Consider the following 115,343-nt stretch of genomic DNA (forward strand, 5'->3'; position numbering starts at 1 on the left):
ATCGACTTTCTCGCCGATCGTTGATCTACAGGAGTCCCGTTGTCTCGTACAGCCTCTCTTGCCTCGCAGGTCACAGCGCTAACGCAACGGTGTTGACCTCTCCCTCTCCACGAAATCTTCGAATCTCGAAATCCTCGACAGGGTAGGGCAGTTGGATCTGTCACGTAGGGTGTTTCGCCGGTGATCCACTGTGGCGGTGGCTCGCTGTCGCGGTGATCCGCGGTGATCCGCGGTGATCCGCGGTGATCCGCTGTGATCCGTTGTGCCGCACGTGGGTCCGGAGCCGTCACACCGCGAGGACCCGGATCCCCGCCTCCTCGAACCGCCGTACCGTCCGCGCGTCGGCCGCCGCGTCCGTGACCAGCGTGTCCACCGCGTCGGCCGCGCAGATCCGGGCGAACGCGCGCCGGCCCAACTTGCCGGAATCGGCCGCGACGACGACGCGTGCGGCCCGCTCGCACAGCATCCGGTCGACCGCCGCCTCCGCCTCGTCGTGCGCGGCGGCGCCGTGCGTCACGTCGAAGGCGACCACCCCGAGCACCGCCACGTCCAGCGTGATCTGCCCCAGCACCCCGTCCGCGAGCGGCCCCACCAGCTCGTACGACTGCGCCCGCGCCACCCCGCCCGTCACCACGATCTTGAACTGGGGCCGCACCGCCAACTCGCCCGCGATGTTCAGCGCGTTCGTGACCACGGTGAGGGCCGGCGAACCGGCGGCCAGATCGCCGCGCACGGCCAGGGCGCGGGCCACCTCCGTGGTCGTCGTGCCCCCGGTCAGCCCCACCGCTTCGCCGGGGGCGACCAGTTCCGCCACCGCCCGCGCGATGCGCTGCTTCTCCGGAGCCCGCCGCGCCGTCCTGTACCGCAACGGCAGTTCGTACGACACCCCGTGCACGACCGCGCCACCGCGCGTGCGCACCAGCATCTGCTGCTCGGCGAGCTGGTCGAGATCCCGGCGGACCGTGGCCGCCGACACCCCCAGCTCGGTCGCCGTCTCCTCGACGTCCAGCCGGCCGCGCTCCACGAGGAGGTCCAGCAGCCTCTTCCACCGGGCGTCGCGGGACATGGGGACTCCGTTCGCATGCTTGAAGTTGCTCGAAAGGTGGCTCTATCTTGCATGAACCATCACCGACGCGAGGGGTGGGACATGACCCACGTCGAGGACGAGCTGGCCGACCAGCCCGCCTGCTGGACCCGCGCCGCCACCGAAGTCACCCGATTCCGAAGGGAGTTGCCGGTCCGGGGCGAGCGCGTCGCGTTCGTCGGATGCGGCACCTCCTTCTTCATGGCCCGGTCCGCCGCCGCCCTGCGCGAGGGCGCGGGGCACGGCGAGACCGACGCCCACGCCGCCTCCGAGTTCCCCCGCCACCGGACCTACGACCGGGTCGTCGCCCTCACCCGCTCCGGCACCACCACCGAGGTCGTCGACCTGCTCGCCCGGCTGCGCGGACGCACGCCCACCACCGCCGTCACCGCCGACCCCGGGACGCCCGCCGGCACCGCGGCCGACCACACCATCGCCCTCGACTGGGCCGACGAACGCTCCGTCGTGCAGACCCGGTTCGCCACCACCGCCCTCACCCTGCTCCGCGCCCACCTCGGCCTGCACACCGACGCCGTCGTCGCCGACGCCCGCACCGCGCTGGCCGAGCCGCTGCCCGAAGGCCTCCCGGAGTACGGCCGGTTCACCTTCCTGGGCCGCGGATGGACCGTCGGGCTGGCCGACGAGGCCGCCCTGAAGATGCGCGAGGCGGCCCTCGCCTGGAGCGAGGCGTACCCCGCGATGGAGTACCGCCACGGCCCCATCAGCGTCAGCGCCGGATCCACCGCGACCTGGATGTTCGGCGAGGCACCCGACGGCCTGGCCGAACAGGTCCGCGGCACCGGCGCGTCGTGGGTCCAGGGCACGCTGGACCCCCTCGCCGAACTCGTGCGCGCCCAACGCCTCGCCGTGGCCGTCGCCGCGGCCCGCGGCCTCGACCCGGACCGGCCGCGCCACCTCACCCGGTCGGTGATCCTCGCCCCCTGAGGCCCCCTGAGGCCCCTGAAGCTCCCCGGAGCCCGCCGACGAGGAGACCCGTGCCCCTCACCACCACCGCCGACCTGGTCACCCGGGCCCGTGCGGCCCGCACCGCCGTCGCCGCCTTCAACATCGTCACCCTCGAACACGTCGAGGCCGTCATCGCCGGAGCCGAGCGGGCCGGCACCCCGGTCGTCCTCCAGGTCAGCGAGAACACCGTGAGGTTCCGCCACGGACGCCTCCTCCCGCTCGCCCGCGCGGCCGTCGCCGCCGCCGAACGGGCGGCCGTGCCCGTCGCGCTGCACCTCGACCACATCAGGACCGAAGCCCTGCTCCGGGAGGCGGCGGACGCCGGATTCAGCTCCGTGATGTACGACGCCTCGCAGCTCCCGTACGACGACAACCTCGCCGCCACCCGCGCCGCGGCCGACCTGGCGCACGCCCGAGGTCTGTGGATCGAGGCGGAGTTGGGGGAGATCGGCGGCAAGGACGGCAAGGCCGCGCGCGACGCCCACGCGCCCGGCGCCCGCACCGACCCCGCCGAGGCCCGCGCCTTCGTGGCCGACGCGCGGGTGGACGCCCTGGCCGTCGCCGTCGGCAGCGTCCACGCGATGACCACCCGCACCGCCACCCTCGACCACCGGCTGCTCGCACGACTCAGAGCCCGCGTGGACGTGCCGCTCGTCCTGCACGGCTCCTCCGGGGTGCCCGACGACGAGCTCAGAGCGGCCGTCGCGGGCGGCATCACCAAGGTCAACATCGGCACGGCCCTCAACCAGGCGATGACCGGCGCCGTCCGCGACCACCTGGCCGCGCATCCGGAGGCGGTCGACCCGCGCGGCTACCTGGCCGTCGGACGGGAGGCGATGGCGTACGCGGTCGAGCGGATCAGTGGTGTCCTCACCCCTGCTTGACGGCCTTCAGCACCACGAACTTCGGGTCGCCGGCCACCAGTCGGCTGTTGCCGAACAGCCGCCGCAGCTTCACGTGGTACCCGAGGTGCCGGTTGCCCACCACCCACAGTTCGCCGCCCGGTCGCAGCACGCGCCGCGCCCCGGTGAACATCCGCCAGGCCGTGGCGTCCGTCGTGGCCTGGTGGGAGTGGAAGGGCGGGTTGTTCAGCACGAGGTCCACGCTGTCGTCCGGCACCCCCGTGAGTCCGTCCCCGACCCGGAACTCCCCCTGGCCCGGCACCCCGTTGGCCCGGTACGTCGCCTCCGCCGAGGCCACCGCCTGGAACGACTCGTCCGTGAAGAGCACCTCGGCCCGCGGGTCGGCCAGTGCCACCGCCGTCCCCACGACACCGTTGCCGCACCCCAGGTCGACCACCCGGCGGGCCCCCCGCGTCGGCGGCAGGTGCCGCAGGAGGAACCGGGTGCCGATGTCGAGCCGGTCGGCGCAGAACACGCCCGCGTGGTTGACGACCGGACGCCCGGACAGCGGCCCGAGGTCGGCGGGGAGGTCGTAGCGGTACGGCCACGGGTTGGCCGGACGTGCCGGCATCGGGTCCGGGGTGCACAGGATCAGCCGGGCCTTCTGCTCGGCGAGGGAGGTGCGGGTGGGACCGAGGATCCGCTCGAACAGCCGCAGGGTGGAGGTGTGGATCTCCTTGACCATGCCGGTGCCGACCACGACGGTCCCCGCGTGCACCGAGGGAGCCAGCCGCAGCAACTGGTCCTCCAGGAGCGCCAGGCTCTTCGGCACCCGCACCAGCAGCACGTCGACGCGCTCGGGCGGCGGGTCCTGGGTGGTCAGCAGTCGGACGGAGCCGGGCTCGACGCCGTTGCGGGCCAGGTTCCGCCGGGTCGCCTCCTGGCCCAGCCAGGAGTCGGTGATCTGCGTCGGCCGGTGCGCGGCCAGTGCCGTCACCAGCGCGCCCCAGCGGTCACCGAGCACCACCACCGTGCCGGACAGCGGGACCCCCTGCTCGGCGAGGTGGCGGAGCAGATACGCGTCGGAGGCGTCCCAGGCGCGCAGCCTGTCACGCGGATCCTCGGGGTGGCGGGCCAGCGCGACCTCGCCCCACGGCGTCGTCATACGGTCGTTCATCGTGGGTCAAGGCTAGCCCAGCCGCAGCTCACGCCCGGTGGGGCAGGATGGTGCCATGGACACCGAGCTGTTTCCCCGGGAACGCGCGGAGGTCGCGCCGGGCGCCGTGCACCTGCCGGGCTGGCTGGACACGGCCGGTCAGCACGAGCTGCTGGCGGCCTGCCGGGACTGGGCCCGCCCGCCCGCGGGGCTGCGCACCGTCCGCACGCCGGGCGGCGGCACCATGACCGCCCGCCAGGTCTGCCTCGGCCGGCACTGGTATCCGTACGGCTACGCCCGCACGGTCGTCGACGGCGACGGCACCCCGGTCAAGCCCTTCCCGGCCTGGCTGGGCGAGCTGGGCCGCCGTGCGGTGACCGACGCACTCGGTCCCGAGGCGGCCCGGCAGGCGGCGTACGACATCGCGCTGATCAACCATTACGACGGCGACGCCCGCATGGGCATGCACCGCGACGCCGACGAGAGGTCGGACGCTCCCGTGGTGTCCCTCAGCCTCGGCGACACCTGCGTGTTCCGCTTCGGCAACACCGAGACCCGTACCCGCCCCTACACCGACGTCGAGCTGGTCAGCGGCGACCTGTTCGTGTTCGGCGGGCCCTCCCGGCTCGCCTACCACGGCGTGCCCCGGGTGCGTCCCGGAACGGCTCCGGCCTGGCTGGGGCTGACCGGCCGGCTGAACCTGACCCTGCGGGTCGGCGGCTTCCCGGACGGGACCTGACGCCCCCGGCTCCGGGCCGGGCCGGGCCGAGGGAAACACCCTCGCGGATCATGGGAGACTCGCCCTCATGAGCGGCAAGGCGGACCCCCGGCCGGCGGGGGAAGGGACCACCTCGAGAGCGCGGTTGGACCGGGGGCGCGCTGCGCTCGGGCCCGCGCTGGAGCTCGTGCACACCGGGCGGGCGCCCACCCGTGCGGTGCTCACCGCCGAACTCGGCGTCACCCGCGCCACGGCCGGCGCGGTCGCCGCGGAACTGGAGGCACTGGGGCTGATCCGGGTCGACGCGCGGCCCGGCGCCGCCGCCGGCTCCCAGGGCCGGCCCTCCCACCGGCTCGAAGTCGACGAGGACGGCCCCGTCGTCCTGGCCGCCCAGGTGCACGCCGACGGCTTCCGGGCCGCCCTGGTCGGCCTCGGCGGGCGGATCGTCGCCACCACCCCCAGCTGCGAGGCCGTCGACGCCGACCCGGCCAAGGTGCTCGGTGCCGCCGTGGACGCCGGAGCCGACCTGCTGGGCCGTACCGGCCGGCGCTGTGTGGGCGCCGGCCTCGCCGTGCCGTCCGCGGTGACCGCACCCGAAGGGCTGGCGCTCAACCCGCTCCACCTCGCCTGGCCGGTGGGGGCGCCGGTGCGGGAGGTCTTCGCCGAGCGGGTCCGCGCGGCCGGCGTCGACGGTCCGGCGTTCGCCGTCAACGACGTCAACGCCGCCGCCCTCGCCGAACACCGGCACGGCGCCGGACGCGGTGCCCGCGATCTGCTGTGCGTGGCCACCGGGCACCGCGGCGTCGGCGGCGCGCTGGTCCTCGACGGGCGCCTGCACACGGGCAGTTCGGGCCTCGCCCTCGAGGTCGGGCACCTCACCGTCAACCCCGAGGGCCGTCCCTGCCACTGCGGCAGCCGCGGCTGCCTCGACGTCGAGGCCGACCCACTGGCCCTGCTCACCACCGCCGGCCGCGCGCCCGGCCCCGAGGGTTCCCTGCTCCAGCAGGCCAACGAACTGATCCGCGAGGAGTACGCCGACCCGGTCGTCCGTACGGCCACCGAGTCCCTGATCGACCGCCTCGGCCTGGGCCTGGCCGGCCTGGTGAACATCCTCAACCCCGATCGCATCATCCTCGGAGGCCTGCACCGCACCCTCCTGGACACCGACCCCGACCGGCTCCGCGCGGTCGTCGCCGACCGCAGCCTGTGGGGCCGCAGCGGTGGCGTCCCCATCCTCGCCTGCTCCCTCGACCACAACAGCCTGGTCGGAGCGGCGGAACTGGCCTGGCAGCCCGTACTGGACGACCCGCTGGGGGCGTTGGGCGTCAGGTGACCGGGTCAGGAGGCCGCCGCCACGGGCGGGTGCCACCAGGAGAGCCGTGCGCCGACGGGGCGCGGCCCAGGCCGACCGTGCCGGCTGCCGCGCGACGACCTCGGAGGGGCCCCGACGACGTCGGAGGGGCCCTCGAACGCGTCGCCACGACGGCCTCGCGCGGGACGGACGGCCCCGATCACCAGGACCCCGCCGCCGCCCGCAGCCGGTCGCGCACCCTGGCCACGTCCGGGTTGGCGTCGGCCCCCGGCCGCTGGACGAGGAAGAGGGTGTTGAGCGGCGGCTCCTCGGGCGTGTGCAGCCGCGTCAGACGGCCCGCGTCCAGGGACTCCTGGCACAGGGAGTGCGGCAGGACGCTGTACCCGGCGCCCGCGTTGACCGCCGCCAGCACCGCGTACAGATTCGGCACCGTCACCGCGGCCCGCGCGGTGAGCTGCTTGCCGAAGACCGTCCGCCAGTAGCGGCGGGCGATGGGCAGGTCCTCCGCGTAGGTGACGAGCGGGACGTCCCGCAGCGCGGCGCACAGGCCGCCGCCCTCCGGACGCGCGGTGACCCGGCGGGCCCAGGCCGGGGAGGCGACCAGCACGTACTCCTCGTCGGCGAGCGGCACCGACTCCAGGGCCCGCCCACGGGGCCGGCGGGTGGCGACGACCAGGTCGTGCCGCCCGGACCGTATCTCCTCCAGCAGCGGCTCGGGCAGCCCTTGGGCGACCCGCAGCCGGAGCCCGCCGGCGACGAGCGGCGCCAGCGCGGGCAGCACTCGTACGCACAACAGCTCCGACGGTCCGGCCAGGTGCACGGGCGAGGCCTGCCCGTTCTGCGGCCCGCCTCCCTCGAGGGCGGCGAGCGCGTCCAGCGCGGGTGCGACCTGACCCGCCAGCTCGTGCGCGGAGGGCGTCGGCTCCACTCCGCGCGGCAGCCGGGTGAACAGCTCACGGCCGGTCTGCTGCTCCAGCGTCCGGATCTGGGCCGTCACGGTGGGCTGCGAGAGCCCCAGCCGCGGGGCGGCCGCCGTGAACGAACCCGAGCGGTACACGGCGAGGAAGGTGCGCAGCAGGTTGAGATCGGCGTGCGCCGGCAGTTGCCGGGCGCCGTCGGTCCCGGTCCCGACGACGGCGGGCGTCCGGTTCTCCATGCTCTCCAGCCTAACCCGCACACCTATCGGCCGACCGATGGTGACCATCGGTCTTCCTATTGGTTTCCCGATGGGGCAGGTGCCTATCGTCGAGGAAGGCCGCCCACTCGGCGACCTCCCTCTCAGCGAAGGAACCCCCATGACCACGCAGAACGCGATCGAATGGCCCGAGAAGTACCTGCCCGGCACCGGCGACAACTTCGTCTCCAACGAGGTCGTCGTCCAGGGCACGACGGCGGCCCGCGTCTGGCGCTTCCTCGTCGACACCTCCGAGTGGGAGGGCTACTACGACAACGTCGCCGACATCTCCTTCCCGCAGGGCGGCGGCCCGCGGTTGAGCGACGGCCTGGCCTTCCGCTTCGCGACCTTCGGTTTCCCGCCCCTGGACGCCCTCGTCGTCCGCTTCCAGGAGCCCGTCGAGGGCGTCCCCGGTCGTCTGTCCTGGACGGCGAAGCAGGACGGCGGACCCGAGGAGCGACTGGACGTGCTGCACGCCTGGCTGGTGGAGGACCTGCCCGGTGGCCGCGTGCGCGTCCTGACCCAGGAGACCCAGACCGGCGCGCCCGCCGCCGCCCTGGCGCGGCAGCGGCCCGATCCGATGCTGAACGGTCACCAGGCCTGGCTGGACGGACTGGTGCGCGCCGCGTCGAAGTGACCGCGTCCGGTCCCGTACCGTCCGCAGTGACCCCGCTCGAGGATCAGGAAGTTGACGCCATGACCGACAAGCTGACCGTGGGTGTGCTGGGCACCGGCATCATGGGTGCCGCGATGGCCCGCAACCTCGCCCGCGCCGGACACACCGTCCGCGCCTGGAACCGCACCCGCGCCAAGGCCGAGCCGCTGGCCGCCGACGGCGTCGCCCTCGCCGACACCCCCGCCGACGCCGTCCGCGGCGCCGACGTCGTCCTGACCATGCTCCACGACGGCCCCGCCGCCCTGGAGACCATGCGCGCGGCGGCCCCCGGACTGCGCGCCGGCGCCGCCTGGGTGCAGTCGACCACCGTCGGTGTCGACGCCGTCGAGGACCTGGCGGCCTTCGCCCGCGAGCACGGTCTCGTGTTCTTCGACGCGCCCGTGCTGGGCACCCGCCAGCCCGCCGAGGCCGGTCAGCTGACCGTGCTGGCGGCCGGACCGGACGCCCACCGTGCCGCCGTCCGTCCCGTTCTGGACGCCGTGGGCGTCCGCACGGTGTGGACCGGCGAGGACGGTGCGGCCGGCAGCGCCACCCGTCTGAAGCTGGTCGCCAACAGCTGGGTGATCGCGGCCACCGCCGCGGCCGGTGAGGTCCTGGCCCTGTCCAAGGCCCTCGACGTCGACCCGGACGACTTCTTCGAGCTGATCGCCGGCGGCCCGCTGGACATGGGCTACCTCCGCGCCAAGTCCGCGCTGGTCGTCGAGGACCGGCTCACGCCGCCGCAGTTCGGCGTGGCGACCGCCGCCAAGGACGCCCGTCTGATCGTCGAGGCCGGAGCCAAGCGCGGCGTCCGTCTGGACGTGGCCTCCGCGAGCGCCGACCGCCTGGAACGTGCCGTTACCCAGGGCCACGGCGACGAGGACATGGCCGCCGCCTACTTCGCCAGCTTCGAGGACCAGCCGCCCGCCTGACCGGCACACCGGCCCCGGACACAGGCACGGACACGGACACGGTGCCGGGCCACGCGTCCGACCCGGGGCACGCCGCCGTACGCACCCGCGCGCGTGACGACGCCCGCCTCCGGGGTACGCCGCACGACGTGACCACGCCTGCCCCCGCGTACGCCGCAGGCACCTGTGGCCACACCGATGCCCCGAGCGCGCCGGGGGCACCAGGTACACGCGCGCCACCACCCGCCCGACTCACCGAGGAGAAGCCGATGTCCAAGCCGCCGCTGCCGCCCGAGGCCGTCGCACTGCTGAGCCGCCCCAACCCCTGCGTGATGGCGACCCTGCGCTCCGACGGCACCCCCGTGTCCACCCCCACCTGGTACGTGTGGGACGACAGCCGGGTCCTCATCAGCCTCGACGAGAGCCGGGTGCGACTCAAGCACCTGCGCCGCGACCCCCGCGTCACCCTGACCGTCCTGGACGGCGAGAACTGGTACACCCACGTCACCCTCATCGGCCGGGTCACCGAGTTCCACGACGACGAGGACCTGGCCGACATCGACCGCATCTCCTCGCACTACACGGGCAGCCCCTACCCGGACCGGGTCCGGCCCCGCGTCAGCGCCTGGATCGAGGTCGAGCGCTGGCACGGCTGGGGCGCGATGAAGGACAGCGACCAGCCGTCCACGTGACGCGGGCAGGGCCGCACCCGCACGCAAGTACGGCGCGGCGCGGCCGGGGAACCACCCGTCCCCGGCACGCCCGCCGTGCGCGGCAGCCGGTCCGCGGGTCGCGGACCGGCACGATCGGGCCGTGCCCGAACGCCGGCACGATCGGGCCGTGCCCGAACGCCGGAACGCGCGGGGAGCAGCCCGCACGCGCGCGTGTACTCCCGGGGAGGTAGGCGCGGTGCCGCTGCCCGTACGACGACTCCGCCCCCTCCCGGCGGGAGTCTCGAAGCATCACCGCAAGACCTACCTGGGAGATGACCCGCGATGCAGACCCTGGCGAACTGGGACGGCGGCCCCGGCCCGTGGATCCTGTTCCTCCCGCTCATCTGGGCCGTCGTCGTGATCGGCGTCGTGACCCTGCTGCGCCGCACCGTGCGGACCGGCCATCGCGGTCCCTGGGCCGTCGGCCCCCGTCCCGCCGGCGACTCGCCGCTCGCGGTCCTCGGCCGCCGCTTCGCCTCCGGCGAGATCGACGAGGACGAGTACTGGCGCCGGCTGTCCGTCCTGGACGAGCAGTTCGGCGGCGACGCCGGCCGGTGAGGACCACGGCCACCACCCCGCGCACCGCCGCGCCCGGGCCACCGACGCCGTGCGGGCGCGGTCCGGGGACCTCGACGGCGGTGCGCCCGACGCCGAACCCGCCGTACGCGGACCGCCGTCACGCGACACCGCCGTATGCGGACCCGCTCCACGGCGGACCCGCTCCACGGCGGACCCGCCCCACGGCGGACCCGCCCCACGCGACCGTGCCGTGCGCCGCGGATCGCCGGCGCACGACCCCGCCGTACGCGCGGATCCACCACCGGGTGGAGGCGAGTCCGCCGTACGGCGAAGGGGTCACCGCCCGGTCAGCCGACGACGGCCGGCCGGGCGGGAGCGTGTGCGGGGCTGAGGTCGTCGACCGTCACGACCTCGGGGAAGAGCCGGTCCGCGACCAGTCGGCGCGGCGGCCGCGCGGACCGTTCCGGTGCCGCGACCGGCGCCGGAAGGGTGAACCAGACGACCTTCCCGGACTCGCCGTCCGGCCGGGCGCCCCAGTCCTCGCTGACCGCTGCCACCATGGCGAGCCCGCGTCCGCACGTGGCGAACGAGTCGACCACCTCGAGGTCGTCGACCACCGGAAGCCGGGGGTCGCGGTCGCGCACGGAGACCGTGAGCCGGTCGAGCAGCAGTTCCATCTCCACGGTGCACGTCTTGTCGGGCTGGGCGTGCAGGTGGACGTTGGTCAACAGCTCGGTCACACCGAGCGCCGCCCGGTCTATGAGGGGATCGAGACGCCAGTAGCGCAGTTGCGCCGATACGATTCTGCGGACCTGGCCTATCCGCGACGGCAGGGCTTGGAGCTCTACCGTGCAGTGCCTGCTTGGGTTGCTGATCACGGCTGCGACTCCCCGACGTGAGGTCCGGAAGAACACGGAGTTCGGATCGATCGGAGCAGTGCGTCTGCGCTAGGGCGGCCGCCTGCTTTCGTGGCCGGCGGGCTGGTTCGCAGCGTTATCGCCGGTAAACCCAGAGTGACGTGAGACCAGCGTGGCGCAAGGGGCGGAAGAGCGCAACCCGCTGTGCCCGTCCGCCCACTGCGGGTCGGCCGCGCCGCTCCGCACCCGGCCCTTCAGCGCCCGCCTCCCGCGGCCCTGCGCACGGCCTCGATGAACCGGCGTGCCGCGGGCGGCCCCGGCTCACCGGGTGCCGGGTCGTGGTCGCCCAGGGTCAGCAGGTACCGGTTGCCGTTCAGGTCGGCCAGCGCCCGGTCCTCCGGGGCGAACCAGGGCCGGGAGGCGCGGACCGCCTGCACCGGCGCGCTGTCGATCTCGCTGCCGTAGCTGGTGAGCAACTCCAGCCTGCCGTCGTTGATCCGGACCTGTCCGGCCCGGGTGAGCGAGCGCAGTCGCTTCCCGATCCGCACGCCCGTCGCCGTGAACTCCGGCTCAGCCATCCCCGCCCCCTTGCGCGTGGGTGTGCCGGCCCGTACTCCTGGGCGGGCCGGAAACCAGCTCGTGTCGTGATCCCGTGTGCGTCCCCCGTGCGGAACCTCGGCCCCGCCGGGTGCAGTCTGCCCGCGAGGGCCGTCGAGCACCAGTGCGCGCGGCCCGCGGTCCGCGGCCACCCGGAGCACTCGCGGAATGCGCCCCCGTCGGTGAACCCGCCGTCCCCAGGGCCTCCTTTGGGGCGCTCAAAGATGCGTTTATGCAGGTGAGGGGCGTGTGGAAGGTGTCTATGATCGAGGTGTCGGCCGCGTGCGGCGCTGCCGGCGCCCCGCACGAAGGAGCCCGCCGTGACCACCCCCGAGCACCTGCGGACCGGCGCGACCCTCGACGTCGACCGCAGCGACACCGCCTTCCGCGGCTGGCTGAAGGAAGCCGTCCGCAAGGTCCAGGCCGACGCCAACCGCTCCGCCGACACCCACCTGCTGCGCTTCCCGCTGCCGGAGCGGTGGGGCATCGACCTCTATCTGAAGGACGAGTCGACCCACCCCACCGGCAGCCTCAAGCACCGGCTCGCCCGCTCCCTCTTCCTCTACGCCCTGTGCAACGGCTGGATCAGGCCGGACCGCCCGGTGATCGAGGCGTCCAGCGGCTCGACAGCCGTCTCCGAGGCCTACTTCGCCAAGCTGATCGGTGTGCCCTTCATCGCCGTCATGCCCCGCACGACGAGCGCCGAGAAGATCCGCCTGATCCAGTTCCACGGCGGACAGTGCCACTTCGTGGACGACTCGCGGAAGATGTACGAGGAGTCCGCCCGCCTCGCGGCCGACACCGGCGGCCACTACATGGACCAGTTCACCTACGCCGAGCGGGCCACGGACTGGCGCGGCAACAACAACATCGCCGAATCCATCTTCCGCCAGCTGGAGTTGGAGCGGTTCCCGGAGCCCGCCTGGATCGTCGCCACGGCCGGCACCGGCGGCACCTCCGCGACCCTCGCCCGCTACGTCCACTACACCCAGCACGACACCCGCATCTGCGTCGCCGACCCCGAGAACTCCTGCTTCTTCGAGGGCTGGACCACCGGTGATCCGGACGTCACCTGCGACTGCGGCTCACGCATCGAGGGCATCGGGCGGCCCCGCATGGAGCCGAGCTTCGTGCCCGGCGCCGTCGACCGGATGATGAAGGTCCCGGACGCCGCCAGCGTCGCCGCCGTCCGCGCCCTGGAACGCGTCATCGGCCGCAAGGCGGGCGGCTCGACGGGCACGGGCCTGTGGAGCGCGCTGAAGATCGTCGCCGAGATGGTGGCCGAGGGCCGGCAGGGCAGCGTGGTCACCCTGCTGTGCGACCCGGGCGACCGCTATCTCGACAAGTACTACTCCGACGCCTGGCTCGCCGAACAGGGCCTGGACATCGGCCCGTACAGCGCGGCGATCGACTCCCTGCTGGCGACGGGGGTGTGGCCGGACTGAGGCGCACGGGGCCCGTCCGCCGCCGAGATCTCCCCGCCGACGTCTCCCCGGCGACGTCTCTTCCCGGCGAGGACGAGCCGTACCGGCGCGGTCGTGGCGAAGCCCGGTCCTTCGGGAGGCGGGCGACGAGCCGTCCGGGCACCTCCTCGGCACCGGGGAAACGGGCCCGCCGCCCTCACCGGCGTTCTCTCAGACGTCCGCGTCCGCGGCGGCCTCACCGGCCACCACCAGCTGCCGCAGATGCTCGGAGATCTCCGCGCGGACCGCGCCCGGCAGCCCGGCGTCCGTCACCAGCGTGTCGACCTGCTCCAGCGCCGCGAAGGAGCTCAGGCCCACCACACCCCACTTGGTGTGGTCGGCGACCACCACGACCCGGCGCGCCGACTGCACCAGACGCCGGTTCGTCTCGGCCTCCGCCAGGTTCGGCGTGGACAGACCGGCCTCGGCCGATATCCCGTGCACACCGAGGAACAGCACGTCGAAGTGGAGCGCCGCGATGGCCTGATCGGCGACCGGTCCCACCAGCGAGTCGGACGGCGTGCGCACGCCGCCGGTCAGCACGACCGTCGCCGCGCCCTGCCGGGGACCCGAGGTGCGCTGCGCCATGTGGAAGACGTCCGCCACGCGCACCGAGTTGGTCACCACCGTCAGATCCGGCACGTCCACCAGCTGGTGGGCCAGCGCGTACGTCGTCGTCCCGCCCGACAGCGCGATCGCGCTGCCCGGAGCGACCAGCTCGGCGGCGGCCCGCGCGATGTCCTCCTTGGCGCTCAGTTCCAGGCCCGACTTGGCCTCGAAACCGGGCTCGTGGGTGCTCGCCTCCACGATCGGCACCGCACCGCCGTGCACCTTCTCCAGGACACCCTGACGGGACAGCGCGTCGAGGTCGCGGCGCACCGTCATGTCCGACACGCCGAGCTTGCGGGTCAGCTCGTTGACCCGGACACCACCCCGGCGCCGGACCTCGTCGAGGATCAGGGCGCGCCGCTGCTCCGCGAGGAGGTTCTGATTCTCACTCACGTACGCTCCGGTCCTCTCGACTCAAGCCGACCCACTCCGTCCGGCACGCCCGCGCACCTGCCCCGACAAGGACATTCTGCCGGTCGGCGGCCGTGCGGGCGTCCCATCCTCGCACGGGCCACCACCGGCCGTACCACCCCCCACCCGTCGCGGGCATGTCACAACCAAGACACCCGGCGGTCCCGATCCCCACACGGAACGGGGATATTCGGTGACAACGCGTGCGCACGCGCCGCGCAGCGGCGATCCTTGTGCCGCACGCACACGGAACGACAGCGCGTCACGGGGGAAGTGCGAGAACAGTGGAACGTGCGCAGGAACGAGCCTCGACCGGCCCGGCGGCCTCGGCCGCACTGGAACTCCTGGTCCACGGCGTGGGCGGAGCCACGCCCGAGAAGATGCTGAACGATCCGCGTACCGTGCGGATCACCGGCGACGACACGGCCGCCGTGTACCGGCGCGAGGGCGACGTGGACGCCGAGAACACCGAGAACGCCGCGGCCGGCGCACCGCGGGACCGGCCGGTCCCCGAGGCCTACGTCTGGTCCAACCTCACCTCCGGCAACGGCACCCGCGCCCTGTGGCTCCTGCTGCTGCCGTTCATGGTCGTCAACCTCGCCCACTGGATGCGCCCCGCCGCCCGGCAACGCACCCGCGCGGTCCGCCTGTACGGACTGCTGGTGCGGCTCACCGGCCTGACCCTGACGGTCCTGCTCGTCGCCGCCGCCTGCGAGGTCGCCCTGGATCTGACGGCCTGGCAGTGCGCGGGCACCCGCGCGTGCGCCGAACGGCACACCTGGCTGGGCTTCCTGTCCCCGACCGTGTCCGACGGCGGCTGGTGGAGCCTGCCCGGCCGCCGCCTCGCCCTCGCGGCCCTCGTCCCGACCGCCCTCACCGTCCTGCTCTGGTACCTGTCCCACCGCACCTGGCGGGCGTACGAGTCCCAGGAGCCGCCGAACGCCCGGACCGAACCCGAGGACGCGCTCGGCGACACCGCCCTCGGCCGCCCCGGCTTCTGGTACGGGCGCCGTCTGGTCGCCCGGCTGCGCGCGGCCCACACCGCGGCCGGCCTGCTCACGGTGGCCGCCGCCGTCGGCACCGCCGCCGCACGCCAGGACCACGCGCCCGGCGGTCCCGCCCTGCTCGACGCCCTCGGCCGGCTCCTGGAGGCCGCCCTGGCCGCCGGCGCGCTCGCCACGGTCTGGGTGGTGTGCCGCAGGGGCCGCAGCGAGCACCGCCTGGACCGCCGCCTCGACGCCCACCTCGTACGGCGCCTGCCGCTGACCGCCCTCGTCCTGCTCGTCCTCACCTTCGTGTACGCCGGGTGGGAACGCCCCGCGTGGCGGTCCGCCGGCCGGCTGCCGGGGGACGTGACCTTCGGCGGCATCGCCCTCGTCCAGGGCGCGCTGGTGATCGCCCTCGCGGTCGTCGCCTCGGTCCTGTACCGCCGGGCCGGGAGCGACCCGCAAGGCCGGGCCGCCCTGAAAGGCCTGGGCGGCCCCGCCGTCGCGATGCTCGCCTGCGCCCTCGGCAGCGTGATGTCCGGCGGAGTGTCCCAGCGCGTCTCGGACTGGCTGGACGGCACCGGCACCTTCCTCGCCGGACCACCGGTGCTGCTGACCTGGCAGGCGTCCATGATCCCGGCACTGCTGATCGTGCTGCTCGCCCTGTGCGGCCTGCTCGCCCGGGGAGCCGCGCGGCTGTCCCGCGCCGAGCGGGTCGCGGTGGCCCGCGAGTACGGCGTCCACCCCGGCGACCCGGCCCGCACCCAGCGCATCGCCCGCGCCCGCGCCATGGCCACGCTCACCGACCGGGCCCCGCTCCTCGTCGCCGTCACCTCCACCGCGACCCTGCTCCTCGGCGCCGGCGCCCTCGTCGGCGCCCTCGCCACCGGCCGGACCCCCGACCGGGCCGCCGAGCACGCCCACCCCCTCGTCCACGGCGCCGCCCAGACCGGCCAGGCACTCGGTTCCTGGCTGATAGGGCTCGGCTTCATACTCTTCGTCACCTGGGGCCGGCGTGCCTACAAGGACGCCTCCGCGCGCCGCACCATCGGCATCCTCTGGGACGTCGGCACCTTCTGGCCGCGGGCCGCGCACCCCTTCTCCCCGCCCTGTTACGCCGAGCGGGCGGTTCCCGACCTGACCTGGCGCATGGCCACCTGGACCCGCGCCACCGGCGGACGCCTGGTGATCTCCGGCCACTCCCAGGGCAGCGTCCTCGCCGCCGCCGCGGCCTGGCAACTGAGCCCCGCCGACCGCGGCCGCGTCGCCCTCCTGACCTACGGCTCCCCGATCGAGCGCCTCTACGGCCGCTGGTTCCCGGCCCACTTCGGCCCCGCCGCGCTGAACGCCCTGCACGAGGACATCGACTGCTGGCGCAACCTCCACCGCCCCACCGACCCGATCGGCGGCCCGGTCCGGCTGTCCGGCGACGACTGCGGCCCCGAGGTCGACCGCGCCGCCCTCGCCGACCCCCTGGCCTACGGCCGCACCGACGCCCACCCCCTGCCCTCACCGATCCTGGGCCACTCCGACTACCAGGCGGACCCGGCCTTCGCCGAGGAACGCGAACGCCTGCTGTCCCGCCTGCGGCCGGACCTCCCGACCCAGCGCGCACAGGCGTCGGCGGACGGCTAGGGCGTGTTTCGAAAGTCCCTCCCCCAGAGGGGGTGCCCCCAGCCCGGCGACGCCTGGCACGCACTCCCCCGGAGGGGGCACCCCCAGCCGCGTTGTCGGGATCGCCCCGATACCACCGGTATCGGGACGGCCCTCCGCCTTGCGATCGCACGCACCAGACGCCGCCGGGCCTGCCCTTCGGGCAGACGACGCCACTTTCGAGACACGCCCTAGTGCCGCGGCAGGCGACGTCTGCCCGTCGAGGAGCGGCGTCCGGTGCGTGGCGGGCGTCGCGACGGGGCGAACGTTGACTGCCGCGGCACGAGGACCTGTCCGGCGTGATCCGCCGGACAGGTCCTCGGCCTAGGCGAGCTCCGGCAGGTCCTCCGCGTACAGCAGGGTCAGGTCGTCCGTGCTCGGGTCCGGGACGTGGGCGACGCGGCTCGCGTGGCGTTCCACCATCGCCTCGAAGGTCTGGCGGGCCGTGCGGCCGTTGCCGAAGGCGGCGCCCTTGGGGATCTCCGTGAAGTACTTCAGGAGCGCCTCCGGGGCGCCCGGCGCCAGCCGGTACTCGTGCTCCTCGGCCTGCTGCTCGACGATCCGCAGCAGTTCGTCGGGGCCGTAGTCGCCGAAGGTGATGGTCCGCGAGAAACGCGACGCCACACCGGGGTTGACCGACAGGAACCGCTCCATCTCGGCCGTGTACCCGGCGACGATCACCACCACGGCGTCCCGGTGGTCCTCCATCAGCTTCACGAGCGTGTCGATGGCCTCCTTGCCGAAATCACGCCCGGCGTCCTCCGGGGAGAGCGCGTACGCCTCGTCGATGAACAGCACACCGCCGCGCGCCCGTTCGAAGGCCTCCTGGGTGCGGATCGCGGTCGAGCCGATGTGCTCGCCGACCAGGTCGACGCGCGACACCTCGACCAGATGGCCCTTCTCCAGGACGTGCAGCGCGGCGAGGATCTCGCCGTAGAGACGCGCGACCGTCGTCTTGCCGGTGCCGGGGGAGCCGGTGAAGACCAGATGCCGCTTGACCGAGGCCGCTTTCAGACCGGCCTGCTGGCGGCGCCGGCCCACCTCGATCATGTCGGTCAGCGCCCGCACCTCGCGCTTGACGCTCTCCAGACCCACCAGGGCGTCGAGTTCGCCCATCACGTCCGTGGAGGCCCGCACCGGCCGCTCCGGCTCGGCCGCGACCGGTCGCGCCTCGGGCACGGTGGCACGCTGCTCGGGGAGCGCGCCGAGCAGCCCCGGCGAGGAGGGCGCCGCTTCCACGGAGGTCTCCCGCGCGCCCGGCGTGGGGACGCCGGCGCTCTCGTCGCTCGTGCAGTCCTCGACCACGGGACCGGAGCCGGCCGCGCCGTCCGGGCCGGCGTCCGCGAACTCGTACCCCCGCCGCGCGCAGCGCTCGGTCCGGCACTTGCGCAGCGTCGTACGGCAGCCGTCTATCACGTGGAAGCCGTAGCCGCCGCTGTTGGTGACCCGGCAGTTCAGGAAGCTGCCGCGGCCGCCCGCCGACACGTAGAAGCCGGCCTCGGCGGGGGAGTCGACGGTGCAGCGCTCCACCGTGGGGTCGGCGCCCTTGGTGACGATCACGCCGGTCTGGGTGGCGTCCACGGTGCAGTTGTTGAGCGTGCCGCCGCTGCCGTGGTCGCGGAACCAGGCGCCGGTCGCCGCGTCCCGGATCCGGCAGTCGTCGAGCTGGGCGGTCGCCCCGTCGCTGACCGACACGGCCGTGTTGCGCACCTGGAAGAGGTCGCTGTCGACGACGTCCGCGCGCGAACCGCGGTCGAGGACGAACAGGGCGTCCGGTACATCGTGCACCCGGCAGGAGTCGAGGACCACGGTGGCGCCGTCGCTGACCCAGACGGCCGGGTAGTCGCCGGTGCTGTCGAAGATCTCGCACTGGTTGGCGTCGACCCGGGTGCCCGGGTCCCACACCGACAGGCCGTTGCGCCCGAACTGACGCACCGTCGTCCGCGTCAGCGTCAGCACGGAGCGCGACCGCAGATCGACCGCGTTCTCCGGGATCTCGTGGATCCGGCAGTCGGCCAGGGTCAGCACGGCGTCCGTGTCGAGCGTGACCCCGTCGCCGGTGGTGCGGTGCACCTCGCAGTCGGTGAGGTGCGCGGTGGCACGGGCGGTGATCTGCACCCCACTGCCCCGGACCTCGTAGACCTCGCAACCCACCGCCTCCAGGGCGGAGTTGTCACCGGTCGCGCTCAGACCGGCCCCCGAGGTGTGGTGCACCCGGCAGCGCTCCAGCCGGGGACGACCGCCCCCGCGCACGGCGACGCCGGCCTGTCCGGCCGCGACGACCTCGCACTCCTCGAAGACACCGCCGCCGCCGTCGACCACGGCGATGCCGATGCCGGCCGGGTTGTCGACGGTGCACCGCCGGACCGTCGGACGCGCGCCGCCGCGCACCTCGACGCCGGCCGCGGACCGCGTCACGATCCTCAGGTCCAGCAGTTCGGGAGTGCCCTCCTCGACGAGCACCGCGGGCGCCGCCGCGTCCTGGCCCTCCACGTGCAGGTCCTGCACCACGGCCGAGGCCCGCACGGTCAACGGCACGCCGTCCACGGGCGCGATGCGGACGGAGCCGGGGGAGCCCTCGGGGCCGCGCAGGGTCACCGCACGCTGCACGACGAGGTTCTCCCGGTAGGTGCCGGGAGCGATGGTGAGCACGTCGCCCTCGGCCGCGGCCTCCAGAGCGGCGGCGAGCGACGCGTACTCACCCGTGCGGCGCCGCCACCTCGATGTGCCGGTGTGCGTCACCTGGACCGTGCCCTGTGCCATGGCGTTGCTGTGCCCCCACCTCGGTCTTGCTGATCACTCGGTCGTTCGCGGGGTGCGCCGGCCGTGCCGCACCCCTGCGGCTCCCTCGCGCGCGGGTCGATGCCGAATGCTCGGCCGGTCCACCGTAGCGTGCGCGCGGGCGGTGGGTTGACCAGAGACGGAAGGCTGTCAGCTACCGGCTCCGGTACGGCCCCAGTCCGGACCCGCCCGGTCCCATGCCTGGTCCCAGCGGGCGTACCGGCGGCGGACCATGTGCCGGACGGCGTGTCTTCGGAGCCCCTCGACGACGCCCGCCGTGAGCAGGGCCGCGCCGAATCCGGCGAGGACGGCGTGGGTGGTCGCGGTGGCGGGGTCCAGAGGGCGGCCCACCGGACGGCCGTGCGTGTCGGTCCACAGCGGGAAGTGGTCGCCCCGATGAGGGGACGTGAGGCCGGCGAGGACCGTGCCGTGGTGCGGGGTGCCGTCGGGCGCGGTCCAGTCGGCGACCACGCGGGCGCGGCCGTCCCGCCCGGAGAGGCTTTCGGGATCCGCCTCCGGTGGCGAACCCCCGAGCCCGCGCACCACGGTCGCCGGGACCTGGTGGCGGGCGAGGCGCTGGTCGCGGACGGTGTGCTGCAAGCTGTCCTGTGCGACGGCGCCGACGAGGGAGCCGACGACGGGTGCCACGAACAGGATCAGGAGCAGGGCCGTCAGCGCCACCCAGGCCTCGACCAGATCCGTCGTACGGCGCAACGGATTGTGCCGCCAGCGCCAGATTCCACCGATCGCCCGCACCACCGGCACCCCCTTTCCCGCTCCGTGACGATCCCCCGTGGAGCCGTTCACACGCGGATCCGGGCGAAGGGAGAGCCACATCACCCGCAGCCGGGACCTCTCATGAACGTCTCACGAAAAGCACAACGGCCGAAGGGCGGGCCGGGGTTCCCAGGAGTGCCGCACCTCGGTCCCCGCCCGGAGGCGCCGACGCGCACCGCGCCCGTCAACCCACGACGGTGACCGGGTCGCCCACCCGCACGGTGCCGCGGGAGAGGGGCACCAGATTCTGTCCGAAGACCAGCTTTCCGCCCAGCCGCCGGTGCCGTCCCAGCGTGTGGAGGGGCTCCTTGCCGCGCTCCGCGGTGGTCTGGTCGGTCGTGGTCACCACGCACCGGCCGCACGGCTTGGCGACCCGGAAACCGACCTCGCCGACGGTCAGACGCGACCAGCCGTCCTCGGCCCACGGCCGCGTGCCCGTCACGACCAGGTTCGGCCGGAAGCGGTTCATCGGCAGCGGCCCCTCCGAGGCGTGCTCCCCCCGCGCGATCAGCGAGTTGAGGGCGTCGAGCGAGGCGACGGTGGTGACCAGCAGCGGATACCCGTCGGCGAACGCGACCGTCTCGCCGGGCAGCCCGTACTCGGGGTCGACGGCGCGGCGCTTCGCGGGGTCGTCCATGTGCACCAGACGTACGTCGGCGCCGAGATGGGCGCTGCACCAGGCGTGCGCGGCCTCGTCGGCGAGGACCCCCTCCACCTTGTCGCGGAAGATCTCCAACGGGACCGTTCCGATCGGCCGCGGCACGGAGACGGTCAGCGGCGCCAGACCCGGCGCGGACAGACGGACACCGCCGCCGGGCAGGAGCTCGGCGGCGGCTTGTGCGAGGCGCGGCTGCTGACGCTGGGTGACGACCTTTCCCCCGTGGTCGATCAGCGCCCAGCGTCGGTCTCCGGCCAGCCCCCAGGGCTCCACTTCGGCCTCCCGGGGCGCCTGGCCCCGGAACGCCTTGACCGGATGGACGTGGATCGACAGCAGCTCGGCATTCCCCATGGCCTCATCCTGCCAGGTGGCGGCGACTGTCCCCGGGGCGGCTCAGTAACCGCGGTACTGCTGGTTGTTGTACGGGTCCTGGTACTGGGGCGCGGCGGGCCGGGGAGCCGCGGGGCGCATCGCGTCGTACCCCGTGCCGGGTCCGGCGGGGCGCGGCGGCTGCTGCATCTGCGGGCCGGGGTAGCCGCGCGGCGCGGTGGCCTGCGGCGGGATGTAGGCGGCCGGCGCCTGCTGCAGCGGAGCGGGCTGCTGCGCCTGCGGGTAGCCGTAGCCGTACGGGGACGGGGCCGCCGGGAGGGCGGGCAGTGCCGACGGCAACGCGGGCAGGTTGCTGCCCGTGTCGTACGCGGCGGGGACCCGGATCGGGGCGATCTGCGGGGTGCCCCGCTCGGCCACGAGCGAGTCGTAGATCGGGGTGTCCGGGAAGGAGGCGGAGTAGTAGCCGCCGCCATAGGTGGAGCGGGGGGAGGTCATGGCACATAAGTTAAGCCCACGATGTGCTGGTTGGGGAGACCGATAAGAGGGTTGTTTTCCGTGTCGGCGATGACTCCGGATACCCAATGCGAGCGAACTTGGCAAAAAGGGGCGGCAATCGTGGTCCAGATCGTGTAAAGGCCGAGTTCCCGGTGGGTTACCGGCGGTTGGCCAGGGATCTTGTGGCCCTGCGGATGGGCGTTCCCGGTCCGGGCGAATAGGTTGACGAGCAGACGTCCCGAAGGGTGCCGGAGCGTGCGGTCCGGCCGGTGAAAGCGAGGGGGTAGGCATGTCCATGCCGAAAGGATCGAATGTTCCGGTGCCGACGACGGCGCTGCGGGTCGAGGTGGGCCGCCGGTCGGGACCGGGCGTCCCCGACGCGGACGCCTCGGCCCTGCTGCTGGTCGCGGGGAAGGTCCGTTCGGACGCCGACTTCGTCTTCTACAACCAGCCGGCCCACTCCTCCGGCGCGGTCCGGCACGAGGGCAAACGGGACCTGGGCGGCAGGGTGACCGACACGCTGCTCGTCGACCTCGCGCGCGTGGAGCCCGCGATCGAGACCGTCGTCCTGGCCGCCTCGGCGGACGGCGGCACCTTCGGCCAGGTGCCCGACCTCGCCGTCGAGGTACGGGACGCGGCACGGAACACGGTGGTGGCCCGGTACGACGCCACCGGCGCGACCGTCGAGACGGCGTTCGTGCTCGGCGAGTTCTACCGCCGCCAGGGAGCCTGGAAGTTCCGCGCCGTCGGCCAGGGCTACGACAGCGGCCTGGAAGGCCTGGCCACGGACTACGGGATCACCGTCGACGAACCGCAGCACGGCGCACCGCGGCCCACCGCACCGCGACCGGCCACCGCCCCGACGCCCCCGCCCCCACCGCCGACCGTGCCGGCCTTCCCGGTCACCGTACCCCCGCCCGTCCACGCCACCCCGCCCCCGCCGCCGGCTCCGCCCGCGGCCCCGGTCCGCCTCACCAAGGTGACGCTCACCAAGGCCGCCCCGTCGGTGTCGCTGACCAAGCAGGGCGGCACCTCGGGCGTCATGCGGGTGAACCTCAACTGGGAGGTGCGCAAGCAGTTCTCCCAGTGGGGCGGCAAACGCGGCCGGGCGGTCGCGCTCCACAACGACCTCGACCTCGACCTGTGCGCGCTGTTCGAGCTGGCCGACGGACGCAAGGGCGTCGTACAGGCCCTCGGCAACGCCTTCGGCGCCCTGCACCAGCCGCCCTACATCCTCCTCGACGGCGACGACCGCACGGGCGCCGTGACCACCGGGGAGAACCTCACGGTCAACCTCGACCACAAGGACGCCTTCCGGCGCCTCCTCGTCTTCGTGACCGTCTACGAGGGCGCCCGCTCCTTCGCCGACCTGCACGCCACGGTGACGTTGCAGCCGCAGTTCGGTGCCGCGATCGACTTCTCCCTGGACGAGTGCACCGTCCCCTCGACCGTGTGCGCGCTCGCGCTGATCACCCGCACCGGCGACGACCTCGTCGTCCAGCGCGAGGCCCGCTACCTGGTGCCCGAGCGCGGGGTGAGCCCGCAGCGGACCGTGGACCACGCCTACGGCTGGGGCATGAACTGGACGCCCGGCCGCAAATAGGCGGCGGGTGCGGGCTCAGCCCTCGTCGGCCACCGGGTCCGGACGGGCGTAGGTGCGGCCCTTCCAGGCCGCTCCCCGCCCCCGGTGGTGCTGAACCGCGGAATCCACCGTCATCAGGAGATAGAGGAGGGCGGTGAACGGCAGCAACGGGGCGAGCCACAGCGGCTGACGGTAGTAGCGGAGCATCGGGAGGTAGGTCCCCGTCATCACCAGCCACGCGAGGCCGCCCAGTGCCGCGGCGGCCGGGACGGCGAGGGCGAGCCCGCCGAGCAGCGCGAGCGGCGGCACCAGGTAGACCAGGGCGAGGCCCAGCACCGTGCCGAGCAGCAGCAGCGGGTTGTGCCGCAGCTGCGCGTAGGCGCTGCGCGAGACCATCCGCCACAGGTCGCGCAGCCCCGGGTACGGGCGCACGCTGTCGACCCGGTCGGCCAGCCCCAGCCAGATACGGCCCCCCGACCCCTTCACGGCACGCGCGAGGGCCACGTCGTCGATGACGGCGTGCCGGACGGCCTCCGGGATCCGGGCCCGCCCGGCCGCCTCCGCGCGCAGCAGGACGCAGCCGCCCGCCGCGGCCGCCGTCCGCGTCCCGGGCCGGCCGATCCTGCGGAACGGGTACAGCTGCGCGAAGAAGTAGACGAACGCCGGCACGACCAGCCGCTCCCACACGCTCTCCACCCGCAGCCGCGCCATCTGGGAGACGAGGTCGAAGCCGCCGGTGCGCGCCGCGGCGACCAGCTCCCGCAGGCTGTCGGGCGCGTGCGCGATGTCGGCGTCCGTCAGGAGCAGGTACTCGGGTCCACGCGCGCGTGCCAGCGCGATGCCGTGCCGCACCGCCCACAGCTTCCCCGTCCAGCCGGGCGGTGGCTCGCCCGGCGAGTCCACGGTCAGCGTCAGCCCGCCGTGCCGCCGGGCCAGCTCACGCGCCAGCTCCCCGGTGCCGTCGGAACTGCCGTCGTCGACGAGGAAGACCTCCGCCCGCCCCGGATAGTCCTGCGCGAGCAGCGACGGCAGACTGGCCGGGAGCACCGCCGCCTCGTCACGTGCGGGGACGACCACGCAGACCGGCGGCCATTCCGCGGGGCCAGCGGGGCCCGCGGGCTCCGCGCGCGGGGGCAGCCGGACGTCCGTGCGCCAGAAGAAGCCCTGGCAGAGCAGCAGCCACAGCCAGGCGGCGAGAGAAACGGCGGAGATCCACACGACGGCGCTCACGCGCGCAGTCTGCCCCACGGGAGCGGGCCCCGGGAGCACATCGTCTATCGTGGCCGGGTGAAGATCGCGCTCATGGACTCCGGAATCGGGCTGCTGGCGGCCACCGCCGCGGTACGGCGCCTGCGACCCGACGCGGATCTGGTGCTCTCCCTGGACCCCGACGGCATGCCCTGGGGCCCGCGCACGCCCGAGGACCTCACCGCGCGCGCGGTCGCGGTCGCGGAGGCCGCCGCCGCCCACCGGCCCGACGCCCTGATCATCGGCTGCAACACGGCGACCGTGCACGCGCTGCCCACCCTGCGGGCCCGCCTCGAACCGGGCATCCCGGTGATCGGGACCGTGCCCGCGATCAAGCCCGCCGCGGCCGGTGGCGGCCCCGTCGCCATCTGGGCCACCCCCGCCACCACCGGCAGTCCCTACCAGCGCGGCCTCATCGACGACTTCGCCGACGGCGTCACGGTGACCGAGGTGCCCTGCTGGGGACTGGCCGAGGCCGTGGAGCACGCCGACGAGACGGCGATCGACGCGGCGGTCGCCGCGGCCGCCGCGCTGACCCCCGACGAGGTGACCACCGTCGTCCTGGGCTGCACCCATTACGAACTGGTCGCCGAGCGCATCCGCGCCGCCGTCCAGGGCGCGGGCCGCCCGCCGCTGGTCCTGCACGGATCGGCCGGTGCCGTGGCCGCCCAGGCACTGCGCCGCATCGGCTCCCGCCCCGAGCCCGCGGCCCAGGCCCTCGGCGCGGTGACGGTTCTCCTCAGCGGCCGCGAGGGCGCGCTGCCGGTGCCCGCGCTCGCCTACGCGGAAGGCCGACTCCTCCAGGAGGCCAGCCCCGTCCGGTGACCGCGGCCCACGGGGCGGACGCGCGGTCCGCCCCGTGGCACGGCCGGCCCAGTCACCCTCCGCGACACGGTACCGGCGGAGCGAAACCTGAGTAACCTCGTCAACATGAGGGACCAGCCCCACGAGGAGACCGCCCGGCACCCCGATGTGTGGCACGGGCGGGCCACCAACCGGTTCCAGTGGCTGCTCGCGCTCGGCGGGGCGGCCTGCATGGCGCTCGGTATCGAACTGGCGGTCCAGTCCGCCTGGACGTCCTCCGTCGCGCCGCTCGCCATGGCCGTGGTCGGCTGCATCGCCGCGGGAATGCTGGTCCTCTTCGGCACCCTCGCCTTCGTCCACGTCGACCTGAAGCTCGACAAGGAGTCCCTCGAAGTGCGCTGCGGGCACATCGGCGTGCCGCGCCGCCGCATCCCGCTGTCCCACGTCGCCGGGGCCGACTTCGAGCCGCATGTCACGCCGCGTCACTGGGGCGGCTGGGGCTACCGCTGGCGCCCCGAGAAGGGCACCGCCGTCGTCGTACGGCGCGGGGAGGGCGTGGTCCTGCGGCTCTGGGACGGGCACACCTTCACGATCACCGTGGACGACGCGGAGTCCGCCGTACGGGTCATCCGGGCGCGCCTGCGGCAGGGCACGCCGGACGCGACGCACTGACTCAGACGGCCGGACGGCCGTCGCGGGAACGCAGGTCCCGTCCCGAACGGGCCGGGACCGTGCCCGACGCCGGTCCGACGACGAGGGGGCGGGCCGTGGCCAGACCCGCCAGCAGACCCGCGCCGACCGAGACCGTGGTGAAGCTCAGCGCGTTCCCGACCGAGGCCACGGCCGCCACGCCCGTCAGCGCGGCACCCGCGCTCAGCACGACCGGCGTCGGACGGGCCGCGTGCCACAGGGCGAACAGCACCCAGCCGAAGGCCGCGGCCAGCAGCAGCACCCCGACGACACCCTGCTCCGCCGCCATCTGGAACGGCGCCGAGTGCGGTTTGCCGTCCGACAGGGTGGTCCGCGCCGCCGTCGCGCTCAGTTCGCCGAAGCGTCCCGGCCCCACCCCGAGGCCGGCGTCGTGCCGCGCCAGGTCGAGGGCGTCGCGCCACAGGTCGACCCGGCGGGGCGTGAGCCGGTCCTCCAGCGACGCGGCGAGCCCACCGGGCAGCGCGGCGCCGGCGGCCGCCCACGTCAGACCCGTGACCGCGGCGGCGGCCAGTGCCAGCCCCGCCAGGCCGCGCCCTCGGTGGGGCATGCGCCCGGCGGCCAGGGAGCACAGCACGACGGCGGCGCAGCTCACCGTCGCGGTGGGCGAACCCAGCGCGGCTCCGACCGCCGCCGTGCCGCAGGCCAGCAGTCGCAGCACGAGCCGCGGTGCGGGCACGGGAGTCGCCCAGGCCGCGCAGCAGGCGGCTCCCGCCGACAGGATGAGCACCGCGACGGTGGCACCGGCGTGACCCAGCGGTGTGACGGTCTCGGGCCCCGGGCCGAGCCGTGGAAGCGCCGCCGTCAGGCCGAGCCCGGCCAGGGCCGCGGCGCAGGGCGCCGCGACGGGCAGCAGCACGCCGGAGATCCGCCCCGCCGCGTAACCGGCGGCCACGGCCAGCACCGCGAGCAGGACGCCCTCGGGACGGCCGCCCCGCGCGGCGGCGGTCACCAGGGACCAGGTGGCGCAGCTCCCGAGGACCACCACGCCCACGGCGTCGGAAACGACGCGTCTTTCCCCGTCCGCGTCCTCGGCGTCCGCGGACGCCATCCCCCTCGACCCCACGCCCCACCCCCGTACCCGGTCGCCCCAGGACCGTGAAAACCTCCCCGGCCGCCCCGCGCGACAGGAGCACTGCCTCACCGTAACGGCTGCCGGGCGGTTCGGTCACGAGTCGTGCGGGAGGCACCGGGGGACCGTGCCGCAGGCCAGAAGCCGACCCGCCGTACACTCCCGGAGTGACCGTCACCGCTACTTCCGTGGACCGGCCGGACCAGCTGGAGCCCCCGACCGCGCCGTCGCGCGGCGCACGGCTCCTGCGTCTGGTCCCGGCAGCCACCGCGGCGCTCTCCGGAGTGCTCCTGTACGTCAGCTTCCCGCCGCGCACCCTGTGGTGGCTGGCCCTGCCCGCCTTCGCCCTCCTCGGGGGGCTGCTGCGCGGCCGGGGCTGGAAGGCCGGATTCGGCCTCGGGTACCTCTTCGGTCTCGGCTTCCTGCTGCCGCTGCTGGTGTGGACGGGCGTCGAGGTGGGCCCCGGCCCCTGGATCGCGCTGGTGCTCATCGAGGCGATCTTCGTCGCGCTGGTCGGCGCGGGGATCGCCGCGGTGTCGAAGCTGCCGGCCTGGCCGGTGTGGGCGGCGGCGATCTGGATCGCCGGAGAGGCGGCACGCGCGCGCGTACCCTTCCGCGGCTTCCCCTGGGGCAAGATCGCGTTCGGCCAGGCGGACGGCGTCTTCCTGCCGGTGGCCGCGCTGGGCGGCACCCCGGCCCTCGGTTTCGCGGTCGTCCTGTGCGGTTTCGGCCTCTGCGAGGCCGTCCGGACGGCGCTCGAATGGCGCCGCACGCGCGAGGTGCGGCGCTCGGCCGCCGCGGTCGCGCTGATCAGCATGGCCGTCCCGGTCCTGGCCGCGGTGGCCGCCCGCCCCCTGGTCAGCGACGAGGCCGAGGTCGGCACCGCGACGGTCGCGGTCATCCAGGGCAACGTGCCCCGCCTCGGACTGGACTTCAACGCCCAGCGCCGGGCCGTCCTCGACTACCACGCGCGCGAGACGGAGCGGCTGGCCGCCGAGGTCAGGGCCGGCAAGGCGGACCGGCCCGACTTCGTGCTGTGGCCCGAGAACTCCTCCGACGTCGACCCCTTCGCCAACCCGGACGCCGCCGCCGTCATCGAGCGGGCGGCCGAGGCGATCGACGCGCCCATCTCCGTCGGCGGCGTCGTCGAACGCGACGGCAAGCTGTACAACGAGCAGATCCTGTGGGACCCCGACAAGGGCGCCACCCAGACCTACGACAAGCGGCAGGTCCAGCCCTTCGGCGAGTACCTCCCGCTGCGCTCCCTCATCGGCGCCGTCAACGACGAGTGGACCTCGATGGTCCACCAGGACTTCAGCCGGGGCACCGAGCCCGGCGTGTTCGACTTCGGCGACGCCCGGGTCGGCCTCGCCACCTGCTACGAGGCGGCCTTCGACTGGGCCGTGCGCGACACCGTCACCCACGGCGCGCAGCTCATCTCCGTACCCAGCAACAACGCCACCTTCGACCGCAGCGAGATGACCTACCAGCAGCTCGCCATGTCACGCGTGCGTGCCGTCGAGCACAGCCGGACCGTCACCGTGCCGGTGACCAGCGGGGTCAGCGCGATCATCATGCCCGACGGCAGGATCAGTCAGAAGACCGGCATGTTCGTCGCGGACTCCCTGGTCCAGAAGGTCCCGCTGCGCTCCTCGGAGACCCCCGCGACGAAGCTCGGCATCCTGCCCGAGATCGCCCTCCTGCTCGTCGCCGCCGGCGGGCTCGGGTGGGCGATCGGGGCCGGGGTGCGCGGGCGGCGCGCCGGTGGCGTGTAACCGTACGCCCGGCGAGCGCGTCCCTCACGCGCGCGGTGTCGCCGGAGCGCCTCGTTAGGGTCGGGTCCATGCCTACTCCTGACTTCATCCGCGAGATCCGGGCCGTCGCGGGCCACCAGTTGCTGTGGCTGCCCGGAGTCACCGCCCTCGTCTTCGACGACGCGGGCCGCGTGCTGCTCGGCCGTCGCTCGGACACGGGCAGGTGGGCGGTGATCGGCGGCATCCCCGACCCCGGGGAGCAGCCCGCCGTCTGCGCCGTGCGGGAGGTCTTCGAGGAGACCGCGGTGCGGTGCGTGGTCGAACGGGTCGTCCTCGTCCAGGCGCTGGAGCCGGTCGCGTACGACAACGGCGACGTCTGCCAGTACATGGACATCACCTTCCGCTGCCGTGCCGTGGGCGGCGAGGCCCGCGTCAACGACGACGAGTCGCTGGAGGTCGGGTGGTTCACGGTGGACGCCCTGCCCGACCTGAACGAGTTCGCGCTGTTCCGGATCAAGCAGGCGCTGTCGGACGAGCCCACATGGTTCGAATCCATGAGCTCCAGCTGAAGTGTGGGGGCGGACCACATGGGGTGAGGTGGCGGCGCTGCCTAAGGTCACAGGCATGACCACGCCCCCCGCCGCCCCTGGTCCCTCCGCCCCCTCCCTCGACCTCCACGGCCGCACCGCCCTCGTCACCGGCGCCGCCGGCGGTATCGGCCGCGCATGCGTGCTGCGGCTGGCGGCCGCGGGGGCCAAGGTCCGCGCGGTCGACCGGGACGCCACGGGCCTGGAGACACTCGCCGAGAGCGCCGCGGGCCTGCCGGGCGTCGTCGAGCCGCACGTCCTGGACCTCACGGACCTCGACGCCGCCGAACTCGCGGCCGCCGGCACCGACGTCCTGGTCAACAACGCCGGCCTGCAACTGGTACGCCCGCTGGAGGAGTTCCCGCCGGACGTCTTCCACACGGTCCTCACGGTGATGCTGGAAGCACCGTTCCGGCTCATCCGCGGCGCCCTGCCCCACATGTACGGGCAGGGCTGGGGCCGCATCGTCAACGTCTCCTCCGTGCACGGACTGCGCGCCTCGCCCTACAAGTCGGCGTACGTGGCCGCCAAGCACGGGCTCGAGGGACTGTCCAAGACGGCCGCCCTCGAAGGCGCGCCGCACGGTGTCACCTCCAACTGCGTGAACCCCGCCTATGTGCGCACCCCGCTGGTCGAGAAGCAGCTCGTCGACCAGGCGCGGGCGCACGACCTGCCGCAGGAGCGCGTCCTGGCCGAGGTGCTCCTGCGGGACAGCGCGCTCAAGCGGCTCATCGAACCGGAGGAGGTCGCCGACGCCGTCGCCTATCTGTGCGGCCCCGGGGCGTCCTTCGTGACCGGAACCTCCCTGGTCATGGACGGCGGCTGGACGGCGCACTGACCTGCCCGGCGAGCGGCGGGCCCGGAGTTTTCCACAGGCCTGACGGGCCGGCCCGGTCATGAGGAATCCTGTGAGCATGTCCCGCGATCACGTGGAGCCGGTCGAGCGCTCCGTCAGCGATGCCGAGGCCGCCGCGCACGGCGCCGAGGCGGGCCCCGGCGTGCCCGCTGCGGCGGGCGTGCCTGGTGTGCCCGGTGCGGCGGGTGCGCCCAGCGGTGCCGGCGGTGCCGAGGCGCCCTTCCTGGAGCTGCTCGCCCGCGGCGCGTCCGCCGAGGCCTATGACCGGCCGGTGCTGCTCGCGCGCACCGAAGGACTGCCGCCCGAGCGGATCACCGCGCTCGAACACGCCAAGCGGCTCGCCCTGCGGGTGCGCTCCGAACTGGAGGGCCGCCGTCGGCGGGAGGCCGAGCTGTCGGCACTCTTCGAGACGGCCCACGACCTGGCCGGCCTGCGCGACGTGGACGCCGTCCTCCAGGCGATCGTGCAGCGGGCCCGCTCCCTCCTCGGCACCGACGTGGCCTACCTCAGCCTGAACGACCCGGTCAGGGGCGACACCTACATGCGGGTCACCGAGGGCTCGGTCGCCGCCCGCTTCCAGCAGTTGCGCCTCGGCATGGGGGAGGGGCTCGGCGGCCTGGTCGCCCAGACGGCCCGCCCGTACGTCACCGACGACTACTTCCGCGACGACCGCTTCCGTCACACCACGACCATCGACGCGGGCGTGAACGACGAGGGCCTGGTCGCCATCCTCGGCGTCCCGCTGATGCTGGGGGCCAACGTCATCGGGGTGCTGTTCGCCGCCGACCGGCGTGCCCGGGTCTTCGAGCGCGAGCAGATCGCCCTGCTCGGCTCCTTCGCCGCCCTGGCCGCGGCCGCCATCGACACCGCCAACCTGCTCACCGAGACCCGCTCGGCACTGGCGGGCCTGGAGCGCGCCCACGAGATCATCCAGGACCGCAGCGCCGTCATCGAGCGTGCCTCCGACGTCCACGACCGGCTCGCCGAACTGGTCCTGCGCGGCGGCGGGGTCCACGACGTGGCGGCGGCCGTCTCCCAGGTCCTGGCGGGCACGGTCGACTTCGCCGAGGCCGGCGCGACCCCTGCCGCGGCGCTGGAGACATCCCGCGCTGAAGGCCACGCCGTGCGGCACGAGGACGACTGGATCGCCGCCGTGACCGCGGGCGGCGAACTGCTCGGCGCCCTCGTCCTGCGCGGCCACCCCGGCCTCGACCCCGTCGACCAGCGCACGCTGGAGCGGGCCGCGATGGTCACCTCCCTGCTGCTGCTCGCCAGGCGTTCCGCCGCCGAGGCCGAACAACGCGTCCGCGGCGAACTGCTGGACGACCTCCTCGACGCCCGCGACCGCGACCCGCGCGTGCTGCGCGAGCGTGCCTCCCGGCTGCGTGCCGACCTCGACGCCACCCATGTCGTCCTCGCCGCGCGGCTCGAGGCGGACGCGGCCGACGCCGACCAGGAGGCGGACGCGCGGCGGCGGCTGTGGTCCGCCGCCTCCCACCTCGCGGCGACCCGGCACGGCCTGGCCGCCGCCCGGGACGGCGGCACCGTCCTGCTGCTGCCGCTGGCACCGGGCGACACCGCCACGGAGCTGGCCCACCGCACCGCCCGCCACCTCGGCACCGCCGTCCACGAGGCGGTCACCGTGGGCGCCTCCGCGCCCGTCCAGGGCCCCGCCGCCCACCCCGACGCGGTGGTCGCCGCCTACGAGGAGGGCCGTCGGTGCGTCGAGGCACTGCGGCTGCTCGGCCGCTGCGGTGACGGAGCGGCCGCCGACGACTTCGGCTTCCTGGGACTGCTGCTCGCCGGCGCCCGGGACGTGGCGGGCTTCGTGGAGCGCACCATCGGCGAGGTCATCGCCTACGACGAGCGACGCGGCACCGATCTGGTGCGCACCCTCGACGCGTACTTCGCGTGCGGCATGAGCCCGGCCCGCACCAAGGACGACCTCCACGTCCACGTCAACACCGTGGCCCAGCGCCTGGAGCGCGTCGCACGCCTCCTGGGCGAGGACTGGCAGAGCCCCGCCCGCGCCCTGGAGATCCAACTCGCGCTGCGGCTGCACCGCTTGGCGGCCCGAATACCGAACTGACCCCCGTACTCCCTCAGGGGGGCACGGGGGCCGGGGGCCGGGTCGGGCACGGGCATGGGCCCGGGCCCGGGATCAGAGGACGCGGGCGTCCTGCGTCCGGACCGTCGTGTCCCGCACCTCGGGGGCGGCGTCCAGGGCACCCAGGTCGCGGTGGCGGGTCTCCTTGGCCACGCCCACGGCGACGACCGTCAGCAGGGACGCGGCGATCACGTACAGGGCGATCGGCGTGGAGCTGTCGTAGTCGGCCAGCAGCGCGGTGGCGATGAGCGGGGCCGGCGCACCGGCCGCGACCGAGGCGAACTGGGCGCCGATGGAAGCACCGGAGTAGCGCATCCGGGTCGCGAACATCTCGGAGAAGAAGGCGGCCTGGGGTGCGTACATCGCGCCGTGCAGGACCAGTCCGACGGTCACGGCGAGGATGAGGTTGCCGAAGCCGCCCGTGTCGACGAGCGAGAAGAAGGGGAACATCCACAGCCCGATGCCGACCGCGCCCAGCAGGTAGACGGGACGCCGGCCCACCCGGTCGGAGAGCGCGCCCCAGGCCGGGATCACCGCGAAGTGCACGGCGGAGGCGATGAGCACGGCGTTGAGGGCGGTCTGGCGGGAGACACCGGCCGAGGTCGTCGCGTACACGAGGATGAACGCGGTGATGACGTAGTAGGAGATGTTCTCCGCCATGCGCGCGCCCATCGCGACGAGCACGTCACGCCAGTGGTGCCGCAGCACGGCGACGAGCGGAAGCTTCTCGGCGGCGGCCGCCTCCGTCGCCTTCCGGGCCTCGGCGTGCGCCAACGCCTCCTTGAACACCGGCGATTCATCGACAGAGAGACGAATCCACAGACCGACGATCACCAGCAGGCCGGAGAGCAGGAACGGTATCCGCCAGCCCCAGCTGCCGAAGGCGGCGTCCGACAGCACGGCGGTGAGGAAGGAGAGCACGCCGGTCGCGAGCAGTTGCCCCGCCGGCGCCCCGGTCTGCGGCCACGAGGCCCAGAACCCGCGCCGCCGCGCGTCCCCGTGCTCGGACACCAGCAGGACGGCCCCGCCCCACTCGCCGCCGAGCGCGAAGCCCTGCACCAGACGCAGCGCGGTCAGCAGCACCGGAGCGGCGGTCCCGATGGTCGCGTGCGTGGGCAGCAGTCCGATCGCGAAGGTCGCCCCGCCCATCATCACCAGACTGAGCACCAGCAGCTTCTTGCGCCCGAGCCGGTCCCCGTAGTGCCCGAAGACCAGCGCCCCGAGCGGACGCGCCGCGAATCCCACCGCGTACGTCAGGAAGGACAGCAGCGTGCCGACGAGAGGATCGGAGCCCGGGAAGAACAGCTTGTTGAAGACGAGCGCGGCGGCGGAGCCGTACAGGAAGAAGTCGTACCACTCGATGGTGGTGCCGATGAGGGACGCGGCGACGATGCGCTTGAGGTTGTTCGGAGCTGGTGGAGCGGTTGCGGGCGACGACATCGGCACCACTTCCTGAGGTGTGACGGGGACGTTTGCGTATCGCCACACCGTAGGAATCCGCAGGTCAGGCGCACATGTGGCGGGGCAACATAGTTCGAGGGTCAGCTATGCGTGCGGCCACCATGCCGGCTCATGCAAAGGCGTCTCAGGGGACCGGTGGTGGTCAAAACGAGGGCCGTCCGGGACGCGTAGTTCAGCACGATTTGACGGTGCCGTGCTGACTCCCGTGCTGGTTTGGTGCTGACTAAAATCCCACGTCATCACCCGTCCTCACCTGTCCCGTGCTGACTTGGTGCTGACTACGCTCCGTGGAACTCGGGCATCTGGGATTGATCGCCTCGGAGTCGTTGCGCGGCAGGTGACCGGACTGAGAGACCGAGTCCGGCCTTGCCGCTCAGCCACCGTCGGCACGGGCAAGGCGCTGCGTCTGGGCACGGTGCATCCTGGTCCCAGGAGCTTCTTCGTCTGCTGGTTGTACACGCTCACCATCGCCTCTGACCTGAGGAGAAGGGTGAAGTCGTCTGCCGTTGAGCTGAGTTGGTCCCGCCTGGTCCGGATCTTGGCCGGTGATCTGGGGTACCGGCGTGAGAGTCCTGCGGTATCACATGGCACAAGTTGTAAAGACCGTCTTGGGGCGTCCACGTCAGTCCAGGGTGGTTGCGTAAGTCCGGGGGGAGTCGCCGTAGTTGGTGACAGACTTGTGAGAGCGCCGGTGATGCGGCGAAGCCCCGCCAGCAACCATCCTGACGTGTCGTCTACGTGGAGCCGTGCGACGGCGAAGCCGCACCGGAGTGCTCCGGTGCGGCTTCGCCGTGAGATCGGCGGCGCTGGCGCGCACGATGCGCTCGGCGCCACACGCGGCCGCGTTCCTGTGACGCTTTCGGAGGGCACCTGATTTGCGATCGCACCCGCCCAACCGTCCGGATGAGGGATCCGCGCCCCTCACGGCGCGCCTCGGTCGGCCGTGGCTGGAGCCGTGGATGGCCGGATCCCTTCAGCTACGCGGATCTGCACCTCCAGCAGCCGTTTCGGATCGTGTCCCGTGAAGTGGTGTAGCTGACCGGGGACCGTGACCGCATCGTCCGCGCCAGCGTAGGGGTGGTGTTGGGCGGGGGCCTCGCACTACCTAGTGCTGTGACCGGGAAGGTTCGCCGGGTTGGTGGCTCGGGCGGTTGGATGGGCGGTCACGTTCGTTTCGATCGCTGGAGGTGCGAGTGGCGGAGCCTTTCCGTGTACGCCGACTGACCGACCAGGAGGGGCAGAAGCTGCAGCAGATCGTGCGCCGGGGCAGCACCAGTTCGGTTCGCTACCGGCGCGCGATGATGCTGCTGGCCTCGGCGGGCGGGAACCGGGTCCCGGTGATCGCCCAGCTGGTCCAGGCCGACGAGGACACGGTGCGCGATGTGATTCACCGGTTCAACGAGATCGGCCTGGCCTGCCTGGACCCTCAGTGGGCGGGAGGCCGTCCCCGCCTGCTCAGTCCTGACGACGAGGACTTCGTCATCCGGACGGCCATCACTCGTCCCACCAGGCTCGGCCAGCCCTTCACCCGCTGGTCGATCCGCAAACTCGCCGCCTACCTGCGCCGCGTGCACGGACGCGTCATCCGCATCGGCCGTGAAGCCTTACGGTGCCTGTTCTTGCGCCGCGGCATCACCTTCCAGCGCACCAAGACCTGGAAGGAATCGCCCGACCCTGATCGCGAGGCCAAGCTCGACCGCATTGAGCAGGTGCTGGACCGCTTCCCCGACCGGGTCTTCGCCTTCGACGAGTTCGGGCCCCTGGGGATCCGGCCCACCGCAGGCTCCTGCTGGGCGAAGCAGACAAGGCCCAATCGACTGCCGGCGACCTACCGCCGCACCCACGGCGTCACCTACTTCCACGGCTGCTACTCCGTGGGCGACGACCGTCTGTGGGGCATCAACCGCCGCCGCAAAGGCACCGCCAACACCCTGGCCGCTCTGAAGTCGATCCGAGCCGCCCGACCCGACGGCGCCCCGATCTACATCATCCTGGACAACCTCTCCGCCCACACCGGCGCGGACATCCGCCGCTGGGCGAAGAAGAACAAGGTCGAGCTGTGCTTCACCCCGACCTACGCCTCCTGGGCCAACCCGATCGAAGCCCACTTCGGCCCGCTGCGGCAGTTCACCCTGGCCAACTCCCACCACCCCAGCCATCCCGCGCAGACCCGGGCCCTGCACGCCTATCTGCGCTGGCGCAACCCAACGCCCGCCACCCCGACATCCTGGCCGCCCAACGCAAGGAACGCGCCCGCATCCGCAGCGAGAAGGGCATCCGCTGGGGCGGACGCCCACTCACACCCGCAGCCTGAACACCGCCTGGCGGCCAGTGACTCAGAAGCCTCGGAAAACGCCGTCGTCGCCGACGGCGCCGGTGAACTCCTCGAAGTCCATGTTCGCCTCCGAGAGGTTGTTCTCGATGCTCCACAGCTCGGCTGCCGCAACGCGGACACACCGCCCACGCTCACCCCGCAGATCCACTACGAGGAGCGGCAGTTCAGTCGAGGCGACAGCTACAGAGTCCGCAAGGACAAGAAGGGGATGCTGGTATTCCGCGGGGATGAGGTCGAGGGCCTGCTCGGGCGTCAAGCCCTCGTATCTCCGGTCATCGACGAGTGCGACGTTGGCCAAGAAGCCGTCCCTGCTGGGCGAGTACAGCGCCGTCCGCAGAGCGTCCCAAGCACCGTCTGCCGAGAAGTCGGTGCGCACAACGAGGGCTTCCAAAGTGCAAGGGAGCTGATGCATGCGCGGACAGTACCGCCAACCCGGTGAACCAATCCGGTCACAGCACTAGTAGGACTCCGTTAGGTCTTCGGGTTCGGCCTGTTCTCGGGCATGTTGGATGGATGGACGCACATGAAGTGAACCGTGTCCGGGCGAAGTTGACGTTGTACGTGGCTGATGTGTTCGCTTCGGTGCCGCGCAAGGACCAGCGGGCCAAGGGCGACTGCTACCTGCGGGGACTGATGCTGGACGGTCGCCGCAAGTCGATCCAGGCGATGGCCTCGAGGATGGCGGACGGCAACGAACAGAACCTGCAGCAGTTCGTGAACCAGTCCACCTGGGACCCGGTGCCGGTGCAGCGGCGAATCTGCGAGCGCATGCTGGCGCTGATCGGTCCGGCGGCCTGGGTGATCGATGACGTGTCGGTGCCCAAGGACGGAAGAATGTCGGCCGGGGTGGCCCCGCAGTACTGCGGGGCCCTGGGCAAACGCGCCAACTGCCAGGTCGCGGTCAGCGTCCACGCCGCCAGCGACACCGCCTCCTGCCCGCTGCAATGGCGGCTGTTCCTGCCCAAGGAATGGGATACGGACACCGACCGCCGAGCCCTTGCCCGGGTTCCGTCCGAGGTCGGACACCGCGAGAAATGGCGGCTGGCCCTGGACATGCTCGACACGCTGGCGGGCTGGGGCATGAGCCCGCCGGTCGTGGTGGCCGATGCCGCCTACGGCGCCAACGCCCACCTGCGGGCCGGCCTCGCAGAGCGGGAGATCGACTATGTGCTGGCCGTTCGCGCGGACGTGAGCGCTCACCCGTTCGACGTGAAGCCGGTGGCCCCGGAGCGCAAGGGCCCGGTCGGCTGCTGGCCCCAGCCCCGCTACCGCCACCGGGCCCCCTCGGTGGCGGCCCTGGCCGCCGGGCTCGGACAGGAAGCGTTCACCTCCCTCACCTGGCGGCAGGGCTCGCGAGGAAAGTTACGGTCCCGCTTCGCCGCCGTGCGCGTCCGTCCCGCGGGCAAGGCCGTCGAGCATCCCATCCGGGCCGCCGCCTCAGCCGAACAGGGCTGGTGGGACGGGGTGCTGCCCGACTGCTGGCTGCTGGTCGAGTGGCCCGAGGACGCCGAGGCGCCCACCGACTACTGGCTGTCCAGCCTGCCGGCCGACACCCCGATCACCGACCTGGTCCGCCTGGCCAAGGTCCGCTGGCGCATCGAGCACGACTACCGTGAACTCAAGCACGGCCTGGGCCTGGACCACTTCGAAGGCCGGTCCTGGCCCGGCTGGCACCACCACGTCACCCTCGTGACCGCCGCCCACGCATTCCTCACCGGACAGCGGCTGGCCCCAAAAGCACCCACACCGGGCTCACTCTCTACCAGACCCTCGACGCCCTCCAGGGCATCCTGAAGTGCTGGACCGGCACCTGCACCACCTGCCACCAACCCCTGCCCACCAGGCCACACACGACACCAAGACCGAGACAGACCTAACGGAGTCCTACTAGGTGTATTGACCCGTGAGGTTGGGGACGCGGCTGGCGGGTGGTTGGCCTTTCAGTGCGGTGTGTCCGCGGTGGTGATTGTAGGTGTGCAGCCATTGTGGGAACGCTTCGCGGCGCTCGGCCTCCGTGCGGTAGGGGCGGGCGTAGGCCCACTCGTCGAGCAGGGTGCGGTTGAAGCGTTCGACCTTGCCGTTGGTCTGCGGGCGGTAGGGCCGGGTGCGCTTGTGGGTGATCCCGGCCGTGGTGAGCAGGTCGCGCCAGTCGCGGGAGCGGTAGCAGGAGCCGTTGTCGGTCAGGACGCGTTCGACGGTGATCCCGGCCTGGGTGAAGAACGTCTGGGCTCGGGTCCAGAAGCCGGTGGCGGTCTCCTTCTTCTCGTCGGTGAGGATCTCGCTGTAGGCGAGGCGGGAGTGGTCGTCGAGGACGGTGTGCAGGTAGCTGTAGCCGGCGCCGGAGCGGTTCTTGCGGCCTGCTTGGCGGCCCAGGGCCTTGTGGCCGCCGCCGTCGGGGATGTTGCCGAGTTTCTTGATGTCGACGTGTACCAGTTCGCCGGGGCGTTCGCGTTCGTAGCGGCGGATGACCCGGCCGGTGGCCCGGTCCAGATGGGTGAGGCGGGCCAGGCCGAAGCGGGTCAGCACGCGGTGCACGGTGGAGGGGTTCAGCCGGAGCAGGTGGGCGATGCGGGCCGGTCCCCAGCGGCGCAGGAGACGGACCTTGATGATCCGGCGCTCGGTGCGGGTGGGGGTGCGGTGCGGGTTGGTGCGCGGACGGCAGGAGCGGTCGGACATGCCCGCCTCGCCGAACTGCCGGTAGCGGTCGGCCCACCGCTGGGCGGTGGTGGGTGAGACCTGGAAGCGTTCGGCGGCCCGGCGCAGGGGCCAGCCGTCCTCGACCACGCAGCGGGCCAGGCGCAGCCGTCCGGTCTCGGATGCTCCTATGGCTGTCAAGTCGCTGGAGTCAGGTCGGTTTGAGTGATTCGTTCGGTTGGTGCGCTGGTCAGGGCGCGGTAGACCTCTCGGGCGACGAATCGCTTGAGGCAGCGCATGATGTCCTTCTTGTTCAGCCCTTCCTTGGTGCGGCGTTCGACGTAGGCGCGGGTTCGTTCGTCGAAGCGCATGCGGGTGAGCACGATGGTGTGCAGGGCATTGTTCGCGGCCCGGTCGCCGCCGCGGTTGAGGCGGTGGCGGTGGGTGCGGCCAGAGGATGCGGGGATCGGTGCGACACCGGCCAGGTGCGCGAACGCGCCCTCGGACCGCATCCGTTCCGGGTTGTCCCCGGCCGTGGCCAGCAGCTGGCCGGCGGTCTCGGGACCGACGCCGAACAGCTGAAGCAGCGCGGGGGCGGCCTGCTTGACCAGTGGGCCGATTTCGGCGTCCAGCTCGGTGATCTCCTCATCCAGGGCCTGGTGGCGGCGGGCGAGCCGCCGAAGTGCGGCCCGGGTCGCGGCCAGCGGGCATCCTGTGGACCACCATCGGCCTCGTCGTCGGCCTCGCGGTCGTGGACGCCACGCTGCTCGACACCCTTCTCAGCTTCTTCGTCCCGTCCCTGGCGGCCTACCAGATCGCCTACGAGATCGGGTCTGGCCAACGCAAGGTAGCCGAGGAACGCGACCGACTCACCAAGGTCGTCAACACCGAGCTAAACAACGGACGCCCCGGCCCCATCTCCGAAGAGGAATGGCACCGCCTACGGAACGTCGCACGAGACGTGCAGGACGGCGTACTCCGCACCCGCCTGGACACCACCCGAGTACCCGAGTGGTTCTACACACGCTTCCGCGACGACGACGAACGCGACTTCGGCGGCACCACAGAAGGCCACCGTCTCCGTCTCGCCCAAAACGCCCCCCACCGAAGTAGTTTACCGAAGCGCTCCACGCCCACCCCGCGAACTGCCCCTACTTCGGATAGCGGTTGGCCCCGGAAGGCGCAATCCCGTGCGGAGTGTGTACTCCCCACACACGCTCGGCCCTCAACGCCCAGGCCAGCCACATGCGGCCACGTTTAGGCTGTACCCGAGAGGGATGAACACCAGGCGGGCGGTGAGCTCCACCGTCGTGGGCCCCGGAGAGACCAGGCCGCCGGGGGCGTAGTCGTTCACGCGTCGGCCCTCTGCTCCGGCGCCGGCACACCGGTGGTGTCATCCTCCGGCATGGCCGTCGGCGCGGTCTCGGCACTGACGCGGCGGACGCGCCTCTTCTCGTGGACCACGGCTCCGATGACGCCGAGGCCGGTGGCGGCGGCGCCGATGATGACGCCCTCCGTTCGGCCCTTCCATCGGCCGAGAGCGACACCCTCTGCAAAGCCCTCCAGCCGGCCACGGGCGACGCCCTGTGCTACGCCCTGCAATCGGTAGAAGGCGCGTAGAGCGGCGGGGCCGCCACGAAGTCCGGCTTCCTTCGTGAGTTCCGTGTAAACGCTGGTCATGCTCTGCCTCGCTATGTGTCGCTCGTTCTAGGGACAGGCCGATGGTCGCAGAAACGTCCCTGGCGGGTAGGGCAGTCCGGGAACTTCTGGGCTGACGTTGCGGCGCGCTCGGCGTACGCGATGGCCCACCCCCTGGGCCAGCCCCTCCCGTATGACCTGGCCACCTTCCGTTCACCCGGTGCGGTGGCCCGCGGCCATGACCCTCCGCCCCCCTGCTCACCGGCCGGATAGTCCCACGTCATCCACCGGCGCACGCGGGCTCACGGGAGCGTGGTGATGCGATCACTTGCACACCACCTCCTCTCTCCCGGCGGGTCACCGGCTTTGCCGCACAGTACAGTTACGCGCCCGAGCTCGCTTCGACATGTGGTTACATGGAGAGGATCACCGCGGCCCTGAAGGCTGCGAAGGGTGCCACTCAAGCGCCGTTTGACCTACTTCTCAGGGCGCTCTCTTGGTGCCTAAATCAGAGGCGGCGACGCAAACGACCCACCGTATTGAACCCGGCACTCAGAAACACGCTGGCCGACCCTGTTACGGCATTGGAGGCTGAGGCTTTCTCTCAACGACCCAGCGGTGTCGGCCGAGCCGCTTTGAGGGCTCGATGCCCTTGCGTCCGATGCGGTGGCGGATGCCTCGCTTGCGGAGCCATCGGCGCAGGTGGTCGTAGTCGTAGCCCTCGTCTACGTGTAGCCTCGTCGGCCTTCGCTGTCGTGGGCCGCGGCCGGAGCGAATGGGTGGGATTCCGCGTACGAGCGGTTCGAGGTCGAGGGTGTCGTGCATGTTGGCGCCCCGAGATCCCCAGCGAGATCGGCAGTCCGTTCCGGTCGGTGATCAGGTGGATTTTCGATCCCAGCTTGCTGCGGTCGGTCGGATTCGGTTTCGCGCCGGCGCCCACGGCCCGCTTCTGCGGTCGGGAGATAAGCTTGGCCTGTTGACGCTCATGTCACAACGGAACGATTTTTTCGCTGAGTTCAGAAATTACTCCTGCCGTCAGACCGTGACCCGCAGGTTGCTGATGATCATTGTGCGAGTCGGCCCCCTCACCACACGACCATCATCAACCATGAATGGCTCAACGTCTCACCGTCAACCGTCTACCAACTCGTAAGGTCTGCGGCGCTCCACAAGTAGTCCGTTGCGCCCGCGATGTCAGTGCGGCGGGATACCGTCCTCTTCACGCTGAGGTGAGGGGAGGACCATGGCGAGGAACGCCCGGGCCGAGCAGCTGCGGGAGTACGGCCGGTCCGTGCTGGAGGGGGCCCGTTCGGAGCAAGTCCTGCGCATGGCACGGCAGGTGAATGCCGTGTCGTACACGAGCGCGCGGGAGTACGCCGGCCGTTCGCTCTTCGAGTTGCTGCAGAACGGCTACGACGCGCATCCGGAGGACCGCCGCGACGGACGGGTCCACGTGCTGCTGAACGAGGCGGAGGGCGAGTGGGGGACGTTGTACGTCGCCAACGGCGGCACACCCTTCACCTGGCGGAACGTCGAACGGATCTGCGAGCTCGCGCAGAGCTCGAAGGAGGTCGGCGAGGGCATCGGGAACAAGGGCGTCGGGTTCCGCAGCATCCTGTTGATCAGCGAGGCACCCGAGATCTACAGCGCGGACCCCGACAGCCCGCTCGGTCCGGAATTGGACGGGTACTGCTTCCGCTTCGCGCAGAGGGCCGACGTGGAGGAGTTCCTCGCTGGTGAGGACAACGCCCATGAGGTGGCCGCCAAGTATCCGCCGCTCCAGGCGCCGCTGCCGCTGGACGATGTGCCCGCGACCTGTCGGCAGCTCGCTGCCCAGGGGTACGTAACCATCGTCCGGCTGCCCTTGCTGAGCGAGGCCGCCCGGGCCGAGGTCCGGCTGCGGATGCGCGAGCTCGCGGAGGCGAAGGTACCCGTGATGTTGTTCCTCGACCGGCTGGCTGGCTTGACGCTGGAACGGCGGGCCGCCGGTGGCGAGGCGGGCGAGTTGGACGACGGCCACGAGACGCTCGAGCTGCACGAACTGACCCGCTCCGAGGAGCGCTTCGCCGTTGCGCAGGACGGCGCAGGGCACGGATTCCCCGTCTCCTGCGCGACCGTGGACCTGGGGACGTCCGGCACCTTTCTCGTAGCCCGGGGCACCGTGGAGAAGGAACGGCTGAACAGCACCCTCGCCGAGGCCGTGGGTTCCGGACTCCTCGACGACACGTGGCAGGAGTGGAAGCGGTCCGCTGTCGTCGAGGTCGCACTCTCGCTGCCCGCCCTGCGCCGACCGCTACGCGGGCAGATCTACACCTTTCTGCCGATGGGCGAGGATCAGGCCGCGCCGTTCCCGGGACACGTGAACGCCCCGTTCTTCACCAAGTTCGATCGCACCGGGTTTCCCCCCGACAACCCCCTGAACGTGCTGCTGCTCGACGCGGTCGCCGAGACCTGTCTGGCGGCCGCCGCGGTACTGCGTACCGTGCCCGAGTTGTCTATGCGGCAGCTGGCCGTGGACTTGGTGAGCTGGGAGAGTGAGAAGGGCTCGGCGGGGCGGCTCCGCACGGCGGCTCTGCGTGTGCACGGGAGCGAACTTGCCGACGTACCGCTCGTGCCCGTCCTCGCCGCGGACGGCGCCCCGCCGGAGGCGGGCTGGGCGCCGCCTCGGGGCGCGGTCCTGTGGTCGGACCTTGACCTGACCGTTCTCACGGCACACCGCGCGCACGAGGCCGGGATCGTGGTGGCGGACCCTGAGATCGGCGGGGGCCGGCTGAAACGGCTGGCCACCCTGTGCAAGGCCCTCGCGTGCCCGTGGGAGCCGGGCCCGGAGATCCTCGCCGAGTACGTGGAACGGATCGTCGGGGGCCTTCCCATACCACGGCCCGGTGAGTCCCCCGAGCAGTGGAGCGCGCTTTACGAGGATCTGGCCGCCCTCTTCGAAGACGACGGGCACGTCCTGCACGGCAGGCAGTTGCTGCTCGCGGAGGACTGCACACTGCGGTACACCAACCGTCCCCTGGGCAGGGCGGGTGCGGGCACAAGTACCCGTACACAGGGCAAGCCGAGCGGTCAGGGTGTCCGCCGTGAGGCGTTCTTCCAGCCGGTGCGTACGGAGGCGAACCCGACCGAGGCCCCGTCCGTCCCTGCCCTGCTCGGCAAGCGGTTGTTCTCCCTGCACCCCGGGCTGGTCTGGAAGGACCGAGGCGAGCGTACGCGCGGGCGGTCCGCCCGCGCCTTCCTCGAGCAGGAGGGGCTCGTCCGGCCGTACGACACGAGGGGCTTGCTGGACCACGTACGACAGGCGCTCAGCGCGAGCACCGATCTCCGGCTGCGGCTCCAGACCCTGCGGTTCGTCTTCCGGCTTTGGCAGCCGCAGCGTTCGCTGGGCGGGACGGAGATCTCCTCGCTCGGACTGTACGTACCGTCGGCGGACGGCCGGCTGATCAGGGCGAGCGACGCCGTCTTCGGCCGGGGCTGGGGCCGCGCGTCCGTAGGTGAGGACCTGGCGGCGGTGGTCGCCGCCGGGCAGGACGTGTCGAAGAGCCTCAAGGCGATCGCTGGACGCCTCCTTGCCGCGCCCGATGAGTTTGCCAAGCGGGGCGAGACCGAGGAGTGGCGGGCGTTCCTGCTGGAGGCCGGGGTGGCCGACGGGCTGGTCCCGGTCACGTCCTCCGACGCCTTGAGCTGGGTAGAGCAAGGCCGGGAGCTCAGCACTCGGCAGCTGGTCCGCATGGCGAAGGTGTCTGCCGAGGTGCAGGAGCAGTGGGAGCCGTACGTCCACTGGCCCGGTGTCTACTACCCCCGGACGCCGTACCGGGGAACCCCCGCCTGGCGGCTCCCCGGCCAGGACATCGTCGGACGCCTTGGGCAGGAGGCCCGGCTGGCGTACGCACGGCTTGTCCTGCATGGCCTGGCCAGCTGGGAGGACGCGAGGTTCGCCAGCGTCTGGACCAGTGCCGGCAGCCAGAGCTCCCCGGACAGGGAACGGGTCCCGACCCCGCTCGGCGCCTTCGTCCGGGAGCAGCCGTGGCTCCCGGTGCGGGGCCGCGACCGGGCCGTCCGGTTCGTCCGGCCGGCCGACGCCTGGCACTGCCCGCCCGGGCTGGAGGAGGAGCCCTCGTACGCGCCGACCGTCGACCATCGGCTGCGCCACCTTCTGGAACGCGGGAAGGCGGGAGACCGCCTGCGGGAAATGCGGCTGCCGACCTGGGACGACCCCCGGGACAGCGACCGCCTCATCGCCGCGCTGGGACGGCTCGCGGCGGAGGGCGCGCTGGGGGCCGAGGACCGGCCCGCCGCGCAGCGCGCCAACGAACGCGCCTGGAAGCACCTCGTACGGCGGCCCGGTCCCGCACTGCCCAAGGGCGCCAGTCTGCTCGCTGAGTCCGGGGACCGGCTGATCAGCGTACCGCTGTCCGCCCTGGACGGCAGGGAGAGCGATGGCGATGGTGATGCCGGGACCGTGCTCTACGTCAGCGGTGAACGCGACAGCCTGACGGCCCTGCTGATACGGGGGATGGCGCGCCCCCTGCTCACCCTGCCTGGCGTCTCGGCGAAAGCCGCCGAGCTGCTGGCGGCCGACCACCCCACTACCGTCCGGCACACCGACGATCTGATGTTCACGGTGACCGTGGACGGTACACGGGTTAAGCCCGCAAGCATGGGAGAAGCACTGGCCCAGCAACTGCCCTGGCTCACGCTGGCCGTGGGCGTCCTGTGCGACCACCTGGCGCGTGGTCCCCGGGCGAGCGAGGTCGAGCTGAGCGAGCTGATGTCCCTGGTCCGGAGCGTACGTTTGCACCGCTACCGCTCCTGGGACATCGAGCTCGACGGCCGGCCCGTGACGTTGCCGGGCCGCCTCGGCGGAGTCCTGCCGCTGCCCGATCCGAAGCATCCGCTCGTCCTCGCCCCGGCAGGCGAGCCGGGCTGGCCCGAGACCACCCGCATCGTGGTGGCGGTTGCCGAGCTGCTGGGACGGCGGGAGTTCGGCGACCGGCTGCGCCTCGCCGCCCACCAGCTCGCTGCCCGCCACGCCGACCTGCGCGACCCGGGCCAGGAGGAGCTTGCCGACGCCCTGGAAGTCACAGTCCACCAGGTCGAGGAGACAAGCTTCCGGATCGACGGGGCCATCGGCGTGGTCCTGGAGCGCTGCCGGCCCTTCCTCGCCCACCTGCTCGGCACGGAGACGGCGAACTCGCTGTTCCTGCCGCCGCCGGGCGACACCCGGGAGTTCCAGACTCACCTCGAGGAGTACGCCGCCGAGCTCCCGGTCCCCGTATCCGAGTTCATCGCCAGAGCCCGCGCGGCCCGCGGTACGGACGAACTGCGGCGCGACCTGGGCATCGGATTCGCCGCGCTGAACGACACCCTGCGCGCGATGAGCCCGCCCCTGGAACCGGTCAGCCACGCCGCCGAGCATGAGGAGGCGCTCCGCACCTACCTGGACCTGCGCAGGAAGGAGCTCGTCAACCGGCTGCGCTGGGCGGTGCTGGAGGACTTCGACGCGCGCCGTCCGGTGCCCGACTGGCCCTCGGTCCGGGCCCTGGACTGGATCACCGCGCCGGAGGCATGGGAGTACACCGTGGACACGGCCGACACGGGGAGCCTGGAGGCGTACGTGGAGGAGCGGCTGGCGCTGCGCCTGGGCCGCCCGGTGCCGTTGCCCCGGTCGGGCGAACGCCTGCCCGCCCCCGACCAGGTACGCGGCGCGAACCTCCGTACGATCACCGGCCTGGCCGCCGAACTCGCGGTCCTGGTCAGGGCGGCCGGACACCCGTTGCCGGCGGCCCTGACCGCAGCCGAGCCCGCGGAGGAGGTCACCGCGCGGCTTGAGGCCGTGGGCGCGCTCGACTTCCGACACTTGTCCCCCACCGACGTCGTCGGCTGGCTGGCGGCCCTCGGCCAGTGGCCCGACGGGATGGCGGTGGCGACGGATCCCGAACGGCACGGTCTGTCCGGGGCCGACCTGGACCGGGTGCGCAACGCGGCGGAACATGAGCGCCGCGAACGGGAGCGCAAACGGCGGTCGATCTCCGTCGGCGGCCGCGACTTCGACGTGCACTCAGGCGACTTCACCGCCCTCACCCGCGAACTCGACCGGGTCCTGCAGAGCGGCTCGGCGCCGGGCATCACCGCCGCCGGGCCGCTCCGCTTCACGGACCCCCGTCCCCAGACCGGGCGCACCCCGGCCGCCGGTCGCACCCGCGGGTGGCGGTACGGGGGCGGCACGGACAGCGGGCTGACCACGGCTCAGCGGGAGGCCATCGGGTACGTGGGTGAGTGGTACGCATACCAGTGGCTGTGTGCGCGCTACCCGGACCGCATGGACGAAACCTGCTGGGTGTCGGGCAACCGCCGCAAAGCCTTCCCCGGCCCGTCCGGCGACGATGGCCTCGGCTTTGACTTCCGGGTCGGCTCCGGCAACCGGCCCTACCTGTACGAGGTGAAGGCGACCGGGGGCGAAGGCGGCCGCTTCGAGCTGGGGGAGAGCGAGGTCCGCGCGGCCCGCCAGCACGCGGGCAACGACCGCTGGCGCCTCCTGGTGGTTACACACGCCCTCACCCCTCACAAGATGGCCATCCAGATGCTCCCCAACCCCTACGGAAAGCGCGGCCGGGGCCGTTACCGGGAGGAGGGCGGGGCACTGCGGTTCTCGTACCTGCTGTGACTTTGACGTTCAACTCCAGCGCGAGATGAGTCGGGGCTGCACGTCAAGGTCAGAACTGGCCGAGACGAATCTGGTAGCAGTCGCTGGACGAGGGCGCCAGCCTCGTCGCAGAAGGTACAGACGCCTTCGTGGGTCGATCCGCAGTCGAAGCAGGTTCAGGAGTCCTCTTCCGGTGAGAAGCTGTTGTCTTTTCGATCTTGGGAGACGCGCGTCGAACGGGGGTCCCGATCGGGTGGTCGCGGGGCGCGGGGCGCATACGAACAGGACCTCCTGAACAGCTCGTTGGTGTCGAATCACCGAGCAGCAGCAGGAGGCCCTGGTGCAGCAGTCTTGCGTGCCGATGGCCGGGCAGTCCAGCGCGGTCACCTGGCAGTGTGACTGTCTGGCTCACCGGTTCGGAAACGCCGCCGACAACGGGACGCGGCAGCCGCGCTACCCGACGGACATGACGGACGCGGAGTGGGCCCGGGTCCTGCCGCTGCTGCCGGTGCCGGGCTGGATGTGTGGCCGGGGCGGCCGGCCGGAGGCGTACTGTCACCGCACCATGCTCAATGTGATCCGGTATCTCGTGGATAACGGGATCAAATGGCGTGCGATGTCCGCCGACTTCCCACCGTGGGACTGCATCTACGCATTCTTCCGCCGTTGGCGCGACAACGCCCTGGTCAAGGAGTTCCACGACCGGTTGCGCGCGAGGGTCCGCGAGGAGCTGGGACGGGACACGCAGCCGGCAGCCGGGGTGATCGACTCGCAGTCCGTCAAGGCGGACGCCGTCGTCGGCACGGACAGCCGCGGCTTCGACGGCGGCAAGCTCGTCAACGGCCGCAAGCGGCACGTCGTGGTCGACACCCTCGGCCTGCTGCTGGGCGTGATGGTCACCGCCGCGGATGTCGGCGACCGCACCGCCGCGAAGGTGCTGCTTGAGCAGGTGGCCGAGGCACACCATCGCCTGGCCCTCGTCTGGGCCGACGGCAGCTACACCGGCAGCCTCGTCGAGTACTGCCTGGCCACGTTCGCCCTGGTCCTGGCGATCGTCAAACGCAGCGACGACCAGAAGGGGTTCGTGGTCCTGCCCAAGCGGTGGATCGTCGAGCGCCTCTTCGCCCACCTGATGCGAAGTCGCCGCCTGGTGCGCGACTTCGAGCGGCGCACCACCAGCGCGGAGGCGATGGTCTACTGGTCGATGACCGGGCTCATGACCCGTCGCCTGGCCCGGTCACACCCGCAGCGAGGGTGAACCGACCCGGCTGCTGCTCAGCCAGCCAGCCGCGCGCGACCAGGCGTTTCGCTTTCGACCGCAGTGCCTCCACTCGCGCCGGCACCACGTCCATGCCGAACATGGCGGCCATCTCCTGGCAGGTCAGCGGCCCTTGATGGAGGGGCCCGGTCCGCGAGTGTCTTGAGGATGCGCTGGTAGTCGACCGACAGCGCCGACCAGGCCAGCCCTTGTCGCCACACCGGCACCTGCTACTTCGGCTTCGCCGCGTCCCGGAGCGCCGACTGCCCCTCCCCATCCCGCGGATTCGGGATAACCTCCGCCTCGACGGTGGCGCCGTCGTCCGGAGCCAGCACCGTGTCGACCCGCCTGCGGGCGATCGCCCACTCCTGCCATTCCAGCTCGGCCGCAGCCAGCTCGGCCTGGATGCGGTCGGCCTCCTCCCGCAGCCCGTCAACTCGACGCCGAGCGGCGAGCTCGTGCTGTTCCAGCAGTCCGACAACCGACGGCATTCGCAACCTCCCGGGGAACGACGACCTGACAGGCCACCACTCCCACGGAACCATCACTCCTATCCTCGACCAGCGGAAACGCATCGATCACGTCCGGAAAGACAACAGCTTCTTATACGTGTTGTGGGTGTTACGGGCGATATCTTGACGCTGAAATGACGCTCGTGACGCTCATTTGATGCTCGTTCTGATGGGTCGTCAGGTTTCCTGCGTAGCTGGTCAGGAGATCTGCTGCCTACGTAGATGTGCAGGTTGTTGGGAGCCTCGTGACGCCAAGCGGTTTCGCTACTTCCGTGCGGCACGTCCAGCAGGTTCTGCGCCTCCTTGCCGGCGGTGGTGATCTACTCCGACCCCAGGCGAGCGCCCTGTCGGGCTCGCCGCCGCTCCCGCTCCGACTGCGCGAGGACCGCTCGTACTCTCGTAGCTCCTGCGGCAAGGCGATTCTCGCCATGGATTCCCTCGCCTCGGCACGGGAGGACTCTCGCGCCACCGGCATTCATGACCTGGCGGAGGCGGACTCTTCGCTGCCTGGCTGTTGGGGGGCGGAGGCTGCTTGGGGTGCGGCCAGGGCCATTGCTGCGGGGGTGCACGGGTCAGGCATGCGTGCCCCTTTGCCCCTTTATGTTCAAATATGTCCCGTTCGTGGCTGGTCGGGTATGGAGTGGACTTTTCACCTAAGGCGGGCGCTACTTGTTGAATGGCTTCGGGCCTGTCAGTGGCACCATCTACATTTCCGTGTGTGGACCAGCGTGGTCACTGGTCAGCCTCTCATCAGGTGCTCCGCTACATCCGTGTCAGGAAGGACAACAACGCAAGTGGTCGACCTAAAGAAGGACGTCTGGGCCGTTGCCGACACTCTGCGCGGTGTCTATGCCCGCAACAAGGCGGGTGACATCATCCTGCCGATGACGATCCTCCGTCGCCTGGAGTGCGTCATGGCACCCCACCGAGATCAGGTTGCCGCGATCATCGCTCGGGAGCTGAACGAGGTGCTGCGCGTCAAGGCGATCAAGTCGGCCACCGGCGGTGTGAAGTTCTACAACACGACGAAGCACACCTTGGCCTCAGTGTACGACTCCGGCGATGACATGGCCGACAACCTGCTGGAGTACGTACGCGGGTTCAGCAACGACATCGACGTCTTCGCGAACTTCCATCTTCCCCAGCACATCGAACGCATGATGAAGGGGGGCATCCTCGCTACGATCGTCCGCCAGTTCCGCGACCTGGACCTGTCTCCCGAGGCCGTGCCGAACTCCAAGATGGGCGAGCTGTTCGAGCACCTCATCTTCATGGACTTCGAGTCGTCCAACGCCGAGTCCGGTGACCACTACACCCCCCGCGACGCGATCAACCTGCTGGTGGACCTGCTGTTCGCCGAGGACGACAACGCGCTGTCCGGCGATGCCATCCGCAGCATCTACGACCCTACTGTCGGTACCGGCGGCATGCTCAGCGTGGCAGAGGAGCACCTGCACCGCATGAACCCGGACGCCGAGCTCCTCCTGTACGGGCAGGAGCTGCGCCCCGAGTCCTACGCCATGTGCCGCTCCGACATGCTCGCCAAGGGTCAGAACCCCCAGAACATTGCGCTGGGCAACACCCTGACCAAGGACCTGTTCCCGGACGACAGGTTCAACTACATCCTTTCCAACCCGCCCTACGGCGTGGACTGGAAGAACATTGCCGAGGACGTGGAGAAGGAGCACAAGAAGGGCTCCAGCGGTCGCTTCGCGGCTGGTCTGCCGCCGACCTCCGACGGTGCCCTGCTTTTCGTCCAGCACGCGATCGCCAAGATGAACCCCTCTGACAGCCAGGACGGTGGCGCGCGTGCCGGCATTGTCCTGAACGGCTCCCCGCTGTTCTCCGGCGGCGCGGGGAGTGGTGCGAGTAACATCCGGGGTTGGCTGCTGGAGAACGACCTGATCGAGGCCATCGTCGCGTTGCCGAATGACATGTTCTACAACACAGGCATTCCCACTTACCTGTGGATCTTCGACAACGACAAGCGCCCGGAGCGCGAGGATAAGGTGCAGCTCATCGACGCCACGGCCCTGGGTGCCAAGATGCGCAAGTCCCTGGGGTCCAAGCGCGTTGAGATCGACGAGGCCGCCCGTGAACGCGTGTTGCAGCAATATGCCGACATGGAGCCATCGGACACCTCCAAGATCTTCGACAACCTCGACTTCGCCTACTGGCAGATCACCGTTGAGCGGCCCCTGCGCCTGAACTTCGAGGCCACACCCGAGCGCGTCGCCCTCGTTGACGAGCACAAGACGCTCGGGAATATCGACGGCCTCGTCGAAGCCCTGAACTCCTTCAACGAGGGCCAGTACCTCAACCGGGAGGACTTCCTCAGCGACTTGGGCAAGCACCTCGGTTCCCGCGCAATCAGTCTCACCTCGGTGCAACGCAAGGCCCTTTGGCAGACCCTTGGCGAACGTGACGAGAACGCCGACATCTGCCGCATCCAGTCTGGCAAGAACAAGGGCGAGGCAGAGCCCGATATCCCCTTGCGCGAGACCGAGAACGTCCCCTTCGGCTGGAACGGGCACCCCAAGAATCACGATGCCAAGGACGCCACCATCAAGGCGTACTTCAGCGCGAAGGTTCAGCCGCACCGCAAGGACGCCTGGATCGACCACACCAAGACCCGGGTGGGTTACGAGATCCCCTTCACCCGCCACTTCTACCAGTACGTGCCCCCGCGTTCCCTTGCCGAGATCGACGCCGACCTCGAGGAGTCCCTGCAGGAGATCCTGAGCCTGCTGCACAAGGTGGAGGCCAGCAAGTGAGCACGCCGCTTCCCTGGGGAGATGTCCAGCTACCGTGGACGATCGGTCAGGTCAAGCACCTGGGCAGCATCACTCTCGGCAAGATGCTTCAGACAAAAGACACCGGCCAGGACGTCTTCGCCCCGTATATGAGGGCGGCCAACGTCCAGCCTGACGGTGTTCTCGCGCTGGACGACGTCAAGGACATGTGGTTCTCACCCGGTGAGCTGGACGATCTAACCCTTCGACAGGGTGATGTCGTCGTGGTCGAGGGCGGACAAGGTGGCTTCGGCCGGGCCGCATACGTAGGTGACGACCTTGACGGCTGGGGGTTCCAGAACTCGATCAACCGCGTGCGTCCAGACGCTGGCAATGACGGGCGATTTCTTGCGTACTACCTGATCGCCCTGCGCGCCACCGGGTTCATTCGGAGGTACTGCAACGTCGTATCCATGCCGCATCTGACGGCTGAGAAGCTGGCTGCCATTCCCCTCCCGCTTACTTCGGGGTCTGAGCAACGGGCCATCGCCGACTATCTGGACCGAGAGACTGCGGAGATCGACAACCTAATTGCCGCGCAGGAGCGCTTCATTGGATTCCTGCAGGAACGACGGCAAGCCGTCGTGGAGCATGAACTTGCGACGGCCGTGCCGGCGGTTCCTGATACACGGCTCAAGCATCTGGTGCGGTCCGTCCGCCAGGGATGGAGCCCGCAGTGCTTCCCGTGGCCTGGCGACGGCGTTCAGACCTGGGCGGTCTTGAAGGCTGGCGCGGCCAACCGTGGGATCTTCCGCCCGGAAGAGAACAAGGAACTCCCAGAGGACCTGGAGCCGCGTCCGTCAACCGTAGTGCGGTCCGGCGATCTATTGGTCTCCCGAGCAAACACTCGTGACCTCGTCGGCAGCGCAGCAGTGGTGTCCGGTGACTACCCGCGGCTCATGCTGAGTGACAAGCTCTACGCTCTCGCCCTCGACGAGTCCAAGGCCGTGCCACGATACGTCGCCTACCTACTGGCCAGTCGCCGAGTCCGGGATCTGATCGAGATGGCCGCCACTGGTGCGAGCTCCTCGATGCTGAACATCAGCAAGGACGACATCGTGAACCTTCCGATGAACGTGCCTGAGTTCGCAGAGCAGTGTCGCATCCTCAACCACCTGGACCGTGAAACAGCGGAGATCGACAGCCTGATCGCGAAGACGCAGAGGCACATCGATCTCGCCAAGGAACGGCGTATCGCGCTCATCACTGCGGCCGTGACCGGCCAGATTGACATCATGAAGGGGGCCTGAGCCGTGGTGGACCTGACGTATGAGGAGCAGTTCGAGCGGCAGATATGCGAGTACCTCAAGGATTGCGGGTGGGAGTACTCGCCGAACGACGAGGGGTACGACGCGGAGCGTGCACTGTTCCCACAAGACGTTCTCGGATGGTTCGAGGACCTGGCCCCGCAGACGTGGGCGCGCGGCATCGGTTCTGGCCCCCGAGCAGATGTGGCGAAGGATGCTCTGCTGGACCTGATCGTGCAGCTCCGTGCTACACCGCTCGACAACAAGGGTGGCGGCCCGGGAGGGACCCTGCAGTTACTGCGTTCGAACGTGCCCGTGGGGTTGCGCGATGAACTGAAGATGGTCCAGTGGCGTCCTGCGGACTCGACGAATGCCTCCCGCATGGCGGCCTATGGCAAGGTGCGCCTGCGGATCGTGCGGCAGGTGCACTACTCACGGCAGAAGCCCCAGGACAGCATCGATCTGGTCGCGTTCATCAACGGCATCCCGGTGGCCACGTTCGAGCTGAAGACCAACTTCAAGCAGTCCATCGAGGCGGCCGTCAAACAGTACGCACAGGACCGGAACTCGAAGGGGGAGCCGCTGCTGGCGTTCGGCACCGGGGCGCTGGTGCACTTCGTGGTCACCGAGTCCGAGGTCCGTATGACCACCCGCCTGGACGGTGAGAACACCTACTTCCTGCCGTTTAACAAGGGCAGGGACGGTGGAGCGGGCAACCCGGTCAACGAGCGCGGGCCGGCCACCGCGTACTTGTGGGAGCAGGTCATGGCCCGCGACACGTGGCTCGACATTTTCGGTTCCATGCTGTTCGTGGACGTCAAGACGAGCACGAACTTGATCACAAGTGAGCGCAAGACGTCGACCAACGTGATCTTCCCGCGCTTCCACCAGTGGCAGGCCGTCTCGCGGATGGTCGAGCAGGTCAAAGCTGAGAGCGTGGGTGGACGGTTCCTGGTCCAACACTCCGCAGGGTCGGGCAAGACGAACACGATCGGATGGACCGCGCACCACCTGTCGAATCTGCACGACCAAACGGGGCGCAAGACCTTCGACACGGTGGTGGTGATCACCGACCGTACGGTGCTGGACGATCAGATGCAGCGAGCGGTCCTCCAGATCGAGGGTAAACCGGATTATGTCTACAACGTCGACAAGCGGGCCCGCACCGACGCGGGTTCCAAGTCGCGTGCGCTGCTCAAGGCGCTGCAGGACCGTCGCCGCATCGTGGTGGTGACCATCCAGACCTTTCCGGCCGTGCTGAAGCTCCTGTCACAGGACGACTCGCTGGCCGGGCACCGCTTTGCGGTCATCGCAGACGAGGCGCACTCCTCGCAGGCTGGTGCCACGGCGAAGAAGGTGCGTCAGGTACTGCGCGCCGGCGGCCAGGAAGTCGACGAGGGCGCGGAGGTCGACGCCGAGGACGCGATCAACGCACTAGTGGATGCCCCCACCCCGAACGTGTCGTTCTTTGCGTTCACCGCCACCCCGAAGCAGAAGACGATCGAGCTGTTCGGACGCCGTAGCACGCCCGATGCCAAGCCGTCTCCGTTCGATGTGTACTCGATGAAGCAAGCCATCCAAGAGGGCTTCATCCTGGACGTCTTGCCTCGATATCAGAACTACGGCACCGTTTACCAGATTGCCGAGGTGATCAAGAAGGGCGGTGTCAACATCTCCGCCGACGATGAGGACCACCTGGTCGAGAAGACCGCGGCGGCCAAGGCTCTGAAGCGGTTTGTGCGCCTACACCCGACGAACATCGCCCAGAAGGTGGAGATCATCGTCGAGCACTTCCGTGCCAATGTGGCCGGCCTGCTCGGCGGCCACGCTAAGGCCATGATCGTGACCTCGGAACGCAAACACGCGCTGCGGTACAAGTTGGCGATCGACAAGTACATTAAGGCCAAGGGGTACGACCTGGGCACCCTGGTGGCCTTCTCTGGAACCCTGGACGACCCGGAGTCGGGCATCCACGACGAGGTGTCCGAGGCCAAGATGAACCCGGGGGCCGGCCCGAACCTGGCCGAGGCGTTCGCCGACCCCAGCTACCGCGTCATGATAGCCGCGGACAAATTCCAGACTGGGTTCGATCAGCCCCTGCTTTGCGCGATGTACGTCGACAAACGCCTGGACGGCATCCAGGCGGTGCAAACCCTCTCGCGCCTCAACCGCACCTTCCGCATGGGCAACCTGGTCAAGGATCGGGTGTTCATTCTCGACTTCGTCAACGAGCCCAAGGACATCCAGGCGGCCTTTGCGCAATGGTACGAAGAAGCCGAGATTGAGACCGAGACCAACCCCAACCAACTGCACGTACTGGCCATGGGGCTGCGCACCTTCGGCATCTTCGACCTCCAAGACGTGGCCCAGTTCGCCCAGGGCGTCCAGGCCGGTGACCGCAACAAGATCACCGCAGCGATGAGCCGGGCCCAGGACCAGTTCGCTCGGAAATGGCAGCAGGCCCACGACGACGAGGACACTCAAGCCGCGGAGCGGCTGGAGCAGTTCCGCAAGAACGTGTCCTCCTTCGTGCGGCTGTACGACTTCCTGTCCCAGGTCTACGACTACTCTGGCTCCCCGCTGGAAGACCTGTCCGTTTTTTGTCGTGAACTGGCCCAGTGGATCAAAGCCGAGCGCACGCGCGACGAGATCGACATCTCAAGCGCGCGACTGGTCGCCATCGAGCAGAAGGACAAAGGCATCACAAATGCGTCGGTTACCAAGAAGGGCGACAAGCTGACCGGGCCGAGCGCGTTGGGCACGGCCCGGGTCAAGGACCCCGAGATGGTCCCGCTAATGGAGGTCATCGACACCCTCAACACCCTGTTTGACGACCTATCGGAGTCTGCGATCGCTGGACTGATGGCGCTCGTTATCCAGGCGGCGAAGTCGGACGAGGTGCTGAAGTCCCGGGCTCTGGAGAACAGTCTGGAGAACTTCCTTAAGTCCGAAAAGGTCCGCGACCGGATTCTCGACACCTTGCTTGCTGCCCCAGGGGAGTTGGGCAAGGTAGTCGCGGAGGTCGTCGGCGACGGCAAGGGGCTGGACAGCATTATCGCCGGCACTTTTCATGGCGTGCGCCTGGATGCTGAGCAGGAGGCTTCCACTGAAGGCTCATAGGTATTGAGCGAGCGCGACCACGGCTGGCACTAGAGCGTGTCTCTTTGGTGGGCTCATGAGTTGATCGGATGTGCCTGTCCGGTTAGTGATCACTGATGCGATGTGGGATCGGGTGGAGCCGCTGATGCCGGCCGATCCGGTCCGCGGGCGGCGGTGGGCCGACCACCGCCGCACGCTCGAGGCCATCGCGTGGAAGTACCGAACCAACTCGCCTTGGCGAGACCTGCCCGAGGAGCTCGGCTCGTTCCAGACTGCGCACAAACGGCTGATCAGGTGGGCTGTCGACGGCACGTGGGAGAAGATCTTCGCCGCCGTCCTGGCAGCAGCCGATGCCCTCGACGACATCGACTGGACCGTGTCGGTCGACTCCACCGTCGTTCGGGCCCACCAGCACGCCGCCGGAGCACTCAAAAGGGGGCCGAAGGCCGCAACGAGCCGGCTGACCACGCACTCTGACGCTCCCGGGGTGGGCTGAGCACCAAGGTCCACCTGGCGGCGGACGGCCGTGCCCGGCCTCTGGCCATCACCGTCACCGCGGGCCAGGCCGGTGACGCGCCCGCCTTCGAGACGGTCATGGCCCGCATCCGGGTGCCGAGGACCGGCCCCGGCCGGCCTCGGACCCGCCCCGCCATGGTCTTGGCCGACCGCGCGTACTCATCCCGCGCGATCCGCGGTCACCTGCGCAGGCGCCAGATCCGCGCGGTCATCCCACAGCCATCGGACCAGATCGGCCATCGCCTGCGACGCGGCCGCCGAGGCGGACGCCCGCCCGGCTTCGACAGCGACGCATACAAGCAGCGGAACACCGTCGAGCGGTGCATCAACCGCCTCAAACAGTGGCGCGGCCTGGCCACACGAACCGACAAACTCGCCATCGCCTACCAGGCCGCACTCCACCTCGCCGCCATCCTCATCTGGGCACGGCGCTAACCAAGGAGACAGAACCTAGACGGGACGGGCGGCGCGGCCGGGACGGGGCCGGGGCGGCACGGCACGGGGCCGGGACAGCGGAAGGCCGGGCGCAGGCAGCTGTCCCCGGCCCAGGCGCGGGCGTCGTCGTCGGTGACGAACGGGCCGTAGGGGGGAGGGCGACCATGTTGCCGGTGCGGTCGGGGTCAGTCGCGACGACCATGAAGGGGCTTGTGGGAGGAGGCGCCGCCGACGAACTGAGCGTCGACGGTGCCTATCGGCGCCGATGATGAATCCTCGCGTTCCAAGCGTGTGACGACGTCATGGTCCGCAACAAAGAGCCAGGCGTCCCCTACGATCCGGGGCTGTCGGAGGAGGTGACTGTGCGGGCGTCGTATTCCACCATGTCCCCAGGTGGTGGTAGCCGGACGCCTCGGCGGCGGCCCGGACGGCGGATGCGCTGTCGCTGGTCACCAGCCAGGTGCTGGCGTCGATGCCCACCAGCCAGTGGTCGGGTTCGGCCAGCGGTCGCCCTGTCTGGTGCGGATCAGCAGGGTGGTGGCGCCATTGCCGGAGGGGTGGCGAAACTCAATGCCGTCCCGCATGAGGGCGCCGGTGGCCCGGCCGGAGGACCGAGATGGGCGCGGGGGCATGCTTGCGCGTTGAAGACCCTCTTCGCGGGTGCCTGCCTGAGAGTGTGTACCCGCGTTCGCCTTGCCTCAGCGGGTGCTATTCGCCCAAATGGCGAGGATCCCGGGGGTGAGCGGCACTGCGTCCGCTGTCCACGCCAGTTTCTCCAGACGCTGCGTCTCAGCTTCGTCCAGACTCCGCAGCGCCTGCTGCCCGTCGAGGCCTTCGCGGGTGAGGAGGTTCGTCCACGCCAGCGCCTGCTGCTGATCGGGGCAGGACTCCACGAGTTGGCACACCTCTCGTATCCACTCCACCGTGGCCTTCGGCACCTTCAGGGCTGTGGCAAGCTCCTTCACCTGCGTGTCATCGGCGGTGCGGGCGATCAGTTCCCCGGGATAGCGGATGCCGTCTCTCTCCAGTGGGGCGACATGCGGCTGCAAGACCTCGAGGTCCGAAAGCCGGGGCTTCCCGAGGAGCGCCATCAGTTCGGAGCGCCGATTGTCCCGGAGGGGCTGAAGGACAGGGTCGGTGAGCGCGGCCTTTCGGTACTTCGTATCTCCGAACGCGAAGTCGAGCCTGTTAAGCGCTCTGTCGAGCACCGCGCCGATTGCAGCGTCCGCCATATCGAGGCATGCCAAATTATAGGAGCACAAGAGAGATGTCTCTCCCTCCTTCAGCGAGTTAAATTCTTGAGACTCCCCCAACATTTTATTCAAGTGCACTATCAGTATTCTCGAGTTGGGTTCAACTTCTTCATAGAAGGGCGCGAGGCGCACCGATTTTTCCTTCTCCGTCCGAAGTTCATTGAGAGCTTTTTCTAGCTTCTCGCGGTCATTCCGTGCGTCGCTTTCCATATTAAGGTCGTCAAATCCGGAGCGGCGCTGAGCCGCATAATTGATACGAGCCGTGATGAGGGTCAAGAGGGTGCGCACCCGGAGTGGGAGGTATCCGATACCCTTTAGGTCATCTTCATCCTCCGGATTTTCGACAGTGTCACGAAACTGCTCCAACCGCCCAATATAGCGGGATTGGTCTTCTAGCGTCTCCGCCATGGATCCGTACCGACACACTAGGTAGCCCAGCCGGGCGGCACTATTCCTCGGATCCTTATCGACGGCCTTGGCCAGCAGTCTCCGGGAGACTGCGGAATCACCTGCCCAGGGTGGGGTCGCTGACAGGACCTGACACGCGAGACTGCGCCAGTGGCGTGTCCCGCACAGCCCTCGCTTCAGGTTCAGGTGCGTATCGCTGATTCTGAGCAGGACAAAAGCGGATGCTGCTGTGAGTACCTCCTGGGGGAACGCTGTTTTTCTGAGGTCGGGATGAATTCCCAGCTCGTCGAGGAAGATGAGTGTCGAATCCACCTGCCATCCGTTGCGCCGCAGATCCACCGTCGCTGTCGCACCATCGATCAGCGCCACGTCCGCGCGCCAGGGTGCGACGGCAGCCAGGGCTCGAAGCAGGCCCACGATACTCTTGACGAATTTCCCTTCCGTGGGTGGCAGAGCAGCAACCGCCTCTTCCGGCAGCGTGGAGACATCCACCCCCTTCGGGGCGTACAGCCCACGAGGGCGATTGCTGCCCATGAGTTCGATGCGCTGCATCATGTACGCGGCGCTCACTACGTCGTCCTTGCCGTCCGCCTTGCGCACATTCACATGTATACGCAAGCGGCTCCCGAGTCCTATCCAGCCGAAAGTAGCTACGCCTATTGCAGAGCCTACCGACGTGACCGCGCAGGTTCCGGGGGAAGACTGCCAGGGCGTAGCGTCCTGAGCGATGCATGTCCAACCGACGGTCGAGAGTGCCAGCAGGAGGAAGCCGCCCCAGGCCAACCATCGCCACGTCGTGTCACTCCTTTTCGTCTTCCGTTTCGGCGTGACACACAGTGCGAGCAGACGCGCAGCGACAAGGAGACCAGCTGCGATAGACACGGCCTGCAGAGCAGCCTCAGCAGAAGAGGTTGCCGAGCCGAGAAGAACGCCGTGAGCCGCCACCTCGATCACCTCGGTCAGAGAATTGCTAAATTGATTCGCCGAACCGGATTAGCCACTCGATCAGAGCCACTACTAAGACTCCAGACCAGCCCCGGTTTATTTCGTCGGAGTAAAAGATTTGTCCTGCGGCGGGAGATCCGATGAGATCTCTTCGTCGTCTATATTCATTAAGCCACCGCTGCAGGCATGCTGCATCTGGCAGAGGTGCCTGCGTCTGGCGTTTGTTGAATGACCGACTACGCAGCGCGGCTACATGATCGACGCTTGCTGGCGGGCTCGCGTATTCGATTGCCATCCGCTCTCCGAGGCGTCCAGCCTGGTGGTGAGCGCCAGTGATCCCCGGAGGTGCCAGGCTCGTTGGAGCCGGTCGGGGGCCTTCGTCGTTCCGGACGGCTTCGACTTGTTCGGCCCAGCGGCCCTGACGTAGACGGTGCCGTCGGTGTCTCGGCTGAACCGGATAGCGCCCGGCCTGCTGCGGTTCCGCGCTCGCCACAGCGTTGCGGCCACCTGGTGGAAAGCGCGGCTTCCGGGTTCGCCATGGTGGGGCAGGCGCCAGGCGCCGGCATTGCGCAGCGGATCACGTACCTGTCAGCTTCGAGCAGGTCGGTGGCGCCCTGCCTGCCCTGCGGTAACGGTGAAAGCGAGGGGCCGTGCGCGGCCGTCTGCGGGCAGGTGGACCTTTGGTGCTCAGCCCGCCGCGGGAGGGGCCGAGCGCATGATCGGCGGGCTCGCCGGGGTGGGCAGCCCCTTTTGCGTGCTTCGGCAGCGTGCTGGTGGGCCCGGACGACCGTGGAGTCCACTGACACCGTCCCGTCGAGGTCGTCGTCGGCGTCCGCAGTCGCCAGGACGGCGGACGGGATCATCTCCCAGGTGCCGTCGACGGCCCATCTAATTAGCCGCTTGTGAGCGGTCTTGAATGAGCCGAGCCCGTCGGGAAGGTCTCGCCAGGGCGAGTTGGTGCGGTACTTCCACGCGATGGTCTCACGGGTGCGGCGATGGTCGGCCCATCGCCGCCCGCGGACCGGATCGGCCGGCATCAGCGGCTCGATTCGGTCCCACATCGCATCGGTGATCACTGATCGGACGGACACGTCCGATCAACCGACCAACCCATCAAAGAGACACGCTCTAGTGGAGGCGCTGAGCGGTTCGTGCGACCCGACGTGCGACAAGGCCCGCCGCGGACTTGGAGGGCCTCGTGCACGCGGATCCAGCGATCGGGAAGAACGCACAACCGTCTGTTGTCGCAGCCCCGTAGCCGAGGAAGGGGAGGTGTCGGGGCTGAGACTGTTCAACCTCGAGGGCGGCGTAACGGAGGCCGTGCCGCATCTTGCTGAGGTCGAGGCGGATGTGCAGGCCCTCATTGAGGCCAACATGGAGACGATACTGGGCGTGCGGTTTCTGGCGAGCGAGTACGTCATCGACTGTGTCGTAGGAGGGCGGATCGACTCCCTGGGGCTTGACGAGAATGGGGCACCCGTGGTCGTCGAATTCAAGCGCGGAACCGCGGCCGGCGTGATCAATCAGGGCCTCTACTACATGGCGTGGCTGATGGGGCACAAGGACGCCTTCCAGAACCTGGTCCGCGAGCGGCTTGGGGGCTCGGCTGCGTCCCAGGTCCTGTGGAGTGCAACCTGCCTGATCTGCGTCGCCGGCGACGTCACCCGCTACGACGCGCATGCCGTACGCGAGCACCGGCGCAGCATCGACCTGGTCCGCTATCGGTACTTCGGCACCGAGCACATCGGCCTTGAGACCGTGGCGTCGGTCACCGGGCAGTCGGCTGTCGCCAAGCGGGCCCGCAGGCGTGCAGCTGGGCTGCCGTCGGCCCGAAGGCGGGACGAGGCGATGGCGGAACTGGCCGAGGCGGTCGACGAGGCGCTGCTCGGCATAGGGGACGGCGTCACCCGGGTTCAGCGCAAGCAGTACGCCGCCTACCAGCGGCTGCGGAACTTCGCCTGCGTCTGCCCTCCGCAGCAGGCCAAGCTCCTCGTCTACCTCAAGGCCGACCCGAAGGGCGTCGACCTCGTCCCCGGCTTCACCCGGGATGTGACAGGGCTCGGGCACCACGGCACGGGCGACCTGGAGGTGCAGCTTCGTACGGAGCGGGACCTGGACCGTGCTCAGGACCTGTTCCGTGCGAGCTACGCGGCAGCGTGATCGCTTGACGGCACCTTGGTCATGAGCGTGATGCGCTTGGGCTGGGGGCGTCTGAGTGGTGCCTTTCGACGTACGGGCAGGTAGTGGCGGTGGACCAGCAATGATGCGGGGGATTGCCAGTTTGGCTAACCGGCGATCCCCCGCTATGTTGTGCCGCTGCCTCGGCCTTCTTGGGCGAAGCGCTCTGAGCGATCGTCGCCCCGCGTAGCGCGCCACCCGTTGACGCGCATTCACTGCGTCGGCATCCCCAGGGTCGGCGCCACTGCCTCCGCCGGGATGGCTGGGCTACTCCTGGTCGGCGGCCTGCTGTGTGTCGCCGGTCGCCTCCGCCTCGTTGTCCTCCTGGGGGGCTGTGCGACGGTACTGCGGGTGGTCTAGGTCCATCTGCTGGGCGGCGTGGAGATGGACGGGGTAGCGGGTTCGATTACTCCATGCCAAGGGGCGGTTGCACAGTCGCGCGGTGAGGTTGGCGAGGACTTCCGGGTCTACCCCCTGTGCCAGGGGCAAGGGGTAGATCTCGGTGCCGTTCATCGCGTACCAGTTGGCGGCGACCTCGTTCTTTGAGAGGTCGCCCTTTTCCTTGGAGCCGTGGCCGGCGGTCCAGCGGGTCTTGTCTCCGCCGAGACGCCCGGCCCCGTTCCCGTCGTACTGGTGAGGGACGTTCGACAGGATCCAGGCGGCAGTGCCGCGGTCGGTGTCGAGCCGGTACAGCGACGTCGTAGTGGCGTTCGTGCCGATCAGGTTCTCGTCCGCGTCGAACCGGCTGACGCTGATCGGCTGTGGCACCTCGTCCGTGCTCTTGTTGATCCGGATGACGGCGATGGGCCGGTCCTGGTGGCGTAGCGTGCTGCCGGGGAGCCAGGTGTCTCCGGGTTCACCGGTCAGGCCCTGCTTGTTGTTATGGAGGCCGCCCCACAGCCTGCGGGTTCCGACGCCGTCCACGGTGACGGTGTAGGGGAGGCGGCCGATGTGGGTGGTCAGGTCGGAGAGTGCCTGGTCGATCTGTTCGGCGACCTTCTTGTAGCCCTGGTTGTCGGCGACCAGCTCGGTCATCTTGCCGGTCGGGTAGTCGAGGGCGTGGAAGGCGGCGATGGCGTCGTTGTAGTTCTGCCACTTGGGGCTGGTGTAGCTCCAGCCGTGGAGCGTCCAGGCGCTTCCCTCTGTGGCAGGGGGTACCAGGGCGACTGCGGTGATGCAGATCTTCGCCTTCTCCTTGGGGTGCTGCTTGCTCTGCCGGCGTACGTGGATCCCGACGTGCGCGACGTCAAGAGGAGCGTGGGTGCCGATGGGATCGGTCAGGGCCGTGTCGATGCGCTCGTCGAGGATCCCGATGTTGCGGTGCAGGTCGACGAGGGAGTAGAGCGCCTGGTGGTCTTTGCCCTGGTCCCGCTTGCGCTTGCTCTGCTTCATGTCGGCGATGTACTGCGACACGATGCCTTTCTGGGCGATGATCCGGCGTCCCTGGTACTTGGCGTCGGTCTCGTCGGTCTTCGTCCGCTGGCGTCGGTCTCGCTGGTTCTTTGTGGCCTCGTCCTCGGTGGTGTCCTCGATGGACTCGGGCGTGTACTCGGTCTCGGCCCAGGCTGCTACGAGCGTTCCCGGTTCTCGGTGGAGGAAGGGAAGTTCGTCAACCAGCCTGGCGCGTCCTGTGGCGGGGCCGTGAGCGAGGAAGGAGGGGGCGTGGTGGAACACGACGCTGACGGTGTCGGCGTGCAGTGGGACGGGGATGCCGTCGGCGGGGTCGATGCTCCTGGCGGGCAGGTGGTAGGCGTCACACAGCCCGTTGATCATGCGGATGCGGTTCTCGTCCTTGCTCCACAGGCAGACGATCCGCAGGTGCTCGTACCCCATGGACCTGAGGGAGCGGGTCACCTCGGTCGGGGCGGGGAGGGGGTTCTTCGGGTCGTTGCGGGGGAATCCGCGGGTGCTCAGGTGAATGTCGGGGCTGGTCGCGGCGTCGCCGAAGACGTCGCGGATGTGCCGGTCGAGCTCGCGCATGTGGTGCATGCCGACGCCGCGTCCGATGGGGAACTTGTAGCTCTTGCCCTGGATGGGGCGGATCTTGCTGTCCGGGCCGATCGGGGGGAGTGCTTCCCGGATCTCGCCCTCGACGCCTTCAGCGTCTTGCGTGGCGGCGTCGTGGTCGGCCTCGGCTTGGGCGCGGTTCTGGATGAGGGTCAGGGGGGTGTAGTCCATGCCGAGCTTGGCGAGGATCTGGAGCGCCATCCGGTTGATCCGCCGGATCTTGCTGCGGCCGTCCATCTCGACCTCGACCAGCGGGAGTTCGGAGTCGGCCTGCTCGACGAGCACCTTGCGCGCGTAGGCCATGTTGGACTTGAGGCGTGTCACCTGGGAGGAGACCAGGAGCACGGGGTGTGAGAGGTTGGGGATGGTCTTCATGGACAGCCGGATGCGTGCCACGGCGTGCGCTGTGCCGTTCTTGTTCGACCAGGGGTGGCCCCATGCGATCAGGCCGCCCTCGCTGTCCGGGCGGAGCGTGATCTCCTGCCCGTCAACCTCCCATGGACGTTCAGCCAGACGGATCGACAGGTCCCACGTTACCGTCCGGTACACCCAGCCCGGTGCTTCGGGCTGGCCGTTCTCGTTGGTGATGAGGTAGTCGGCGAGGAGGCGGCGTTCCTGCGGGGTGTTGGCGACCTTCACGGCCAGCGGGTCGGGAATCTTGAGGCTGATCTGGTCGATGGGGGTGCCCATGGCCATGCCGACCATGAGGGTGAAGGCGTCGCGGAGGGTGTCGTTGTCGATCTCGACTCGGGTCACGAGGACGCCGGCCCAGGGATCGAAGTGGACGTAGCCACCGGTCAGGCAGCGCAGCGCGGTCGTGACGATGGAGTGGGGGGCCTGGACCTCTTCTCGGCCGGCGAGGTCCTTGTAGGCGCGGTCGATACCTCTCCAGAGGTTCTTGAACCCGTTGTCGAACTCGCGGACCACGACGGTGGCGCCGTCGAGGAGCTGCGGGGTGCACAGGTATGCGGCGACGTTCAGCCGCTGCTTCTTGTTGACCTTGGACGGTTGGCCCGTGGGCGGCTGAGCGGTCATCGGGAGGAGTGCTCCGTTTCTGGCCGTATGGCGGTACGCCGGGATGGAGGAGTGCGAGGCAGGGGGGAGGATCTCGTCGTTAGGGACCTCATCGGCCGCTGGCCGTGGTCCACGGCCGATCAGGTAGTCGTCATTGACGATGTAGCTGCCGAGTCGACGGATTCCCGTGAAGTGGAAGCGCAACTTGTCGGCCATCGCCGGGGAAAGAGCGCTGAAAACAGGGCCGAGGTGTGCCTGATCCCGATTGAGGAGGAGGGCTTTAGCCACGGCGGAGAATCCCTCGGGCGATCGCGCTGCAGGCTTTTGGAGCAGGCGGAGGATAGCCAGGGCCTGCGTGTAGTTGTAGTTCGTGTGCCGCTGGAGCCTGCGGGCGTCCTTGTGCAACGGGTTTTGCCGCTTGGGCATGTCTGTTCCCTCGCGCGGTATCCCATGCTTCCCGCCGAGACGTTGACGATGCCTGGCAGTGATGTACGTGCCCGAAAACGGGACTTCATCGCGCGGGTCCAACGGGGCCTTTGGCTAACGGTCGCTGCATGGGAGCTTCCGTCATTCGCCTGGGCAGTGCGCGTCCAGCCGTGCGACACCATAGCACGGCTGGACGGGCGGTTAATGCCCTTCTGATTCCTCGGAGTTGATCCCGGCGTACGCAAGGAACGCGGCGAGCGCTTCGCGGTAGATCTCATCCATTCTCCGCTTGACGTCCCGGGGCCACTGCTCGTGCATCCGGCGCAGGATGTTCTTCAAGTCGGACTTCCACGAGTCGTTGTGGAAGGCGTAGTCCACCAGGTGCAGCGTCATGTCCGTGCCGCCGCGGCGGGCCCGGCCGGCGAGCTGGATCATGTCGACGATCATCCCGGCGACAATCTCCTCCTGGAGGGTTTTGTGGGCACTGACGAACCCGGGCGCGGAGCGCATGATCAGCCGGAGCCGGGACCAGGCTGTCTCTCTCGCCTTCCGAAGGACTTCCAGAGGGTCACTCGCGGGAGTGACGGCGTTGAGCCCGGCAGCGTTGATGGAGGCGTACATCTCCGGCGGGTCGGTGAGCAGTGCGAGGGGCCGCGTGCACAGGTAGACGCTGGTGATCGCCGACCGGCGGCCGATGACGATGTTCAGGCCGCGCGCGATCCTCGCCATGGGGACGACGAGGATCTTCCCGCGCTTGGGGAAAGTGGTGAATTCCTCTGGTGTCAGCTCGATGACGCCAGGGGGGAGCTTGATGGCCTCCCGGAGTCGGTCACGCCGGTACTTTTCCGGGGGGACCGCGACGCACAGACCGTCGCGGTAGTCGCCGGATGCGTAGATTCCGGCGGCGATGTGGCGGCAGTGCTCGTAGGAGTTGACGACGACCGCCACGTGGGCCCGGTCGGGGTCGGTTTTGAGGAGTTCGGTGAGCTCGGGGTGGATCCTGTCGGTGTAGAGCTTCTCCCCGAGTGCGTTGAGTGCCTTGCTCTTCAGGTGCTGGGGCAGTCCGGAGATCTGGATGTCGCGGTTGAGCGCGTCCTTGAGCGGCGCCTGCATGGCGCTAATGCTTTCCGGGTCGGCGTCGGTCATCCACCACTTCACACGGCCGTGGACGTGCTCACGTACGGCCTGGGGGAAGTATGCGGTCGCTGAAAGGCCCATGACCGGACGCTCGACGCCGGCTAGCACGAGAGAGACGATGCCGCCGAGCTGCGCGGTGTAGGTGTGCGGATCGCCGGAGATGCTTTGCGAGGTGAGTTCGGCGGACTTCTCCGGTTCGTCCAGGCCGGTGACCCGGTAGCCGAAGATGCCCTTGCCGAGCATGCCGTAGGGCAGGATGCCGGACGCTACGCCGGTCTCCAGCTTCTCGCCGAGCTTCTGCGCTGAGGGGAGCCCCGCTGCCTTGAACTGAGCGGTCTTCCCTCGGAGGCGTTCAAGGGTCATGTCCAGTTCGGCCAGCCATACGCGGATGATCAGAAGCTCGATGGCCTCGCCACGGTCATAGCCGTTGGGGACGGCGTCCTTGAGGATCTTGTCCATCTCCGATCGGGCTAGCGTGAGGAGGTCTTCTCCCCGCGACGCGAGGAGGTCCTCCAACACCTCCCGTACGTCTTCCAGGTGCGGTTCCAAGGGGACGTCGTGGAAGCGGCCCAGGAGAAGCGGGTCCTCGAGCGATTCCGGGTGCACTGGGTGCAGGGCGTTCAGTTTGTCGAACAGCTCGGCCGGGATCTCCTGGGCATCGGTGACATCCGCCTCGGGGAACAAGAGCGTGATCAGGCGCCGGTCCCGTGACCCGGACAGGTGCCACATGCTGCTGTTCGAGCCGTGGGTGTCCTTGGCCTCGTCCCGGCCCTCGTAGTAGCGCAGGTGAAGTTCGTCGGTACACAGTGCGGCGAGGAGGAATTCCGCCAGGTAGCGGGCGTGGCTGATGGTGGGGCACAGCTCCTTGACCGCCTCGGGTGACATGATCCGCTGGTCGTCGTCCAGGTCGCGGAGAGGAATGCTCTTGCGCTGCCGGGAGTCAAGAATCAGCTCGCTGGAGCACATGTCGACCGCTACGGACTGGAACTGGTCGACCTCGTCGATCAGGACGGCGTGTGAGCGGCGGAACGCGAACTCGGCCACGGACAGGTCGCCAGCCTTCTTGCCGTCGAGCATGACGCCGATGTGGATCCGCCCGGCCATGAAGCTGTGGTGGTTGGTCACCACGACTGCGGCTTCGCACGCCTGGCGCTGCTGCTCGTACTTTCCGCAGGTCTGCATCCATGGGCAGGACCGACTCCCCGTTACTGGGGGGATGGGGCCCAGGTATCGGCACGACTCGCCGCCCGGAGGGTAAGGGTGTGTGCTGGTCGTCGCGTGCTTGAGAGCGCACCCGTAGGAGAGGGTGTCGAGACGCCACAGGGTCTCGTTGTCCTGGCCGATGAGAGGGCCTTCGATGCGGGAGGCCAGCTTCATGGCCCGCTCGTGGAGCCGGGAGGGTGACATCAGAGGGGCGCAGGTCTTCGTACTGCCGAGGGCCTTGAGGTCTTCCCTGATTTCCCATGCGGCGGACAGGGTCGCCTCGACGGTCGGGAGGACCAGCGTGATCGTGTATCCGTTGACAGCGAGCCACGACGCCGCGGCCCTTACCAGGACGCTCTTCCCGGTTCCGGTAGGGGCGTTGAAGATCTCAATGGGCCCGGCGAGGAGCGCCAGAGCTTCATCGACGCTGATGTCGTCATTCGTCTGTAGCTCGTCGAAGAGCTTGGACAGGACGTCGAAGAGGTACCCGTCCTTGCCGTGCTTCTCGTAGCGGACCTGGTCGACCTCCTTCGCATGCTCCAGAAGAGCCGGTGTGGGGATCTTCAGCCCCGGCTCGTAGGGGAGCGTATGCACCTCAGGGAGGTCGTCGAGGTCTTTCCCGCTGGTGAAGGTGCCGGTTGCCGGGATGACTGCCCGGCCGACGATCTCACCCTTCCCTGACGCGTACCGCTTGGCAGTCAGCCACGTCCCCGGGCCGGCCGGGGGATGCGCCCTCCTGCGCCCGTACGACTTCGACAGCCTCTCCAGCATGTTGTCAGCATGGGCGAGGAGAGCGCCGCCGACTCGCGGTCTCGCGGACACGGCGCTGCCGGGATCCCCCACCGCCTCGAACGGGATGCTGCCGTCCGGAGACTGCCCCGCCAGGCATCCCCGTACGAACCGGGTGAACACCCCCGATGAGGCGAAGTCCTGCCGCCCGTACCGGATGACACCGGCGATCCGCTGTTTGTCCGCGAGCGGCATCTCCCGCCACTGGTCCCACAGGTCCAGGTGGCCGGTGAAGAAGAACGATGCGTGACGAAACGACGCCACCAGATTGCCGTCATCGTCCTTCTCCGGGAAGTAGTGCGCCGCCAGGGCCAACGCGGCCGATGCCGAACCGACACCCTTGGACAGCTTCTTCGTCACGCCCACGTCGCACCCGCTTCCTTGCACACGCGCGCGCCGAAGTCGCCGGTGGTCGCCACCTGCATCCACTTCCGGCTCACGTCCTGCAGCATCGGAACCGTCTCGTACCGGAAGTCTGGAACGACCAGCCAGTCAGCACCGCCCCCGTCGCCTCGGTCAGCGGTGATCTTGTCCGCCAGGAGCGTCGCGTAGGTGTAGTCCTTCACATCGACCTTGAACTCAGTCCTCGCCCCGCGTTTCCGCGTCACCATGACCCGCAGGTCGTAGGTGTCCATATCCGGCCACAGCTCCACGACCACCCCCTTCTTCTGCACGACCGGCCTCGACAACGCGTCATACAAGCCCAGTTCGGGAATCCCCGGGATTGTCGTGCACCGCCACACCCCCCGCACCAGGGCCCTGTGTCCCTTCTCCGGGGTCGGCTCGGGAATCTGGCCCGTGATGTCCTTGAACAGGACGCTCGCATTCCCCTCGGGCTTCAACGGCCTGCCGACGGGCCGCAGCTCCGGTGCCTTACCGCTGTCAGGAACCGTGAACTCGTACCGAGCCCCCTGCCGGGCGTGCGGCCGGTGGAAGCAACGGACCTTCCCCGCAGCGCCCCGCTTCTCGCCATGCAGCGTGATCTTCATGGGCCACGAGCAGAACGGGCACGCGAACCACCACCGCTGGTCGTAGAGCGCGTCGAACCGGACAGGTTCGTAGAACTCATCGAGCTTCGCGGGAAGATCAAGACGGCGGAGCTCCCGGGCGGGCCCCGCGGGAGTCTTGATCAGGGCGGACCGCCATGCACAGTAGGACTCCTGCGAGCGGCCCTTCATCAGCTCCCGGTGCACCAGTGTCTGGTGCAGCTCGTCGCTGACTCGATCGCCCATCGCTGACCGGCCGTTCCATGACGCCTTGTCGAGCGCCTCCAGGACGGCCCGCTGCTCCAACTCCAGATCGTAGGAGTCCTCCTCAAATTCTCCGTCCTTGGTAATGGCGTAGAAGCCGGACATCTCGCCGGCGTCCACCTCGTCGGGCAGGAGCGCCGACAGGTCTTCCGCCAGCATCTCCCGGAACCTGGTGAAGGTCAGGGGCCTTCCCGGACCCCGTGCCCACAGGATTCTCCCGTGGGCATCCTTCATCTCCTTGAGGCGGACTTCCGGATCCGTGGTGCTGTCGGACCCCGTCAGTGCCCTCGCGGCCATGGCGGCAGCGGTCATGACGACATGCCGAACCTCAGCGTCATGCGCTGAACCAGCGGAAGTAGAGCGTGTGTTCACCTGATCGACCTTAGGTGTGCACCAATGCCCCGCAGAGGACTGAGCGGTGATTCATCAGTTCGAGTGATGAAGTGGCCGTGGAAATCTCCTACGTAAGCTCCACAATAGTGACATTTGGGTACATGCTTTGATAGGTGTCCCGGTGCTGGGCGATGTGTTGACGTCCGGCGTCAGTCAGCCGCCACCGGTACTCCCGCACGAATGCCTCCTCGCCCTCCCCCTCTCGTACCGGAAACTCGTCAATCAGGCCCCGGCTCCGGCCGCGGCGCGGCCCGTGCGGTCGGTACCCCGTTCCCAGGTAGAACTTCGACTTCCCCCACATGTCGTCCTCTGCAAGGCCATCAGGTTCGGCAGAAGCCACTTTCATCAGGCTGGACCACAGCCACTCTGAAAGCAGGTCAGCCGGCCGCCGAGGCGGAAGTGCCTCACCTAGACCTGCTCGTGCGCAGGCTCGGCCCAAGCGGGTGAGTTCCACTCGGATCCGTGGAACGAAGCCCAAAGGGAACACCTCGACCTGGTCCTCCGAGACCTGGACAAGCCCGCGCGTGGCTAGAGCTTTCAAAGTCTGGCCAGCACCAGCGTCATGTTCCCCCAGTACCCGTAGGCGGTCCTGAAGGGCCGTGTACCCCGTGAACTCCGGGTCGGCTTTGATCGTGAACGGGATCTTCCTCCACTCCGCCGCAGGAATCCGCTTCCCCGAACCGGCCACCCGCGCAGCCGTCACCTGACGCTCAACTTCCTGGTCCTCCTGGTAGCAGGCCGTCAGGTAGATGCGCTGCCGCTCATTGAGGCCCTCCCAGATCTCCTCTGCCCGTGCGGATGAGTGCTTCCTGCCACTGGAAGGGAGTTTCGGGGGGACGTCATCTGGTCGGCTCCGCATCCACGCGTCCACCAGAACCCGGGGCGGGACCCCGTACATCCGGGCCAGGGCGCCGGCCAGCAGTCCGGAGGCTTCCGGTTCTCGCAGCATCTTCCCTGCCACCTTCCTCCCCTCCTCCAAGTCCCTGATCTTGCGGTAGTCGATGAAGTGTCCGTGACCCGCCGGGCCTTCCTGAAGACGCGCTGCCACGCTCGCTGCCGTGAGGCCGGCCGCGTATCGGAGATCAACCAAGGACGCCTCTCCGCGTGGGCCTCCGGTCAAGTCCTCTGGGCTGCACTCCAAGGCCAGGGCCAGATCCCCCAGACGAGACACGGACGGTGAATGCACACCTGCCTCGTAGTAGCGGATCAGCCGGCCGGAGACCCCCATCCGGCCTGCCACGTCCTCTGGGGACAAGCCGCGTTCTTTCCGCATCTTGGTCAGTTTCGTCGCGTCGATCTTCCATACCGGATGTGGCATGTCACCCAGGGAACCGTGATGAAGTCTTCATCGCAACCGTCCAGCTCCGTCAGCCGGATCGGCTTGACTGTGCCGTGGTTGCTCTGGGGAGCGGTCCTGTGGGGGCGGTGGTGAGGTGCGCGGGGTGCTTCACCTTCACGGGCGTGTACGTCCGCGGCCCCGTGCCGTGGGCGAGATTTTCGGCGAGGTCGGCGAGCAGCAAACTGGGGGTGTAGGGGGAGGCCGTGAGGGTCCAGGAGGGGCGGTCGATGCTGGGGCCGGCCCAGATGTTCCAGGTGGTGAGCGTGCTCGTCGGCTGCTGGGCAGCGAAGGCGTCGAACTGAATGCCAGCGTTCCCGGACGGGTTTGTCCAGCGGATCCAGCGTCCGTCGACGGTGTGCTTCCACCCGGCGTCGGTGAGGGGCTTCGTGGCGGCGGTGACGGTCTTCTCGTCGGCGGGGCTACCGATGGAGGTGTCCACCCGTCGCCTTCGGCGAGGTGGTGCAGCAGGGTCTGGAGCACGGGGGCCGGTGTGGTGCCGGTCGCGGTGAGGTGCCACATCCTGTCGGAGACGGGCGTCTCGTACGCGGCCACGGTCCAGGCGGTTTCACGGGGGTGGGTTTCGTGGACGCGCTCGATGCGCAGGATCTGTGATTCGTGAATCGCGTGGGTGGTGTCGTCGGGCCAGGTGCGTTCCGCCACTTCTCGAACTCGCCGTGGGTGCCGAGGAAGGTGTTGAGGAGCGCGTCGTGGTCACCGGCGTCTGCCAGGTAGATCGGCACGGTCTCCGGCTTCGCCGGGCGGGGCGCGGACTTGGCCGTGGTGATGTCGAAGACGGAGCGAGCTGCGATGGCCTCGCGTTCGGTGTCGCTAAGGGGTGCCGGTCCGGTGCGCATCTCGACTGCGTGGACTTTCTCGAAGGCGAGCAGGGCCTGGGCGGGTGAGTCGAAGGTGTCGGCGATCTGGCGCAGGTGGTCCTCGCCGTGCAGGTAGACGGATTTGCCGCCTCGGCGGAGGTAGGTGCCGACCGCGACGGTGGTGTGGCCGTCGTGGGCGTGGGCGTGAATGTGGAGCTGGCGGTGGTGGATGTCGTCGTGGATCTTCTGCGCTTGCTGGAGACCTCGCGGATCTCGCTGCGGGTGCACCACGGCATCGGGTAGTTCGGCCAGCTCCATTCCTCGTCGATGGCCTCTCGGAGTTGCGAGGTGATGTCGACGGTGATGCCTTCGGCGACGAGGTGCGTGGCGGCGTCGTTGGCCCAGTAGGGCTCCTCGTGGTCGATGCGGGCCAGGACCAGGGCGTCTGTGGCGGCGACGCCCCAGCCGCCCGCCTCCAGCGCCATGACGGCGATGCTGGCCTGGGTGCCGGTCACGAGGGCCTGTACGGCGCTGGGGTGGGTGGGGTGGGTGTCGAGGCGGACGTGGGCGTCGATAGGGGAGTCACGTGGGGGGTCTCATCTGTCCTGCCGGTGGCCGGGCCTTCGTACCCGGCCACCGGTGTCGTCGGGGGCTACCGGGTTGCTCGTGAGGATCGGGCGGTGGGCGCGGCCCTGGTGGTCGGCGGTCCGGCGCGGGTGGTGGGCATGGGCCGCTGGAGTTGCGGTGGGGTGGCTGCGGTGGCGTGCTGCCACCGGGCGCGGACGGCGGCGACGTCGGCGAGGGCGCGGCGGGCGCCGACGACGAGCTGGAACGGGGTGTTCGCCGGGTCGTCCGCGTACGCCTGGATGCGCTGGCCGGTGTGCTCGGCTGTGGCCAGGAGGGAGCGCTGCAGAACCCGTTCGCCCCAGTGCTCGGCGGACCCGGCCGGTTCGGCGAGCATGCGCAGGACCTCGCCCGGTTCGCTTCCGTCGTTCAGCAGGCCGCGCTGTTGGGCCTCCCACAGGACGGTGACGGGGTCGACGGGCTCGCCGCGGCGGGCCAGGGCCGTCAGGCACTGCCACAGACCGGTGTGCAGCGCCACGGTGAGGTCGTCGGGGAGCAGCCACCGGACGGAGTCGATGCCGGCGGGGTAGGCCGTGGCGGTGGCGAGGAGGAGCTGCTCCTCCTCGGCGGCCTCTGCCGGATGCGGTGCGGCGGGTGGCGGCGGTGCCGGCGTGCGGGGCAGGACGCCTGCGCGGGGCGGGAAGCGGGTGGCGATGTCGTCCGCGACCGCGGCGAGTGCGTCGGCCTCGGTGAGCACCGTCTGGACGGGGTGGGGAAGGGAGGCGTCGTGGACGGTGTGGATGAGGCGTTCGGCGGCCGTGTGCAGGCGGCGGCGGGCGTGTTCGGCCTCGACCATGCGGGCGTAGGCGGGGGCGTGGCGGGGCCAGGGGCAGACCTGGACGAGGGTGTGCAGGTAGGAGGCGGTCAGCCCGCGTGCCTGTTCCTGGGCCTTGGTGAGTACGCGGTCGAGCCACTGGGTGTTCTTCGCGTGCTCGGCGGGGTCGGGTCGCGGCAGGATGGTGATCGCGCCGTACAGGGCGGCGTGGGCGGCGGTGGAGAAGGAGTCGGCGGCGATGCCGCTGACGTTGTCCTGGCGGTGCGGGTCGAGGAGAAGAGCACCTAGGAGGGCCTGCTCGACGTGGAACACCGGTCGAGGGGACACGAGGGTGTCGAGGTCGTCTTCGTCGGGTTCGGGGGTGCGGGGCATCAGACGGCGAGGGTGAAGTCGTCGGGGTTGAGGGGGAGGCCGAGGTGCGGGGCGAGGAGGTGGCCGGCGAGCAGCGGGGGCACGGCGTTGCCGATCTGGGAGAACTGCTGGCCCTTGTTGCCGGCCCAGGGGTAGTCGGCGGGGAAGGTCTGCAGGAGGCCGGCCTCGCGGGCGATGATCCGGATCGGCTCGGGGACAGCCGGGGCGGCGGCCTCCTCGGTCGGCGGCGAGGCGGGCTCGACGACCCAGGTGCACTCGTTCGCGCGGTGTCCGAAGAACAGGGTGCCGGCCGGCTCGGACAGGGGCCGGACGGTGGCGTTGGCCTGGTTGTTGCTGCGCAGGGACCAGGACCAGCGGTGGGCTTCGGCAGTGAAGGTCGGTGCCGGAGCGTCGGCGCCGCGGTTCTCGCGGGTGCCGTGCCGGGCCGCCCACCCCGCGCCTTCGCGCCGAGACTGCAGGACCACCCCATCCGGCCGGGGCATCCAGGTGCCGCGCTCGCGGGCGTCGGAGAGCGTCTTGCGGGAGCCCGACGGGAACGGTTCGGGCCCGCCGCCGGGGCCACCGCCCGCGCAGACGGTGGGGACGGGGCGGTCGGTAGCTCCCCAGCCCAGGGCTTCGGCCATGCTGACCCAGCGGGCGCGGCCCGGACCGAACAGTGATTCAGGTTCGGCGAGTTGGGCGTGCGTGGGCGCGGGCGGCTGCGCCGTGCGTACGCGGGAGGCCAGGAGGATCGCCCGCTTCCTGGTCTGGGGGATCCCGAAGTCGGCCGCGTTGAGGATCCCGTACCAGACGGAGAACCCCCACCCGCGCAGGACGGCGGCGTACTGCTTCCACAAGGGAAGGACGTGCGGCACTTCCTCCATGGCGACCCAGTCGGGCTCGTCGACCGTGTTCAGGGCGTACAGATAGCGCATCGGCTCGGCTGCGAGCAGGGAGCGCTCGTCGCGGCATGCGGCGAGGAGGCGTTCGCGGGTGTCGCGTCCGGCGGCCAGGTCCTCGACCGCCGCGTGCACCAGCGGCTGGTCGAGCAGGCCGAGGCGTTTGCCGGCCATGCTCCACGCCTGGCACAGAGGGGAAGCGATCATTCCGCGGGCGCGGCCGATGAAGGGCCAGGTCGGATACGTTGCCACGTCGGTGCGGATGGTCAACTGCCCAGCCGTGGCCCGGGTCTTGCACGCCCACTGGTCCCATTCCAGCCCGACGTCGCGCACGCCGAGGACCTGCAGGGCCCTGCTCCAGCCGCCCGGCCCCGCGAAGAGGTCGAGGATCATGTAGCCAGCCCGAAGCCGTCCTGCGTCAGCGCCTCGGTATCACCGCGGCACGCCCAGGGCGAGCAGCCGTCCTCGACACCGCTCTCCAGGACCTCGGCCTCCTCCGCGCTGAGCTGCAGGGCAGCCCGCTCGGCGGCGGTGACGTGGTCGATCGGCGCCTGGCTCAGCGGCACGCGCGAGCGGTGCAGGAATGCTTCGCCGAGCAATCGGCTGCCCGACGCATTGGCGCGAGCATTGCCCTGCCGGATGGCCGCGTCGAATTCGACAACGTCCGCCCACTCGGACGGGGAGGTATCTCGAATATGCCGCCACTGCGCATTTCCGTGGAACGGGCATCCCAGGCAGCTCGACTTCGGCGTATCGGCGAGCCCGAATGACGTCAGGTAGCGCACGCAGTCGGACCTGCTCCACGACATGTCCAGTAGCGGGTGCCGGTTGCGCATGTACTTGACGTCCGCGTCCTTCGCGCGATGGAATTCGTCCGTGGATATGCCGACCCACTGCTCGACGAAAACGCCCTTTGGTATGCGGTTCGGGTAGGGGTGGCCGAGAAGTTCGCGCACTTTCTGCTTGATCGGCCGCACCTTATATTCGCCGGTACACTGCCGCCGCGTCATCCCAGGTCGCCCGTCCTGATTCAGGATATGCAGCGGCATGGAGGCGAACCGGTGATCGGGGTTAAGAGCATCGCTGCGGATATTTCCGGCCGACACGCGAAGTACCGGTATGCCCGCGGGGGCGGCTACCTCCCTTTCCAGTCGGTCAAGGTGGGCATAAACCGCTCGGGGCTCCCATCCGGTGTCGGCGAATATCGCGTAGTCGACCTTGGGGAGGACACCTTCTGCTGACAGGGCAAGGAGGGTGCTGGATTGGACTCCCGCGCCGAGGGAGAGGGCGCGGAACTGGGGATGATCTGAAATGGGACTGTCCTGAGGTAGGGGGGAGGTGCGGCGTGCGCTGTGGTCCTGTCGACTGCTCAGTGGCGGGTAGGGGAGCGGGCGCGCGGCTCTGTGGCGGCCGTCGAAGCAAGGGCGCGGGCGAACGCGGCGACCAGCTGCGGCGCTTGTTCGGGGGTGCTGACCAGAGCGCGGACGACGGGGGTGCCGATGACGACGGCGTCCACCAGGGGCGCGACGTGTGCCGCTAGGGCGGGTGTGGAAGTCCCGACGCCGGACACGACCGGCAAAGGGCTCGCCGCGCGCAAGCGCCGGGTGAAGGCAGCTAGGGCGGCGATGTCGAGCGGCCCTCGGTAGCCGGTGGGTTGAGCGCTAGCCGGTGGGTAGAGCCACCCGGAGGCGTTGGCGGCCACGGTGGCCAGGTCGTCGTCGGTGGTGCGGCGCGGGACGAGGCGTGGGGTGCAGAGGTTCGCGTGGTGTGCTGCGGCCTGCCAGTACTCGGCGTGGTGGTCAGGCAGGTCGACGATCATCACGCCGGACGCGCCGGCATCGGCGAAGAGGCGGGCCGCGGATTCGGGGCCGTGCCGTTGGACGGGTTCCCAGTAGGTCATGACGACGGTCGGTCGCAGGTGTGCGGCATACGCGACCGCGCGGACGGCGCTGTCCAGGGCATCGCCGCTACGCAGTACGCGGCGGTAGGCGTGCTGGATGACAGGTCCGTCGAGGTGGGCGTCATGGTGGGCGAGGCCGATCTCAAAGAGGTCGGTACCCGCGTGGGCGAGTTGGCCAAGGTGGCGACGCTCTGCGTGCGAGCAGTGCAGGCCGGCTGGGACGAAGGTGCCCAGCGCGCTACGGGGTTGGGCGAGCAGGGTGTGCAGAGGAGGGGTGGTGGCCAGAGGGGTACCTTTCTCGGCTGGGGCCGTGGTGGGGTCAGGGTGGTGTCCGGCCGGCGGAGCCGACGGCGCGGGTGAGTAGGCGCTCTGCTGCGGTTGGGTAGTGAGGTGGAGGGTGCAGATGCCGGTCCGGCGGGAGGTTTGCGGTGCGCGCGCGGTGCTGGGCGAGTGCGCGGTGATCCGTGGCGTCACGGTGGTCTCTCGCCCCCGGGAGAGAAGACGGACGTGTCGAGGTAAACCACGGAGCGCCTGCCCGGGGCCTCCTGGCCGCCCGCGACGTCCGTGCAGGGCTGTCCGGTCGATCGTGCGGGCGCCGCATTGAGCGCCTCTTGTCGGCCGTGAAGAGGGGCTTCATTCTGGTCAGCGAACTGTCAGCCAGCGTGCGGGGGACGGATGACAACTGGAAGTGGCACGGCGCAGCGCATGACTTGGGTACTGACGGCTGTGGCTTACGTCCTGCTCGGTCTTGGACTGCTGGGGCTGATAGTTGCGACACCGTTCGTACTGGCCGCTGTGGCTCCGGCGGGCACGGACTGGGGGAAGCTGAGTGACATCAGCCAGACGTACGGGGCCGTTTCCGTCGTGCTCTCAGCCATCGCTTTGGCCGGTGTGGCTCTCTCGCTCCTCTACCAGGTTCGGCAGGCACGTACGAGCAACGAGCAGGCCATCAGGGACAGCCACCTCCAGCTTGCGACGCTCGCGCTGAGCGACCCGATTTTGCTCCAGGCATGGGCACCGCCTGTTGCACCGGTGACCTTGAAGCGGCATCAGCAGCATCTGATCACGTCTCTCGCTCTCGGGGAGTTGTTGCAGCGGTTCCGTATCGGCCATCTGTCCGTCGAGAAGCTCGCGATCAAACTCGATGGGCACTTCCGCGGGGAGATCGCGCGGGAACAGTGGGAGCGTGAGGGAACAGGGTGGCACCGCACCATGGAGGCTGGCGATCGCCGGGATCGTGTGTTTGTTCGCCTGGTGGACGAACGCTTCCGGGCCGCTGTGGCGACGGGGCCGCCGCCCGCCCTTCTGGAGTTTCAAGATCGGCCGGACATGTCTCCCAGTCACCGTCCTTCCGCCTAACCTCGACCCGCTGCTACGGGATACGGCCCACTCCTTCGCCTGGCGTGAGCGGACGGGGCACCACGTGCAGCAGGGTGTCGCTCACACGGCCTTTCCGCAGTCGGACTGCACGGGGCTGTGCTTCGCGACGGCGCGGCTGGTGATTGCCTGCGACGCGCGGTCGGACGCGGCGGACAGTTCTGTCGCCCCGGGCTCTCGGTACCACGGCCGTAGATCGAGCATGGCCGCGCGCATGCCGGTGGCGAAGCAGAGCGCGGTGCCCTTGGGCAGGGCGCGGATCGCGTCGGCGGGCAGGATCCGCTCCTGACGCATCGAGACCGACGTGCTCTTGCCGGAGTCCGAGTGCGAGGTGGACGTGGTCTGCACGTCGTGGTCGCCGATCAGGCGGGAGAGCTTGTCGGCGAAGTCCGGGTCGTCGATGCCGGAGCCGATGACCTTGACCGTCGAGGCGGACCACATGGCGTCCATGCCCGCGTCCCCCCAGACCTTCTGGCCCTGCCGATAGGACTGCAGGATCGTGATGGGGATGATCCCGCGGGAGCCGAGGTGGGAGTACAGGTCGGGCAGGTCGCTGATCTTGCACACGTTGGCGGCCTCGTCGAGGATCGCCAGCATGGGCGGGTCCAGTCGCCCGCCGGCGCGTTCGGCCTGAGCGGTCGCGGCCCGCATCACCGAGTCCGCGCACGCGGCGATCAACGCCGACGCGCCGCCTCCGCCGTCCTTGCTCAGCAGGAAGAGGGTGTCGGTGGAGGTGACGAACTGCTCCGGCCGGAACTCCGCGACGTCCTTCTGCGGCGTCACCCACGCGGCGATCTCCGCGTTCAGGAGGGCTGCGGCGTACTGGCGGGCGGTCTCGTAGATGCCGTCCCGGGTCTCGGGCGGGCCCTCCACGGTGCCCTTGAGCTGAGCGGCGACGGCGGTGAAGCCGTGGTCGCGCAGGATGTCCAGCGGGGTGCGGTCGGCGGGGAAGGCAAGCCAGGCCATGATGTCGGTGATCGGGCGCTCGTCGAGCGCTGCGGCCAGCAGGAGCTGGGAGAGGATGTTGCTGCCGGCCTTGGACCAGAAGTCGCCCTGCTGGGAGGCGTCCACGGACGCGGCGAGGAAGTGGCCGGCTAGCCGGTTCGCCCCGTCCAGGGTCTTCGCATCGGCGAGGGGGTTCCACCACATCTCGCGGGCGGCGTGCGCGATCTGCTGCGGATCCATGGTCCACACCGCCCCGGCCTGGGCCCGCGCTTCGTAGGCGGTGGTGAAGGCATCGCCGGCGGCCTTGTTCGACGTCAGGAGGACCGGGCCGGGTGCGTTGAGCATGGAGGGGATCGCGAGGGAGGTCGTCTTGCCCGAGCGGGGCGCCATGATCGCGACGGCGACATCTTCGAACCCCATCCGGACCTCGTGTCTGGTGCCCTGCAGATTGCCCAGGAGGATGCCGGTGTCCTTGGCGTCGATGTGCTTGGCGTTCTTCAGGCTCGGTCGCAGGGAGCGGGCCTTGTCGGTGATGGCCTTGGACATCAGGGGCTCGATGTCCCGGGCCTTGGCCATGTCGGTGATCTTCTTCTTCCGGCCACCGCCCGAGCTCCTGTGCCGGGCCCACAGGAGGCCGACCACGGCGGCGAGGGCCAGAAAGAGGACGACGGGCACGATGCGGGCGCCGACCAGCAGGGACGTTTCTCCTGCGGTGGGCCAGACCTGCTCGGGGTGGAGCAGGGCGGCAGTGGGCTGGTAGGGCGCCCACGCAGCCCCCGTGAGGGTGGCGGTGAGGTTGCCGCACAGCCAGGCGAGGTGGGCGAGGGGGATGGCGAGGGCCGCCAGGCCGAGCAGGAGGCGCAGGGCGAGGTCGTACCCGTCGGTGTTGCTCGTGGAGGAGGGTGGCAAGGGCTGGGTGCTTCCGGGCGGGGACGGGAGGGCTAGCGGCTGTGACCGCGCTGCGGCGGCGAGTGCCGTGCGGGGATGGGGGCCGGCGGCGTGTCGGCGGGCCGGGCGGCGAGGGGAGCGGACGCGGTCCTCCAGCGCGGCGGCGAGGGAGGCCGCGGGCACGTCGACGTACTTGCGGGCGACGAGGCTGGGGTTGTGGGTCGGCAGCCTCTGCTCGCCGGTGCGGTACACGGGTTCTGGGTCGACCAGTGCGGCGGTGAACGCGGTGACGAGGTGGGGCGGGGTGTGGGTGCCGAAGCGCGCCTGCCACACCGGCGGGCGGTTCGGGGCGAGGGTGGCGGTGACGAACCAGGAGCCCGGTTCTTCTGCGCTGCCCAGCCGCTGGACGTAGGCGGTGCCGTCGGGCGAGACGAGGCCGTCGGCGCCGGCGGCAGGGGGATTCCAGGCGACTTGCCGGAGCGGTCCGAACGGGTCGAGGGACTCAGCTGCCGGCGGGGCTGGGTCGGTGAGGGCGTCGGTGAAAGCGGCGATGAGTTCGACGGGGGTGCGGGCGCCGAAGCTGGCGTACCAGGCGGGCCGGCCGGGCTCGGCGGTGTGGTGGAGGGTCCACCACTGGCCGTCGGGGGCCGGCTCCAGGCACAGGAGGGCCTTCTGGTCGGGGCTGGAGAGCAGCACGCGCGGCATCAGCGGGTCATCGCCGTGGCTCCAGCCGCTGGCGCGGTGGAGGGGCACGGTGATCCAGGCGGGGTCGCCCCCACCGGCGAGGTGGCGCGGGGTGATGAAGTCGACCTCGACGGTGTCCGCGGTGGAGGGCATGGTCACCGCCTCGTCGCGCGGTAGCCGCCGTGCCGGGTCGTGAGAACCGGAAGGTGCGGGCGCTTGGGCTGGGGGCCGGCTCGACGGGTGGCGGTGTGGATGTCGAGGATGGCGCGGCCGTGGCAGGCCCAGTCGTCCAGGTAGCTCCAGCACTCGGCGTGGTGCTCGTCCAGCGCGTCGTCGTACGCCTCGCTCCCCGGTCCGGCGCCCTCGGGGAGCTGGGCCACGGTCTGGCGCCACTGCGCGTCCAGAGCGTCGAGGCGGTTCAGCGCCTGCTCCAGGATGTTCAGCTGTCCGGGCCAGCTCTTGCGCGTGAGGTGGGCGGGTAGGTGCTGCAGCTGGAGGCGTGCGGTGGCCAGGAGTTGGCGGGCTCCGGCGCGGGTGGTGGTGAACGCCGCGGCGGTGTCGGAGTCGCGGACGGCGGCCCGGCGGCCGTAGGCGTCATCGTCGAAGGGCCAGCCGTCCAGGTCGGTGTTGAACTCCGTGTAGGCGTCCCAGGAGGCCAGGATTCGGTCGCTGTTGCGCAGGTAGCGGTTGAGGCGCCGCAGCGAGGTGCGGCGGTGGTTCAGGGTGCGGGGGATGAGGTGGTCCTTCCGGTTCAGCGTTGGGCGGTCGGCTGGACGGCTGCGGTGTGCGGCGGGGGCGGCGCGGGGGTGGTCTGCCGGCGGCGTGCGGCGCGGGCCTGTGCGCGGATCGCCGTCATCCGGGCGGTGTGGGCCTCGACGACCTGCTGTGGGCTCAGCGGGCTCGGCTCCTTGACGGCGCTGTGGTGGGCGGTGCGGTCGAGCATGCCGCGTTGCAGCGGGCTCCTCTCGGTCAGCGCCGTGAGGAAGGCGCCGACGAGGCGGTCGGGGACGTGCTCGTCGAGGAAGGCGTGCCAGATGCGCGGGCCGGGGTACTGCGCGTCGCGGGCGTCTCGGGCCTCGATATGCCAGGACGGATGGACGCGGAACTCGTTCATCGGGCGCCGTTCGATGTGGCATAAGAAGTCCGGCGAGTGCGCCGCGCCGGCCTCGGCGCGTCGCCAGCCCACTCGGGTCACCGGCTCCCAGGGGTCCTGGTGCGGCGAGGCGGGTGCGACGAGGGCGTTGGTGAGGCCGGCGAGGACCTCGGCCGGCACGCGTTCACCGAACTCGGCATACCAGCCGGGCCCGTTGTCACTGTTCTCGGCCCGCAGCCGCCACCAGGCGGAGGTGGTGGACTGCGGGTCGAACTGCAGGCGGTAGCGGTGATCGGGGCTGCGCATCACGATCTCGGCGTCGAGGGGGTCGGAGAGCGTGGTCCATCCGGCGGCGGCCAGGCCGTGGGTGACGTGGCGGGCGTCGCCGGGGCCGGCGAGGTGGCGGGGGCTGGTGTCGAAGGGGATCTGCCCGGCGTGCTTGTCGGCGAAGGCGGCGAGTTGGCGTTCGCTCAGCGGCACGCGCCGCACTCCGGGTCGCTCTGGGCGGCCTGGTGCAGTGCGCGCAGTTCGTCCAGGACGTACTGGAGGGTGTGCTGGTCGCTCTGTTCCCACGCGGCGGTGCGCAGTTCGGCGACCAGGAGGCTGACGTGTGCCGCGCCGGCGGCGGTCTGGTGCTCCTGGACGGTGCGGGCGAGGGCGCGCAGGGTGTCGGCGAACTGGACGGGCAGGCCCGTGTACTCGTCCAGGAGCGGCTCGATCAGGGCGAGGGCTTCGGTGGGGTCGGGGTTCTCGCGCAGGTACTCGGTGAGGTCCGAGAGGGTGTCGGTCAGGGTGCTCAGGGCGTCCGGGGTGGGGGCGGGCATCGTGCTCCTTGAAGGCGGGCGGGGGTTCAGCGGCGGGTTCGGGTGCCGCCGGCGGGGGCTTGCGTGCGGGTCTTGGTGCGGGGGCGGGCGTTGTGGACGCTGTTACGGGCCCAGGTGGCGGCGCGGGCGGCGGTGATCCGGGCCTGCTGCCAGGCGCCGAGCTGGGAGGGTGTGACGGAGACCGACCAGGTACGGATCTGCGCGCTGCTCGGCACGCGCCCGCGCGGGCGCATGACGGGCTCGGGGTTGGCGAGTTCGGTGGCGAAGGCTTGCACCAGTTGCATCGGGGTGTTCGGCGTGAAGCTGGCCGTCCAGCCGTTGTGCTGCGTGTCCCTCGCTCCGGCCCACCACGTCGCCGAACCGTCGGGGCTGTGCTGGTAGCGCAGGCTCGCGCTGCCGTCCGGGCTGGTGGCCACGTAGTGCTCGCCCTCGGAGCGGGTCTGCCACTGCTGCTCCTGCAGCGGCGCCCAGACGTTGGGCGCGTGAGCGGAGCGGGGCCGGGTGAGTGCGTCGGTCAGGCCCGCGACGATCTCCACCGGCGTCTGGTGGCCCAGGTGCGCCGACCACTCACCGTTGAGCGCGTCGGCTTTGCCGTGGATGGTCCATCCACCGGGGATGATGTAGGGGTCGTAGGCGACGCGCAACGCGCGGCTGGGACTCTCCATGAGCAGCGGGCCGCCGGACTTGGACTTCTCCCGCCATCCGCAGGCGCGCAGGAACTCCGAGATGTGCCGGACGTCGCCTCCGCCAGCCAGAGCGCGGGGCTGGACGAGGTAGTGCTGCTCCGCCCGCTCGCCCGGTCCCCAGCCCTGCCATTGCTTTTTGCTCACCGGTGTCGCCGGGCGACGAACGGCGCAGGAGCCACAGGCTTCGCCGCCGCGGTGGTGGCCGGCCGCGCGCTGAGGTCCTTGAGGAGGTCTTGGTGCTCGTCCATGTCCAGGTTGATGTCGTGCAGTTCGTTGGCGGCTCGGCCGAGCGCGAGCCAGACCTCCGCGGGGAGGAGGCCGCGTTCGGCCTCGCCCTTGGCGAAGTGGCTTCCGGTGATGACGAGGTGGGTGACGCCGCCGAGGACACCGGCCTCCGGGTCGAGGACGCGGGCGATGACCTGAGCGGCCTGCGGCGCGGGGAGCTGGGAGAGGTGGTCGGCGAGCTGACCGAGCTGGCGGGTGATGTCGTCGGCGAGCTTCACCGGCTGAGGGACGGGGTGGGACATGCTCCTCCTGGTGGGTGGGCGGTCAGTGGTGGTGGCGGTAGCCGATGCGCTGGGTCCCGCGAGGACGTTCTCGGGCCGGGCGCCTGCCAGCGGGAAGGGTCGGTCGGGGCCGGTCGGGAGGCAGGCGCGCAGATAGCGGCGGAAGAGGGCCGTGGCCAGTCGCGGCTTGCGCCGGGCACTGATGGGCGGGGGTGTGCGCTTTGCTACGGGGTGCTCCAGGTATCGAGCGGTGGGCCCGGGTGGCCCGGCGCGGTGCCGGGACCACCCGGGCCCCTACGGAGTCGGCGGTTTCGCCGAGTCGTGCGAAGAGATCGGGTTCGTGGCCGGGCGGCGGACCCTCACCGAGAACGGACGGCCTGCGACCGGTAGCCGGCCGGAACGGGCGGTGGCGAAGCGGGCGCGGCGGTGGGCGCGCTGCGGCCCGCGGGGTGCTGGAGAGCGGTGTCGATGCCGAGCGCGTCGAGACGCGGGCCGATCGCGCGCAGCGCTCGGGCCTGGGCCTGGGTGTCGTCGCCGGCGAGGCGGTAGATGCCGCTGGGCGGGTCCTGGACGAAGCCGTGTGCGGTGAGGATGGCGCCGGCGCGGTCGTCGGCGGGGGCAGCGACGATGCTGCCGTCCACCTGCCAGGTCAGAACGACTCGGTCCGGCTGGGAGGGCTGGACGGACGCCAGGGCGTTGTGGCGGGCCTGGGCGAGGGCGCGGTCATAGCGGGCGAGCAGGTCGTCGGCGATCTGTTCCGCGCTGAGGAACGGGTCGTCGGTCAGGGCGATGCCGTTGGGTTCGGCCACCGCGCGGTACGCCTCGTCGGGCAGGGCCGACGAGGCGAGGGCGGCGATGAGGAACCCGTCGCGGCCGTCGTGCCGGTCCAGGACGGCGAACTGCGCGCCGTCCGGGCGGCTGAGGACGGCGGCCTCGGCCAGCGGGTGCTCGGCGAGGGAGGCGGCGACCAGGTCCAGGTCCCAGATCCGTTCAGCCAGCTCGGCGAGGTCGTCCTTGGCATCGGCGGGGAGATGAGCACTGGTCCAGGTGTCGGGGAGTTCGCCGGCGAGGACGTCGGCGTAGGAGGCGAGGCGCTCGGAGGTGGGGTCGTGCATGGTGTCCTTGCGGGTGGGAGGTCAGCGGCGCATCGCGGCGGCCAGCGGGGGCGGCGGGGCCGGGAGCGTACGGGGCGGAGGCGGGCGGGCGCACACGGCGGAGCGCTCCTGTTCGGCGGCCGGCACTTCACCGGTGCAGGTGCTGCGGCCGGGGTGCGGGGCGTGCCGGTCGGCGAGCGCGTTGCGCGTGTGGGCGAGATCGGTGCCGATGAGGTGGAGGTACTTCTCGGCGAGGTAGCGCAGGCGCCGGGCGACGTAGGGGTCGGCCGGCTGGCCGAGGTGATCGTGGAAGTCGGCGGCGGCGGTCAGTACCTCGTGCAGGGCGGCGAGGATGCCGTCGCCGGGGGCGGTCAGCTCGGTCAGCGCATCGGCCGCCTCGTCGGTGGTGGTGGCCTCGCGGATGCGCTCGGCGACGTGGGCGACGGAGGAGCCGAGCGTGGGGTAACTGGCGGGGCGGGCGTCGGTGTCGAGGTCCTTGTCGCAGTCGACGCGGTAGCCGAGCGCCCGCAGGCGGGCGCCGGCGCCGGTGGCCAGGCGGGCCTCGTCGTCCCGGTTCAGGCCGGTGGGGGTGCGGTGGTAGGTCTCGTGGAGGCGGACGACGGCGACGAAGCCGGTGCGCTGCAGGACGCTGTGCGCCTCGGGGTCGCCGCCGCGGGCGAGGAGTTCGCCGGAGTGCGGGTCGCGCCGGATGTTCAGGAAGCGGTCGGTCGAGGGCAGAGGGGCCTCTCCTACGGTGATCGGTGGGCGGAGCGCCGGGCAGGCGGGGGAAGTGCGGCGGTGCGGGGCTGGACCAAGCGTGCTGCGGTGGTGTCCAGGTCCTGCTGGATGGCGTGCAGGCGGCGGGCGATCAGCTCCAGGCCGTGTGCCGCTTCGGCACCGGCGGGGCCCGGCTGGCGTTCGAGACGGTGGGCGGTGTGCTCGATCAGTCCGCGGACCGTGGCCAGCGGGCCTGCCTGTTCCTCGGCGAGCTGGGTGAGGACTCGGGCGAGCTGGGCAGATGCCGTGGGCGCAGCTGGGATGGCACTGTGGCCGGTGCGTACGGGGAACAGATCCCGGTCCTGCGGATGCAGGCGGACGTCCACGTGGAGGATCGCCTGCCGGTCGTTGTCCGGGCTGGCGGCGAACGGGTGCTCCAGGTACGGGTCTTCAAGGTGCTCGGCCCACTGGGTGGCCGTCCACGTCTTCTGCTCGTCGTCCAGAGTGAAGTGGTCCAGGCCGGGCCAGTGGGCGACGACCGTGTGGTCGGTCAGGCCCTCGTTGGGCGAGACCGGCCGGCCCAGCGCCTCTTCGAGGGGGCCGTGGGAGCGGTGCGTGCGCTCGTGCAGGCGGGGGATCACCGGCCGCCCCGCGCGTCGGCGAGGTGGACGAGCTGGCCCAGGGCGGTGGTCGTGTACCAGCCGCAGTCGATCACTTCCTCGCGGTCGGCGAAGCGAGGCAGGAAGGTGTCCTCCATGGCCCGCAGGTGGATCAGGCAGTCGGGGCAGCGGCGCGAGAGGTGCACGAGGTAGCGGGGGTGGCCGGTGGTGTAGGTCTGGGCGCCGCCGGTCGGGTCGCGCAGCCGCCATCCGTCTTCGTCGGTGGGGGTGTGCCAGGACGGGGCGACGATGCGCATCGCGTCTCCCCACAGCTCCCCGCCGGCAACCCCCTTGAGCACGACGACCGTCTCGCCGGCCTGGAAGTGGGCGTGGGTGATGTCCCGGGTGGGAGTGAGCGGGTCGGGCGTGAGGGCGAGGACCGGGGCGGGCGGCGGGGTCCAGGGCGGGGGAAGCAAGCGGAGTCCTTCCACACGGGGGAACGGCGGGAGGATCAATGGTCCGCAGGAACGCCGGTTTGGCTAACCGGCGTTGTCCGGCTATGTTGCCCCGGCCTCAGCGGAAGGGGTTCTCCGTGCCGAGGTCGTCATCGCCGGCTGCTTCCAGAAGTTCGAGCAGGTCAGAGCCCTCGGCATCGCGCTGGTCGATCCACCAGCCGGCCCGGGTCACGGCGCGGGCCTTCTCCTCCAGCTCCGCCCAGTCCGCCTCGTCCCAAGTCCCCTCCACGACCAGCGCCGTGTGCGCGCCTTTCATCAGCTGGTGGCGGGAGCGCTCGCCCCAGTCCAGAGCCCTCTCGGGTCCCTCCAGCGGCGGCATGTCGAATCGCTTCGCCCACGCTCGGGCTGCCTCCTGCTCCGCGGCGCGCCTGGCCGCGAGCCATTCCTCCTTGGATTCGGTGTCGGCGTCGCGTGACGCCTTCCAACAGTCGGTGCAGTCCTTCGTCGCTAGCCAGCGGGCGAATCCGGCGCGCCGGTCGGCTGGACGGTTGGAGAGGTCGTGGGTCACTTCGTGCCCACAGCTGTGGATGATCTTCCAGGCCGTGCGTACTGCCACGTGGTTGTTCCTGCTTTCTATCTTTTTGTCTTGTCTCAGCGTGTTCTGCGGATGGCGTCTGTGGCCGCCTTGGCGATGGCGACGGGAGCGCTGGAGGGCTGGGGAAGGTGGAGCAAGGTGGTTCCCGGCAAGTGGTGGGACTTCGCGGTGAGGGTGAGCTGGAGGACGGCGCAGCCGGCGGTCGTGAGCTGCTTGACACGGGTGACGGCTTGAGCGGTTTCGTCGCTGCCGTACCGTGCGTCGGTGACGATCACGAGCAGGCGGCCGGCGCCGGGGCGGCTGAGTTCGAGGCCGTGGTCGAGCGCGTCGATGGCGTCGCCGAGGTTGTGGTGGCCGCCGGTGGCATCGAACGTCGTCACGCGCTCTGGTGCTCGGTGGGTGGGTCGGATCAGTGCGGTCAGGTGCCTGTCGTAGGCGATGGTGGCGGTAAGGGATTCGGGGTCGGTCAGAGCCGCTGCGCGTGCCACGATCCAGGCGGCGGACGCGACGGGCGCGCAGGCGGCACGCATGGAGCCGGAGACGTCGACGGCGATACCCACACGCAGCGGTGGGGTGGGGGAGTTGCGGCGGCGGGTATGGGTGAACGGTTCCGCGGTGGGGACCGACCCGGCCGCACGCTGAGCGTCGCGGGCGAGGGCCGCGCGCATGTTGAGGCGGCCGGGCGGGGTGGGGCTGGTGGTCCGCTCCTCGGTCCGCTCGCGGTAGGCGGCGGCACGCAGGGCGCGGCTCAGGCGCGCGGCGGCACTCTTCTCCGCGGCGGTGGGCCTGCGAGTGCCGGTGACCGGGTTGCCGGAGGGCGCCGGTGTGCCGTCGGGAGAGACGGTGGCGCCACGGGCGTTGAAGACCGACTTGGCGGTGGCAGCGGCTTTGCGTCGCTGGCCGGCCCGCTGGGCGCGGTCCTGAGCCTGCGCCTTGGACTGCGCGGCCACGGCGTTGGCCGCTGCGGCCTGAGCCGCGACGTCGGCGGCGTCGGTGGCTGCCGTGCTGTCCATGACGACCCCCACGGCGCCTGACAGCAGATCGGTGAGATTCTCCGGCACGGGCAGGGCGGGGGCCGCGATGTCCAGAGCGTCGCACCATGCTTGACCGTGCGCGAGCATCGTCGTGGCTTCGTGGTCGGCGCATTGGTGCGCTGCGCTCCAGATGCGGGTGAGTGTGGCCAGCAGGTCTGCGCCCAGCACCTTCTTGCACAGATCGGCGACGGCCCGGGTCTCGCCGGCGTCCAGGATGCCGACGTCACGGCGGCCGAGGATCAGGGCCGCCACACCGGCGGCGTGCTCGATGCCCTGGAGGTTGGGGTGGGCGATGTCGGGCATGACCAGGGTCCTGGCGCTGGTGCGCAGGTAGGTGCGGTCCGTGGGCCGCGTGATCAGGTGTGCGCCTTCGACACGGCTCTCCTCCAGCAGGAGCGCGGCCTCGATGACACGGGGGTTCGCCCCGGCAGGAGCCGTCCAGACGGAGTGGGCCGCGTGCGCGGCCTCGTGGACGAACACGCCCCAGGCGGCCGGGTACCGCTCCTCGTCGCCCACGATCCGCGGATGGATCTCGTGGGGCTTCAGCGGTGCGAACAGGCTGGCATCGAACTCGACCTCGCCCAGAGTGGGGAAGAACGCGGCCGGCGCGCCGCTGCGCGTGCCGGGGCGGCAGGTGACGAGGAGGTCCTGGCGGCCGGAGAGGGCGACCAGCCGGTCGCCGAGTTCGGCTCCCACGCGCAGCCACGCGTTAGGGGAGGTGCGGGGTTGCGCGGGCGGGGCGCCGTCGTCGTCCCATCGCGCGAGGTCGCCGTCGTCGTCCGGCATGGACTGGACGTGGTGGTGGGCGCTCATCGCGAGCGGCCCCGGTGTGCGGAGCCGGCGCTGCCTGGGGGCTGCCGGGCTGCTGAGGAGGGGAGCTGCTTACCGAGAGTGAGGGGCGCGATCTTCTTGATGCCGACGGCCTTGGTGACGGCGTCGGCGACGGCGCCACGGTCCTCCACCGGAGCGATGCCGACGAGGTTCGCGAGCGCGGCTTTGGTGCCGAGGACGGCCTCGGTCTTCTGGTAGCTGAGCAGCTCCCGGAGTTGGGGGGCCCAGCCCAGCTCGCCGAGTTCGACCTGGTGGGCGAGGTGTCGGGCGACCCGGACCACCCGGGCATCGATCCTCAGCGCCAGGGCGAGGTCATAGTCTGTGCCGATCTGGATCTGCACGCTGAACCGGCTCGCGAGCGCCTCCGTCAACACCGCTCCGTGCACGCCCGGATTGTGGCCCGCCACCACGTAGAAGCCCGGCTCGGCCTTGATGGTCTCGCCCTTGTGGGCCTTGACCTGGATCTGCCGGCGCCCGTCCATAGCGGGATACAGCGCCGCCAGGACCTTCGGTGAGATCAAGGTGGCATCGTCGATCAGCAGGGCGCGGCCCTCGGTCATCGCGGTGACCAGCGGACCGTACTGGAAGACGTAGCCTCCCGCGTCGGCCTGTGTGTACTCGCCGATCAGGTCTCCGACTGTGGTGTCGCCGTCGCCGGCGACGGTGAGCAGGTCCGGGAACGCCGCCTCGACCAGACTCGTCTTGCCGGTGCCCGGAGGGCCATAGAGAAGCACCGGCACGTCGGCGTCGCGCAGCCGGTTCAGCGCCTCGACGTCGGGCAGATCGGCCAGCTCCCGAGGGTGGTAGAGCTGGCCTCCTGCGCGGCGGATCGGGCCGGTCTGCCGAGGCGTGGCTGTGGCCGGAGTGGCCGTGGCCGCCTGGGCGCGGGGAGCGTGGGTGCCCGGAGGGCTGATCACAGCGGTCTGCGCCGCTGCGGCGGTTTTCGCGTTCGCGCGGAACTCCGGTTGTCCGGTGCCGCTTTGGTCGGCTTCGCCGCGTCGCACCAGGGTGAGCGCGGCGTTGCGGACGGCGCCGTGGGAGTGGCCCAGCTGCCTGGCCATGTCCCCGATGGTGAGCATGTCCGTCGGCCGGTCGGCCAGCAGTCGGGCCACCTTGGCCCGTAGTTCGCCGCCCTTGGTGCGCGCCGGACTGGTAGGCGTAACGGGTGTGGTCAAACGAGGCCCCCTCAACGGGTGCGGGTGCGGGTGCGGGCGGGTTGGCGATGCGCTGGAGAGGCTGGCCGCTCTCGGAGCGGATCACGGGCTGTGGCGACGTCGGGGACCGGGCCAACTGAGGGGTTGCCATCGGCGTTCACCGGCCGGCCGAGGGCTTGGTGCAGGTGCACGGGATGGCTGGCGACGAACAGCTCGCTGGCTGCCGAGCAGGCCCGTGTGTCCGCTCCGTGCCGGGTTCCGTCGCTCCGCAGGCGCAACCTGGCGTCTCTTCGAAGCCGGACTGGAGCAGGATCCGCCGGGCGGCGGCGTTGTAGCCGGTGGTGGTGATCTCGCCGGTGATGGCGTGCCGGATCGTCAGGAACGGCTCTGCTGGTGTGTCGGGCAAGGCGGATCTCCTATCGGTGGTGGCGGTAACGGGGAGGGGCGTGGGCTGCTTGTCGGCTGGGCGTGGTGGTACGAGCCAGCGGCGTGCGGCGAACAGAACGGCGAGCGCGAAGGCGGCGCCGGCGGCGGGGAGCACGGCGCTCGCCAGGGGCTGCTCGGCGAGGCGCCCGGATAGGGCAGTGCCGGCGGACTGCCCGACGCCGATCGAGAGGATCAGCCAGGCGTACGCCTCGCTGGTGCGGGCTGCGGGTACGAGGGTGTCGGTAGTGACGTAGGCGCAGGCGACCACGACGGTCAGGAACGCGCCGGGCACCGCGACCGCGACGGTGGCCGCGTACGGGCCGGGGAGGAACAGGAGTGGCAGCCACCCGGCCACGAACGCACCGGCGACGGTGACCAGCCGGCTGATGGTGGTGCTGTGGCCGTAGAGGAGGCCGCCCAGGAAGCTGCCGGTGGAGAACGAGGCGGGCAGGATCCCGGAGAGCATCTCCTGGCGGTATTGCTCGGCCATGGAGACCGCCCAGACGTTCATGGCGCCGATCGCGAAGCCGATGCCGACCAGAGAAGCGAAGAGCAGTACCAGTGCGGGACTGGCCAGTCGCGGTGTCTCGCGTGCCGGTACCTGAGCGGGCGGGGCCGGACGCCAGCGTCGTGACGGTGGCGCGAGAGCCACCGCGGCGGTACCGGCCATGCCGAGTACAGCGGTGACCGCGAGCGCGGTGGTGGGGCTGTGCGTGCAGGCGAGCGCCGCCACGAGCAGGGGGGCCGACGATGTAGAGCAGACCCTGCGTGCCGGTGTCCAGGGCGAGGGCCGCGTGGCGGAGGCGGGGGTCGGGCAACACGTTGGGCCACAGGGCCCGCAGTCCGGCCTCCAGGGGAGGCGTGCTCAGCCCGCCGGTTACGACGATGGCCGTGGCCAGGCCCGCTCCGCCGAGGGGCTGGCTGTCGGCCGGTCGAGGGCACGGCGGATCTCAGCGGTGGTGGCGGACAGGCCGTCCAGGACGGCCCGCCACCCGGCCAGGTGCCGCGCGGGCGGCAGTTCGTCGAGCGCGTGGCGGGCGACGTCCAGGAGGTTCTCGGCGTGCGGGGCGAGGTGGGTGGCGTACGCCTCGACCGCCGCTTCGTCGCGGCCTGCTCGTGCGGCTGCCGCTGCGCCTGCGTGGACGGTGCGGCCGAAGCTGTAGCGGGTCGTGTCGAGCGCGACCTCGTACTCGTGGTCGATGACCGCCATCCGCAGCCGGAAGGTGCGGGCGCTTTCGATGACGTCCTTCACCACCGTTGGGGAGCCGTCCGGGAAGGGGCTTGACTCTGTCATCGGGACCGCCCCGTTCCAGCGGCGGTCAGGTGAACGGTCGGTGCGTAGGTGGGCTTCGGCGGGATCGGCCGGGCAGAGGGGGGCGAGGTGGTGGGCGCGGTGGCGTGCTGGGTGGTCCGGCCGGCGGCAGCTTGTGCGAGGCGGCTACGGCGCTCTAGGAGGCCGTTGGGCCGTGTCGGGCGCGCAGCCGCTGCGGACTGCTGGGGATCCAGGCCCATGTCGGCCTGCACGGTGTAGCCGTGGCTGCGCAGGTCCAGGACGGCCTGGCGGGTGCGGCGGGCTCCGTCCCGCTCGGGCTCGCTGAGCCGGTAGAGCCCCGGCTTGTCGGGGACGGGCTCGAACTGCTCCCGCTCAAGAAACCAGTGGGTGAGGTGTGCGGGCAGGGAGGCGGTGGAGGAGGCGACGAAGCCGTGCTCGGGGTGGGTGCCGAAGGCGAAGTGAGTGCCGGGCTGCAAGGGGGCGTGCTTCTCCTGACGTGGTCAAGTGGCGGTGGTCAGTGGCCGCGCTGGGCGGGACGGGCGGAGGTGGTGGTGTGGGCCGCCGGGGCGGCGACGGGGAGCACGGGGCGGGGGTGGGGCGCGCTCAGCCGGGCCTGGCGCAGGAAGCGCTCGCCGTCGATGAGGTGGCGGGACATGGCCTCCAGGTCGCGGCCGAAGCGGTGCTGGTAGGCGGCCAGGAGGAGGGGAGGTGATGGCTGGGCAGCCCGTCGAACTGGACGTGGATGCCGCTGTAGCCGGTGCCGGTGGTGGGGCGCGCGATGAAGGAATGGGTGGACAGGCGTACTCCAGGGGACGCGCGGAAGAGACTGGGCTGCCGCGGGGAAGGGCAGCGATCGGCCGTGCGAGGTCCTAAGTGCGATGCAACTGGGTCAGGACCGGGGGCCGGAGGCGTCGGTGCGGGCGCAGGTGTAGCCGATCAGGCGGGAGGGCTCGGCCTTCGCGGGGACGGTGGCGGCGTCGTCGCGCACGAACGTGTACCGGATGGAGGTGCGAGGCACGTCGTGGAGCCAGGCCCGGTCGTCCTTGCCCGGGTTGAGCTGCAGGCCGGAGTTCGCGACGGTGTCGGTCTGGGCGTGCGTGTGGGAGAAGAGGACCAGTGCGCCGCCGTCAGCGGTCTTCAGGGCGTAGGCGTCCTCGTAGCGGTTGGGGGCTTCGTCGAGGACGGTGCTTGCCTGGCTCCCGAACCGGGTGCCGGTCTCGTCGTGGACCTTGATCTGCCGCTTGCGTACTGCGTCACGATGTAGGGGTCCTCGCGTGTCACGATCCAGCCCTCGGGGTCTCCGGGACGGCGTTCGGAGGGAGGCTCCTGCGGTGGGCTGATGGTCAGGTAGCTGTCGTCGGGGAGCGAGACGCGCACGATGTAGGTGCTGAGGCCGAACTCGATGTCGCAGGGCAGTCCGCGGGCACGTAGCGGTGTGGTGATGTGCGTGTGGCGACGCCACAGCTCCTGCCACCATCGTTCCGCCACATTGCGGTGGTCGGGCAGCGGCGCAAGGGTTGTGCCGGCGTTCACGGGGTTCGGCTCGTCAGCGGCCACGGCTCCTCCTCCGGGACGCCGGCCGGTGTCCCGGAGCCGGACGGCGGGTGAAGTCGGTCTCCGGCACCTGGTGCGAGTCGAGTTCGCAGGCGCCGCAGGCCACGCTCAAGTCGTGCTCCATCTCGGCATCGCGGTCGGCGAGCTGTGCCATGAGGTCGTCGTGTTCGGTCTGGCGGCGCCGGGCTTCGGCCCATTCGGCGGCATTCTCGTGAGGGGGTCGGGCCAAGGGGACTCCGGGTGTGGGGGCGGGGCGGGGAGCTACCGGCGCGGCGCGGTACCGGGTGACGGGGGAGAGGGCGGCGGGCCTGCGGTAGTCCCCTGCGGGAGGCCGGTCGAGGTCTCAAGGGCCGGGTCGTAGGCGAACCGCAGCCTGTTCACGCCGGCTTCGTCGGCAAGGGCCAGGACCGACAGGGCCCGGCTGGCCGCTGTCATCAGCAGGTTCGAGGGTGGTCTCTTGGCCGCGCCGCGGTTCTCCTGTTTCCACCGGGCAGCCGCGGCGAGGTAGTCGCTCAGGGCGCGCAGTGCGGGTTCGGCGGCATCCAGGACGTGGTCGGTGACCGCGTCCATCTCCGCCGAGGTCTGAGCCGCGGCGAGGGCTCCCAGGTACGGGGTGAGGTCGGGTGCCTGCCAGGAGGGTCGGGCAGCGGGTGCGCGGTGCGGAAGCGCGCTGCGTCGCGTCGTGCCCACCGCTTCAGGTCGCCGCGGGTGGCGAGGTTGTAGCGGGCCACATGGATCTGATCGGCGTCACGGCCAGCGTTGTCGTACAAGTCGAAGTCTGGGTCATGCGAGGTGATGAGGTAGTCCTTCGAGCGTTCGTCGGTGTCGGGGAAGTCTTCGGGTCCGGGCCTGCTGGACGTGGAAGCCGGCTGCGTCGAGGAAGGCGAGGGCAGATGGCGCTCTTCGACGGGGCGAGCCGCATGCATCTCGGTCACCGACGAGTACGGCGAGCAGCTGCTGACGGCGTGGGAATGGCACGCGGGCTGGGGGTGGTGGTGGGCCCGTCCGCTGTCACCTGGCGGTAGGCAGCGAGGGCTTCTCTAAGAGTGCATTCTCGTGCCGCTCGGGTCGCTTTCGTGGTAGCTCATTGTTCCACCATCCGTAAAATAGGACTCCTGTGAGGACAAGTGCCCCCAAGGCGGCCCCGGTTACGTGTCCGACAGGTGGCGGCGAGACCGCCACTCCCACATGCGCGAGAAGCCAGGGCTTCGGGAGCCTGGGCTCGGCTTCGACGCTGGTACCAGCGATCTGACTGGGCGCGTCATACCGCCGTTCTCGCTGCGGTGGTCGCAGCCGCGAGCCTGGCCATCACAGCGTGGGGGACGTACAAGGCGGCTCAAGTGGCTGACGACCAGCTCGCGCAGTCCAAGGAGGATGGCGAGAAGGAGCAGCGAGCCGCAGCCTCACGCGTAACGTGGTGGGAAGACGGCGGTGAGAGCATCACCGTGGCCAATCGGACTCTGGACCCGGTTTTGGTGACCATGTTCTTGCAGACCCGTGAGATGAAGGAACAGAAATCCAGCTGGGCCAACTACATCTATTTTGGGGTGGTGCCGCCCTGCACTTCCATATCGGTGCCGGAAGCTGCTGTCAAAGATGAGGCCACCCGCCGCAACCCTGGGGAAGACTGGCTTCTGAGAGGAGTCCACTTCGTCTTGTCGGATGGCACCTTCTGGGTCCGCCACGCCAGCAATCGCGCACTGGCCGCGACCGAAGTACCGCTACCTACAGGGCTGGCCAATCCGAAACAGCCGGGCGGGTTGCTTGCGGATCCCGATGCGACGACGATTCGAATGGAGCAATGCAGGAGCTGACCATGATCAAAGGCTGTCCCGCCCGCGTTGCGGATGGTGACGTAGTCCGCGTCGTCGATGCCCTCGTGAAGGACGGCTTTGATCGAGGGCGCGATACTGGCCATGTCGACGCGGGCCTGTTCCCCCTCTGGGGACTCGACGCCGTGTCAGTGCATGCGGGCGTCGGTGTCGAAGAGAGCCAGTTCGTGGCTGTGGAGGAGGTGCTGGACGATGAAGCTGCGTCCAGCGACCTTCCACAGGCCCCGGCCGCGGTTGAGGTGGGCGATGGCGTCCATCTCGACGGAGGTCAGGCCGAGGAGGGTGGCGGCGGCGTGGAGCTGGTCGGTTTCCTGGCGGTAGATGATCCGGGTGGAGCAGTCGGCGAGGAGGCCCTCGGCGAGGGCGCGTCCCTGTGATCCGGCGTCGCCGGCGGTGAGCAGGTCGGAGAGGCGGTGGATCACCATCAGGTTCGCGATGCCCAGGCCGCGGGAGAGCTTCCACTGGGCCTGCATGCGCTGGAGCAGGCCGACGTGGCGCATCAGGCGCCAGGCTTCGTCGTAGACGATCCAGCGTCGGCCGCCGTCAGGGTCGGAAAGGGCGCTCTCCATCCAGGCGGAGGCGCAGGTCATCGCCAGGACCAGCGCGGTGTCGTCGCCGGAGCCGCCGAGGCGGGAGAGGTCGATGGTGAGCATCGGCGCTGTCGGGTCGAAGTTCACGGTGGAGGGAGCGTCGAACATGCCCGCCAGGTCGCCGAAGACGAGGCGGCGCATGGCGTGGGCGAGGTCGCGGGCGGCGTCGCCGAGCCGCCCCGACATCATCCCGGCGGCCTCATCGAGGGCGTCGGGGTCGTTGAGCGTGGCGGCGATGTCGCCGAGGAGCGGGGTGCGGCCGGTGGCGTCGGCACGGGTGACGACGGCGTCGAGGGCGACGTCGAGGGCGGTGTGCTCCATGGGCATCAGGTCTCTGCCCAGGACGGTGCGGGCCAAGGAGCCGAGCAGGAGCAGTCGCCGCTTGCGGATCTCCCCGGCCCAGTCCGCTTCGGAGACGCTCGCTGGTCGCGGGGCTGCGTCCAGGGGGTTCAGCCGTCCGGGCAGACCCGGGCCGAGGGCGACGGACCGTCCGCCGAGGGCTTGGGCCACGGGTGTCCATTCGCCCTTGGGGTCACAGGGGACGTAGACGCGGTAGCCGAAGGCGATCGAGCGCAGCGCGAAGGACTTGGCGAGCGCGCTCTTGCCCTGGCCGATGACGCCGGCGAGCAGCAGGTTGGGGTTGGTGAAGCCCTCAACCTTGCCGTACAGGGCGAACGGGTCGAAGACGAAGCTCGCTTCGGCGTGGACATCGCGGCCGATGTAGATGCCCTCGGCGCCGAGGCCGCCTTCGGCGAGGAAGGGGTACGCGCCGGCGGCCACCGCCGTGGTCATGCGGTGGGCGGGCAGCTTGAGTCGGTTCCCGCGGGCGGAGGCGGGGCCGGGGCGTCCGCCGGCCGGGTGGAGCGGGGCGGGCATCTCGTGCTCGGGGCTCGTGGCCTGGGCGGAGTGGGTGCCGGCTTCGGCGCGGGCCTTGGCGGTGGCTTCGGCGAGCTGGCGGCGGGCGGCCTTGCGGCTGGCGCGGTCGGTGCCGTGCGGGGTGAACAGCGGGGAAGCGGAGGCGCGGCGTGCGCGGTGGGCGGGCCGGTGGCTCATCGGGGGCCCTCGATTCTGCGGGTGGTGCTCATCGCACGCAGGCGGTGGTGTGCGCGCGGAGGTCGCTGGGGGTGGTCTTGCGGCGGACGACGTGTCCGGCGGCGAGGTGGCGCTGGCAGATCGTCAGCACCGGCGGGCCTTCGGGCAGTCGGTCGGGGCTGCAGGTGCTCTGTTCGGCGTCCGCTGCGGTGCCGGTGGGCAGCAGGTGGAAGGCGTTGTGGACGTCGCTGGTGGCCTGCCAGAGGTGAGTGTGCGCGGTGGCCAGGTGTCGGCCGGCGGTCGGGTGGGGCGGGCGGGTGTTCTCGGCGAGGCGGTCCAGAAGGTGGAGCAGGGCGGTGAGGTGGCCGTGGAGTGCGTCCAGGTGCTGCCGGTCGGCCGGCCGAGGCGGTAGGGCGTCCGGCGGGCGGAGGGCGCGGGTGTGGTGGCGGACTCCGGCGCTGGCTGCGCGCAGGTAGGGGTGCGCGTCCTCCGGGGGTGCGGGGGAGGTCAAAGGTGGTGGTCCTTCCTGCCGGGCGGCAGGGCGGCGACGGGTGGTTGCGCCGCGGATGAGCGAAGGGCTGTGGGCAGGGACGCCGACCGTTGAACAGGGGGCGGGTTCACAGGACGGTGCGGGCGAGGGGCAGTGCGCTGAGGGTGAAGGCGTCGGGTTGCTGGTAGTTGAGCCGTCGCAGGTCGACGCCGGAGGTGACGGCGTGGGTTTCGATCTGTGCGCAGGCGGCGTCCAGGAGGGCGTCGGTGTCGGCGGTGACGGTGACCAGGCCGGTCAGGGCCACGTCCGCGTGCCCGGCGATGAGCTGGCGCTCACGCTGCTTGACGTCGGCGTACTCGACGGAGTCTTCCTCGCTGTCGACCTGGCCGCGGCGGGAGCGTTCGTTGGCGTCGGCGATGATCGCGGCCTTCCGCCGCTGGACGTCGCGCAGCGCGGACTCCAGGGCCTGCGGAACGTAGATCAGGGAGAGGCTGCGGCGCACGCCGGCGGTGAACATGATCCCGTGCAGGAATCCGGCGCCCATCTCGGTGCGGGGCCAGTTCTCCACCCAGTACGTGGCGTGGCGGGCGCTGTCGGTGGCGAGGCGGTCGTACTCCTCGACCTGGACGACTGGGCCTGCGGCGGCGGGGTCGGCCTCGGCGCGGCCGGTCTCGGACCACTGCTGGAGGGCGGCGAGGGCGGCCGGGTCGTAGGCGGTGCGGATGACGGCGGCGATCTCCCTCGCGGTCAGCCACCCGGTGACCGTCAGGCCAGCGTTGCGGGCGGCCTGGGCGATGGAGGCGGTGGTCTGCTCCATGACGGTGAACGCCCCCGGCAGCCCGCCGCCGGCCTGGCTGATCAGTCGCCGGGCGGCCTTGAGGTCCAGGGAGATGGCGAGGTAGGTCTCGTGCGGTGCGGCGGCGGGTCCGGCGGAGGCGACCAGCTCGGAGTAGATCTGCCCGGCGACCGGGGTCTGAGGCTGGCCGTGGTGGGTCCAGTGGCGGGTGAGGGTGTCACCGCTGTCGGGAACGGTGCGCTCCAGGACCTGCACGGTGGCGATGTGCCCGGTGCGGGCGATACCCGCCAGCGCGCGGCCCCAGCTTGAGACGTTGTGGTTCTGCGTGGCGGGGTCCAGGAGGGCGAAGGCGCGGGAGCTGACGCGGGCGATGGCGGTCAGGGTCTGCCGGTGAGGGTCGTGGACGGCCGCGGCACCGTTGGCGGAGTCGCCGGGGGTGACCACCTTCAGGGATGCGGTGGTGCCGGGCAGGTGCAGGATGCCGTCCTGCCGGGGCCGGGTGACGGGCCGGGCGAGCCAGAGCGTCTGACCGGTGCGGCGGCGGTGCGCGTAGCGGGTGACGATCGGCGCCCAGTCGATCAGAGATCGTCCGTGCTGGCGGATGGCGACGAGCGCGCCGGACGCCGCCCACAGAGGGGCCAGGGCGACGGCGCCGAGCAGCCCGGTGGAGATCACGGTCAGCAGCAGCACAGCCAGCGTGGCGGACACGAGCAGAAGTTGGGGCAGGGAGAGGCCGAGGAGGATGCCGCGGCGGGAACGGTGCGGGAACTTCACCGTGACCGGGGCGACGGACAGATCAGTCATGAAGTGGGTCCTGGAGGCGCGGGTGGAATCCGGGGGCGGGGGGGGGGGGGGGCCCCCCCCCCCCCGGGGTGGGGGGGGGGGGGGGGGGGCGGCCGGCGGGGGGGGGGTGGGCGACCCCCGGGACCGGGCGGTCGGCGAAGGGGGGGGGGGGGGGGGGCCCCCCCCCCCCCGCCCCCGGTGTTCGGGCAGGGGGTCAGAGGCCGGCCGGAGGCGGCGGTGTGCTCGACCCGCTGGACGGGGCGTTCTGCGATCCGGAGGACGGGGGCGCGCCCTGGGGCGGTGGGGTGGTGGTCGGCGGCGTGGACTGCCACCCACCTCCCTGTCCGGAGGCGGCGTTCGTCCCGGCTCCACCCGGCCCGGGGCTGCCGCCCACCTGGCCGCTGGTGTCGTCGGACACGCTGGTCGGCGCGGGCTGGACGGCCTTCTCCAGTCCGGACTTGAGGGCGTCGCCACCGGGTGAGGCGCCTGTTCCGCCGCCCTGCGGGCCTTCCTTGCCTGCGTCGTCTCCGCCGGTCGGATTGGCCGCGATGTCGCCGGGGAAACCTCCGCCGGCATCGGGACCCTGCGGTGCGGCGCCCGCTCCGGCGGCTGCGCCACCGGTACCTGCGGTGGCTGCGGCTGCGGCGGCCTTGCGGGCGGCCTTCTCGGCGTGGGCCTTGGCGATCTGGGCTCCGGCGCCGCCGGCACGGTGGATGGACTCGCCATCGGTGCCGTCCGCCGCCCAGTGCACGAACTTGAACACGGCGTACGGGCACAGCAGCACCAGGACCATGATCACGATGCCGGACATGACGTCGGCCAGGGCGGCGATGCCGTCCTTGGCCTCGGTCTTGCCCATGGCGGCGATACCGAGGACGAAGATCACGGTCATCAGGAGCTTGGAGACGACGAGGGTGGCGGTGGCTTCGATCCAGCCCTTGCGCCAGCGCCGGGCGGCCTCCCAGCCGCCGCCGGCGGAGGCGAAGACGGCGAGGGTGACCATGACGAGGATGCCGACCTTGCGGACCATCATCACGCACCAGTAGAGGAACGCGCCGATGGCGGCGCCGAGTCCGGCGACGACGGGCACGAGCCAGCCCAGGCCGGAGAGCGCGCCGATCTGGTTGACCTTGACGATGCGGCGCACGGCCGTCTCGATGTTCAGGTTAGCGGCCTTGAACAGTCCGTCGCTGATGGCGTCGACGACTTCGATGGCGACGGTGGTCAGGGAGATGGCGCAGAAGGCGAACAGGACGCCTGACATGGTGCCGGTGAAGGCTTGGGTGAGGGCTTGGCCGTCGCGTCGGATGGCGGCCCGGACCAGCTGTGCGGAGAAGGTGGCGACCAGCAGGACCAGGCCCAGGGGCAGCAGCATCTCGTAGTTGTCGACGAACCACGAGGCGTTCAGGTCGACCTTGGTGGTGGTGTTGACGGCCTCGGCGGCGAGATCGGCTGCTGCGGCGGCCAGTTCGCCGGCGGACTTCGCCATCCAGTCGCCGATGGCCTTGCCGGGGTCGGTGGCGAAGTCGACCGCGCCGCCGACGGCGCACAGCTTGTCCGCCAGGGGGAAGTCACAGAAACCCACGGGGTTGCTCCTCCTTTCGTGTGGTTAAGCGCGGGTCACTGCGTGACGCTCGGGGCGAGGGCGGCCAGTGCGCAGTCCTGGTTCGGGCGGCACTGCACGGCGAGGGTCAGGGCCCGTTCCTCGGCTCCACCGCCGCCCTTCTTCCAGGCGATCTGCTGCGTGCCGTTGACGGTGACGACGTAGATGTACGCCTCGGTGATCGCGGACGGATCGTCGGCCAGGGCCTGCTTGAACGCGGAGGGGTAGTGGCCCTCGGTGACGTGGGCGGTGGCCTGCTGGCCCTGGTCGGCCATCCGTGACCACAGCACCGGATCGGGGACCTGCCCGGAGACCGAGGCCCAGTCGGCGTACGTGGTCTCGGTGGTCATCCAGGTGTGCATGCCGGCGAGCTGCTGGTCGCGGCTGGTGTCGCGGGTGTCGTAGGACCACAGCATCTGGGCTGCTGCCTTGGCGTAGGCGACCGGTTCGGAGATCTGCGGCGGCTTGTGCACCGATCCCGCCCCCGAGCCGGAGGAGGGCTCGGGGGCGGCCTCGGTCGCGGACGGGCTGCCCGCCGGAGCGGGGGCGGTGGTCGCCGGAGCCTGGTGGTCCTCCCCGCTGCCGGTCACGACGGCGACGACGCCGGCGAGGGCCAGCAGCGCGGCGACGACCACAGCGACGACGGCGATGCGCCGGTTCGCTGACCAGCCCGCACCGTAGGAGGAGGGTGAGGGAAGTCGGTTCTTCATCACTGGATCTGCGATCCGAGGTTGGAGAAGAAGGCGACCAGGCCGTTGGCGGCGCCCAGGCCCAGGGCGGCGCCCGCGGAAACCACGGCGCCCTTCTTGCCGTTGGCCTCGGCCTGGTGGCCGCCGGTGTGGTGGCCCCAGGCCCACACACCGAGGGAGACGGCCAGGGCGCCGACGACGGCCACGATGCCGAAGAGGTTGATCGAGCTGACGACGGTCTTCAGCACGCTCAGGCCGGGAAGGCCACCGCCCTTGGGCGTGATGCCGGGGTCGTAGGCGAGCTGTATGACGCGGTCGGCGAGGGGGACGTGCATAGGGGTGAGGAGGCTCCTTGCGTACGCGGGCCGAGCGAGGGCCGGTGAAAGGGGAAGCGGAGGGGCGCGGAACGGGGCCGCGAGGTGGCCTCGCCCGATCGGAGCGGGCGGGCGGCGGCGTCAGAGGACGCGGCGGGCGGCGAGGATCGTCCAGTCCTTGATCGGCGTGATCCGGACCGGCTTGGTGGTGCGCGGCGCCTCGATGACCAGACCCTCGCCCATGTACATGCCGACGTGCTCCGGCCGTGCGGCGCTGCCGCGGCTGAAGATCAGGTCACCGGGCTGCAGCTTCGACGGCGAGACCGCCTTGCCTTCGCCGACCTGCGTGTACGTGGTGCGGGTGAGCTGGATGCCGGCGTGTGCGTATGCCTGCTGCATCAGCGAGCTGCAGTCGCAACGGGCCATGGGGTCGGGGCCGTGGGCGTTGGTGCAGGAGCCGCCCCACTGGTAGAGCGTCCCGAGCTGCTGCATCGCCCAGGCGATGGCCTTGCGGGCCTTCGGGTCGGCGTCCTTGGGGATCGAGTAGCCCTTGGGGACGCTGCCCTCGGGGATGCGGCCGAACCCGGAACCGTCCTGACCCGGCGTGCAGCCGGTCGAGGTCGAGGGCTCCTTGTCCTGGTCGGCGTCCGCGCCCTCCGCGTCACTGCCGCCCGGGAAGGTCTTGACGATGGCGGACTGCAGTGCGGTGGCCAGGTCCTCCCACTGCGCATACGCGTCCGGCAGGCCGGATCGCTGGACGGCTTGGGCGGCCTGGGTGACGGTCATCTGCTGCCACCCGTTCACCTTGAGCAGGTGCTTGTAGAACTGCTCGGAGGCGTAGGTGGGGTCGCGGATCTGCTCGGCACTGCCCCAGCCCTGGGAGGGGCGCTGCTGGAAGAGGCCGAGACTGTCGCGGTCGCCGTAGTTCAGGTTGCGCAGCTGGCTCTCCTGCATCGCCGTGGCGAGCGCGATGATCTGCCCCTTCTTCGGGACGTCGAGGGAGAGGCCGGCGGCCACGATGGTCTGGGCGTTGGGGACCTGCTCAGCGGGCAGGTCCAGGCCCTCGATGTGCACGTCCTCGCCGGAGGCGCCATCCAGGAGCTTGGAGACCTGGTCGGCGATCTCGCTGGAATCCAGGTCCATCAGGCAGTTGCTGAGGGTGCCGTTGCTTTGCACAGCTTCGGCGGAGGAGGCCAGCATCATGCCGGTGCCGGCCAGGAGGATCGGGGAGAGGAAGACGACGCCGATGCCGGCGGCGAGGGCCTTCAACCCGAGCGGACCGCTCGCCGGCCAGCGATGTTGGGCAGGGGTGGGTAACGAGAAGTCATGCAGGTCCTTCGGTGGTGTCCGGCACACCGCGTACGCAGGGCGTGGTGGAAGGGCGCGGCGGGCCGGGGCGATCGGAGGCAGGGCCGGCGGGGCGAGCTGCCGCTCGCTTCGCGTGGCCCGGGTGGTGAGCTAGGTGGGGCGGGAGTAGCCAACGGCGGTGTGCGTCGGGCGGTTCAAAAACAGTAGGTGCGGATCGGCGGTTGACCAAAAAGTCAGCGCGGGGTGCCGGAATCCGACCCCTCTGCGGGCACTTCTTGGTCGTCGGCTAATTCGGCCCTACAGTTTTTGGACTCCCCTCGCCCTCCTCGGTCCGCGGCCCTGGGCTTCTGCATGCCCGTATTCGGCCCGCGAGGACCTGTGCGAGGCGGCAGTCTCTTTCCGTGTCTCCGCACCCGAATTGGGGTTCCTCTTTGCCTTTTTCCCTCCACCAGGGCGACGCTCTGGCTGTCCTCACCGGCCTGCCGGACGGCTGCGTCGACTCCGTCATCACCGACCCGCCGTACAACTCCGGCGGGCGCACCGCGAAGGAACGCACGACCCGCTCCGCCAAGCAGAAGTACACCTCCGCCGATGCGAAGAATGAACTTCCCGATTTCACCGGCGAGAACATGGATCAGCGCAGCTACGGCTTCTGGCTGACGCAGATCATGACCGAAGCCCACCGCCTGACCAAGACCGGCGGGACGAGTCTGCTGTTCACCGACTGGCGCCAGCTACCGACCACGACGGACGCGATCCAGGCCGCCGGATGGCTGTGGCGCGGGGTGCTGGCCTGGCACAAGCCCGCCGCACGGCCCCAGAAGGGCCGCTTCACCCAGAACTGCGAGTTCATCGTCTGGGCCTCCAAGGGCCCGATCGACGGCTCACGCAACCCGGTCTACCTGCCGGGCCTGTACTCGGCATCGCAGCCCTCCGGTGCGAAGCGGCAGCACATCACGCAGAAGCCGGTGGAGGTGATGCGTGAGCTGGTCAAGATCAGCCCCGAGGGAGGCACCGTCCTCGACTTCTGTGCCGGCTCCGGATCCACCGGCGTGGCCGCCCTGCTGGAGGGCCGCGACTTCATCGGCGTCGAGAAGACCGAGCACTATGCGTCGATCGCGGCCGACCGGCTTACCGAGACGATCCGCGCCACCCTCACCCAGGACGACGTGGTCCTCACCGGATAGGCGGCTGCGGCGTACCCGATTCCGGAGGCGGCGCACGCCGTCGAATGTCGAACGGCCGTTGATGTGACCGGTACTTCGCCGTCCGTGTGTACGCCGCTGCTTTCGCCTACCATCACTTCGCGTCTCGTAGGAGGCCGTACTCTTTCATGCCCGATTCTGTAGAACCCGCAGCAGGCGGGGAATTGGAGCCGATCCGCGTCCCGGACCCTCATCTTGAGGGGATCGAGGCGAGCGTGCGGCGGCTCATGGAGCAGTCGGCGCAACAGGCCCAGCAGCTGGACCATCTCGCCTCCGCTCCACCGCCGAGTGAATCCCCGTTCGCGGCGTTCGGCATGCCGGGCTTCGGCGGGCCGGCTCCCGCCGCTCCGCCGGAGCCCCGGCCGATCCTGGAGCTGGACGGGGAGGAACGCGAAGACGAACTCGACGCCCTCAGCGACTGGGTGGACGATTTCTTCCTTCCCGTCTACGGAGCGGAGGTCACCACCGCGGCCCCCTGGTGCCTGCAGTGGCAGGAGCACGACGACGTCGTGGCCTGGCTCCATGCCCTCTGGCTCGCCTACCAGCAGCACAAGGACCCCGAAGCGGGCCTCTCCGGCCTGTTCGTGTGGCACCGGGACTTCCTCACCCACGCGGTCGCTGCCATCCGCGCGCCGGGTGGCCCGCTGTCGGCGTGCATGACCTCTCCCGAGCGGCCTGCGCACCGCCTGCTGCCCGGCCCGCCGCCGTCCATACGCACCGAGGCGGCGTCCGCCGCTGAAGCCGTCGGCACCACCGAGCCGGACGAGCCGACGTCATGAGCGGGGGAGCAGGAGAGCCCGCCTTCGGCCTGAGCTTCGACCCTCGCGCGTTGACCGACCTCCTCCAGGCCCCCAGCCACATCCGCGACATCACCCTCGCCTACCTCCAGGAGGTGGTGAACGCGCAACGCTTCGGGCTGCGCCTGGACGGCGACCTGGAGGGGTACCGGAAGCTCTTCGTCGACGCGCGCAAGGACTGGCGCGTCGTCTACGGCGTCCGCCAGGCACCCGCGGACTCCGTGCACCACAAGGAGATCCACGTCGTGGCCCTCCGGCCGCGGGCAGACAACGACGTCTACGACGAGGTCGGCCGCCGGCTGGGGATGACCCGCCGACCGGTAAGCGCCCGTACTCACGCGGCACGCTCCCGCTCCCCCCAGTTGACGACCCGCGGGCCCGTACCCCGACCCGGCCCGGCCCCCGGCCCGCTGCCGGGTCTGCCTCGGCCTGCCCACTCGCCCGCCTCCCGGCACACTCGCTGACCCGCGCGAAAGGCCCTCTTGTCGTCCAGAGAACCGGCGCCCGACCGAGCGTCCAGCCCTGAATCTGTCGCCTTCGAGGTGGATCACCTCGACGCCGACGAGGACGTCCTCCTCGACTTCTACCAGCAGGTCGGCGGCGCCGACATGCTGGTGCCGCTCGCCGAACACCACACGGCGAACGGCGTGCACAGCTACTTCGTCCTCTTCGACCGAACCGCCACCTTCGACCATCCCGGCACCGCGGCCTACCGTGCCGTGCACCTTCGACGGGACCTGGAGCAGCGCACGTTCGCCTTCGAGCACGCTGTCCTGCCGCTGCCGGCCTTGGCGCAGTCCTGGCTCATCCACCGCGGATGCCGCCCCGATGCCGTCACTCTCAACCCCGATCTCGGCCCCCCTGCGGCCGACGAGACGACCCGGTCGCTGGAGCGGCGCCTGGCCGGCGACGGCGACCACTACGCGATGGGCTACTCCTACACCCGCGACGATCCCGAGGACATGGTCACCATCGTCGTGCTGCGGGCCCTGGACGAGCGTGCCCCCAGCCCCTTTCGCGTGGTGGTCGAAGAGGTCGACAGCAACGCATGGACCTACACGCTGCGCGAGGGCGGATTCTCCTCTGTCGGTGAAGCCCTGCAATGGGGCGAAGACCGCCTCGCTGGAAATGCCGGTCCGCTGCCGCCCGTCCGCCGGTCAACCACGCCCGCACGTGCGTCTGCTGTACCGAAGGCTCCGCCTGTACGCGCACCCGGACGCCTCTTCTGACGTCGGCAATTGGCAACGACGGGCGCAACATAGCCGACGATCGCCGGTTAGCCAAACCGGCGATTCTCCGGATTCTTGATGCAGCCGCCGGGACAACCGGCAGCGCCCTTTCACACAACCCCCGTTTGCCTCATGGAGGTTCCTTCCGCATGCGCTCCACCCGAATCGCCATGTCGGCCGCTCTGATCGGCACGCTGGCCCTGCCGGCGCTCTCCGCCACCAGCGCGAGTGCGGCGGCCGTACCCACGGCGGCGACTGCCGCCCCCGCGGTCAGCTGCCAGAACCTGCCGCCGCTGCCGTACGAGGTGCACGCCAGCGCTGTGACCATCCGGTCCAAGGCGAGTTCCTCGTCCACCGCCCTGGGCGTGCTCTACAAGAGCCACAAGTTCAGCGTTTCCAAGAAGAGCGGCAACTGGCTCTACATCACTGACAAGACCACCGGCGTCAAGGGCTGGGTCTCCGGCACGTACGTCTACCGCGACGTCCGAATGTGCCTCGACTGACAGGCTCATCGGTTCCCGTACGCCCAAGTCGCCGGGGCCCGCAATTTCCTCGCCCGGTCCTACGCCCGTCCTCTCCAGAATGGGAGCTTCCCTTGCCCGAGCGCATATCCGATGACGCTGAAGATGTCGTGGGCGTGCTCACCGAACGGATCGAAACGCGTTTCGGTATGGATCTGGACCAGCTGAAGGCCGCAGTCGCCGCCGCGCCGACCGCCAATCCGGATGCCACCGACGTCGTCAAATGGCACGGTCTTCTCGTCGAGGCCCAGTCGGTGCTCGACCGAACGGAGGACGACCTCCTCGCCGCGCTCCAGACCCAGCCCAGTGAGGTCGACGACCCGACGATGGACCTTGCCCATCGGGTGAACGCTGCCGTCACGACTCGCGACGGCCGGGCCATGGTCGTGAAGTGGTTCCTCGATCCCGATGCGCCGGGGAGGAAGGATCTGGCTGCCGAACGGCTGGCCCGCCTGCGTCCCCGAACAGGGCCGGCGGTGCAGACCAGCGCTCCCCACCAACCCGGTGCAGTGCCCGCTCCCGCCTCGGCGGTGCGAGCGGGAAGGCCGGCCCGATGAGCCTGACCAAGGCCAGCACCATGGACATCGACCTCCAGCAGGTCTTCGGGAGCCCGGTCCCCGAACTGCACGAGGCCGCTGTCGCGCGCGACGCCTCTCCCGCCCTCACCCGCGCCCTGGAACTGCGCTCCTTTCTCGCGCTGACCGAGGAACAGGTCGCCCGTGTCCGTGACCGCGTGCACGCGGACATGAACCCCGACCGCGATATGGGCGAGTTGTCGGCGGACAAGCTCCGCTTCGACGCCCAGTGGCTGGAGGCCGCGCTGGAGGCCCGCGACGGCTACCGCGCCGCCCTCGGTGACCTGCTGCGCACCATGTCCCCGCCCGGCCAGCCGGCCCGGCCCGTGCGCACGACACAGCCCCGGGCCACCGTGACCCTGCCCACCTCGGCCGCCCCCGCACCACCGCGTGCCGGGGCGGCCCGGGGCCCCCGATCCGGAACGCCTGCTTGACCGACCTCACGTCCACCGAGATCGCCGGACGGATCGAGGACCTGTACGGCGCCCCGCTCGCCGATCTCCGCGCCCACGCCCAGGACCAGCCGCCCGGCATGCTCTGCGCCCTCCTCGGCATGCACGAGCACCTCGCCGGCGCCGAACGCAGCATCGCCTTCCACCGCGAGCACCTCACCCGGCTTCTCCATGCCGAGCGGCCAATCGACCGGCACGAGGTCTCCCACCTCCTGGACGGTGCGCGCCGGCTCGCCGAAGCCGTTGCCGTCCGCGACGTCCAGGCCACGTCGGTGACTGCCGTCCTGCGCAGCCTCGCCCCCATCCCAGCCCCGGCGCCGCCTCCGCCGCCTGCCGCGGCCCCTGCAACCGCTCCGCCCTGTGCGGCGCCGAGCGCGGCACACAGCCGCTGACCTGGCGGCGCATTCCCTTGCTGACCCAGGAGTTCTTGTCTTGGCCATCACCGCCCTGCCCCCTGACACCGCGACCGACATCGCCCGGGTCACTGAAGCACTCGGCATGATCACCCCGCGGTGGAACGTGCGGATCCTGCTGGCCCTCTCCGCTCGCCCCATGCGTTACAGCGATCTGGCCGCCAAGGTGTCCTGGCTCCACGACGGGCAGCTCCACCCCAAGGTGAAGGCGCTGTGCGACGCCGGCTTGGTGAAGCGCACCGAGCACAGCGCGCGACACGTGACCTACGGGAACACCCAGCGTGGCACTGCCCTGCTGCCGGTCCTGCCGGTGATCGTCACCTGGGCCGAGGAGCACCTGGAGAAGGTGGATCACCCGCTGATGGCGATCGAACACATCGAGGACAGCCTCACACTCCTCACCCGACGCCACGCCGCCGCGATCCTGTGGGTGCTCAAGACCCACCAGGAGGTCAGCGGGCGCACCCTGGCCCGGCTCGTGATGCCCAACAGCGACTGGACCAACATCTACCCGCCGCTGCGGCAGCTCGTTGACGACGCCTTGGTCAACACCGAGGGCAAGGGCCAGCCCTACCGGTTGTCCGCGTCCGGCGACGGGCTGGGCCCCGTATTCAGCGCCTTGTCCGCATGGGCCGCCGGACAGCCCCTCCACGAGGCGGCGTCCCACCCGGTCTGGGGTTTCCCGAACGCCGGACCGGCGTCCAAGCCATGGGTCAGCAGCCTGTCCCGGACGGCTCCCAAAACACTCCTCCCGACGCGGGCACCGGAGGTGGCTCCGGCCGCCTGGCAGAGTCGCGAACTCTTCTCCCATGCCACGACCACCGGCCCGAAGGCGGCCCTCCCGGCAGGGGGGCCGCGCCGATGACCGCCTCCTTCACTACAGCTGAGACACGCACCGCGGTCGAGGTACTGGCATCGCGCCCCTTGATCCGCCTGATCACCGAGATCGACGACAACGGAGCGATACCGCCCAGGCGGCTGGCCACCGCCCTCCCCGACCTCTCCACCCATCACCTGCGGATCGCAACCGAGACGGCCCGCGACCACGGTCTCGTCCGCACCGCGCCAGGCGCCGGCCTCGAACTCACCCCCCGCGGCCAGGAGCTGGCCGACGTCTACGACGCGGCAGCGCGCTGGTCCCGCCGCCACACCTCACCGGCGGAGGTCTGCGAGTTCACCCACCGCGTCCGTCACGTCCTGGGACTGCTGGCACTCCAGATCTCCAGCGAGAGCGCACAGGATCCGGCACGCCCCTCCGCCGCGAGCTGGGCCGGCACCGACTCCGAGACCGACCCGGCCCACGTTCGGGTTCTCCTGCTCCAGTTGCTGGCCGAAAACCCGCAGCTCACCTGCTTGTCAACGTACGAGCCGGTCGCGTGAGCCACGTCGCAGACTCCCGGGACCTGCGCCTCACCGATTCGCTGCTGCGCACCATCTACCTGCCGCGCACGGCCGACGCGCTCGCTTTCGCGATGTGCACCTACGGCATCCCGCTGCTCGTTCTGGCCACCACGAACTCGGCCGCGCTGACGGGGGCCGCGTTCGCCCTGGAGTGGATGCCGCGGCTGGCGGCCTTCGGATGGGCAGGATCGATCGTCGACAGGCGAGGGGCGGCCGTCGTGTTCCACCTCGCCTCTCTGGGGCGCGCGGTGGCCCTCGCCGCCGGCGCGACACTGCTGTGGCTGCACCCCTCGGGGGCCGTGGCGAGCGTCACCGTGATGGCGCTGGCGGCGACAACCGGCGTGCTCACCGAGTTCAGTTACATCGCGGCCGAGACCGCCGGCGCTGCCGCGGGCCGCCGGGCGGGAGCTCGAGCCCACCGGGTCCAAGCGGTACTGATCGGCATCGACCAGACAGCCACCCTGGCCGGTCCGGCCCTCGCCGGGGTGCTCCTGCTGGCCGGACCGCCCCCCATGCTCGCGGTGATCACCGCGCTCTCGCTGCTCGCCGCGCTGCTCGCCCTGCGCACCCCGCCCTCGCCCACGGCCTCGGAGCACCACCGCAAGGGGCGGCCGGGCGCCGGGCTCCTCACAGGGTGGCGCACCATCCGCTCGCTGCCAGCGCTCGGCTGGCTGGTCACCGGTCTGACCGTGTCCAACCTGGCCATCGGCATTCTGCAGGCAGCCGGTCCGGTGATCGTCGTCAAGCACTTCGGCCAGTCCACCACTGCCGTCGGCCTGGTGTGGTCCGCAGCAGCAGCAGCCACGCTCCTGGCCGTCACCATCTGCCGGTTCGCGCTGGACCGCCTGGGCCTGTGGCCCGTCGGCGCCGTCTGCGCCGTCCTCGCCTCGTTGGCCTGTCTCGCCGCCGCCCAGGCCCCCGACTACCTGTCCTACCTGGTGCTGGTCGCGATCCTCATGGCCGCCGACGGCGGCCTGGCGGTCGTCCTGCGCACCCTGCGGTCCCACCTCATCCCCCCGGAGAAGTTCGGCAGCACGCTGTCCGCAACCATCCTCATCCTCCTCCTGCCCTTCCCCGTCGCCGGCCTCCTCACCGCCCTCACACCCCCCGACACTCTGGGCCACGTCATCACCGTCTGCGCCGTCCTGCAGGCCCTCGGCCTGCTCTGCGCCTTCGCCCGCCTGCGCCGTGACCCCGCCCTTCGCCCCTGACCCTGCTGCGCCCCAGCCCGTGGAGAACGTCATGCCTATCGCCGTTTGCGGGTCGCACCGCACGACCGGGCACACCATCACCGAGCAGTTCCACGCCTTCGATGCGCGCAACCCGCACGTCCACTACGCGCTCGAACGTACGGCCGCTCTCCGTCTGGCGGCCGGTGCCACCCGCATCGGCATGAAAGACCTCTTCGAGGACCTCCGACGCGAACTGCCACACGGCGTTGCCGGACTGAACAACAACTTCACCGCGCTGTACGCCCGGAAGCTGATCGACGGCCATCCCCGTTGGGCCGGTGCGTTCGAGCTGCGTCGCCGCCGCGCGGCCTGAGAGCCCTCCTCCTGATCCTGCCCTCACCGATACGGAGACCACCTTCTTGTCTGACCGCCCCGTCGTACTCGTCGTCGCTCCCGGAGACGCGAATTACCGCGGCTACTGCCTTGAGCAAGTCGCCGACACCTACGACGTCGTACTGCTCACCGCCGCCCAACCCTCCTGGGAAGAGGTGCACATCATCGACCACGTCGTCGCGGACCTCGACGATCCCGCCGCCCTGCTGGCAGGGGGCCGGGCCCTGGCCGCACGCCACGACCTGGCCGGAGTCATGACCTGGGACGAGTGGTGCCTCGTCCCGACCGCCCGTCTCGCCCGCGCCCTCGGACTGCCCGCCAACTCCGTCGAGGTGACACGTGCGTGCCGCAACAAGGCCACCGCACGCTCCCTGTTCGCCCGCCACGGGGTACCGTCCGCCGTCTCGTTGAGCGTGCGCAGCCTGCCAGAAGCCCAGGCCGCTGCCGCCCAGATCGGCTACCCGGTCGTCCTCAAGCCCGCTGCCCACGCCGGCGCCATGGGCGTACAGCGCGTGGACACCCCGGATCAGCTCGCCGCCGCACATCATGTCGCGCAGCTGACGGCCGGGCCGGCAGCAGAGAACAACCAGGTGCTCGTCGAGGAGTTCCTCGACGGTCCCGAGATCAGCGTCGAGTGCGTCACCTACCGCGGAACGACCACGGTGGTCGCGGTCAACCGCAAGACCATCAGCCCGCCGCCCCACTTCGAACAGCTTGCGCACCGTGTCGACGCTGCCGATCCACTCCTCGGCATCGTCACGCCCGCCGCGCGGGCCGCCATCCGAGCACTGGGGATCACCAACGGCGTCAGCCACATCGAGATGCGTCTCGTCGACGGCCGACCGCGTCTGATCGAGGTCAACGGCCGACTCGCCGGCGACATGATCGGCCACCTCGTCCGCCTCACCACCGGAATCGACCTGCCGCGCGCTGCCGCCGACCTGGCCTGCGGTCAAGCCCCCGACCTCACGGCCAGCCGCGTCGGCGCCGCTGCCATCGGGATGATCTACCCCCACACTTCCGGCACCCTCACCCACCTCGGCTACACAGGCACTCGCCCGCCGTGGCTGGACCGGCTGTGCTTCCAGCGCCGTCCCGGAGACTGCCTCCTACTCCCGCAGGACGGCGGCACCCTGTTCACCGCCCGCGCCGGGTTCTACATCGTGACCGGCAGCACCCCCGCCCAGGTCAACGAACGCCTCAGCGTCGTCGCGGATGAGATCACCGTCGCCGTGAAGGCGGACTGATGAGCCCGCAGCCCGCTACGCAGGACGACCTCGATGGCGACATCTACGTCTTCCCCCGCCACCTGGCCCGCTCGACCGCGGTCGGCGACCACCAAGAGCCGCCGGGAGCGGGTCGTGCCGTACTCGGCGGCGACCGGGGTCCTGCTGTCGCAGTACCTGGTGCACCGGGCATCGGTCAGCCGGGCGCGTGGTGGGTTGTTCCTGTCGGAGTCGCGGCGTAACTTCGGCCAGCCGCTGAGCCTGTGGACGTGGTCGAAGGTGGTGCGCCGGATCGCAGTGGTGGCCGGGGTGGAGCGCTTCTCCACACATACCACGCGGCATCTACGCCTGACGGACTTGGCCAGGATGGGCTGGGAGGTGCACGCGATCGCCACCTTCGCCGGACACCAGCACACCGACTCGACCATGCGCTATATCCACCTGTCGGGCTGGCACCTGGCCGAGAAGTTTGCGCGCGGGATGGAGCACATCCATGCCCAGCGGGTCGCGTTCTGGGTCACGGCTGGTGCACCTACTGAGCCTTTTCCATCCTCACTCTGAGCTGGTCAGATGCAGGGTGAGGACGGCCTGGACGAGGCTCGTGATCCGGGTGGTCGAGCACCGCAGTTTGCGAAGGAGCCGCCACGACTTGAGGGTGGCGACGGCTTTCTCGACGAGGGCTCGGATCTTCGCGTGGGACCGGTTCACCGCCTGCTGGCCCGCGGAGAGGGTTTCCCACCGTCCCCAGCACGGGATGCGGACCGTGCCGCCGGCACCTCGGTATCCCTTGTCGGCCCAGCACGGGATGCCGGCCTCGGCGAGAGCGTCGACGATGCCGTGTTCGCGGGCCGCGCGGATGTCGTGAACGGCTCCGGGCAGGGCCGGTGAGGCCCACAGCAGCCGGCCGAAGGGGTCGGCAAGGATCTGCACGTTCATCCCGTGCTTCTTGTGCTTGCCGGAGTAGAACGGCCGGTCCGCGGCGATGCGGTCGATCGGCAGGAGCGTGCCGTCCAGGATCAGGTACGCCTTCGCCGACGCGGTCCGCACCGCGTCGGCCAGGCTCGGGGCGAGAACGGCCAGGAGGTCGACCGCCTCGGTGACGTAGCGGTAGGCCGTCGTGGTGCCGACGCCGAATCCGGCCGCGAGCTGGGCATAGGTGTGTCCCATCCGCAGATGGGCGAGGGTGAGCAGGGACTGACGGCCGGCGCTCAGGCGCCGCCACCGGGAGCCGATCGCGTGGCGGTGGCGCCGCAGCTGCTGCGTGAGGAAGCGGAGGGCGGAACTGGACACGTCGACACCCGACGGGTAGACAAGCATGTGAAGCCTCTGGTGGAGCCGGTTCTCTTGGTCGAAAACCCATCTACCAGGGGCTTCACCACGTTGTCAGCCCAACTGCCCCACTTCACGGGCAGGTTGGAAAAGGCTCACTCTTTCTTCGAACAGTGCCAGCACCGGATGGCCTGCGCCCGCTGCGACTTCTACACCCTCAAGAACTCCAGCAAAGCCCAACTTCTCGAAGCCAAGAAGAACTTGCAGCGTATGCTCGCCTCCATCCCGCTGACCGAGGACGAACGCGCCGCAGTCGACGACGGTCAAGACGCCGTTGACGCGCTCCTCGACCGGCTCACCGACGTCCCCACACCGGCAGGCCCCACACCACGGCAACTGGGCCTCCCGGCCACCGTCACTACGCTACCCATCGTGGAAGGCCGTCATGGAAACAGGAATGCGAATCAACAAAACTGATTCGGCGTAGGCAGCTTGGCGCAGGCCGCCTGGATCTTGAAGCTACGTCTCGCACGACGTATCCGGCTCACCCTCCACTATGCAAATCCATATTCGGACTTGCTGCCGCGCATTCGATTGTGATCGTTGTTTTTCGGAGCAGGTACGAACTCTGTGATGGTGCGACAGGGATGATGCCTCGCGCCGTCACAATCGTGGAGGGGAGCCGCTGATGCCGTCGGTAATCGGGAGGGAAAGGCCCACGCCCCGCAAAGGTAAGCCATGGGCCCTTATGCTTCGTCGTCCACCGGTTCGGGATCTCGGAGAAACCATAGGTCGAGGGTGTATCGTTCCACGACCGGTGACAGTTCCAGCACACGACGAACATCTTCAACAGTGTCGAGTTGCTGGGATCCCCCCCGGATATTCTGGTCGTAGTATTCCGCCGCAGCCTGTCGGCCAGTCCACCATGCATGACCGGCGTAGACACCCGGGCGGGGCAACCTGGTCGTGCCGGCCGGACCGGAAGCGAGCTGGTTTACAACCAGTTCGCTGGTTTCCGACTCCAGGCAGACGCCGATCCAGCCTTCGACGCCCTCGGGGGGATCCTGAGGGTCGTCCCAAACTCGGATAGCGACCTCGACGCGCAAATCTGGCTGCAGAGTACGGAGATACAGGTGGTAGCCGTTCCCAGCGACCACTTCAGTCACAGCCCGGTCCCAGGCTTCCTCGTCGCCTTCATACGCATCGGCGTCATAGACCTCGATCACACAGCGGTCCGGCCGGGCACTCGTGCGGTACTCCGTGATGAGCGTCATGATCGAGAATTTTCTCCGTGTTACGGGACGATGGTGACATAGAAGGCGTCACCGTCGAGGACGCGGTTCATCGTGTACATGGCGTTCAACCGGTTGCCTCCCTTTCCATTGTCGGTCCCGTCGATCAGTCTGGCTGAGTAGCGCAAGTTGCCCTCTCCACGCTCCTTGGTACTGGCGAAGGGGTATTCATCGCACTCCAGGCCGGTTCCAGAGTAGTCGCCCCACACGTCCTTGCAGGTCTTGATGGCCTGGTCCCTGTTGGCATCCCTCTGCGCGGTATCGGTCAGCCGGTGGAGCGGCTCCTGCGTGCCAGGGACGGTTTTACCGGGCCATGAGGGGAATGTCCTCTCCGGGAACTGCTGGGCATCGAGGATGTGGCGAGCGCTCTGGTCGACCTCGGGATCGCTCAGGCTGAGCTGGAGTTCGACGCGTGCACCGGTGAAGACGGTGCCCTGGTACTTGCCGGCCACCGGTCCGGCGTAGTCGAAGCGGATGTCGGAGTGGGCCATGTCCGGTTCGATCCACGGTACGGCGGTCGGTGAGGTGATAGTCATGGCCAGGGTGATCCGGCCGGCAACGA

General features: G+C 70.4%; 99 protein-coding genes and 7 pseudogenes (1 of these 106 running past the window's edge). 45 read left to right on the plus strand and 61 right to left on the minus strand.

The annotated features are described in order from the left end of the window. Positions 1-286 precede the first annotated feature (286 nt). The gene (locus tag ACH4N1_RS22780) at positions 287-1,066 is read right to left on the minus strand and encodes a DeoR/GlpR family DNA-binding transcription regulator (RefSeq protein WP_398099579.1); all 780 of its coding nucleotides are present in this window, start codon (positions 1,064-1,066) and stop codon (positions 287-289) included. Between the two features lie 81 nt (positions 1,067-1,147). On the opposite strand from ACH4N1_RS22780, the gene ACH4N1_RS22785 reads away from it, so the two are divergent. Together ACH4N1_RS22785 and ACH4N1_RS22790 are read left to right on the plus strand one after the other, a co-directional pair. Next, the gene (locus tag ACH4N1_RS22785; protein WP_398099836.1) at positions 1,148-2,029 is read left to right on the plus strand and encodes an SIS domain-containing protein; all 882 of its coding nucleotides are present in this window, start codon (positions 1,148-1,150) and stop codon (positions 2,027-2,029) included. Between the two features lie 50 nt (positions 2,030-2,079). Beyond that, complete coding sequence (locus tag ACH4N1_RS22790) at positions 2,080-2,934, plus strand: ketose-bisphosphate aldolase (RefSeq protein ID WP_398099581.1); 855 nt, start codon at positions 2,080-2,082, stop codon at positions 2,932-2,934. Here ACH4N1_RS22790 and ACH4N1_RS22795 read toward each other — a convergent pair. After that, the gene (locus tag ACH4N1_RS22795; protein ID WP_398099837.1) at positions 2,921-4,057 is read right to left on the minus strand and encodes a methyltransferase; all 1,137 of its coding nucleotides are present in this window, start codon (positions 4,055-4,057) and stop codon (positions 2,921-2,923) included. The genes ACH4N1_RS22790 and ACH4N1_RS22795 overlap by 14 nt on opposite strands. Positions 4,058-4,124: 67 nt before the next feature. Between ACH4N1_RS22795 and ACH4N1_RS22800 the strand changes: the two genes are divergently transcribed. Continuing rightward, complete coding sequence (locus ACH4N1_RS22800) at positions 4,125-4,787, plus strand: alpha-ketoglutarate-dependent dioxygenase AlkB family protein (protein WP_398099583.1); 663 nt, start codon at positions 4,125-4,127, stop codon at positions 4,785-4,787. Between the two features lie 67 nt (positions 4,788-4,854). Next, positions 4,855-6,099: an ROK family protein gene (locus ACH4N1_RS22805; RefSeq protein ID WP_398099585.1), complete on the plus strand. Its 1,245-nt coding sequence runs from the start codon at positions 4,855-4,857 to the stop codon at positions 6,097-6,099. 178 nt (positions 6,100-6,277) lie between these two features. Here the strand turns inward: ACH4N1_RS22805 and ACH4N1_RS22810 are convergent, their stop codons facing one another. Then, the gene (locus ACH4N1_RS22810) at positions 6,278-7,234 is read right to left on the minus strand and encodes a LysR family transcriptional regulator (RefSeq protein ID WP_398099587.1); all 957 of its coding nucleotides are present in this window, start codon (positions 7,232-7,234) and stop codon (positions 6,278-6,280) included. A gap of 139 nt (positions 7,235-7,373) precedes the next feature. Between ACH4N1_RS22810 and ACH4N1_RS22815 the strand changes: the two genes are divergently transcribed. The 4 genes from ACH4N1_RS22815 to ACH4N1_RS22830 all read left to right on the plus strand — a co-directional run bounded on the left by ACH4N1_RS22815 (position 7,374) and on the right by ACH4N1_RS22830 (position 10,089). After that, entirely contained in the window at positions 7,374-7,889 is a 516-nt protein-coding gene (locus ACH4N1_RS22815; RefSeq protein ID WP_398099588.1) for an SRPBCC domain-containing protein, read from the plus strand. 59 nt (positions 7,890-7,948) lie between these two features. After that, positions 7,949-8,839, plus strand: coding sequence for an NAD(P)-dependent oxidoreductase (locus tag ACH4N1_RS22820; protein WP_398099589.1), 891 nt, complete (start codon positions 7,949-7,951; stop codon positions 8,837-8,839). Positions 8,840-9,087: 248 nt separating this feature from the next. Then, positions 9,088-9,510 (plus strand): PPOX class F420-dependent oxidoreductase, encoded by a 423-nt coding sequence (locus ACH4N1_RS22825; protein ID WP_398099591.1) that lies wholly within the window; start codon positions 9,088-9,090, stop codon positions 9,508-9,510. A 303-nt stretch (positions 9,511-9,813) separates the two neighbouring features. Further along, positions 9,814-10,089: an SHOCT domain-containing protein gene (locus tag ACH4N1_RS22830; RefSeq protein WP_398099593.1), complete on the plus strand. Its 276-nt coding sequence runs from the start codon at positions 9,814-9,816 to the stop codon at positions 10,087-10,089. Between the two features lie 308 nt (positions 10,090-10,397). Here ACH4N1_RS22830 and ACH4N1_RS22835 read toward each other — a convergent pair whose 3' ends face one another. Further along, entirely contained in the window at positions 10,398-10,928 is a 531-nt protein-coding gene (locus ACH4N1_RS22835) for an ATP-binding protein (RefSeq protein WP_398099594.1), read from the minus strand. 233 nt (positions 10,929-11,161) lie between these two features. Further along, positions 11,162-11,485, minus strand: a complete 324-nt coding sequence (locus ACH4N1_RS22840) for a hypothetical protein (protein WP_398099596.1) — start codon at positions 11,483-11,485, stop codon at positions 11,162-11,164. Positions 11,486-11,824: 339 nt separating this feature from the next. Here ACH4N1_RS22840 and ACH4N1_RS22845 point away from each other — a divergent pair, with 339 nt between their 5' ends. Continuing rightward, positions 11,825-12,949: a PLP-dependent cysteine synthase family protein gene (locus ACH4N1_RS22845; RefSeq protein ID WP_366058347.1), complete on the plus strand. Its 1,125-nt coding sequence runs from the start codon at positions 11,825-11,827 to the stop codon at positions 12,947-12,949. A 189-nt stretch (positions 12,950-13,138) separates the two neighbouring features. Here the strand turns inward: ACH4N1_RS22845 and ACH4N1_RS22850 are convergent, their stop codons facing one another. Beyond that, complete coding sequence (locus tag ACH4N1_RS22850; RefSeq protein WP_398099598.1) at positions 13,139-13,969, minus strand: DeoR/GlpR family DNA-binding transcription regulator; 831 nt, start codon at positions 13,967-13,969, stop codon at positions 13,139-13,141. A gap of 302 nt (positions 13,970-14,271) precedes the next feature. On the opposite strand from ACH4N1_RS22850, the gene ACH4N1_RS22855 reads away from it, so the two are divergent. Then, on the plus strand, positions 14,272-16,608 hold the full coding sequence (locus tag ACH4N1_RS22855) for a hypothetical protein (RefSeq protein ID WP_398099599.1): 2,337 nt from the start codon (positions 14,272-14,274) through the stop codon (positions 16,606-16,608). Between the two features lie 342 nt (positions 16,609-16,950). On the opposite strand, the gene ACH4N1_RS22860 is transcribed toward ACH4N1_RS22855, so the two are convergent. From ACH4N1_RS22860 to ACH4N1_RS22875, 4 genes are all read right to left on the minus strand, one after another. Then, a complete protein-coding gene (locus ACH4N1_RS22860) occupies positions 16,951-19,389 on the minus strand; it encodes a right-handed parallel beta-helix repeat-containing protein (protein ID WP_398099601.1) in 2,439 nt (812 codons plus the stop codon). Between the two features lie 168 nt (positions 19,390-19,557). Further along, entirely contained in the window at positions 19,558-20,163 is a 606-nt protein-coding gene (locus tag ACH4N1_RS22865; protein WP_398099839.1) for a hypothetical protein, read from the minus strand. 205 nt (positions 20,164-20,368) lie between these two features. Further along, on the minus strand, positions 20,369-21,193 hold the full coding sequence (locus ACH4N1_RS22870) for an MOSC domain-containing protein (RefSeq protein ID WP_398099603.1): 825 nt from the start codon (positions 21,191-21,193) through the stop codon (positions 20,369-20,371). Positions 21,194-21,235: 42 nt separating this feature from the next. Further along, positions 21,236-21,667, minus strand: a complete 432-nt coding sequence (locus tag ACH4N1_RS22875) for a DUF6643 family protein (protein ID WP_398099604.1) — start codon at positions 21,665-21,667, stop codon at positions 21,236-21,238. Positions 21,668-21,962: 295 nt separating this feature from the next. Between ACH4N1_RS22875 and ACH4N1_RS22880 the strand changes: the two genes are divergently transcribed. Continuing rightward, positions 21,963-23,270, plus strand: a complete 1,308-nt coding sequence (locus ACH4N1_RS22880; RefSeq protein ID WP_398099840.1) for a TerD family protein — start codon at positions 21,963-21,965, stop codon at positions 23,268-23,270. A 15-nt stretch (positions 23,271-23,285) separates the two neighbouring features. On the opposite strand, the gene ACH4N1_RS22885 is transcribed toward ACH4N1_RS22880, so the two are convergent. Then, the gene (locus ACH4N1_RS22885) at positions 23,286-24,497 is read right to left on the minus strand and encodes a glycosyltransferase (protein ID WP_398099606.1); all 1,212 of its coding nucleotides are present in this window, start codon (positions 24,495-24,497) and stop codon (positions 23,286-23,288) included. 39 nt (positions 24,498-24,536) lie between these two features. On the opposite strand from ACH4N1_RS22885, the gene ACH4N1_RS22890 reads away from it, so the two are divergent. Together ACH4N1_RS22890 and ACH4N1_RS22895 are read left to right on the plus strand one after the other, a co-directional pair. Further along, on the plus strand, positions 24,537-25,322 hold the full coding sequence (locus ACH4N1_RS22890; RefSeq protein ID WP_398099608.1) for a glutamate racemase: 786 nt from the start codon (positions 24,537-24,539) through the stop codon (positions 25,320-25,322). A 105-nt stretch (positions 25,323-25,427) separates the two neighbouring features. Next, complete coding sequence (locus tag ACH4N1_RS22895; protein ID WP_398099609.1) at positions 25,428-25,973, plus strand: hypothetical protein; 546 nt, start codon at positions 25,428-25,430, stop codon at positions 25,971-25,973. Between the two features lies 1 nt (position 25,974). Here the strand turns inward: ACH4N1_RS22895 and ACH4N1_RS22900 are convergent, their stop codons facing one another. Further along, positions 25,975-27,060, minus strand: a complete 1,086-nt coding sequence (locus ACH4N1_RS22900; RefSeq protein ID WP_398099611.1) for an O-antigen ligase family protein — start codon at positions 27,058-27,060, stop codon at positions 25,975-25,977. A 188-nt stretch (positions 27,061-27,248) separates the two neighbouring features. Between ACH4N1_RS22900 and lnt the strand changes: the two genes are divergently transcribed. The 4 genes from lnt (at position 27,249) to ACH4N1_RS22920 (ending at position 32,367) form a co-directional block, all read left to right on the plus strand. After that, positions 27,249-28,856 carry an apolipoprotein N-acyltransferase gene (gene lnt / locus ACH4N1_RS22905; protein WP_398099613.1) on the plus strand — a complete coding sequence of 536 codons (1,608 nt, stop codon included), beginning with the start codon at positions 27,249-27,251 and terminating at the stop codon, positions 28,854-28,856. 68 nt (positions 28,857-28,924) lie between these two features. Continuing rightward, the gene (locus ACH4N1_RS22910; RefSeq protein WP_398099615.1) at positions 28,925-29,404 is read left to right on the plus strand and encodes an NUDIX hydrolase; all 480 of its coding nucleotides are present in this window, start codon (positions 28,925-28,927) and stop codon (positions 29,402-29,404) included. Positions 29,405-29,459: 55 nt separating this feature from the next. Then, positions 29,460-30,260 (plus strand): 3-hydroxybutyrate dehydrogenase, encoded by an 801-nt coding sequence (locus ACH4N1_RS22915; RefSeq protein WP_398099616.1) that lies wholly within the window; start codon positions 29,460-29,462, stop codon positions 30,258-30,260. A gap of 76 nt (positions 30,261-30,336) precedes the next feature. After that, positions 30,337-32,367, plus strand: a complete 2,031-nt coding sequence (locus tag ACH4N1_RS22920) for a helix-turn-helix domain-containing protein (RefSeq protein WP_398099618.1) — start codon at positions 30,337-30,339, stop codon at positions 32,365-32,367. A 72-nt stretch (positions 32,368-32,439) separates the two neighbouring features. Here ACH4N1_RS22920 and ACH4N1_RS22925 read toward each other — a convergent pair whose 3' ends face one another. Continuing rightward, positions 32,440-33,825 carry an MFS transporter gene (locus ACH4N1_RS22925; protein WP_398099620.1) on the minus strand — a complete coding sequence of 462 codons (1,386 nt, stop codon included), beginning with the start codon at positions 33,823-33,825 and terminating at the stop codon, positions 32,440-32,442. A 1,214-nt stretch (positions 33,826-35,039) separates the two neighbouring features. Between ACH4N1_RS22925 and ACH4N1_RS22930 the strand changes: the two are divergent. Continuing rightward, a pseudogene (locus ACH4N1_RS22930) lies at positions 35,040-36,160 on the plus strand (IS630 family transposase). Between the two features lie 22 nt (positions 36,161-36,182). Here the strand turns inward: ACH4N1_RS22930 and ACH4N1_RS22935 are convergent. Further along, a complete protein-coding gene (locus ACH4N1_RS22935) occupies positions 36,183-36,593 on the minus strand; it encodes a DUF6924 domain-containing protein (protein WP_398099622.1) in 411 nt (136 codons plus the stop codon). A gap of 101 nt (positions 36,594-36,694) precedes the next feature. Here ACH4N1_RS22935 and ACH4N1_RS22940 point away from each other — a divergent pair, with 101 nt between their 5' ends. Beyond that, positions 36,695-37,975, plus strand: coding sequence for an IS701 family transposase (locus ACH4N1_RS22940; RefSeq protein ID WP_398099624.1), 1,281 nt, complete (start codon positions 36,695-36,697; stop codon positions 37,973-37,975). 93 nt (positions 37,976-38,068) lie between these two features. Here the strand turns inward: ACH4N1_RS22940 and ACH4N1_RS22945 are convergent, their stop codons facing one another. Next, positions 38,069-39,016, minus strand: a complete 948-nt coding sequence (locus tag ACH4N1_RS22945) for an IS481 family transposase (protein ID WP_398099626.1) — start codon at positions 39,014-39,016, stop codon at positions 38,069-38,071. Next, a complete protein-coding gene (locus tag ACH4N1_RS22950; protein WP_398099842.1) occupies positions 39,013-39,519 on the minus strand; it encodes a transposase in 507 nt (168 codons plus the stop codon). The genes ACH4N1_RS22945 and ACH4N1_RS22950 overlap by 4 nt, the downstream gene beginning before the upstream one ends. Before the next feature lie 47 nt (positions 39,520-39,566). Here ACH4N1_RS22950 and ACH4N1_RS22955 point away from each other — a divergent pair, with 47 nt between their 5' ends. Then, complete coding sequence (locus tag ACH4N1_RS22955) at positions 39,567-40,076, plus strand: S-4TM family putative pore-forming effector (protein WP_398099627.1); 510 nt, start codon at positions 39,567-39,569, stop codon at positions 40,074-40,076. An 89-nt stretch (positions 40,077-40,165) separates the two neighbouring features. On the opposite strand, the gene ACH4N1_RS22960 is transcribed toward ACH4N1_RS22955, so the two are convergent. Continuing rightward, the gene (locus tag ACH4N1_RS22960; RefSeq protein ID WP_398099629.1) at positions 40,166-40,495 is read right to left on the minus strand and encodes a hypothetical protein; all 330 of its coding nucleotides are present in this window, start codon (positions 40,493-40,495) and stop codon (positions 40,166-40,168) included. Positions 40,496-41,053: 558 nt separating this feature from the next. Then, a pseudogene (locus ACH4N1_RS22965) lies at positions 41,054-41,375 on the minus strand (transposase); the annotation flags it as partial. 321 nt (positions 41,376-41,696) lie between these two features. Here ACH4N1_RS22965 and ACH4N1_RS22970 point away from each other — a divergent pair. Together ACH4N1_RS22970 and ACH4N1_RS22975 are read left to right on the plus strand one after the other, a co-directional pair. Then, positions 41,697-47,120, plus strand: a complete 5,424-nt coding sequence (locus ACH4N1_RS22970) for a sacsin N-terminal ATP-binding-like domain-containing protein (protein WP_398099631.1) — start codon at positions 41,697-41,699, stop codon at positions 47,118-47,120. 319 nt (positions 47,121-47,439) lie between these two features. Beyond that, on the plus strand, positions 47,440-48,357 hold the full coding sequence (locus tag ACH4N1_RS22975; RefSeq protein ID WP_398099632.1) for an IS5 family transposase: 918 nt from the start codon (positions 47,440-47,442) through the stop codon (positions 48,355-48,357). Here the strand turns inward: ACH4N1_RS22975 and ACH4N1_RS22980 are convergent. Continuing rightward, positions 48,314-48,848 (minus strand): annotated as a pseudogene (locus tag ACH4N1_RS22980) (hypothetical protein). The gene ACH4N1_RS22975 and the pseudogene ACH4N1_RS22980 sit on opposite strands and share 44 nt — an antisense overlap. An 815-nt stretch (positions 48,849-49,663) precedes the next feature. On the opposite strand from ACH4N1_RS22980, the gene ACH4N1_RS22985 reads away from it, so the two are divergent. The 4 genes and pseudogenes from ACH4N1_RS22985 to ACH4N1_RS23000 all read left to right on the plus strand — a co-directional run bounded on the left by ACH4N1_RS22985 (position 49,664) and on the right by ACH4N1_RS23000 (position 56,958). Next, positions 49,664-51,643, plus strand: a complete 1,980-nt coding sequence (locus ACH4N1_RS22985) for an N-6 DNA methylase (RefSeq protein WP_398099634.1) — start codon at positions 49,664-49,666, stop codon at positions 51,641-51,643. Further along, positions 51,640-52,911, plus strand: a complete 1,272-nt coding sequence (locus tag ACH4N1_RS22990; RefSeq protein ID WP_398099636.1) for a restriction endonuclease subunit S — start codon at positions 51,640-51,642, stop codon at positions 52,909-52,911. Before ACH4N1_RS22985 ends, ACH4N1_RS22990 begins: the two co-directional genes overlap by 4 nt. A gap of 3 nt (positions 52,912-52,914) precedes the next feature. After that, complete coding sequence (locus ACH4N1_RS22995) at positions 52,915-56,028, plus strand: type I restriction endonuclease subunit R (RefSeq protein ID WP_398099637.1); 3,114 nt, start codon at positions 52,915-52,917, stop codon at positions 56,026-56,028. A 70-nt stretch (positions 56,029-56,098) separates the two neighbouring features. Continuing rightward, positions 56,099-56,958 (plus strand): annotated as a pseudogene (locus ACH4N1_RS23000) (IS5 family transposase). A gap of 698 nt (positions 56,959-57,656) precedes the next feature. Here ACH4N1_RS23000 and ACH4N1_RS23005 read toward each other — a convergent pair. Then, the gene (locus tag ACH4N1_RS23005) at positions 57,657-59,219 is read right to left on the minus strand and encodes a hypothetical protein (protein WP_398099639.1); all 1,563 of its coding nucleotides are present in this window, start codon (positions 59,217-59,219) and stop codon (positions 57,657-57,659) included. 957 nt (positions 59,220-60,176) lie between these two features. Continuing rightward, positions 60,177-60,655 (minus strand): annotated as a pseudogene (locus ACH4N1_RS23010) (IS5 family transposase); the annotation flags it as partial. Between the two features lie 181 nt (positions 60,656-60,836). Between ACH4N1_RS23010 and ACH4N1_RS23015 the strand changes: the two are divergent. Beyond that, positions 60,837-61,724 (plus strand): DUF5655 domain-containing protein, encoded by an 888-nt coding sequence (locus tag ACH4N1_RS23015; protein ID WP_398099641.1) that lies wholly within the window; start codon positions 60,837-60,839, stop codon positions 61,722-61,724. 285 nt (positions 61,725-62,009) lie between these two features. On the opposite strand, the gene ACH4N1_RS23020 is transcribed toward ACH4N1_RS23015, so the two are convergent. The 6 genes and pseudogenes from ACH4N1_RS23020 to ACH4N1_RS23045 all read right to left on the minus strand — a co-directional run. After that, positions 62,010-64,784 carry an RNaseH domain-containing protein gene (locus tag ACH4N1_RS23020; protein ID WP_398099642.1) on the minus strand — a complete coding sequence of 925 codons (2,775 nt, stop codon included), beginning with the start codon at positions 64,782-64,784 and terminating at the stop codon, positions 62,010-62,012. Between the two features lie 606 nt (positions 64,785-65,390). Beyond that, a complete protein-coding gene (locus ACH4N1_RS23025) occupies positions 65,391-68,678 on the minus strand; it encodes a hypothetical protein (protein WP_398099644.1) in 3,288 nt (1,095 codons plus the stop codon). Next, positions 68,675-69,880 (minus strand): hypothetical protein, encoded by a 1,206-nt coding sequence (locus ACH4N1_RS23030; protein ID WP_398099646.1) that lies wholly within the window; start codon positions 69,878-69,880, stop codon positions 68,675-68,677. Before ACH4N1_RS23030 ends, ACH4N1_RS23025 begins: the two co-directional genes overlap by 4 nt. Before the next feature lie 148 nt (positions 69,881-70,028). Continuing rightward, positions 70,029-71,279 carry a helix-turn-helix domain-containing protein gene (locus ACH4N1_RS23035; protein ID WP_398099648.1) on the minus strand — a complete coding sequence of 417 codons (1,251 nt, stop codon included), beginning with the start codon at positions 71,277-71,279 and terminating at the stop codon, positions 70,029-70,031. Positions 71,280-71,328: 49 nt separating this feature from the next. Continuing rightward, the gene (locus tag ACH4N1_RS23040) at positions 71,329-71,739 is read right to left on the minus strand and encodes a DUF317 domain-containing protein (RefSeq protein WP_398099650.1); all 411 of its coding nucleotides are present in this window, start codon (positions 71,737-71,739) and stop codon (positions 71,329-71,331) included. A gap of 56 nt (positions 71,740-71,795) precedes the next feature. After that, a pseudogene (locus tag ACH4N1_RS23045) lies at positions 71,796-71,960 on the minus strand (DUF317 domain-containing protein); the annotation flags it as partial. Positions 71,961-72,241: 281 nt separating this feature from the next. On the opposite strand from ACH4N1_RS23045, the gene ACH4N1_RS23050 reads away from it, so the two are divergent. Further along, positions 72,242-72,418: a hypothetical protein gene (locus tag ACH4N1_RS23050; RefSeq protein ID WP_398099651.1), complete on the plus strand. Its 177-nt coding sequence runs from the start codon at positions 72,242-72,244 to the stop codon at positions 72,416-72,418. Between the two features lie 349 nt (positions 72,419-72,767). Here ACH4N1_RS23050 and ACH4N1_RS23055 read toward each other — a convergent pair whose 3' ends face one another. The 4 genes from ACH4N1_RS23055 to ACH4N1_RS23070 are packed head-to-tail and all read right to left on the minus strand — an operon-like array spanning position 72,768 to position 77,138. Further along, the gene (locus ACH4N1_RS23055; protein WP_398099652.1) at positions 72,768-73,886 is read right to left on the minus strand and encodes a DnaB-like helicase N-terminal domain-containing protein; all 1,119 of its coding nucleotides are present in this window, start codon (positions 73,884-73,886) and stop codon (positions 72,768-72,770) included. Continuing rightward, positions 73,886-75,157 (minus strand): DNA cytosine methyltransferase, encoded by a 1,272-nt coding sequence (locus ACH4N1_RS23060; protein ID WP_398099654.1) that lies wholly within the window; start codon positions 75,155-75,157, stop codon positions 73,886-73,888. Before ACH4N1_RS23060 ends, ACH4N1_RS23055 begins: the two co-directional genes overlap by 1 nt. Beyond that, positions 75,154-76,077 carry a hypothetical protein gene (locus tag ACH4N1_RS23065; RefSeq protein ID WP_398099843.1) on the minus strand — a complete coding sequence of 308 codons (924 nt, stop codon included), beginning with the start codon at positions 76,075-76,077 and terminating at the stop codon, positions 75,154-75,156. The genes ACH4N1_RS23060 and ACH4N1_RS23065 overlap by 4 nt, the downstream gene beginning before the upstream one ends. 56 nt (positions 76,078-76,133) lie before the next feature. Continuing rightward, positions 76,134-77,138 (minus strand): tryptophan synthase subunit alpha, encoded by a 1,005-nt coding sequence (locus ACH4N1_RS23070; protein WP_398099656.1) that lies wholly within the window; start codon positions 77,136-77,138, stop codon positions 76,134-76,136. A 231-nt stretch (positions 77,139-77,369) separates the two neighbouring features. On the opposite strand from ACH4N1_RS23070, the gene ACH4N1_RS23075 reads away from it, so the two are divergent. Further along, entirely contained in the window at positions 77,370-78,023 is a 654-nt protein-coding gene (locus ACH4N1_RS23075; protein WP_363087788.1) for a DUF6082 family protein, read from the plus strand. 81 nt (positions 78,024-78,104) lie between these two features. Here the strand turns inward: ACH4N1_RS23075 and ACH4N1_RS23080 are convergent, their stop codons facing one another. From ACH4N1_RS23080 to ACH4N1_RS23175, 20 genes and pseudogenes are all read right to left on the minus strand, one after another. Then, the gene (locus tag ACH4N1_RS23080; RefSeq protein WP_398099844.1) at positions 78,105-79,895 is read right to left on the minus strand and encodes a type IV secretory system conjugative DNA transfer family protein; all 1,791 of its coding nucleotides are present in this window, start codon (positions 79,893-79,895) and stop codon (positions 78,105-78,107) included. Positions 79,896-80,183: 288 nt separating this feature from the next. Beyond that, positions 80,184-80,711, minus strand: a pseudogene (locus tag ACH4N1_RS23085) (DUF317 domain-containing protein); the annotation flags it as partial. Between the two features lie 2 nt (positions 80,712-80,713). Continuing rightward, positions 80,714-80,938, minus strand: coding sequence for a hypothetical protein (locus ACH4N1_RS23090; RefSeq protein WP_398099658.1), 225 nt, complete (start codon positions 80,936-80,938; stop codon positions 80,714-80,716). Positions 80,939-81,309: 371 nt separating this feature from the next. Next, complete coding sequence (locus ACH4N1_RS23095; protein WP_398099660.1) at positions 81,310-82,131, minus strand: DUF317 domain-containing protein; 822 nt, start codon at positions 82,129-82,131, stop codon at positions 81,310-81,312. Next, the gene (locus tag ACH4N1_RS23100) at positions 82,122-82,475 is read right to left on the minus strand and encodes a hypothetical protein (RefSeq protein ID WP_398099662.1); all 354 of its coding nucleotides are present in this window, start codon (positions 82,473-82,475) and stop codon (positions 82,122-82,124) included. Before ACH4N1_RS23100 ends, ACH4N1_RS23095 begins: the two co-directional genes overlap by 10 nt. Before the next feature lie 26 nt (positions 82,476-82,501). After that, the gene (locus ACH4N1_RS23105) at positions 82,502-83,305 is read right to left on the minus strand and encodes a DUF317 domain-containing protein (RefSeq protein WP_398099664.1); all 804 of its coding nucleotides are present in this window, start codon (positions 83,303-83,305) and stop codon (positions 82,502-82,504) included. Next, positions 83,302-83,688 carry a hypothetical protein gene (locus ACH4N1_RS23110; protein WP_398099666.1) on the minus strand — a complete coding sequence of 129 codons (387 nt, stop codon included), beginning with the start codon at positions 83,686-83,688 and terminating at the stop codon, positions 83,302-83,304. Before ACH4N1_RS23110 ends, ACH4N1_RS23105 begins: the two co-directional genes overlap by 4 nt. A 338-nt stretch (positions 83,689-84,026) precedes the next feature. Then, on the minus strand, positions 84,027-84,782 hold the full coding sequence (locus ACH4N1_RS23115; protein ID WP_398099668.1) for a hypothetical protein: 756 nt from the start codon (positions 84,780-84,782) through the stop codon (positions 84,027-84,029). 728 nt (positions 84,783-85,510) lie between these two features. Further along, positions 85,511-86,119, minus strand: a complete 609-nt coding sequence (locus ACH4N1_RS23120) for a relaxase/mobilization nuclease (protein ID WP_398099670.1) — start codon at positions 86,117-86,119, stop codon at positions 85,511-85,513. After that, on the minus strand, positions 86,116-86,553 hold the full coding sequence (locus ACH4N1_RS23125) for a hypothetical protein (protein WP_355647423.1): 438 nt from the start codon (positions 86,551-86,553) through the stop codon (positions 86,116-86,118). Before ACH4N1_RS23125 ends, ACH4N1_RS23120 begins: the two co-directional genes overlap by 4 nt. A 97-nt stretch (positions 86,554-86,650) precedes the next feature. Further along, a complete protein-coding gene (locus ACH4N1_RS23130; RefSeq protein ID WP_398099672.1) occupies positions 86,651-87,148 on the minus strand; it encodes a hypothetical protein in 498 nt (165 codons plus the stop codon). A gap of 35 nt (positions 87,149-87,183) precedes the next feature. Then, positions 87,184-88,974, minus strand: coding sequence for a hypothetical protein (locus ACH4N1_RS23135; protein WP_398099674.1), 1,791 nt, complete (start codon positions 88,972-88,974; stop codon positions 87,184-87,186). Beyond that, positions 88,971-90,104, minus strand: coding sequence for an AAA family ATPase (locus ACH4N1_RS23140; protein ID WP_398099845.1), 1,134 nt, complete (start codon positions 90,102-90,104; stop codon positions 88,971-88,973). Before ACH4N1_RS23140 ends, ACH4N1_RS23135 begins: the two co-directional genes overlap by 4 nt. 199 nt (positions 90,105-90,303) lie before the next feature. Then, positions 90,304-90,525: a hypothetical protein gene (locus ACH4N1_RS23145; RefSeq protein ID WP_392249223.1), complete on the minus strand. Its 222-nt coding sequence runs from the start codon at positions 90,523-90,525 to the stop codon at positions 90,304-90,306. 924 nt (positions 90,526-91,449) lie between these two features. Then, a complete protein-coding gene (locus tag ACH4N1_RS23150; RefSeq protein WP_398099676.1) occupies positions 91,450-91,866 on the minus strand; it encodes a hypothetical protein in 417 nt (138 codons plus the stop codon). Beyond that, entirely contained in the window at positions 91,863-92,321 is a 459-nt protein-coding gene (locus tag ACH4N1_RS23155) for a hypothetical protein (protein ID WP_392249210.1), read from the minus strand. Before ACH4N1_RS23155 ends, ACH4N1_RS23150 begins: the two co-directional genes overlap by 4 nt. Before the next feature lie 38 nt (positions 92,322-92,359). Further along, positions 92,360-92,500 (minus strand): hypothetical protein, encoded by a 141-nt coding sequence (locus ACH4N1_RS23160; RefSeq protein ID WP_398099678.1) that lies wholly within the window; start codon positions 92,498-92,500, stop codon positions 92,360-92,362. 234 nt (positions 92,501-92,734) lie between these two features. Continuing rightward, the gene (locus ACH4N1_RS23165) at positions 92,735-92,863 is read right to left on the minus strand and encodes a hypothetical protein (RefSeq protein ID WP_398099680.1); all 129 of its coding nucleotides are present in this window, start codon (positions 92,861-92,863) and stop codon (positions 92,735-92,737) included. 528 nt (positions 92,864-93,391) lie between these two features. Beyond that, complete coding sequence (locus ACH4N1_RS23170; protein WP_398099682.1) at positions 93,392-93,628, minus strand: hypothetical protein; 237 nt, start codon at positions 93,626-93,628, stop codon at positions 93,392-93,394. Positions 93,629-93,660: 32 nt separating this feature from the next. Continuing rightward, complete coding sequence (locus ACH4N1_RS23175) at positions 93,661-94,089, minus strand: hypothetical protein (protein ID WP_398099683.1); 429 nt, start codon at positions 94,087-94,089, stop codon at positions 93,661-93,663. A gap of 650 nt (positions 94,090-94,739) precedes the next feature. On the opposite strand from ACH4N1_RS23175, the gene ACH4N1_RS23180 reads away from it, so the two are divergent. Then, entirely contained in the window at positions 94,740-95,213 is a 474-nt protein-coding gene (locus ACH4N1_RS23180; protein ID WP_392249205.1) for a hypothetical protein, read from the plus strand. A 146-nt stretch (positions 95,214-95,359) separates the two neighbouring features. Here the strand turns inward: ACH4N1_RS23180 and ACH4N1_RS23185 are convergent, their stop codons facing one another. The 7 genes from ACH4N1_RS23185 to ACH4N1_RS23215 form a co-directional block, all read right to left on the minus strand. Next, positions 95,360-96,874: a VirB4 family type IV secretion system protein gene (locus tag ACH4N1_RS23185; protein ID WP_398099685.1), complete on the minus strand. Its 1,515-nt coding sequence runs from the start codon at positions 96,872-96,874 to the stop codon at positions 95,360-95,362. 28 nt (positions 96,875-96,902) lie between these two features. After that, positions 96,903-97,364 (minus strand): DUF6238 family protein, encoded by a 462-nt coding sequence (locus ACH4N1_RS23190; RefSeq protein ID WP_398099687.1) that lies wholly within the window; start codon positions 97,362-97,364, stop codon positions 96,903-96,905. Positions 97,365-97,470: 106 nt separating this feature from the next. Continuing rightward, positions 97,471-98,943, minus strand: a complete 1,473-nt coding sequence (locus tag ACH4N1_RS23195) for an SCO6880 family protein (RefSeq protein WP_398099689.1) — start codon at positions 98,941-98,943, stop codon at positions 97,471-97,473. Between the two features lie 193 nt (positions 98,944-99,136). Continuing rightward, on the minus strand, positions 99,137-100,507 hold the full coding sequence (locus ACH4N1_RS23200; RefSeq protein WP_398099691.1) for an ATP-binding protein: 1,371 nt from the start codon (positions 100,505-100,507) through the stop codon (positions 99,137-99,139). A 35-nt stretch (positions 100,508-100,542) separates the two neighbouring features. Further along, a complete protein-coding gene (locus ACH4N1_RS23205; RefSeq protein WP_398099693.1) occupies positions 100,543-101,235 on the minus strand; it encodes a hypothetical protein in 693 nt (230 codons plus the stop codon). Beyond that, the gene (locus ACH4N1_RS23210) at positions 101,235-101,549 is read right to left on the minus strand and encodes a DUF6112 family protein (RefSeq protein WP_398099695.1); all 315 of its coding nucleotides are present in this window, start codon (positions 101,547-101,549) and stop codon (positions 101,235-101,237) included. The genes ACH4N1_RS23205 and ACH4N1_RS23210 overlap by 1 nt, the downstream gene beginning before the upstream one ends. Positions 101,550-101,669: 120 nt before the next feature. Then, a complete protein-coding gene (locus ACH4N1_RS23215) occupies positions 101,670-102,797 on the minus strand; it encodes a C40 family peptidase (protein WP_398099697.1) in 1,128 nt (375 codons plus the stop codon). A 470-nt stretch (positions 102,798-103,267) separates the two neighbouring features. Between ACH4N1_RS23215 and ACH4N1_RS23220 the strand changes: the two genes are divergently transcribed. The 14 genes from ACH4N1_RS23220 to ACH4N1_RS23285 all read left to right on the plus strand — a co-directional run bounded on the left by ACH4N1_RS23220 (position 103,268) and on the right by ACH4N1_RS23285 (position 112,781). Beyond that, on the plus strand, positions 103,268-104,023 hold the full coding sequence (locus tag ACH4N1_RS23220) for a DNA-methyltransferase (protein WP_393583380.1): 756 nt from the start codon (positions 103,268-103,270) through the stop codon (positions 104,021-104,023). Between the two features lie 245 nt (positions 104,024-104,268). Further along, positions 104,269-104,820, plus strand: coding sequence for a DUF4913 domain-containing protein (locus ACH4N1_RS23225; protein ID WP_398099847.1), 552 nt, complete (start codon positions 104,269-104,271; stop codon positions 104,818-104,820). After that, the gene (locus tag ACH4N1_RS23230; protein WP_398099699.1) at positions 104,817-105,302 is read left to right on the plus strand and encodes a hypothetical protein; all 486 of its coding nucleotides are present in this window, start codon (positions 104,817-104,819) and stop codon (positions 105,300-105,302) included. The genes ACH4N1_RS23225 and ACH4N1_RS23230 overlap by 4 nt, the downstream gene beginning before the upstream one ends. Positions 105,303-105,320: 18 nt before the next feature. Then, on the plus strand, positions 105,321-106,067 hold the full coding sequence (locus ACH4N1_RS23235) for a hypothetical protein (RefSeq protein WP_398099700.1): 747 nt from the start codon (positions 105,321-105,323) through the stop codon (positions 106,065-106,067). A 149-nt stretch (positions 106,068-106,216) separates the two neighbouring features. Beyond that, the gene (locus ACH4N1_RS23240; RefSeq protein WP_398099702.1) at positions 106,217-106,570 is read left to right on the plus strand and encodes an SH3 domain-containing protein; all 354 of its coding nucleotides are present in this window, start codon (positions 106,217-106,219) and stop codon (positions 106,568-106,570) included. A gap of 92 nt (positions 106,571-106,662) precedes the next feature. Next, the gene (locus ACH4N1_RS23245; protein ID WP_398099704.1) at positions 106,663-107,145 is read left to right on the plus strand and encodes a hypothetical protein; all 483 of its coding nucleotides are present in this window, start codon (positions 106,663-106,665) and stop codon (positions 107,143-107,145) included. Then, positions 107,142-107,597, plus strand: a complete 456-nt coding sequence (locus tag ACH4N1_RS23250; protein ID WP_398099706.1) for a hypothetical protein — start codon at positions 107,142-107,144, stop codon at positions 107,595-107,597. The genes ACH4N1_RS23245 and ACH4N1_RS23250 overlap by 4 nt, the downstream gene beginning before the upstream one ends. Next, positions 107,594-108,007 (plus strand): hypothetical protein, encoded by a 414-nt coding sequence (locus ACH4N1_RS23255; protein ID WP_398099708.1) that lies wholly within the window; start codon positions 107,594-107,596, stop codon positions 108,005-108,007. The genes ACH4N1_RS23250 and ACH4N1_RS23255 overlap by 4 nt, the downstream gene beginning before the upstream one ends. Positions 108,008-108,047: 40 nt before the next feature. Next, positions 108,048-108,893 (plus strand): winged helix-turn-helix transcriptional regulator, encoded by an 846-nt coding sequence (locus ACH4N1_RS23260; RefSeq protein ID WP_398099710.1) that lies wholly within the window; start codon positions 108,048-108,050, stop codon positions 108,891-108,893. Beyond that, positions 108,890-109,408 carry a regulator gene (locus tag ACH4N1_RS23265; protein ID WP_398099712.1) on the plus strand — a complete coding sequence of 173 codons (519 nt, stop codon included), beginning with the start codon at positions 108,890-108,892 and terminating at the stop codon, positions 109,406-109,408. Before ACH4N1_RS23260 ends, ACH4N1_RS23265 begins: the two co-directional genes overlap by 4 nt. After that, positions 109,405-110,640: an MFS transporter gene (locus tag ACH4N1_RS23270; protein WP_398099714.1), complete on the plus strand. Its 1,236-nt coding sequence runs from the start codon at positions 109,405-109,407 to the stop codon at positions 110,638-110,640. The genes ACH4N1_RS23265 and ACH4N1_RS23270 overlap by 4 nt, the downstream gene beginning before the upstream one ends. A 31-nt stretch (positions 110,641-110,671) precedes the next feature. Beyond that, positions 110,672-110,974 (plus strand): hypothetical protein, encoded by a 303-nt coding sequence (locus tag ACH4N1_RS23275; RefSeq protein ID WP_398099716.1) that lies wholly within the window; start codon positions 110,672-110,674, stop codon positions 110,972-110,974. A gap of 46 nt (positions 110,975-111,020) precedes the next feature. After that, complete coding sequence (locus ACH4N1_RS23280) at positions 111,021-112,241, plus strand: acetyl-CoA carboxylase biotin carboxylase subunit family protein (RefSeq protein WP_398099718.1); 1,221 nt, start codon at positions 111,021-111,023, stop codon at positions 112,239-112,241. A gap of 114 nt (positions 112,242-112,355) precedes the next feature. Further along, on the plus strand, positions 112,356-112,781 hold the full coding sequence (locus ACH4N1_RS23285; RefSeq protein ID WP_398099719.1) for a tyrosine-type recombinase/integrase: 426 nt from the start codon (positions 112,356-112,358) through the stop codon (positions 112,779-112,781). Here ACH4N1_RS23285 and ACH4N1_RS23290 read toward each other — a convergent pair. Further along, positions 112,773-113,537, minus strand: a complete 765-nt coding sequence (locus ACH4N1_RS23290; RefSeq protein WP_398099720.1) for a transposase family protein — start codon at positions 113,535-113,537, stop codon at positions 112,773-112,775. The two genes, ACH4N1_RS23285 and ACH4N1_RS23290, sit on opposite strands and share 9 nt — an antisense overlap. A 12-nt stretch (positions 113,538-113,549) precedes the next feature. Here ACH4N1_RS23290 and ACH4N1_RS23295 point away from each other — a divergent pair, with 12 nt between their 5' ends. After that, the gene (locus ACH4N1_RS23295; RefSeq protein WP_398099722.1) at positions 113,550-113,966 is read left to right on the plus strand and encodes a hypothetical protein; all 417 of its coding nucleotides are present in this window, start codon (positions 113,550-113,552) and stop codon (positions 113,964-113,966) included. A 269-nt stretch (positions 113,967-114,235) separates the two neighbouring features. Here the strand turns inward: ACH4N1_RS23295 and ACH4N1_RS23300 are convergent, their stop codons facing one another. Continuing rightward, positions 114,236-114,763 carry a hypothetical protein gene (locus tag ACH4N1_RS23300; protein WP_398099724.1) on the minus strand — a complete coding sequence of 176 codons (528 nt, stop codon included), beginning with the start codon at positions 114,761-114,763 and terminating at the stop codon, positions 114,236-114,238. A gap of 20 nt (positions 114,764-114,783) precedes the next feature. Continuing rightward, positions 114,784-115,343: the 3' portion of a NucA/NucB deoxyribonuclease domain-containing protein gene (locus ACH4N1_RS23305; RefSeq protein ID WP_398099726.1), read on the minus strand. The gene runs 529 nt beyond the window's last position; only the last 560 of its 1,089 coding nucleotides appear in the window; its start codon lies off the right edge, out of view; it ends in the stop codon at positions 114,784-114,786.

The sequence above is a fragment of the Streptomyces sp. NPDC017202 genome, from assembly GCF_044331705.1.
GTDB lineage: Bacteria > Actinomycetota > Actinomycetes > Streptomycetales > Streptomycetaceae > Streptomyces.

Excerpts from the sequence above, each read along its gene's own strand:
- ACH4N1_RS22780 (WP_398099579.1), bottom strand. The coding sequence starts at position 1,066 with ATGTCCCGCGACGCCCGGTGGAAGAGGCTGCTGGACCTCCTCGTGGAG.
- ACH4N1_RS22785 (WP_398099836.1), top strand. The coding sequence starts at position 1,148 with ATGACCCACGTCGAGGACGAGCTGGCCGACCAGCCCGCCTGCTGGACC.
- ACH4N1_RS22795 (WP_398099837.1), bottom strand. The coding sequence starts at position 4,057 with ATGACGACGCCGTGGGGCGAGGTCGCGCTGGCCCGCCACCCCGAGGAT.
- ACH4N1_RS22800 (WP_398099583.1), top strand. The coding sequence starts at position 4,125 with ATGGACACCGAGCTGTTTCCCCGGGAACGCGCGGAGGTCGCGCCGGGC.
- ACH4N1_RS22805 (WP_398099585.1), top strand. The coding sequence starts at position 4,855 with ATGAGCGGCAAGGCGGACCCCCGGCCGGCGGGGGAAGGGACCACCTCG.
- ACH4N1_RS22810 (WP_398099587.1), bottom strand. The coding sequence starts at position 7,234 with ATGGAGAACCGGACGCCCGCCGTCGTCGGGACCGGGACCGACGGCGCC.
- ACH4N1_RS22815 (WP_398099588.1), top strand. The coding sequence starts at position 7,374 with ATGACCACGCAGAACGCGATCGAATGGCCCGAGAAGTACCTGCCCGGC.
- ACH4N1_RS22820 (WP_398099589.1), top strand. The coding sequence starts at position 7,949 with ATGACCGACAAGCTGACCGTGGGTGTGCTGGGCACCGGCATCATGGGT.
- ACH4N1_RS22825 (WP_398099591.1), top strand. The coding sequence starts at position 9,088 with ATGTCCAAGCCGCCGCTGCCGCCCGAGGCCGTCGCACTGCTGAGCCGC.
- ACH4N1_RS22830 (WP_398099593.1), top strand. The coding sequence starts at position 9,814 with ATGCAGACCCTGGCGAACTGGGACGGCGGCCCCGGCCCGTGGATCCTG.
- ACH4N1_RS22840 (WP_398099596.1), bottom strand. The coding sequence starts at position 11,485 with ATGGCTGAGCCGGAGTTCACGGCGACGGGCGTGCGGATCGGGAAGCGA.
- ACH4N1_RS22860 (WP_398099601.1), bottom strand. The coding sequence starts at position 19,389 with ATGGCACAGGGCACGGTCCAGGTGACGCACACCGGCACATCGAGGTGG.
- ACH4N1_RS22870 (WP_398099603.1), bottom strand. The coding sequence starts at position 21,193 with ATGGGGAATGCCGAGCTGCTGTCGATCCACGTCCATCCGGTCAAGGCG.
- ACH4N1_RS22875 (WP_398099604.1), bottom strand. The coding sequence starts at position 21,667 with ATGACCTCCCCCCGCTCCACCTATGGCGGCGGCTACTACTCCGCCTCC.
- ACH4N1_RS22880 (WP_398099840.1), top strand. The coding sequence starts at position 21,963 with ATGCCGAAAGGATCGAATGTTCCGGTGCCGACGACGGCGCTGCGGGTC.
- ACH4N1_RS22895 (WP_398099609.1), top strand. The coding sequence starts at position 25,428 with ATGAGGGACCAGCCCCACGAGGAGACCGCCCGGCACCCCGATGTGTGG.
- ACH4N1_RS22900 (WP_398099611.1), bottom strand. The coding sequence starts at position 27,060 with ATGGCGTCCGCGGACGCCGAGGACGCGGACGGGGAAAGACGCGTCGTT.
- ACH4N1_RS22910 (WP_398099615.1), top strand. The coding sequence starts at position 28,925 with ATGCCTACTCCTGACTTCATCCGCGAGATCCGGGCCGTCGCGGGCCAC.
- ACH4N1_RS22915 (WP_398099616.1), top strand. The coding sequence starts at position 29,460 with ATGACCACGCCCCCCGCCGCCCCTGGTCCCTCCGCCCCCTCCCTCGAC.
- ACH4N1_RS22920 (WP_398099618.1), top strand. The coding sequence starts at position 30,337 with ATGTCCCGCGATCACGTGGAGCCGGTCGAGCGCTCCGTCAGCGATGCC.
- ACH4N1_RS22925 (WP_398099620.1), bottom strand. The coding sequence starts at position 33,825 with ATGTCGTCGCCCGCAACCGCTCCACCAGCTCCGAACAACCTCAAGCGC.
- ACH4N1_RS22935 (WP_398099622.1), bottom strand. The coding sequence starts at position 36,593 with ATGCATCAGCTCCCTTGCACTTTGGAAGCCCTCGTTGTGCGCACCGAC.
- ACH4N1_RS22940 (WP_398099624.1), top strand. The coding sequence starts at position 36,695 with ATGGACGCACATGAAGTGAACCGTGTCCGGGCGAAGTTGACGTTGTAC.
- ACH4N1_RS22960 (WP_398099629.1), bottom strand. The coding sequence starts at position 40,495 with ATGACCAGCGTTTACACGGAACTCACGAAGGAAGCCGGACTTCGTGGC.
- ACH4N1_RS22970 (WP_398099631.1), top strand. The coding sequence starts at position 41,697 with ATGGCGAGGAACGCCCGGGCCGAGCAGCTGCGGGAGTACGGCCGGTCC.
- ACH4N1_RS23020 (WP_398099642.1), bottom strand. The coding sequence starts at position 64,784 with ATGACCGCTCAGCCGCCCACGGGCCAACCGTCCAAGGTCAACAAGAAG.
- ACH4N1_RS23030 (WP_398099646.1), bottom strand. The coding sequence starts at position 69,880 with ATGACCGCTGCCGCCATGGCCGCGAGGGCACTGACGGGGTCCGACAGC.
- ACH4N1_RS23035 (WP_398099648.1), bottom strand. The coding sequence starts at position 71,279 with ATGCCACATCCGGTATGGAAGATCGACGCGACGAAACTGACCAAGATG.
- ACH4N1_RS23055 (WP_398099652.1), bottom strand. The coding sequence starts at position 73,886 with ATGCCCCGCACCCCCGAACCCGACGAAGACGACCTCGACACCCTCGTG.
- ACH4N1_RS23060 (WP_398099654.1), bottom strand. The coding sequence starts at position 75,157 with ATGATCCTCGACCTCTTCGCGGGGCCGGGCGGCTGGAGCAGGGCCCTG.
- ACH4N1_RS23075 (WP_363087788.1), top strand. The coding sequence starts at position 77,370 with ATGACTTGGGTACTGACGGCTGTGGCTTACGTCCTGCTCGGTCTTGGA.
- ACH4N1_RS23100 (WP_398099662.1), bottom strand. The coding sequence starts at position 82,475 with ATGCCCGCCCCCACCCCGGACGCCCTGAGCACCCTGACCGACACCCTC.
- ACH4N1_RS23110 (WP_398099666.1), bottom strand. The coding sequence starts at position 83,688 with ATGTCCCACCCCGTCCCTCAGCCGGTGAAGCTCGCCGACGACATCACC.
- ACH4N1_RS23115 (WP_398099668.1), bottom strand. The coding sequence starts at position 84,782 with ATGCACGACCCCACCTCCGAGCGCCTCGCCTCCTACGCCGACGTCCTC.
- ACH4N1_RS23135 (WP_398099674.1), bottom strand. The coding sequence starts at position 88,974 with ATGAGCGCCCACCACCACGTCCAGTCCATGCCGGACGACGACGGCGAC.
- ACH4N1_RS23150 (WP_398099676.1), bottom strand. The coding sequence starts at position 91,866 with ATGACAGAGTCAAGCCCCTTCCCGGACGGCTCCCCAACGGTGGTGAAG.
- ACH4N1_RS23160 (WP_398099678.1), bottom strand. The coding sequence starts at position 92,500 with ATGTCCCGCCACCTCATCGACGGCGAGCGCTTCCTGCGCCAGGCCCGG.
- ACH4N1_RS23185 (WP_398099685.1), bottom strand. The coding sequence starts at position 96,874 with ATGAGCCACCGGCCCGCCCACCGCGCACGCCGCGCCTCCGCTTCCCCG.
- ACH4N1_RS23195 (WP_398099689.1), bottom strand. The coding sequence starts at position 98,943 with ATGACTGATCTGTCCGTCGCCCCGGTCACGGTGAAGTTCCCGCACCGT.
- ACH4N1_RS23205 (WP_398099693.1), bottom strand. The coding sequence starts at position 101,235 with ATGAAGAACCGACTTCCCTCACCCTCCTCCTACGGTGCGGGCTGGTCA.
- ACH4N1_RS23210 (WP_398099695.1), bottom strand. The coding sequence starts at position 101,549 with ATGCACGTCCCCCTCGCCGACCGCGTCATACAGCTCGCCTACGACCCC.
- ACH4N1_RS23225 (WP_398099847.1), top strand. The coding sequence starts at position 104,269 with ATGGAGCAGTCGGCGCAACAGGCCCAGCAGCTGGACCATCTCGCCTCC.
- ACH4N1_RS23230 (WP_398099699.1), top strand. The coding sequence starts at position 104,817 with ATGAGCGGGGGAGCAGGAGAGCCCGCCTTCGGCCTGAGCTTCGACCCT.
- ACH4N1_RS23240 (WP_398099702.1), top strand. The coding sequence starts at position 106,217 with ATGCGCTCCACCCGAATCGCCATGTCGGCCGCTCTGATCGGCACGCTG.
- ACH4N1_RS23250 (WP_398099706.1), top strand. The coding sequence starts at position 107,142 with ATGAGCCTGACCAAGGCCAGCACCATGGACATCGACCTCCAGCAGGTC.
- ACH4N1_RS23265 (WP_398099712.1), top strand. The coding sequence starts at position 108,890 with ATGACCGCCTCCTTCACTACAGCTGAGACACGCACCGCGGTCGAGGTA.
- ACH4N1_RS23275 (WP_398099716.1), top strand. The coding sequence starts at position 110,672 with ATGCCTATCGCCGTTTGCGGGTCGCACCGCACGACCGGGCACACCATC.
- ACH4N1_RS23290 (WP_398099720.1), bottom strand. The coding sequence starts at position 113,537 with ATGCTTGTCTACCCGTCGGGTGTCGACGTGTCCAGTTCCGCCCTCCGC.
- ACH4N1_RS23300 (WP_398099724.1), bottom strand. The coding sequence starts at position 114,763 with ATGACGCTCATCACGGAGTACCGCACGAGTGCCCGGCCGGACCGCTGT.